A 97,158-nucleotide genomic window follows, 5' to 3' on the forward strand; every position below is an offset into this window, starting at 1 on the left:
TTTTGGGGGTGGGGGGTTTCGTTTTGGTTTGTTTGGGCCCCGTGGGGGGGGGGGGTGTTTCGTTGTTTTTGGGGGTAAAAAACCCGTTGGGGGGGGGGGGCCCCGGGGGGGCCCCCGCGGCCGTATCGGACGAACCGGGGTTACTTCTTGAGCGCGGTCATCGCCTTCGCGGTGACCTCGTCCACCTTGCCGAGCGCCGAGATCGTCTCGACCAGGTTCTGCGCCCGGTAGTAGTCGATGATCGGCTCGGTCTCCGTGTGGTAGACCTCCAGGCGCCGGCGGACGGTCTCCTCGGAGTCGTCGTCGCGCTGGTAGAGCTCGCCACCACAGGCGTCGCAGACGCCCGCGGTCTTCGGCGCGTTGTACGTCACGTGGAAGACGTGCGCACTGTCGTTGCGGCAGATGCGGCGACCCGCGATCCGCTTCACGACCTCGTCCTCGGGGACCTCCAGGTCCAGGACCGCGTCCAGCTGGACGTGACCCGCCTTGAGGATCTCGTCGAGCGCCTCGGCCTGGGCCACGTTGCGCGGGAACCCGTCGAGCAGGAAGCCGTTGACGGCGTCGGCCTGCTCCATGCGGTCCCGGGCCATGCCGATCGTCACGGAGTCCGGTACGAGCTGACCGGCCTTCATGTACGACTGCGCTTCGAGCCCCAGCGGCGTTCCCTGCGAGATGTTGGCGCGGAACAGGTCACCCGTGGAGATGTGCGGGATGCCCAGGTTCTTGGCAAGGTACGCGGCCTGCGTGCCCTTGCCCGCACCAGGAGGTCCGACGAGGACGATTCGCATCAGCGGAGGAACCCTTCGTAATTGCGCTGCTGGAGCTGGCTCTCGATCTGCTTCACGGTCTCCAGCCCCACACCCACGATGATGAGGATGCTCGTCCCACCGAAGGGGAAGTTGGCATTGGCGCCACCGAAGCCTGCCAACGCCATCGTCGGCACAAGAGCGATCAGACCCAAGTACAGCGAGCCCGGCCAAGTGATCCGGTTGAGCACGTAGCTCAGGTACTCGGCAGTAGGTCGACCAGCCCGGATACCCGGGATGAAGCCACCATACTTCTTCATGTTGTCGGCGACTTCCTCGGGGTTGAACGAGATCGCCACGTAGAAGAAGGCGAAGAACACGATCAGGAGGAAGTACGTAGCGATGTAGTAGGGGTGGTCACCCTTGACGAAGTGGGCTTCGATCCAGGTCTTCCACCCGGCGGTGGAGCTCGAGAACTGCGCGATCAAGGCCGGGATGTAGAGCAGCGACGACGCGAAGATGACAGGAATCACACCTGCCTGGTTCACCTTCAGCGGGATGTAAGTGGACGTACCGCCGTAGGAACGCCGGCCGATCATGCGCTTCGCGTACTGCACGGGGATGCGGCGCTGGGCCTGCTCGACGAAGACCACGAGGGCCACCATCACGAAGCCGATCAGGATGACGGTGCCGAACTCGATCCAGCCCTTGGCGAGCTTGCCGCTCTCCTTGATGGCCCACAGCGCGCCCGGGAAGCCGGCGGCGATCGAGATGAACATCAGGATCGACATGCCGTTGCCGATGCCGCGGTCGGTGATGAGCTCACCGAGCCACATGACGACACAGGTACCCGCGGTCATCGTGATGACCATGGTGGCGATGGTGAAGATCGACGGGTCGGGAACGACCTGGTCGGCGACGTTGCAGCCGCTGAACAGCGCACCGCTCTTGGCGGTGGCCACGAGACCGGTGCCCTGGAGCACGGCGAGGGCGACCGTCAGGTACCGGGTGTACTGCGTGATCTTGGCGGTACCGGACTGACCCTCCTTCTTGAGGGCCTCCAGGCGCGGGATCACGACGGTCAGCAGCTGCAGGATGATGCTGGCCGTGATGTACGGCATGATGCCGAGCGCGAAGATGGTGATCTGCAGCAGCGCTCCGCCACTGAACATGTTGACCAGGCCGAACAGGCTGTTGTTGCCCTCGCTGGCCTGCTTGACACACTGCTGGACGGCCTCGTAGCTGACGCCGGGGACCGGGATGTGGGCCCCGAGGCGGTACAGCACGATGATGGCGAGCGTGAAGAGCAGCTTCTTGCGCAGGTCGGGCGTCTTGAACGCCCGGGCGAACGCGGTGAGCACGGTGCCTCCTGCGACCCCCGCGCTATGCGTCAAGGGTGACGGTCTTGAGGTTCGACGGATAGGTATCGGTCTTCAATTCCGTGTGGGCATACCGCACGGAGTCTAGACAGTGCACGCCACCTTACCGGCGACCGTGCCCCCCTAGGAACGACCAATCGGGGATGCCCCTTTTGAGAGGCATCCCCGATCGGATGTTCAAGCCAACGAGTCGTCTCAGACGAGCTCGGTGACGGTGCCGCCGGCAGCGGCGATCTTCTCCTTGGCGGAGCCGGAGACGGCGTCGACCGTCACCTGCAGCGCCACGGTGATCTCGCCGGTGCCGAGCACCTTGACGAGCTGGTTCTTGCGAACCGCACCCTTGGCGACCAGATCGGCCACCGTGACCTCGCCACCCTGCGGGTAGAGCGCGGTGAGCTTGTCCAGGTTCACGACCTGGTACTCGGTGCGGAAGGGGTTCTTGAAGCCCTTCAGCTTCGGCAGGCGCATGTGGAGGGGCATCTGCCCGCCCTCGAAGCGCTGCGGAACCTGGTAGCGGGCCTTCGTACCCTTCGTACCACGACCGGCCGTCTTACCCTTCGACGCCTCACCACGACCGACACGGGTCTTCGCGGTCTTGGCGCCGGGGGCGGGACGGAGGTTGTGGGCCTTCAGCGGGCTGTTCTCCGCCATGTCAGTCAACCTCCTCGACCGTCACGAGGTGGCGGACGGTGTGCACCATGCCGCGGAACTCGGGACGATCCTCCTTGACAACCACGTCGTTGACCTTCTTGAGGCCGAGCGAGCGCAGGGTGTCGCGGTGGTTCTGCTTGCTGCCGATGTACGACTTCGTCTGCGTGACCTTGAGGCGAGCCATTACGCACCCGCCCCAGCACGCGCACGGAGGAGAGCCGCGGGGGCGACGTCCTCGAGGGGCAGACCACGGCGAGCCGCGATCTCCTCGGGACGCTGCAGGCCCTTGAGGGCCGCCACGGTCGCGTGCACGATGTTGATCGCGTTGTCGGAGCCGAGCGACTTCGACAGGATGTCGTGAACGCCGGCGCACTCGAGCACGGCGCGCACCGGGCCACCGGCGATAACACCGGTACCGGGGGAAGCCGGCTTGAGCAGGACGACGCCCGCGGCCTTCTCGCCCTGGATCGGGTGAGGGATGGTGCCCTGGATGCGCGGAACCTTGAAGAAGTTCTTCTTGGCTTCCTCGACACCCTTGGCGATGGCCGCGGGAACTTCCTTGGCCTTGCCGTAACCGACACCTACGGTGCCGTCACCGTCGCCCACCACGACCAGCGCGGTGAAGCTGAAGCGGCGACCACCCTTGACAACCTTGGCGACGCGGTTGATCGCGACAACGCGCTCAACGTACGCGGTCTTCTCGGCGGCAGCGCCACCGTCGCGGCCCTTCCGGTCCCGCCGCTCGCCGCCACCGGCACCGCTTCCGCGGCGCTGGGGTCCAGCCATTGGATTTACCTCTCTCTGTTACGTCCGTTAGTCCCGGAACCGGGGCTTAGAACTTCAGCCCGGCTTCGCGGGCGGCGTCAGCCAGAGCGGCAATGCGCCCGGCGTACCTGTTGCCACCACGGTCGAACACGACAGCCTCGACACCAGCGGCCTTGGCGCGCTCAGCGACGAGAGCACCGACCTGCTTGGCCTGCGCGGACTTGTCACCCTCGCCACCGCGGATCGACGCGTCCAGGTTCGACGCCGACGCAAGGGTGTGACCCTTGAGGTCGTCGATGACCTGAGCGGTGATGCCGCGGTTCGAACGCGTCACGACGAGGCGCGGACGCTCCGCCGTACCCGACACGTTCTTGCGGATGCGGATGTGGCGGCGAGCCTTGGCCGCACGCTTGTAAGCGTCGCCCTTGGCGATCTTCACACCGTATGCCATGGCTACTTACCAGCCTTTCCGACCTTGCGGCGGATGACCTCGCCGGCGTACTTGACGCCCTTGGCCTTGTACGGGTCGGGCTTCCGCAGCTTGCGGATGTTCGCCGCGACCTCGCCGACCTTCTGCTTGTCGATGCCCTCGACCGAGAACTTCGTCGGCGACTCGACCTTGAACGAGATGCCCTCGGGCGCCTCGATCAGGATCGGGTGGCTGTAGCCGAGCTGGAACTCCAGAGCGGAGCCCTTCGCGGCGACGCGGTAACCGACACCGCTGATCTCGAGCGCCTTCACGTAACCCGTGGTCACGCCGGTGATCATGTTGGCCACCAGCGTGCGGGACAGGCCGTGGAGGGCCTTGTTCTGACGCTCGTCGTTCGGACGGTTGACGTTGAGCACGCCATCCTCGCCCTTGACGATCTCGATCGGCGCGGCGACGGTGTGGCTCAGGGTGCCCTTGGAACCCTTCACCGTGACCGTGCGGCCATCGATGGTGACGTCCACGCCGGCGGGAACCTGGATAGGCAGCTTGCCAATACGCGACATGAGCTTTCCTTCCTTTCCCGACTACCAGACGTAGGCGAGGACTTCCCCACCTACGCCCTTCTTGCCTGCCTGCTGGCCGGTCAGGAGACCGTGGGACGTGGAGATGATCGCCACGCCCAGGCCGCCGAGGACCTTCGGCAGGTTGGTGGACTTCGCGTACACACGGAGGCCCGGCTTCGAGATCCGCTTGATGCCCGCGATGGAGCGCTCACGGTTCGGACCGAACTTGAGCTCGAGGACGAGGTTCTTGCCGACTTCGGCGTCCTCGACCTTCCAGCCCGTGATGAAGCCCTCCTGCTGGAGGATTTCCGCGATGTGAGACTTGATCTTGCTGTGCGGCATCGTCACGGAGTCGTGGTATGCCGAGTTCGCGTTACGCAGACGAGTCAGCATGTCCGCGATCGGATCAGTCATGGTCATGAATTGGCCTTCGGCCTCTCTCGCCGGGGTTTCCTGTATGCGCCATCCCTCTCCCCACACAGGGGCGGGACGGGTGCGGCGCGGGGACCTACGGCGTAGTAAGTCGTACGGGCGGCGGACGCCCAACCCTCCTAGCCTAAGCCATGGAGGCCTGGGCATCCGCCAACCCAGTGCTTACCGAGAGACTCCGGTCATCCCAAGTAAGGGATTACCAGGAGCTCTTGGTCACGCCCGGCAGCTCGCCACGGTGAGCCATCTCACGAAGGCACACGCGGCACAGGCCGAACTTGCGGTACACGGAGTGGGGTCGACCACAACGCTGGCAGCGCGTGTAGCCACGCACGCCGAACTTGGGCTTGCGGGCAGCCTTCGCGATGAGAGCCTTCTTCGCCATCTCGCTTACGCCTCCTTGAACGGGAAGCCGAGGTGACGCAGAAGGGCACGGCCCTCGTCGTCGTTGGTCGCCGTGGTCACCACGGTGATGTCCATACCCCGGACACGGTCGATCTTGTCCTGGTCGATCTCGTGGAACATGACCTGCTCCGTGAGACCGAAGGTGTAGTTGCCACGCCCGTCGAACTGCTTGGGGGACAGACCACGGAAGTCGCGGATGCGCGGAAGCGCGAGCGACAGGGTGCGGTCCAGGAACTCCCACATGCGGTCGCCACGGAGGGTGACGTGCGCACCGATCGGCTGGCCCTCACGCAGCTTGAACTGCGCGATGGACTTGCGAGCCTTGGTGACGGCCGGCTTCTGACCGGTGATCGTGGTCAGGTCACGGACGGCACCGTCCATGAGCTTCGAGTCACGGGCGGCGTCGCCGACACCCATGTTGACCACGATCTTCACGAGGCCGGGAACCTGCATGACGTTCTCGTACGAGAACTCCTCACGCAGCTTGCCCGCGATCTCCTCGCGGTACTTCGTCTTGAGACGCGGAGTGGTGGTAGCCATCAGATGTCCTCACCCGTCCGCTTGGCAACGCGGATCTTGTTGCCCTCGTCGTCGAAGCGGTAACCGACACGCGTGACGACCTTCTGGCCATCCTTCTCCACGACGAGCTGAACGTTGCTCACGTGGACCGGGGCCTCGGTCGTGACGATGCCACCGGCCTGCGACGGGCCGGCCTTGGTGTGCTTCTTGACCCGGTTGACACCCTCGACGAGGACGCGGTTCTCGCGGGGGAAGGCCGTGATGACCTTGCCCTGCTTGCCCTTGTCCTTACCGGTGATGACCTGGACCAGGTCGCCCTTCTTGATCTTCATGCTTACAGCACCTCCGGCGCGAGCGAGATGATCTTCATGAACTTCTTCTCGCGCAGCTCACGGCCGACCGGGCCGAAGATACGGGTGCCACGAGGGTCGCCGTCGTTCTTGAGAATGACAGCGGCGTTCTCGTCGAAGCGGATGTACGAGCCGTCCTGGCGGCGGCGCTCCTTCACGGTGCGAACGATGACCGCCTTGACGACGTCACCCTTCTTCACGTTGCCACCGGGGATCGCGTCCTTGACGGTGGCGACGATGACGTCACCGATGCCCGCGTAGCGGCGACCCGAGCCACCGAGAACACGGATGCAAAGGATCTCCTTGGCACCAGTGTTGTCGGCGACACGCAGTCGCGACTCCTGCTGGATCACGTCTATCTCCTGATTGTCTGCCGGTTCCCGGCAGGGGCACCGAAGTGCCCCTGCCGAGCCTGGCGGAACGAACTCGAAGGGTTACCCCTTCAAGCTGTGATTACTGGATTTCGCTTACGCGAAATACCTACTTGGCCTTCTCGAGGATCTCGATGACGCGCCAGTGCTTCGTCGACGACAGCTTCCGGGTCTCCATCAGGAGGACGCGGTCGCCGATGCCGGCAGCGTTCTGCTCGTCGTGAGCCTTGAGCTTGTTCGTACGGCGGATGACCTTGCCGTACAGCGCGTGCTTGACGCGGTCCTCGACGGCGACGACGACGGTCTTGTCCATCTTGTCGCTGACGACCAGGCCCTCGCGGACCTTGCGAGCGTTGCGCTCGGTCTTCTGCTCAGTCACGTTGCTCTCGCTCATCAGGCGCTCTCCACCGTCTCGATGCCCAGCTCGCGCTCACGCATCAGGGTGTAGATCCGCGCGATGTCCTTGCGGACGGACTTGAGCCGCCCGTGGTTCTCGAGCTGGCCCGTCGCCGCCTGGAAGCGGAGGTTGAACAGCTCTTCCTTGGCTTCGCGGAGCTTGTTGAGAAGCTCCTCGTTGCCCAGTTCGCGCAGCTCGGACGCCTTGGTACCGGCGGTCATCACAGCTCACCTGCTTCGCGCTTAACGATCTTGCACTTCATCGGCAGCTTGTGGGCCGCACGGGTCAGGGCCTCGCGCGCGATCTTCTCGTTCGGGTAGGACAGCTCGAACATCACCCGACCGGGCTTGACGTTCGCGATCCACCACTCCGGCGAACCCTTACCGGAACCCATGCGGGTCTCGGCAGGCTTCTTGGTCAGCGGGCGGTCCGGGTAGATGTTGATCCAGACCTTGCCGCCACGCTTGATGTGGCGGGTCATCGCGATACGAGCCGCCTCGATCTGGCGGTTGGTCACGTACGCCGGCGTGAGGGCCTGAATGCCGTACTCGCCGAACGCAACCTGCGTACCACCCTTGCTCATACCCGAGCGCTTGGGGTGGTGCTGCTTGCGGTGCTTGACCCTACGGGGGATCAGCATTTCGGTCAGGCCTCCGTTCCGGTGCTCTCAGCCGGAGCGGCAGCGGCGGCGGGAGCGTCGGCCTTGGGGGCCTCGGCAGCCGGCGCGGACTGCTGCTGCGGCTTGCGGCCGCGGCCGCCACGCTCGCCACCGCGGCCACCACGGCCGGCGGGACGGTCGCCAGCGCCACCCGCGCCACGGGCCGGGCGGTTACCCGCACGGGCCGCAGCGTTCTCGGCGCGGACCTCGGCGATGTTCTTGACGTCGCCCTTGTAGATCCAGACCTTGACGCCAATACGACCGAAGGTCGTCTTGGCCTCGAAGAAGCCGTAGTCCACGTTCGCGCGGAGCGTGTGCAGCGGCACACGGCCCTCGCGGTAGAACTCGGAGCGGGACATCTCGGCGCCGCCGAGGCGACCGCCGCACTGGATCTTGATGCCCTTGGCGCCGGCCTTCATCGTGCCCTGCATGCTCTTACGCATGGCGCGACGGAAGGAGACGCGGGAGGAGAGCTGCTCGGCAACGGCCTGAGCAACCAGCTGAGCGTCCATCTCGGGGTTCTTGACCTCGAGGATGTTCAGCTGGACCTGCTTGCCCGTGAGCTTCTCGAGGTCACCGCGGATGCGGTCGGCCTCGGCGCCACGGCGGCCGATGACGATGCCGGGACGCGCGGTGTGGATGTCCACCCGCACGCGGTCACGGGTGCGCTCGATCTCAACCTTCGAGATGCCGGCGCGCTCCATGCCGGACGTCATCATCCGACGGATGGCGACGTCTTCCTTGACGTAGTCCTTGTACAGCTTGTCGGCGTACCAACGGGACTTGAAGTCCGTGGTGATGCCGAGCCGGAACCCATGCGGGTTAACCTTCTGGCCCATTACCGGGTTCCTTCCTTGCTGCTGACGACCACGGTGATGTGGCTGGTCCGCTTACGGATCCGGTAGGCACGGCCCTGAGCACGCGGACGGAACCGCTTCAGGGTCGGGCCCTCATCCACGTACGCCTCGCTGATGACCAGCGAAGAGGCGTCAGTGTGGTCGTAGTTGTGTGCAGCGTTGGCGATGGCGCTGTCCAGCACCTTGCCAACCGGCACGCTCGCGGCCTGCGGGGCGAAACGCAGGACCGCCTGAGCCTCCGTGGCGTCCATGCCACGGATAAGGTCCACCACGCGGCGGGCCTTCATGGGCGTGACGCGGATGTACCGCGCCTGGGCCCTGGCTTCCATGGTTGTCCTTCCAGTGTCTGTCATGGTCGATTCCACCCCGCTACTAGCGGCGCTTCGACTTCCGGTCGTCCTTCACGTGACCCCGGAAGGTGCGCGTCGGCGAGAACTCGCCGAGCTTGTGGCCGACCATCGACTCGGTGACAAACACCGGGATGTGGGTCTTGCCGTTGTGCACCGCGATCGTGTGGCCGAGCATGGCCGGGATGATCATCGAGCGACGGGACCAGGTCTTGATGACGTTCTTGGTACCGGCTTCGTTCTGTACGTCCACCTTCTTTACGAGGTGTCCGTCGACGAAGGGTCCCTTCTTGAGACTGCGCGGCATCTAAACCCGCTCCTAGCGCTTCTTGTTCGTCTTGCGGCGGCGGACGATGTACTTGCTCGAAGCCTTCTTCGGCGAGCGAGTACGACCCTCCTTCTGACCCCACGGGGAGACCGGGTGGCGACCACCGGAGGTCTTACCCTCACCACCACCGTGCGGGTGGTCCACCGGGTTCATCGCCACACCGCGGACGGTCGGGCGAACGCCCAGCCAACGCTTACGGCCGGCCTTGCCCCAGTTGATGTTCGACTGCTCGGCGTTGCCGACCTCGCCGATGGTGGCGCGGCAGCGGGCGTCGACGAGACGGATCTCACCGGACGGCATACGAAGGTGGGCCATCGTGCCCTCCTTCGCCAGCAGCTGCACGGAGGCACCAGCGGAGCGCGCGAACTTGGCGCCGCCACCGGGACGGATCTCGATCGCGTGGATCGTGGTACCGACCGGGATGTTGCGGAGCGCCAGGTTGTTGCCGGGCTTGATGTCAGCGCCGGGGCCGTTCTCGACGCGGTCACCCTGCGTCAGACCCTTGGGGGCGATGATGTAGCGCTTCTCGCCGTCCACGTAGTGGAGCAGCGCGATGCGCGCGGTGCGGTTGGGGTCGTACTCGATGTGAGCGACCTTGGCCGGCACGCCGTCCTTGTCGTGACGACGGAAGTCGATCACGCGGTAGGCGCGCTTGTGGCCGCCACCCTGGTGTCGAACCGTGATCCGACCGGTGTTGTTACGGCCGCCCTTGCTGTGCAGGGGGCGGACCAGCGACTTCTCCGGCGTGGACCGCGTGATCTCGACGAAGTCGGCTACGGAGGAGCCACGGCGGCCCGGCGTAGTCGGCTTGTACTTGCGGATTCCCATTTCTCAGTCCTCGTCCGATTCCGGACGATCCAGACCGCCGTTAGGCGGTCGGACCGCCGAAGATGTCGATACGGTTGCCCTCGGCAAGGGTCACGATGGCGCGCTTGGTGTCCTTGCGCTTACCGAATCCGGCCTTGGTGCGCTTGCGCTTGCCCTGGCGGTTGATCGTGTTGACCCCGGTGACCTTGACCGAGAAGACCGCCTCGACGGCCTGCTTGATCTGGGTCTTGTTGGAGCCAGGCGCGACGATGAACGTGTACTTGTTCTCGTCCAGCAGGGCGTAGCTCTTCTCCGAGACAACCGGCTTGACGAGAATGTCGCGCGGGTCCGAGAAGGTCTTGCTGGTGACGACGGCCTCAGTCATCAGGCGTCGCTCCCTTCGGTCTCAGCGGTCTGGGGGCCAGACACGAAGGACTCGAGGGCGGCCTGAGTGAAGACCACGTCGTCGGAGACGATCACGTCGTACGTGTTGAGCTGGCCCGGCTCCAGGATGTGCACCTGGGGCAGGTTACGAGCGGACAGCCACGCGGCCTCGTCGGAGCGCTCGACGACCAGGAGCAGGTTCTTGCGCTCCGAGATCTTGCCGAACAGCGTCTTCGCGGCCTTGGTGGAGACGTCACCCTCGACCACGCCGGTCACGACGTGGATGCGGGAGTGGGTGGCCCGGTCCGAGAGGGCACCGCGGAGGGCGGCGACCTTCATCTTCTTCGGGGTCCGCTGCGAGTAGTCACGCGGCTGCGGGCCGTGGACGACGCCACCACCGGCGAACTGCGGGGCGCGGGTCGAACCCTGACGGGCGCGGCCGGTGCCCTTCTGGCGGTAAGGCTTCTTGCCACCACCACGGACTTCGCCACGACGCTTGGTCTTGTGCGTACCCTGACGGGCCGCTGCCAGCTGCGCGACGACGACCTGGTGGATCAGCGGAACGCTGACCTTGGCGCCGAAGATCTCCTCGGGGAGCTCGACGGTCCCGGTCTTGTCGCCTGCCGGCGAAAGGATGTCAATGGTGCTCATCGGTTCCTCAAACCCCCTTGGCCGCGGTGCGGACCAGGACGAGGCCACCGTTGGGGCCGGGGACGGCGCCCTTGATGAGCAGCAGACCCTTCTCGGCGTCAACGGCGTGGACGGTCAGGTTCTGGGTGGTCACACGCTCGTTGCCCATGCGACCAGCCATCTTCATGCCCTTGAAGACACGGCCCGGGGTGGCGCAGCCACCGATGGAACCGGGCTTGCGGTGCACGCGGTGGGCACCGTGCGACGCCTTGCCACCACGGAAGTTGTGGCGCTTCATGACACCGGCGAAGCCCTTGCCCTTGCTCTTGCCGGTGACGTCGACCTTCACGCCGGCCTCGAAGAGCTCGGCGGTGATCTCCTGGCCGAGCGTGTACTCGGAGGCGTCAGCGGTGCGGAGCTCCACCAGGTGGCGGCGCGGGGTGACGTCGGCCTTGGCGAAGTGACCCTTGAGGGGCTTGTTCACCTTGCGAGGGTCGATCTCGCCGAAGGCGATCTGGACCGACTCGTAGCCGTCGACGTCGTTCGTACGCACCTGGGTCACGACATTGGGGCCGGCCTTGACGACGGTCACCGGGACGACCCGGTTGTTCTCGTCCCAGACCTGCGTCATGCCGAGCTTCTCGCCCAGGATGCCCTTGATGTTCTTAGCCATCTCGCGCGCCCTCAGAGCTTGATCTCGATGTCAACGCCCGCCGGGAGGTCGAGACGCATGAGCGAGTCAACCGTCTTCGGCGTGGGGTCGAGGATGTCGATGAGGCGCTTGTGCGTGCGCATCTCGAAGTGCTCGCGCGAGTCCTTGTACTTGTGCGGCGACTTGATGACGCAGTACACGTTCTTCTCAGTGGGCAGCGGCACCGGGCCTGCGACCGACGCACCAGTGCGGGTCACCGTCTCGACGATCTTCTTCGCCGAGGAGTCGATGACCTCGTGGTCGTAGGCCTTGAGCCGGATGCGGATCTTCTGTCCCGCCATGGCTACTAGTAGTCCTTTGTCTCGTAAACGCTCTGGAACCTGGTCGGCTGTGCTAGCTGTGGAGCGTCGCCGTCCTCCGACCCACGCGGTCGGGCGTGTCGCGCTCCCTCTACGCAGAAATCCCTGAGGATTTCCCAACCAAGGGGGCGCGGTCACCATGACCGCCGGCCGGGGGCTGCTGCACTGACTCCACTGGCCCACCGGGTGCCTGGCCGGTACCCCGCTGACGCTTCCCAGAAGATTCCCGTACGTCCGCCCCTGAGAAGGGGCGACGAGTACTGTGGGACTCGCTTCCGGTCCTCCCGACGGGAGGCGCGCAGCATCGGCACTCAACCGAGCAACCCCGACAGTCTGCCACACCGGGCCATGCCGCCGCCAATCGGAACCGGAGACTGTACCCCACGTCACGTACGGCCATGCGCCGGGGCGCGAGCGCCGGGTCGCGATCAGCCGGACGGCGCGCCCTCCCGGTTCACCCCAAGCGCCGTGCGCGCTCCGTGAGATGACGGCGTTCGGGGGCGCTGGTCGTCCGGCGGGCCGCCTCCCGGTACGCGACGGCCGCCTCCTCCTTCTCACCGAGAAGTTCGAGCAGATGGGCCCGGGTGGCGAGCAGCCGGTGGTACCCGGCCGTGCGCTTGTCCGCCGCCAGCTCCTCCAGGAGGGCCAGACCGGCCGCCGGGCCGTGGACCATCGCCACGGCCACCGCCCGGTTGAGGGTGATCACCGGGTTCGCCCCGGTCCGCTCAAGGAGCTCGTAGAGCGCGAGGATCTGCGGCCAGTCGGTGGCCTCGGCGGACTCCGCCTCGTCGTGGACGGCCGCGATCGCCGCCTGCAGCTGGTACGGGCCGACCTGGCCGCGCGGCAGGGTACGGCTGATCAGCTCCACGCCCTCCGCGACGAGCCCGGCGTCCCAGCGCCCCCTGTCCTGCTCCGCGAGCGGCACCAGCTCGCCGTGCGGGCCCGTGCGGGCCGGCCTGCGGGCGTCGGTGAGCAGCATCAGGGCCAGCAGGCCCGCCGTCTCGGTGTCCTCCGGCAGCAGCCGGTGGAGCAGCCGTGCGAGCCGGATCGCCTCGGTGGACAGCTCGGGCGCGACCAGTGCGTCCCCACCGCTGGCCGTATAGCCCTCGTTGAAGATCAGGTAGAGCACGTGCCGTACGTCGGCGAGGCGGGCCGTGCGGTCCTCGCCCTCGGGCAGCGCGAACGAGCCGCCGGCCGTCCTGATCGTCTGCTTGGCCCGGCTGATCCGCTGCGCCATGGTCGACTCGGGTACGAGGAAGGCGGCGGCGATCTGCCCGGTGGTGAGGCCGCCCACGGCGCGCAGGGTGAGCGCGATCCGGCTGGGCGGCGACAGGTCCGGGTGGCAGCAGAGGAAGAGCAGCGACAGCGAGTCGTCCCGGTCGGTGTCCGGGGCGTCGTCCGCGGCGCGCGCGAGGAGCGCCGAGTCCGGGGTCGCGAGGGCCACGGCGTCCTCGCGACGCCTGCGCGCGGCCTCGCTGCGGACCAGGTCGATGTACCGGCGGGCGGCGACGGTCACCAGCCATCCGCGCGGGTTGTCGGGGACGCCCTGCCGGGGCCATTGCTCGGCGGCGGCGATCAGGGCCTCCTGGACGGCGTCCTCGCAGACGTCGAAGGCGCCGTACCGCCGTACGAGCGCGCCGAGGACCTGCGGCGCACAGGTGCGCAGCAGGTCCTCGATCTCGTGCGTGCCGGTCACACGTCCGCCGCGGACTCGTGCAGGACCGGCCAGAGCTCGACGGGGTCGACGTCCGCGAACGGCATGTCGGCGGCGATCTGCTGGGCGCGCTCCAGGCTGTCGCAGTCGAGCAGGTAGAAGCTGGCCAGGTACTCCTTGGTCTCCAGGTACGGGCCGTCGGTGACCGCGGGGGCGCCGCCCTCACGGCGGACCAGCTGGGCGGCGGCGGCGTCGGCGAGTCCGTACGCGCCGACCAGCTCGCCGCTCTCCCGGTACTTGCGGTTGAAGGCCTCCTGCTTGGCGATCGCCTCGGGCCAGGCCTCGGCGGGGAAGGAGTCCCACTTGGCCTGGTTGCCGTAGATCATCGCGACGTACTTCATCTCGGGTGTCCTCCCCGTCCCGCGCGCCCCTGTGGCGCGCTTTCACCCTTGGGTCGGAGCCATGATCACCGCTTCGACATCCCTCCGCGGGATTTCCCGAACTTTTTCTCCCGGCGTCCGTACGGCACAACCTCTTCGCCCGCGCAGCCGTCTTCCAGGCGACCCCTGAGCGAAGGACCCGCACGTGCTGCCCACCCCACCCCGCCGGCGAGCGGTTCTCGCCGCCGCCCTCGCCGCCGCCACGGCGGCCGCCGCCGGGTGCTCCGTACCGGAGCCGCGCCGGGCCGCCCCGACGGCCGATCCGGCGCCGGGGAAGCCGATCGCGGACGCCCGGGCCCGGCGGGCGCTGGTGCTGCAGTTCTCCGCGCATCCTGACGACGACCTGTACTTCATGAACCCGGACACGCAGCGGCTGCTGGACGCGGGGGTCCCCCTCGTCTCCGTGTACGTGACGGCGGGCGAGCACACCGGCCGGAACCGGATCGCCGGGATGCCGGAGACTCCCCCGGACCGGGCGGCCTACTCCGCGGCCCGGCACCAGGGCCTGCGCCAGTCGTACGCCGTGGCGCTCGGGCTTCCGGTGTTCACGCCGTGGCGGCGGGAGACGCTGCCGCTGCCGGGCGGCCGGCGGGCCGAGGTCGACACGCTCACGCACGGCGGCCGCCGGATCGAGCTGGTCTTCCTCAACCTGCCGATGCACACCTCCCGCCGGTACATGGCGATGCCCGCGCTCTGGGACGACCGGGCCCTCGAACTGCGGACCCATCTGTCGGCCGGCTCCCCCGTCACCCGCGCCGACACCTACGACTACGACCAGCTGGTCGGCGCCCTCGTCGGGCTGCTGCGCCGCTACCGGCCCACGGTGGTGCACACCCTGGACCCTGACCCGGACGTCCAGCACGGCGACGACGCCACCCGGCGGCGGAACTCCGAGCAGCCGGGGTTCTCGGACCACGGCGACCACACGGCGGTCGGCTGCTTCACCTGGGCCGCGCTGTGCCGCTGGGTGTCGGACGCGGTCCGGGACGGCGAACCGATACCGGCGTTCACGGCGAAGGCCTTCCGCGGCTACTACAACCGGCACTGGCCGAAGAACCTGCCGCCGGAGGTCCTTGAGGAGAAGGCCGCGCGCCTCGTCCCGTACGGGGGCGACCCCTCCTGGCAGTGCGGGAACCCCTCGGGCTGCGGCGACTACGGCGTCGGCGGCGACCGGCCGCTGACCAACCGCAAGGGCTGGGTCCGCTCCACGCACCACCGCTGGCCCGGCGCTCGCCCGGCGCTCGTCGAGGGGCCGGACGGGCGGCTCATCGCGTACGGGGTGCTCGGGCTGCGCGCGGTCCGCTGGCGCGAGTCGGCGCCCGGGGTCTGGAGCGAGCCGGCGGATCTGGGCGGTGGGCCGCTCGCGCCCGCGCTCGGTTCGGCGGTGCTCGCGGACGGCCGGGTGCTGCTCTTCGGGGTGCGGTTCGCCGCGCTCGACGGGCACGGCGGGGCCAACCGGCGCGAGGTGGTGCTCCTGGAGCAGCGCTCCCCCGGCGGTCCTTTCCTCGCCTGGCGGGGACTCGGCTGCCCGGAGCGCCGGGACGACCGGGGGCGCCGGATCGGTGCTCCGGTGGCGGTCGCGGACCCCGACGGCCGGGTCCACCTCTTCGTACGGAACGCCGACAAGGGCGTCTCGACCCGGGTGCGGGCGGCGGACGGGTCCTGGGGTCCGTGGCTGGCCCTCCCGGGGCCGGCGGAGGTCCAGGACGGTCTGGCCGTGTCGGTGGACGCGGCGGGCCGGGTGCACCTGTACGCGGCGGGGCGGGAGTCCGTACGGCACTGGGTGGACGGGGTGGTGCGGGAGGGCGGGCTGCCGCTCTCCGGGTCCACGGTGGCGAGCGCGGGCGGCGAGGTGTACCACCGGGCTCCGGCGGCGGCGGCGCTGCTCGGTCCGGACGGCGACGCCGGTCTCGACGGGTACGGGGACGTGGCCGTGGCGCGTTCGGCGGCGCTCGGGACGGTGCTCCTGGGCACGGACACCGCCGGAAGGGTGACGGTACGGGCCGGCGGCCGCCTCCGTACCCGTACGACGGGCCCCGAGGCGGTGTCGACCGCGCTGCACCTGGGGGCGGACGGAGCGACCGTGGTGGGCATGGGCGCCGACGGACGCCCCTGGAGCTGGCGGACGTGAGCGCGCGGACGTGAGACGAGGCGGACGTGAGACGCGAGAAGGCCCCGCACCTTTCGGTGCGGGGCCTTCTGCCTGCAGCTCGTGGAGCTACCGGGTCACTTCAAGATCAGGCGTTGATCTTGACGACCTGGCCGGCGCCGACGGTCCGGCCACCCTCACGGATGGCGAACTTGAGGCCCTCCTCCATGGCGATGGGCTGGATCAGCTCAACGCTCATGGCGGTGTTGTCGCCCGGCATGACCATCTCGGTGCCCTCGGGGAGGGTCACGACGCCGGTCACGTCCGTGGTACGGAAGTAGAACTGCGGGCGGTAGTTGTTGAAGAACGGGGTGTGACGGCCACCCTCGTCCTTCGACAGGATGTAGGCCTGGGCCTCGAAGCTGGTGTGCGGCGTAACCGAACCCGGCTTGATGATGACCTGGCCGCGCTCGACGTCCTCGCGCTTGATGCCACGGAGGAGCAGACCGACGTTCTCACCGGCCTGGCCCTCGTCGAGCAGCTTGCGGAACATCTCGATACCGGTGACCGTGGTGGTGGTCTTCTCGGTCTTGATGCCGATGATGTCGACGGTCTCGTTGACCTTGAGGATACCGCGCTCGATACGACCGGTGACGACGGTGCCACGACCGGTGATCGTGAAGACGTCCTCGATCGGCATCAGGAACGGCTTGTCGACGTCGCGCTCGGGCTGCGGGATGGCCTCGTCGACGGCCTTCATCAGGCCGAGGAGCTTGTCAGCCCACTCCTTGTCGCCCTCAAGGGCCTTGAGCGCGGAGACACGGACGACCGGAAGGTCGTCGCCCGGGAACTCGTACTCGGAGAGGAGCTCACGGACCTCGAGCTCGACGAGCTCCAGGATCTCCTCGTCGTCCACCATGTCGGCCTTGTTCAGGGCGACGACGATGTACGGAACGCCGACCTGGCGGGCCAGGAGCACGTGCTCCTTGGTCTGCGGCATCGGGCCGTCGGTGGCGGCGACCACGAGGATGGCGCCGTCCATCTGCGCCGCACCCGTGATCATGTTCTTGATGTAGTCCGCGTGACCGGGGCAGTCGACGTGGGCGTAGTGACGCGACTCGGTCTGGTACTCGACGTGCGCGATCGAGATCGTGATACCGCGCTGGCGCTCCTCGGGAGCCTTGTCGATCTGGTCGAAGGCCGAGGCCTCGTTCAGGTCCGGGTACGCGTCGTGCAGCACCTTGGTAATGGCGGCCGTGAGGGTCGTCTTACCGTGGTCAATGTGACCGATGGTGCCGATGTTGACGTGCGGCTTAGTCCGCTCGAACTTTGCCTTCGCCACTGAATCCTCCTGCGGAGTGGTTCTGTACGCCTTGCTCATCGGCGCCAGGTGATCTTTGCTGGGATGCCAGTCGCCGGGGCCCGTTCCTCGGGGTTCCGGGGCGGAACCCCGGCGACTGGTGTCAAGCCTAAAGCGTGAACTCGGGAGAGTTACTCGCCCTTGGCCTTCGCGATGATCTCCTCGGCGACGTTCCGCGGAACCTCGGCGTAGGAGTCGAACTGCATCGAGTAGCTTGCGCGACCCGAGGTCTTGCTGCGGAGGTCTCCGACGTAGCCGAACATCTCCGAGAGGGGCACGAGGCCCTTCACGACGCGAGCGCCGCTGCGCTCCTCCATGGCCTGGATCTGGCCACGGCGGGAGTTGATGTCGCCGATGACCTCACCCATGTAGTCCTCGGGGGTGGTGACCTCGACGGACATCATGGGCTCGAGGATGACCGGCGAAGCCTTCCGCGCGGCCTCCTTGAAGGCCTGCGAACCGGCGATCTTGAACGCCAGCTCGGAGGAGTCGACCTCGTGGTAGCCACCGTCGAGAAGGATGACGCGGACGCCAGTCATCTCGTAGCCGGCCAGGATGCCGAACTGCATGGCCTCCTGCGCACCCGCGTCGACCGAAGGGATGTACTCCTTCGGGATGCGGCCACCGGTGACCTTGTTCACGAACTCGTACGAGGCGTCGCCGCCCTCGATGGGCTCGATCGCGATCTGCACCTTGGCGAACTGACCGGTACCACCGGTCTGCTTCTTGTGGGTGTAGTCAAGTCGCTCGACGGCCTTGCGGATCGTCTCGCGGTACGCGACCTGCGGCTTGCCGACGTTCGCCTCGACCTTGAACTCGCGACGCATGCGGTCGACGAGGATGTCGAGGTGAAGCTCGCCCATACCACCGATGATGGTCTGGCCGGTCTCCTCGTCCGAGTGCACCTGGAAGGAGGGGTCCTCCTCCGCGAGACGCTGGATGGCGACACCCAGCTTCTCCTGGTCGCCCTTGGACTTGGGCTCGATGGCGACCTGAATGACCGGCGCCGGGAAGTCCATGGACTCCAGGATGACCGGGTTCTTCTCGTCGCACAGCGTCTCACCGGTGGTGGTCTGCTTGAGGCCCATGACGGCGACGATGTCGCCGGCGCCCACCGAGTCGATCTCCTCACGCTTGTTCGCGTGCATGCGGTAGATCTTGCCGATGCGCTCCTTCTTGCCCTTGACGGAGTTCAGCACCGCGGTGCCGGCCTCCAGGCGACCGGAGTAGATCCGGACGAAGGTGAGCTTGCCGAGGTGCGGGTCGCTCGCGATCTTGAACGCGAGGGCCGACAGCGGCTCGTCGTCGGACGGCTTGCGCCGCACGATCTCCTCCGCGTCCTTGACGCTGTGGCCCTCGATGGCCTCGACGTCCAGGGGGGAGGGGAGGTAGCGGACGACAGCGTCGAGCAGGGGCTGGACGCCCTTGTTCTTGAACGCGGTGCCACAGAAGACGGGGGTGACCGTCTTCTCGCCGCCACCCTTGCCGGAGGCGATGGTGATGCGACGGACGGCAGCGTAGAGCTGCTCCTCGGTGGGCTCGACGCCCTCGAGGAAGAGCTCCATGAGCTCCTCGTCGTTCTCCGCGACGGTCTCGACCAGCTTCGCGCGCCACTCTTCGGCGAGCTCGGTGTGCGAGGCCGGGATGTCGACGACGTCGTACATCTCACCCTTGCTGGCCTCGGCGGACCAGACAAGAGCCTTCATGCGGACGAGGTCGACGACGCCCTGGAAGTCCATCTCGGCGCCGATCGGGAGCTGCATGACGATCGGGACGGCGCCGAGGCGCTCCACGATCATGTCGACGCAGCGGAGGAACTCGGCACCCGTACGGTCGAGCTTGTTGACGAAGCAGATACGCGGGACGCCGTAGCGGTCCGCCTGACGCCAGACAGTCTCGGACTGGGGCTCGACGCCGGCCACACCATCGAACACGGTGACAGCACCGTCGAGCACGCGCAGCGAACGCTCCACCTCGACGGTGAAGTCGACGTGGCCCGGCGTGTCGATGATGTTGATCGTGTGATCGACATTCTCGAGCGGCCAGTGGCAGGTCGTCGCGGCCGACGTGATCGTGATGCCGCGCTCCTGCTCCTGCTCCATCCAGTCCATCGTGGCAGCGCCGTCGTGGACTTCACCGATCTTGTACGAGACACCGGTGTAGAACAGGATCCGCTCGGTGGTGGTCGTCTTGCCCGCGTCGATGTGCGCCATGATGCCGATGTTGCGCACCTTGGCAAGGTCAAGCGAAGTGGTAGCCATATCGGCTCAGTCTTCTCTCGGTCTCGATGTGGGTTGCGACTACCAGCGGTAGTGCGCGAAGGCCTTGTTGGACTCGGCCATCTTGTGCGTGTCCTCACGCTTCTTGACGGCCGCACCGAGGCCGTTCGAGGCGTCGAGGAGCTCGTTCATGAGGCGCTCGGTCATGGTCTTCTCGCGACGGGCGCGGGAGTAACCGACGAGCCAGCGGAGGGCCAGCGTGGACGCGCGGCCCGGCTTGACCTCGATCGGCACCTGGTAGGTGGCGCCACCGACACGGCGGGACTTGACCTCGAGGGCCGGCTTCACGTTCTCGAGAGCGCGCTTCAGCGTGATGACGGGGTCCTGGCCGGTCTTCTCACGAAGACCCTCCATGGCGCCGTACACGATGCGCTCGGCGGTGGAACGCTTGCCGTCCAGCAGGATCTTGTTGATCAGCGAGGTGACAAGAGGAGAGCTGTAGACCGGGTCGATGATGACCGGGCGCTTCGGGGCGGGGCCCTTACGAGGCATTCTTACTTCTCCTTCTTGGCGCCGTAGCGGCTGCGAGCCTGCTTACGGTTCTTGACGCCCTGCGTGTCGAGGGAACCGCGGATGATCTTGTAGCGAACACCCGGCAGGTCCTTCACACGGCCACCGCGCACGAGCACGATCGAGTGCTCCTGCAGGTTGTGACCCTCACCCGGGATGTAGGCCGTGACCTCGATGCCGGAGGTCAGACGCACACGCGCGACCTTACGGAGGGCCGAGTTCGGCTTCTTCGGGGTGGTCGTGAACACACGCGTGCAGACGCCGCGACGCTGAGGGGAACCCTCGAGTGCGGGCGTCTTGTTCTTCTCGACCTTGTCCTGCCGGCCCTTCCGGACCAGCTGCTGGATCGTAGGCACTACTTCTCCGGTTTCTGTGTGCCGTCGTAAAACTAACCTGGAACATCCACCGACCCACGCGGTCGGGTGTGTCGAATCGCGCGGACCCCCCGCACAAGACGGAAAGGGCGCGGATTGCGATGGCCGGTATATGACTCGCCTTGCGGTTGAGGACACGCACGCGAGCCCAGGCACACCCCAGGCACAAGGCTTGAGCGTACCTATCGCATGGACTCCGGTCAAAACAAATGCCCACGCGCACGTGGTCCCGGCCGCGAGGGCCGGGACCGGACAAGATCGTCCCTGGTCGGTCGCGGGTCAGTCGCGGGCGGTCCGGCGGGGCTCGGCGGCCTCCGCGGGCCGCTCCGCCTCCGCGTCGGGCTCCAGGAACTGGTTCACGACCTTGACGAAGACGCCCATGCGCTCGTCGGGCACGCCCAGCCAGCGGGCGAAGTCCTCCATCGACGGCTGCCAGTCGTTCGGTGGCAGCAGGTCCGCCGCCATCGGAAGTTCCTCCGGCGTGACGCGACCGGACCTGATGAGCATGTCGCGGACGGAGACGCCGAGCAGCGGGGCGATCCTGCGCATGGTCTCGAGGTCCGGCATGCTCTGCCGCTGCAGCAGTCGGGTCACGGCGGCGCGGTGCACGCCGGCCTCGTCCGCGATCCGCGACTTGCCACCGCCGCGCGGGCTGTCGATGTCGTAGCCCCGCGCTCTCATCAGGCCTTCGACCCATCCCGCGAATTCGTCGAGCCCTTGACTGGTCATGTGTACCGCTCCCTCACTCCCCACCCTCCGGATTCCATACCTTAGCGTGCTTGCGCGCACAGAATTACGTGCTTTCGGGCGCGCAATCGTGTCGAATCGATGAAGACCTGGTCGGAGCCTGCGCACAAGTTTGTTGCGCGCTCGCACGCAACGTGTAAGGCTGCTCTTCGCCGCACTCGTCGGCCCCCTGAGCCCCAGAAGCCCCACCGGCCCCATGGACGCCCTGGTGGCCCCGGCCCGTGGAGAAACCTCTTGTTCCCGACCGACCCGTCCCCCTGGCAGGCCTCCGCCGCGTGCGCCGGCCTCTCCCCGTCCGTCGTCTTCGCCCGCCGGCCCAAAGACGCGGCCCCGGCGCTGCGCGCCTGCGCCGACTGCCCCGTCCGCCGCGAGTGCGAGACGGCCGTCGCCCCGGCCGAGAGCTACTTCGACGGCGTCTGCGCGGGCCGCCTGTGGCGCAACGGCCGCCCGGCGGACTCGGAGCGCGTCGCGAAGGCGGTCGCGCAGGCGGGAGGGCGCCGCCGTGGCTGACCTCACCGACCGCAGCAGCACGAACCCCGACGGCACCGGCCACTCCGGCGGCGTCGGCCCCGCCCTCCCCGCCGGTCCCACGGGTCCCGCCGGTCCTACAGGTCCCGCCGGTCCCGCCGTCGAGCTCGTGCTGCGGGACATCGCCCTCTGGACCGCCTCTCTCGTACGACAGTTCCCCGAGCTCTCCGAAGAGCTGGCGCCCGGCCGCCGCTCCCCCGCCGGGACCGCCCCCAGCGCCCCGCACCCCGGCCGCGACGAGCTGATCCGCCAGGAGCGGCGCGAGGCGCTGCTCCTGGAACAGCGGCACGGCCTCTCGGTACCCGGGCACGGCGCCGCCCCGATCCGGCTCCACATCTCCGACGCCATCCGGGACATCACCGACGGCGTGGTGGAACTGGAGGAGGCGGTATGCGCCCGGCTCGCCCTGCCGCGCCCGCGCAGGGCCGGGGTGATCGAGCGGCTGCGCCGGATCGTCGGCCTGCTCGACGCCGTCGCCGCCCACCCGGTCCTCGCCCGGCACGTCCGGGACGAGATCCGGCGCATGGCCCGCCGGTGCGCCCGGACCCTGGGCGACTCGGAGACGATCGTCCGGGTCTCGGGGCGCTGCCCCTGGTGCGACTCGGTTTCGCTGCGGGCGTTCCCCGACCGGCGCGCGGTGCTCTGCGTGAACCCGGCGTGCGTGTGCACGGACGCGGCGTGCGGCTGCCAGGACGACCCCTCGTACCGGCACCTGTGGCCGGAGGACGCGTGGGCCGAACTGACGGAGGCCTCGGGGACCCGTACGGAGGAGATCGAAGCCGCGATGGACGACACGAAGGAGACCTCATGCTGAGCACGCCCGCGATGCCCGCGATGCCGTCCCTGCCCGCGCTGCCCGCGCTGATCCCCGGGCCGCTCGCCGCCGAGGAGGCGGGGGTCGCCCCCGCGACGATCCGCAAGTGGGTCCAGCTGGGCCACCTGCGGGCCGCGGGCAAGGCGGGCCGCGCCCAGCTCTTCCGCCTGGAGGACGTCTTCGCGGCGGAACGGCTGGCCCGCCGCCGTACCGCGCACACCGTCTGATCGTCCGTCACCGAAGCGCCCCGAGTCCTGATCCGGACCGGGGCGCTTCGTCATGCCCCCAGGAAGGCGTGGAGGGAGCGGGCCAGGGTGTCGGCGAAGCGCTCGCGCACCGGCTCGGCGACGCGGTCGAGGGAGAGGTAGGGGTTGAGGTCCTCCAGCTCGACGAGGAGCAGTCCGCCCTCCGGGGCGCGGCAGGCGTCGACGCGCTGGATGCCGTGTTCGAGGGTGTTCCAGTCGATGAAGCGGCGGGCGAAGGCCAGGTCGTCCGCGGTCGGTTCGTACGGCTCCAGGACCCAGCGGCGCTCGGGGTCGGGGGCGTACAGGGCGTACTGGAAGAGGTCGTCGACGAAGTAGAAGGAGACCTCGTAGCGGAAGTCGATGCGCGGCTGGACGAGGAGTCCGCCGTACGTGAGCCCGGCGAGCTCCTCGTACGCCATGAAGCGCAGCCCTATGGAGTCCGCCCCGGCCTCGGGCTTGACCGCGTACTGGGGGGCGGCGGGCAGCCGGTGGAGGTCCTCGGGGCGGTCGACGGTGGGGATGACGGGGTACCCGGCGGCGGTGAGGTCGAGCAGGTACTGCTTGCCGGCCATGTCGCCGCGCCCGTGGAGCGGGTTGTAGACGCGGGTGCCGAGGGCGAGGGCGCGCTCGCGGAAGGCCTCGTACTCCTTCTGGTACCCGAGGACGGGGCCGCTGTTGCGGACGACGACGGCGTCGAAGCCCGGCATGAGGGCGGCGGCGTCGAGCGGGTGGCAGAGGGCGAGGTCGAAGTCGGCCCGCAGCCGGGCGGTGAGGTGGACGTCCTCGTCGCCGTAGCGCCGCCCCTTGGCCGGGTAGGTCAGGTCGGTCACGTAGAGCAGACGGGGACGGTCGGCGGGCACGGGGCGGCTCCCTCGGTTCGGTGGCGGTCAACCTATCGGGGCGGGTGCCCTCCGGGCGGGGCGGTTCCGGCTCGGGGGGGTCCCGCTCCTCCCGGTTCGTGGTCGTCGTGCGGGTCGGCGCGGGGTGCCGCCCTCCCGGTCCAGGGTCGTCGTGTGGGGTCGGTACGGATCCGCTCACCGTTCTAGTTGCGTGCGCGCACGATCGCTGTCACAGTTGGTGCAGCGGCGGAGCTGCGCCCGCAGGACGGGAAGCGGCTCCGCCGTCCGCCGTCCGGGTGCGCTGCCGCGCCCCGCCCCCTCCCGCCGGAGCGCCCCGGACGGCACCCCTTCCGGCCATCCCGCCCCTCCCCTCTCCCGAGGAGAACCGACATGACCACTCCCCCGAGTGCTTTCCCGGACGTCGAGAAGCTGGTCGTCGACGTCCTCAAGGCCGACCCCGCCCTGGCCGGCGCGACCATCGCGGTCAACGCGCCGGCCGGCTTCGACGGCACGCAGAGCGCGGTCCTGGTGAACCGCCGCGGCGGTGCCTGGATCGGCGACCTGCACCTCGACATGCCGCTGATCGAGTTCGAGGTGTACGGGCCGAGCAAGAACGCGGCCCACCTCCTCGCCAACGCGGCCCGGCGGTGCCTGCTCGCCACCATCGGCAAGCAGATCGGCGCCAACAACGTCGTCCAGGACGTGGAGGAGCAGGACGGGCCGCGCTGGCTGCCCGACTACCTCTACCGGGGCGCCAACCGCTACCTCTGCGTCATCCGCCTCTCCCTCACCGTCTTCTAGGCGATTCCGCAGCGTCCTCCGGACGCCCTCCGAGCGCTCTTCGGACCCCGCTCGGTCCCCCAGACCAGGCCTCGCCGTCCGGCGGGGCCTTTGCCGTACCCGGGTCCACACCCGGGCGGCGCCCTCACCCCATCACAAGGAGAAATCCACCATGGCAGGAAACAACTCGTCCGAGATCCGCGTCGCCGGCAGCGGCAAGCTCTACGTGGCTGCCGCCGGTGCCTCCGCCCCGGCCACCTTCGGCGCCGACGCGGCGGCCGACTGGACCGGCGCGGGCTGGAAGGACCTCGGCTTCACGACCGGCGACGGCGTGACCTTCGCCAAGAAGGACAAGCTGGAGCCGATCGACTCGTGGCAGTCGGTCTCCCCGGTGCACTTCATCTACTCCAGCCGTGACCTCTCGCTGAAGTTCTCCATGCTCCAGTTCAACGAGCTGACGCTGCCGTTCTTCATGGGCGGCGGCACGGTCGAGGCCGAGCCGGCCGCGGCCACGGACACCTTCAAGTACGAGATCGCCGAGCGTCCGTACGCGGACGTTCGGGCCCTCGGCCTGGAGTTCACCGACGTCAAGGCCGGTGGCACCACCGCGGTCACGTACCGCTTCATCATCCCGCGCGGCCAGGTCACCGCGTCCGACGACATCAAGCTGGCCCGTAAGGCCGCGTCCCAGCTGGGCGTGACCTTCACGGCCATGTCGCAGGGCGACGGCAAGCCGCTGGCGACCTTCCTCATGAAGGACAGCCAGTACGGCGCGGCCGTCTGATCCCTCTCCACCCGGGGCGGGACGGCCGACCGCCGTCCCGCCCCGCCCTCTCCTCCTTCTTCCTTCCCTTCACCCGAATCAAGGAGTACGCATCACCATGGCCCGTTTCGACGTCAACGCCGCCCGCGCCCAGCGCCAGGAGGCCCACGGCCGCAAGTGGTCCTTCGAGCTGGACGGCGAGTCCTACACCCTTCCGACGGAGCTGAGCCGCGCCACCGCCAAGGGGCTGCGCAAGCTCGACGACAACGACGTGGACGGCCTGCTCGCACTCCTGATGGGTGAGGAGCAGTTCAACCGCTTCGAGCAGCACGACGTGACCATGCAGGACATCGCCGCCATCTTGGAGGCCTACGGCAAGGAGACGGGGCTCGGCCTGGGGGAAGACTGAGCCTCGTCGAGTTCGTCGAAGAACACGCCGAGGCCCTTGAGGCTGACTTCATCCGCTACTACGGGGTCGACATCCTCGACTGGCACCGCGAGGAGCTCTCCAGCAGGCGCGTCCTGACACTGATCAAGCATCTGCCGCGGGACAGCGCCCTACAGCGCGAGCTCCACGGCGAGGTCGCCGAGTGGTCGATCACCGATCACCTCCTCGCGGCGACGGTGGATCACCTGGCCGTCGCGAACTGGATGTTCCAGTGCGTCAACGCGTCCGAGGACGGCGACCAGCCGGATCCGCCGATGCCCGTGCCCCGGCCGGGCGTCAAGGACGAGGACGAGGAGGGCGAAGGACAGGACGGGGACTCTCCCGAGGCGGAGACCCCCGAGATCTCCCCCGGACAGCTCGCCCGGTTCTTCGGCTGAAGCCGGCAAGGGCAGGTTCCGGCCACATCCCCGCGGCCCCCGGAGGCCGTTCCCCTCAGGGAGCGGACTCCGGGGGCGCTTCCTGTGCTCGCTCGGAGGTCATGTCCTGCTCCAGGGCCCTGGCCCGTTCGGAGAGCCGGCGCGGCTGACCCGCGCGCGGCTCCGCTCCGGCGGACTCGGCGGCCCGGCGCTCGCTCCCGGTCGTGGCCTGTGCGGGTACGCCGGCCAGCGGCGGGACGATCGGGCGTCCGCCCTTGCCGCGGACGACCTTCCGTACCGGCTGGCCGTTCCTGCGGGTACGGCTCTCCTGTGCGGTGACGAGGACGTCGGGCTCCGACTCCGGCCCTGGTTCCCTCCGGTGCGCGGGCTCGGGTTCGGAGTCCGGTGCGGAGGCGGGAGCGACCGGCGCGGGCTCCCGCTCGGGTTCGGGCCGCTGTTCGAACAGCTCACGTTCCCTGCGTACGCGCTCCTCGGCCTCGACGACCGCGGCCGGCGGTTCGAGGAGACGGGCGAAGGGCAGCGTGATGACCCGGGCGCCGTCCTGGCCGCCGTCCATGCGGCGCTGGGGGCGGCGGATTCCACGCGCGTCACCCTGGCCCTGCGCGTAGGCGTCCGCGACGCGCTTCTCGTACTCCCGCCGTATGCGCGGGAGTTCGTCCGACACGGCCTCGGCCCAGCCGGAGGTGAAGGCGGTCGTCTCGCGACGGTCCACCTCGCTCCGGGGGATCACGACGAGGTCCTCGGGGGCGTGCCCATGGACGTGCACGAGCTCGGAGAGACGGGCGAAGAGGTGGGGCAGATCGGGATGGGTCGCGAGCCAGTCGACTACGCGCTCCCGTGGGTTCGCTCCCGGCTCCGTGTCCATGCGTCAGTACTGCCTTCCAGCCCCCTGGGGTCCCCGCGCGCCCCTCGCGCCCCTCGCCCCTCCGGAGTGGTCGGTCCCGGGGAACGCGTCCTCCAGGTTACCCGGTCGAACAGAAGCTCCGATCAGCCGCCAACACGTTCGGGATTTCAGCCAGAAGACACGCCGTCAGAGGTTTCCCGCTCGACAAACACCGAACAGGTGTTCCACACTCTGTTCGCACAGCAGTTCGAACACGTGGTGCCCCCGCTCCTCACTCCGCGGCGCCGCCACACACGCACGGGCAAGCAACCGGAAGGCAGGCGTCCATGACTCAGCAGGCCGAGGCATCGCGACCGCACATCCCACTCCAGGACCGCCTCCGCCAGCTCCTCGACGGACCCGTCGCCCTCGACAAGAGAGCGTTGCTCGGCACGCTGTACGCCGAGGTCTCCCGCTGCGAGACCGTCGCGTACGCGGCCGGCTGGAACGACGCGCTCGCGACGACGCACCGCGGACCCCACCGGGAAGAGGACGCCTAGCCACCACCCGCTGCCCCAGACGAACAAGCCCTTGCCGAAACCGGCAGGGGCTTTTCGGCGCTTGGCCCTCACGGGCCGGAAGCGGAGCAAATCATGGCAGAACCAGACATCCCCAACCTGATCGCCGACCTCAAGAAGGCCCTTGTCGATGAGGCCAACCACGAGGTCAAGTACATGGTCGAAAACACGAAAGAGGAGACCAAGGAGAAGGAGCCGTTCGTCGAAGACGGCAGAGCGATGGTCTCCAAGCTCAAGAAGTCCCTCATCGGCGATACACCCAAGATCCTCACAGAGGAGAAGGCGGCGCCGTTCGTCAAGCAGATCGCCGACATCCACGAGGAGGTCGTGAAGGCCCCGCTGACGGAGTGGCTCGAAGCCGCTGGTCTCGATGGCGTGGCGGCCGGCGTCGAGAAGATCTACGAGGGGAAGGGCAACTGGTGGACCTACTTCGTCGCCGCCTTCGTGGGCCTCGCCATCCCGGCCATCGGCCTGCTCCTTGTCTCCAAGTTCACCGACTGGTCCCGCTTTCTCCAGTCGAAGGTCTTCAGCGGACAGGCGTACGCCCGTAACGAGGCAGGCACGTGGAGCCGGCAGGACGTCCAGGCCATCAACGACCGGGAGACAAGGGTCTTCAACGGCGGCGGAATCGGCGCCATCCCGAGCGAGGACAGCCTCCGCGGCGTCCGCGAGGAACTCGAGAAGCTGAGCGAGAAGATCACGGTCTTCAACCGCAAGGCCGGGGGGTTCCGCACCAAGTTCAACAAGATGCCTTCGGCCCGCGCGATCAAGAGCTCGGCCAAGGGGATCGAGGCCATCGCCGACGCTCTCGACAGGATCACCATCTCGGACGTCGGGACGATGGCCACGAAGGTCGATGACCTCAAGAAGGCCATGGAGGACTTCAAGCCCGGCAAGATCCCCCAGGACCTCCAGAACACCCGAACCGAGACCCGGAACCTCGGCAGGACCGTCGATGAGCTGAAGACCTCGTTCCAGAAGCTCAAGGACGAGGCGCTTCTCGCCGCCAGGGCCCTCGCCTGATCCCCACCCACCCCGAAAGGAGGTAACCCATGTCTCTCGTCAGTTCCCTCAAGAAGTCGTCCGACTCGCTGCGCGCCCTCAAGACCCAGGCGTCCGGTGCCGGCACCTCGGTCAAGAAGGTCGGCGACGCCGGCAAGTCCGCGTCCGGGCAGCTCAAGACGCTCCGTACCAACGCCCAGGGCTCCACCACCCAGCTCAAGAACCTCAAGACCGCGTCCGACCAGGCCGAGCGCGCCATGAAGAAGGCCGGCGACACCGCTCAGTCGGCCGGCGGCAAGCTCTCCAAGTACGAGTCCGGCGCCGGCAAGGCCGCCAAGGGCCAGGACAAGCTCAACAAGTCCATGAAGGGCAACTTCCTCGTCCGCCTGCTCGAACTCTTCATGCCGCTCATCGAGACGATCGTCGACATGGCGCTTCGCTCGAAGACGATGCAGACGGTCCTGAAGAAGGCGTTCAGCGCCATCAAGACCGTGATCAGCTCGGTGATGAAGGCCGTCGGGCCGATCATGAAGAAGGCCGGCAGTCTGATCAAGTCGGTCTGGAACGGCATCAAGAAGGCCATCTCCACCGTCGTCAAGGCCGTCGCGACCGTCATCAAGACGTACGTGAAGATCTGGAAGACGGTCATCACCACGGTGATGAAGGCCATCAAGAGCGTCATCAGCTCGGTGTGGAACGGCATCAAGGCCGTCATCACGCCGGTCGTCAACTGGATCAAGAGCGCCATCCCGAAGGCCTTCAGCGCCGTCAAGGACAAGATGTCGTCCGTCTGGAACGGCCTCAAGGACATCGCGTCCCGGGCGTTCGAGGGCATCAAGAGCGGCGTGAAGGGCCCCATCAACGCCGTCATCAGCCTCATCAACTCGATGATCGGCAGCCTCAACCGCGTCAAGGTCAGCGTCCCCGGCTGGGTCCCCGTCGTCGGCGGCAAGACCTTCGGCGTCAACCTGCCGACCATCCCCATGCTCGCCACCGGCGGTGTCGTCATGCCGCGCACCGGCGGTGTCCCGGCGATCCTCGCCGAGGCCGGCGAGGCCGAGGCCGTCCTCCCGCTCTCCAAGCTGGACCGGCTGCTCGCCACCACCGCCCGCCGCGCCCGCCTGGCGCAGGGCGGACACCAGGGCGCGGGCACCGGCACCGGGCTGCACATCGAGCACTACCACGCGGCCCGCAACAGTGACCCGCACACCACCGCCGCGGCGCTCATGTACCTCGTGAAGGCGCGTGGAGCCAGGGCATGAGTGCCGTAGCCCTGCGTGTCGCGCCCAACTTCCGCGTGGCCCTCGCGCCGATGGGCAACCTGCGGCAGGGGCTCGGCGGAGCGAGCAGCTCGCTGAAGAACCTGCGGCAGAACGTCCAGCGGGCGGCGGGCGGTATCGGCGGCCTCGCCACCGCCGCCCGCACCGCCGGCGCCCCCCTCCGCACCCTCGCCCAGAACGCCTCCGGCGCCGCCACCGCCATGACCAAGATCCGCCGCTCCACCGCCCCCGCGGGCGTCAAGCGGATCGGCACCGCCGCCGGCAAGGCCCGTACCGCCGCCCGCAAGATCGGGACCGGCGCCGGGGTCGTCCTCGGCCTCCTCCTGCCGCTGCTGCCCATCACGGACGTCATCGCGACGATGATGGGCACCTTCGGCACCGTCATGACCATCGCATCGGTCGCCATGACAGGCGTCAACGTCGCCATGCGGGCCAACCCGCTCGGCTTCCTCGTCGGCCTGATCGTGCCCGTCGCCGCGTACCTCATCGAACTGGCCGTCAACTCCGAGACCGGTCAGCGGATCATCAAGCAGGTCTTCCAGCAGGCCCTGAAGGGCTTCCAGGCGGTCTGGAAGTTCATCCAGCCCTTCATGAAGCTCCTCGGCACGGCCATCGGCACGTACGTCAAGGCGTACCTGACCGTCTTCAAGACCGCGCTCAGGATCGTCGGATCGGCCATCGGCGGGATCTCCAGGATCGGTTCCGCCGTCCGCTCGGCGACCAACGCGCTGCGCGGCATCGCCTCCCGCACGATCGGCGGCATCAAGAGCGCCGTACGGCCGGTGGTCGACTGGATCACCGACAAGATCCCCGGCTTCTTCCGGACCGCCAAGGACGCGGTGAGCAAGTCGCTGCGCGGCATCGGCGACCTGATCAAGGGCGCGCTGAGCGCCGTGCTCGGGGTCGTCAAGGGACCGATCAACGGTCTCATCGCGTTCGCCAACTGGATCATCGACGGGCTCAACAAGCTCAGCTTCGAGATCCCCCTCACCGGCAAGAAGTTCGGCGTCGAACTCGACAAGCTCCCCATGCTCGCCGAGGGCGGCATCGTCTCCCCGGGCACCGCGGACGACTACCGGATCGACTCGCTCTCCCAGCTGGAGAACCGCCGCGTCCCGGCCCTCACCGAGCCGCTGCCGCGGCCGCACCGCATCCGGGAGTTCCACGAGGAGCCCGGCGCCGGTCCGCGGTCGACCGCCGAGGACCTGCTCTTCCTCGCGACCGCCCACCGCTGACCGCCGGCCGCGGCCGACCGTGAAGCCCCGGCCACCGCCGCCGACCGCCGGCAGCGAAGCCCCGGCCGCCACCGCCGACCGCCGGCCGCAGCCGGCCCCCGCTGACCGCCCACCGCCGACCCCATCCCAAGTGAGGTGACGGCCCCATGGCCGAGACCACGACCACGTACGCCGGAAACTCCTACACCGCCGACCTCGCGCCCGGCTCGCTCATCACCCAGGACGGGCAGATGCAGTGGGCCGGGCTCCTCATAGGCCCCGGCACCCCCTTCGCCGTCGACAAGTCCGGCCTGTCGGGCTGGGAGGACCTGCCCGAGTACGACTCCTCGGACGCCGACCGCCCCACCTCCCACGGCGCCTGGCCGGGCGCCCGGTACGCCAAGCCGCGCAAGGTCGGCGGCACGATCGTGCTGATGCCCGAGTACGGCGGCACCGCGGGCGCCGTCCGCGCCCTGCGGCAGTCGCTCGCCCTCCTCGACGAGGAGCGGTGGCTCACCGTCCGCCTGCACGGCGAGCTGCTCACCGTCCGCGCCCGGATCGCGCAGCGCGTGGTCCCGGCCGACCAGGGCTTCGCCACCCAGGGCAGCTCCCGCATGTCGGTCCAGTGGCTGGCCTCCGACCCGCGCCGGTACGTCGTCAACGAGCAGACCGCGACGACCACTCCCCCGCAGCCGGAGTCGGGGCTCACCTGGCCGCTGACCTGGCCGCTCTCCTGGGGCCAGGCCAAGAGCACCGGTGACGCCGTCGTCGAGAACACCGGTTCGGCGCCGGTCCACCCGGTCATCGTCTTCCGCGGCCCGTGCTCCATGCCGACCGTCACCGAGCGGATCAGCAGGCGCCGGCTGCGGTACGCGATCGACCTGACCGCCGGCGACGAACTGACCGTCGACACGCGCGCGGGCACGGTCATGCTCAACAACTCCGCCTCCCGCCTGCACACCGCGATGGCCGACTCCACCCCGGAGGAGCTGTTCGTGCTCGATCCCGGTCGCACCGACCTGTCCTTCCGGCCGGAAGCGGGCACCGAGGACGCGCTGATGACCGTGCGCTGGCGCAGCGCCGAGTGGTGACCCCCAGGACGCGCCACGCGTCCGCCGCCGGCCGCCGTTCGCCCTCGGGCGGCGGCGGCCGGCGGTTCCACCTCACCAGCCCACGAACCACCCGGCCCACGCCGACACCCCGACCCGACCCCCTTCGGAGAGGTGACCCATGACCGTACGCGCCGCTTGGCTCCAGTCCACCGGCCAGACCCGCGAGGACACCCGCCTGACCCTCGCCGCCCTGCTCACCCCCAGCGGCCAGAGCCCCGACGAGACCCCGCTGCGCTCCCGCGCGGGCATCGTCCCGGGCGGTTTCGTCCTGACCGGCAGCGCGCCCATGCAGGCCACCATCGGCACCGGCCGCGCGATCGTCCAGGGCGACGACACCGCCCAGGGCGCCTACCTCGTCGCCGTCACCGCCCCGGAGAGCTTCACGCTCACGGACGGCGATCCGCAGAACGACCGGATCGACCTGATCGAACTGGCCGTGCTCGACGACACCTACGACCGTTCGGGCGACACCCAGGCGGTCGTGCGGCTCGTCGAGGGCACCCCCGCGGCCACGCCCACCGTCCCGCTCAGCGGTCCCGGCAGCACGATCCCGCTCTACACGATCCGGGTCCCGAAGGGCACCTCGGCCGGCACCGGCGGCATCGCCTGGTCCACCGCCGTCACCACCCAGCACTGGCCGGCCGTCGCGCTCGGCGGCATCCTGCCCGCCAGCGGCTTCAAGGGCGCGTACGTCGGCCAGTACCGCGACACGGCGGGTCTCCTCCAGCGCTGGGACGGCACGACCTGGGCCTCGTACCCGAAGGCCATCGGCGGCATCGCCCCGAGCACCACGACCACCGGCGGCTACACCGGCCAGTACCGGGACAACGGCGGCGGGCTGCAGCGCTGGAACGGCACCGCCTGGCAGTACGTCGAGGGCGCCTCCACCCTGCTGCTCAGCGCCACGCAGTGGCTGACCGCCCAGCAACAGAGCATCGCCCCCAACACCTGGACCGTGCTCAGCCTGCCCACCGTCGAGATCGACGACGCCGCCGGCTGGACCTCGAACACCACCTATGTCGTGCCGCGCACCGGCTGGTGGCGGGTCTCCGCGCACGCCACCTTCGCCAACGAGGCCCAGACCGGAATGCGCGGCGCCCGCGTCGTGGTCGCCGGCGTCGGACAGTCCCGGATGACCTGGCTCATCCCCGCCGGCAACGGCGCCGTCTCCGTGGGCGGCAGCGGCATCGTCAGGCTCGTCGCCGGCCAGACCCTCCAGCTCGCCGGCTTCCACAACCACACCGCGGCGATCAAGACCCTCGGCGGCTCGGGCTACGGCTGCAGCCTCGACGCCGAATGGATCAGGTCCTGACGCCCCCGACCGCTGAACCGTCCCCCGACCTCTCGAACGGAGAAACCCCATGAACCTGCGCAGCAGCTGGGTCGCCGAGACCGGCCAGACCCGCGAGGACACCCGGCTCACCCAGACCGGTGTCACCACCATGACCAACCCCGTCCAGGTCCGCTCCGGCGTCCTGCCCGGCTCGTACGACGGCCGGTACCGGCTCTCCGGCTTCTGGACCTTCGGGTCCGCCGCCATGACGGCGACCGTCTCCGAGGGCCGGGCCGTCATCCAGGGCGAGATCTCCCAGGGCGTCTTCCCGGTGACGCTGCCGAACTCCGAGGTCGTGACCTTCGCGCCGGGCAACGCCACGTACAACCGCATCGACCTGCTCGTCCTGAGGGTCCACGACAAGCTGTACGACGGCGGAACGCGCACCGAAGCCGTCCTCGAGATCATCCAGGGCGCGGCCGAGCAGTCCCCGAAGGCCCCGGTCGTCCCGCCGCGCTGCCTCCCCCTGTACGAGGTGCTGGTACCCGCCGGTGCCAGCGCGGGCAACGGCGGCATCCCCTGGGCCAGCTCGCTGAAGGACCTGCGCACCCCGGTCGTCTCCCTCGGCGGCATCCTCCCGGTCGAGGGTGCGTCCCTGCCGGGCGCCTACCCCGGCCAGTACCAGGACACCGGCAGCGCGCTCCAGCGCTGGGACGGCGGCGCCTGGGTGTCGTACCCGGCGGCGCTCGGCGGCATCATCCCGTCCTCAGCGTCCACCACGCCGGCCAGCTACACGGGCCAGTACCGCGACTCGACGAGCGGCAAGCTCCAGCGCTGGAACGGCTCCGAGTGGATCCCGGTCGTGGCGGGCCCGTACTTCGTCGACAACCGCGACTACGGCGACACCACGTCGACCACGTACACCTCGACGCTCGCGGGCCGCATCACCAACCCGCTCACGCTGTCCTTCGTCGCACCGCCGTCGAGGGCCGTGATCATCAGCTTCGGCTGCAAGCTGCGGTCGACGAGCGCCGACCACTACGCGTTCATGGCGCTCAAGCTCACCCAGGGCAACACGGTCATCAGCGACCTCGAGGACGACTACGCGGCGCTCGCCGCCAGCGAGCACATGGTCTCGGTGTCCACCATGACCCGTCAGTCGGGCCTGACCGCGGGCGCGACGTACACGCTCACGGCCTTCTTCAAGGTCGTCTCCGCCGCCCCCACCGTCCTCAAGGCCGGTTTCGACAACACGTTCATCAGGGTCGACCCGCTGCCGTAGCCCGGATCCAACCCCCACCGACAGGAGAAAACCATGGCACTGCGCAGCGGCTGGCTCCCCCCGACCGGGCAGACCCGAGTCACCACCCGCCTCACCGCCCTCGGCGCGACCACCCCGGTCAACCCGCTCGCCTCGCGTTCGGGCGTCCTGCCCGGCACGGCCGACGGCAAGTACCGGGTCGGCGGCCTCTGGATGAGCGGCAGCGGCCCCATGAGCGCGACCGTCTACGCCGGGCGCGCCGTCGTCCAGGGCCCCAACATCCAGGGTGCCTACCCCGTCACCCTCGACGCGGACACCGTCCTCAGCTTCGGCGACGGCGATCCGGTCAACCCGCGCATCGACCTCGTCGTCCTGCGCGTGTACGACGACGAGTTCGACAACCAGACCAGGAGCGAAGCCGCCCTGGAGGTCATCAAGGGCGAGCCGAAGGCGGTGCCGACCGCTCCTGGCGCACCCGCGCTCTCCCTCCCCCTCTTCTCGGTCAGGGTGGAGAAGCAGACCTCGGCCGGCACCGGCGGCATCGCCTGGGCCACGGCCGTCACCGACCTGCGGACCACGGTCGTCGGCCTGGGCGGCATCCTGCCCGTCTACAACAACGCCGGTGTGCCCGGTTCGTACCCCGGCCAATACCAGGACAACGACAACGCCCACTATCTCCAGCGCTGGGACGGCAACGGCTGGGTCGCGTACCCGAAGGAGATCGGCGGCGTCGTCCCCAGCGGAACGCTCACCACCGGCAGCTACACCGGCCAGTTCCGCGACAACGCCGGGACCCTCCAGCGCTGGAACGGCACCACCTGGACCAACTACCAGCCGCCGGTCGAGGTGGAGACCACCACGAGCGGCGCGACCGCGCTGAGCGGCTGGACGGTGGTGGCCTTCTCCGGCCGCCGCTCCCGGGGCCTGGCCACCGTCCTCATCACCGTCACCCGCAACGGCGCCACCATCAACGTCGACGGCGCGGGCAACTTCAACGACGAGGGGCTGTGCACCCTGCCCGCCGGATGGCGCCCGGCCATGGACTACGAGACCTCCGCCTGCGACGGCTTCGGCAACGGCGGCGGCTACATCGGGCCTTCCGGCCAGGTCAGCCTGCGCACCTGGTCGTCCAACGGCGCCCTCGTCGCCGGCCGGAACATCCGCCTCGCCGCGACCTACGTCCTGTAAGGGGGCTGTCCCATGGCACTCGACACGCCCTACCGGGCCATCTTCTGCGACCTCATGAGCGACACGGCCCTCGACATCCTGCCGCTGCGGGACGTCTCGTTCGAGGACTACATCGGCCGGGCCGGCTCCCTGTCCGGCACCATCCCCATCCCCGACCGCGCCCTCGCCGAGCGGGCCCACAAGATCAAGCCGGGACGCACCACGGTCTACCTGGAGCGCGGCGGAGACCTGTGGTGGGGCGGCATCGTCTGGACCACCAACCTGCAGAGCAGCGACCGGGGCGTGGTGACCCTGGGCATCCAGGCCTCCACCTTCGACTCGTACGCGGCCCGACGACGCATCCGCACGGACGACTTCGAGACCCGGTTCACCCAGCCGACCGACCAGTACGTCATCGCCCGCGAGCTCTGGAAGAGCCTGTCGGACGGCCTGGGCGAGAGCAGGATCGACGAGGGCGACGAGACCGTGCTGTCCGGCGTCATGCGGACGGTCTCCTGGCGGCACGGCGACGAGACCGTCTACCAGGAGGCCCTCGACCAGCTCGGATCCCAGAACAATGGCTTCGAGTACCAGGTCCTCGTCTACCGCGACCCGGAGGACAGCAAGCGCGTCCGCGAACTCCGGCTCGGCTCGCCCATCAGCAACGGCGCCACCGACATGATCTTCGACCGGCCCGGCACGATCCTGTCGTACTCACTGCCGGACGACGCCACCCGCGGCGGCACCCAGGCCCTGGCGCGCGGCGCCTCGACCAACAGCAACGGCGGCGCCGAGTCCAGGCCGACCCTGTCCGACATCGCCGTGCCGACGGATCCGCTCCCGGACGTGTGGCCCCAGCTCGACCTGTCCTCGGACCACAACGACGTCAGCGACAAGGCCACGCTGAACTCGCTCGCCCAGGCCGCCGTCAACGAGGCCGCGGGCCATGTGCAGATCCCCGAGATCAGCATCCGGCTCGGCGGCATCGTCCCCCCGGCGCTCCTCGGCCGCACCGCCCGCATCCGCATCACCGACGAGTGGCACCCGACGGGCCTCGACGCCCGCTACCGCATCGTCGGCGTCAAGGTCCGGCCGGCCGAGCGAGGCCGTCCGGACACCGCCGAACTCGCCCTTGAGAGGACCTGATGGCACTGCTGCCCGAGGACATCATCGACCGGCTGATCCAGATGGAGCGCCGGATCCAGGCCCTGTCCACAGCGGTCAACACCCGTCCCCTCTTCAACGAGATCCGTCCCGACCCCGAGAAGTCGAAGCCCACCAAACCGGTCCTTCGGGTTTTCGACGCCCACGAACACGAGCTGTTCGCCGACGACCTGGTGACCGGCGGCCTCGCCAGGCCGTGGCTGCAGCTGATGCCGCCGGTGGACCACCTGAAGGAAGCGAAGTGGCCGTCCACCACAGGCACGGCCTTCACCGCCATCGCCCAGTCCTTCAACCCGGTCTGGCAGCCCAAGATGCGTCTCGCGATGTACACGAAGGTGTCCAGCGGCGCGACCGGGCAGGTGAAGGTCATGGTCGACGGCGTGCAGTTCGGCCCGACCGTCACTGCCGGACAGACCTTCGATTACACCGGTCTGCTGCCGGTCGACCTGCCGACCAAGTTCGGCAAGGTGATGACGGTCGAGATCCACGCCAGGATCGCCAGCGGCACCGGCACGGTATACGCCCAGCCCGTCAGCATGTACGGCACCCAGACCTGAGCCAGCGAGGAGCACACACGTGAACATCGACCCCACCCTGCCCTGGGGCGTGGCCATCGACTACGCCGGCCGGGCCACCGTCGTGGAGAACGGCCACACCCTCTCCGTACGCGTCTTCGACAACAGCCTCGGCTACACCCTGGAACGTGACCCGTTCACCGGCCAGTACCCGTCGGTGCAGGTCACCGCCGAGTTCTCCAAGACCGGCAGCGGGGGTGACGCCACCCTCCGCGGCTACGGTCTCGCCGTCGTCGAGGCGAAGGACGGCGTCCCGGCCGTGCCCGACCCGACCGCCGTCCAGCGCGCCGTCGCCGCCGCGCTCGCCGACTTCGAGGCCCGCCGCTCCGCCTACGCCGACCTGTGCGCGACCTGGGCCCCGGCACCGGAGCCCGAGCCCACCCCGGAGCCCGAGCCCACCCCGGAGCCCGAGCCCGCCCCGTAAGCCCCCGGCACGCACCCCCGAGCGCATCCCCGCCCCACCCGTACGCCCGCCCCGCGCCCCCCCAAGGCCGGGGCTCCCGCATGTCTGGAGGACACCCGATGGCCACTCCCCTCCCCGCGGACCGGCTCGTCGCCGCGCTCCGCGCCGAAGGCGTCACCGTCGTCGAACACCCCGGCTGGCGCACCCACCACCGCAACCACGCCGGCGCCTGGGGCCCGGTCACCGGCGTGATGATCCACCACACCGTCAGCTCCGGCACCGCCAACTCCGTCGAACTCTGCTTCAACGGCTACGAGGGACTGCCGGGACCGCTCTGCCACGGCGTCATCGCCAAGGACGGCACGGTCCACCTCGTCGGCAACGGCCGCGCCAACCACGCCGGCGGCGGCGACCCCTCCGTCCTCCAGGCCGTCATCACCGAGACGTACGGGGACCGGCCCCCGGCGCCCCGCGTCCACCAGGGCAGCCCCGGCGCCGTCGACGGCAACTCCCGCTTCTACGGCTTCGAGTGCGTCAACCTCGGCAACGGCACCGACCCCTGGCCGACCGCCCAGCTCGACGCCATCGAACGGGTCTCCGCCGCCCTCTGCCGGGCCCACGGCTGGGGCGCCAAGTCCGTCATCGGCCACCTGGAGTGGTCCGACTGGAAGTCCGACCCCAAGGGGTTCGCGATGCCGACGATGCGGACCCGCGTGCAGACCCGGCTCGGCAAGGACCCCGCCAAGACCACCCCCGGCAGCACGAAGCCGGCCCCGCCCCGCCTCCAGCCGTTCCCGGGCTCCTCGTTCTTCCGCAAGGAGACGAGCTCCCCGGTCGTCACGGCCATGGGCCGCCGGCTCGTCGCCGAGGGCTGCTCCGCGTACGCCGTCGGCCCCGGCCCCCGCTGGAGCGAGGCCGACCGGCTCAGCTACGCCAGGTGGCAGCGCAAGCTCGGCTTCCGCGGCTCCGACGCCGACGGCATCCCCGGCGCCGCCTCCTGGAGCGCCCTGAAGGTCCCGTACACGAAGTAACCACCACCGAGGAGCACACCGATGTCCGATGCCGCCAAGCGCACGGCCCGTACCGTCCTCCAGTCCGCCGTCGGCATCGCCGTCGTCCTCCCCGCGATCGTCGACGCCTCCGGCATCCCCGCGACCCTCCCGTGGGTCGCCGGGGCGCTCGCCGTCGCCGGCGGTCTCACCCGGGTGATGGCACTGGACGCGGCGCAGCGCCTGCTGCCGTCCTGGCTCCGCAGCACCCCTGCCCGGGGCGGTGCCGATGACCGAGCCTGACCCGAACGATCCCGTGGCCGTCGCCCTCGAACTGGAACGGCTCCGCGGCACTCTGGAAGCCGGCTTCGCCCGCGTCGACGGCGCGCTCGCGCTGCTCGTCCAGCGCAGCGACCAGACCGACCGGCAGCTCGCCGACCACGAGGCCCGCCTCGACGGCCTCGAACGCGCCCGCTGGCCGCTGACCAGCATCGTGGCGCTCGCCGCGAGCGCCGGAGCGCTCGTCGCGGTGTGGGAGCTGGCCGCCAGATAACCCCTCCGGGGGAGCGAACGCCGAAGGGCGGCCACCCCGTTTCCGGGGTGACCGCCCTTCGCACCACTACTTACTGGTTGTACGGACCGTAGTCGTAGTCCTCCAGCGGAACGGCCTGGCCGGAGCCCGAGCCGAACGGCGAGTAGTCGATGTCGTCGTAGCCGACGGCCGAGTACATCGCGGCCTTGGCCTCCTCGGTCGGCTCGACCCGGATGTTGCGGTAGCGGGAAAGACCCGTACCGGCCGGGATGAGCTTACCGATGATGACGTTCTCCTTGAGGCCGATGAGGCTGTCGGACTTGGCGTTGATCGCCGCATCCGTCAGGACTCGGGTCGTCTCCTGGAAGGAGGCGGCCGACAGCCAGGATTCCGTCGCCAGCGAGGCCTTGGTGATACCCATCAGCTGCGGACGGCCGGAGGCGGGGTGACCGCCCTCGGTGACCACACGACGGTTCTCGGTCTCGAACTTCGAGCGCTCGACGAGCTCGCCCGGAAGCAGCTCCGCGTCGCCGGACTCGATGATCGTCACGCGGCGCAGCATCTGCCGGATGATGATCTCGATGTGCTTGTCGTGGATCGACACGCCCTGCGAGTTGTAGACCTTCTGGACTTCGGCGACCAGGTGGATCTGGACCGCGCGCTGACCGAGGATCCGGAGCACGTCGTGCGGGTTGGTGGCACCCACGGTGAGCTTCTGGCCCACCTCGACGTGGTCGCCCTCGCCCACGAGCAGACGGGCACGCTTCGAGATCGGGAACGCCGTCTCGTCGGTGCCGTCGTCCGGGGTGACGACGATCTTCTTGGTCTTCTCGGTCTCCTCGATACGGACGCGGCCGGCCGCCTCCGAGATCGGGGCGACACCCTTGGGCTGACGAGCCTCGAAGAGCTCGACGACACGGGGCAGACCCTGGGTGATGTCGTCACCGGCCACACCACCGGTGTGGAAGGTACGCATCGTCAGCTGGGTACCGGGCTCACCGATGGACTGGGCGGCGATGATGCCGACCGCCTCACCGATGTCGACCAGCTTGCCGGTGGCGAGCGAACGGCCGTAGCAGAACGCACAGGTACCGACGGCGGACTCACAGGTCAGGACCGAACGGGTCTTGACCTCCTCGACGCCCGCGTTGAGCAGGGCGTCGATGAGCACGTCACCCAGGTCGACGTTGGCCGGCGCGATGACCTTGCCGTCGATGACGACGTCCTCGGCGAGCATCCGCGCGTACACGGAGGTCTCGACGTCGTCCGTCTTCCGCAGGACACCGTCGGCGCCGCGCTCGGCGATCCGCAGCTTCAGACCGCGCTCGGTGCCACAGTCCTCCTCGCGGATGATCACGTCCTGCGAGACGTCCACCAGACGACGGGTCAGGTAACCCGAGTCGGCGGTACGCAGGGCGGTGTCCGCCAGACCCTTACGGGCACCGTGCGTGGAGATGAAGTACTCCAGAACGGTGAGGCCCTCACGGAAGGACGCCTTGATGGGACGCGGGATCGTCTCGTTCTTGGCGTTCGACACCAGACCACGCATACCCGCGATCTGACGCATCTGCATCATGTTTCCTCGGGCACCCGAGTCGACCATCATGAAGATGGGGTTCGTCTTCGGGAAGTTCGCGTTCATCGCCTCGGCAACCTCGTTGGTCGCCTTGGTCCAGATCGCGATGAGCTCCTGAGTGCGCTCTTCCTTCGTGATGAGACCGCGCTCGTACTGCTTCTGGACCTTCTCGTCCTGCTCCTCGTAGCCCTTGACGATGGCCTTCTTGGCCTCGGGCACGACGACGTCGGAGATGGCCACGGTGACACCGGAACGGGTCGCCCAGTAGAAGCCGGCCGCCTTCAGGTTGTCGAGCGTCGCCGCCACGATGACCTTGGGGTAGCGCTCGGCGAGGTCGTTGACGATCTCGGAGAGCTGCTTCTTGCCGACGGAGTAGTCGACGAACGGGTAGTCCTCGGGCAGCAGCTCGTTGAAGAGCGCGCGGCCCAGGGACGTCCGCAGACGGAACGAGTCGCCCTGCTGCCACTCGGCGGCCGGGACGTGCTCGTCACCCTCCTCCGCGACCGGGGGGACCCAGCCGCGCGGAGCGACGGTGCCGACCGGGAAGCGGATGTCGATCTGCGACTGCAGAGCGAGCTCGCCGGCGTCGAACGCCATGATCGCCTCGGCCGTGGAGCCGAACGCGCGGCCCTCGCCCTTGGTGTCACGGAGCTCACCGTCGGTGGTCAGGAAGAACAGACCGAGGACCATGTCCTGGGTCGGCATCGTGACCGGACGGCCGTCGGCGGGCTTCAGGATGTTGTTCGAGGACAGCATCAGGATGCGGGCCTCGGCCTGCGCCTCCGCGGAGAGCGGCAGGTGCACGGCCATCTGGTCACCGTCGAAGTCCGCGTTGAACGCGGTGCAGACGAGCGGGTGGATCTGGATGGCCTTGCCCTCGACCAGCTGGGGCTCGAAGGCCTGGATGCCGAGGCGGTGCAGCGTGGGCGCACGGTTCAGCAGAACCGGGTGCTCGGCGATGACCTCTTCGAGGACGTCGTACACGACCGTGCGGCCGCGCTCGACCATGCGCTTCGCCGACTTGATGTTCTGCGCGTGGTTCAGGTCCACCAGGCGCTTCATCACGAACGGCTTGAAGAGCTCCAGGGCCATGGCCTTCGGCAGACCACACTGGTGCAGCTTCAGCTGCGGACCGACGACGATCACGGAACGCGCAGAGTAGTCCACACGCTTGCCGAGAAGGTTCTGACGGAATCGACCCTGCTTGCCCTTCAGCATGTCGCTGAGGGACTTCAGGGGACGGTTGCCGGGACCGGTCACCGGACGACCACGACGACCGTTGTCGAAGAGGGCGTCCACGGCCTCCTGAAGCATGCGCTTCTCGTTGTTCACGATGATCTCGGGGGCACCGAGGTCGAGGAGACGCTTCAGACGGTTGTTGCGGTTGATCACGCGGCGGTACAGGTCGTTCAGGTCGGAGGTCGCGAAGCGGCCACCGTCCAGCTGCACCATCGGACGCAGGTCCGGCGGGATCACCGGCACGCAGTCGAGAACCATGCCCTTGGGGCTGTTCGCGGTCTGCAGGAACGCGGAGACGACCTTGAGGCGCTTGAGCGCACGGGTCTTCTTCTGGCCCTTGCCGGTACGGATGATCTCGCGGAGGCGCTCGGCCTCCTCGTCGAGGTCGAAGGACTCCAGGCGCTTCTGCAGAGCGGCAGCACCCATCGAACCGTCGAAGTACGTGCCGAAGCGGTCACGCAGCTCGCGGTAGAGGAGCTCGTCGCCCTCCAGGTCCTGGACCTTGAGGTTCTTGAAACGCGACCAGACCTCGTCCAGACGGTCGATCTCGCGCTGCGCACGGTCGCGCAGCTGCTTCATCTCACGCTCGGCGCCCTCGCGCACCTTGCGGCGCACGTCGGCCTTCGCGCCCTCGGCCTCCAGCTCACCGAGGTCGTTCTCGAGCTTCTTGGCGCGGGCCTCCAGGTCGGAGTCGCGACGGTTCTCGATCTGCTGACGCTCGACGGAGACGTGCGCCTCCAGGGAGGGCAGGTCACGCGTACGACGCTCGTCGTCGACGAACGTGATCATGTACGCCGCGAAGTAGATGACCTTCTCGAGGTCCTTCGGGGCGAGGTCGAGCAGGTAGCCAAGACGCGACGGAACGCCCTTGAAGTACCAGATGTGGGTGACGGGAGCGGCGAGCTCGATGTGGCCCATCCGCTCACGGCGCACCTTCGCGCGGGTGACCTCGACGCCACACCGCTCACAGATGATGCCCTTGAAGCGGACACGCTTGTACTTGCCGCAGTAGCACTCCCAGTCCCGGGTCGGACCGAAGATCTTCTCGCAGAAGAGTCCGTCCTTCTCGGGCTTGAGCGTGCGGTAGTTGATGGTCTCCGGCTTCTTGACCTCGCCGTGGCTCCACTGACGGATGTCGTCAGCGGTGGCCAGACCGATCCGGAGCTCGTCGAAGAAGTTGACGTCGAGCACTATGCGTCAATCCCTCTCAGGGTTGTAAGGCTTGGGGTCTGATACGGGGGTCCTGGGGCCGGCCGGGGACTCGGCGGCGTTACGCCGAGTCCCCGACCGAACTCCCGTCAGACCTCTTCGACGCTGCTCGGCTCGCGCCGGGACAGGTCGATGCCGAGCTCCTCCGCTGCGCGGAAGACGTCCTCGTCGGTGTCGCGCATCTCGATGGACATGCCGTCCGAGGACAGCACCTCCACGTTGAGGCACAGGGACTGCATCTCCTTGATGAGCACCTTGAAGGACTCGGGGATGCCGGGCTCAGGGATGTTCTCGCCCTTGACGATGGCCTCGTAGACCTTCACGCGGCCGGTCACGTCGTCGGACTTGATCGTCAGCAGCTCCTGGAGGGCGTAAGCGGCGCCGTACGCCTCCAGCGCCCACACCTCCATCTCACCGAAGCGCTGGCCACCGAACTGGGCCTTACCACCCAGCGGCTGCTGGGTGATCATCGAGTACGGACCGGTCGAACGAGCGTGGAGCTTGTCGTCGACCAGGTGGTGCAGCTTGAGGATGTACATGTAACCGACCGAGACCGGGTCGGGGAACGGCTCGCCGGAGCGGCCGTCGAACAGCCTCGCCTTACCGGTCGGGAGCACCATGCGCTCGCCGTCGCGGTTCGGGATGGTGTGGTTCAGCAGACCCGCGAGCTCGTCCTCACGCGCACCGTCGAAGACGGGGGTGGCGACGTTGGTGCCCGGGGCGACCTGGTCGGCGCCGATCGCCTGGAGGCGCTGCGCCCACTCGTCCGCGAGGCCGGAGACGTCCCAGCCGCGGCTGGCGAGCCAGCCGAGGTGGATCTCCAGGACCTGTCCCGGGTTCATTCGGGACGGGACACCCAGCGGGTTGAGGATGATGTCGACCGGGGTGCCGTCCTCCAGGAACGGCATGTCCTCGATCGGGAGGATCTTCGAGATGACGCCCTTGTTGCCGTGACGGCCGGCGAGCTTGTCACCATCGGTGATCTTGCGCTTCTGGGCGACGTAGACGCGGACCAGCTGGTTCACGCCCGGGGGAAGCTCGTCGCCCTCCTCGCGGTCGAAGACGCGGACGCCGATGATCTTGCCGATCTCGCCGTGCGGCACCTTCAGCGAGGTGTCACGGACCTCACGGGCCTTCTCACCGAAGATCGCTCGGAGCAGGCGCTCCTCCGGCGTCAGCTCGGTCTCGCCCTTGGGCGTGACCTTGCCGACGAGGATGTCGCCGGCGACGACCTCGGCACCGATACGGATGATGCCGCGCTCGTCGAGGTCGGCGAGGACCTCCTCGGAGACGTTCGGGATGTCCCGGGTGATCTCCTCCGGGCCGAGCTTGGTGTCACGGGCGTCGACCTCGTGCTCCTCGATGTGGATCGAGGAGAGGACGTCGTCCTGCACGAGGCGCTGCGACAGGATGATCGCGTCCTCGTAGTTGTGACCCTCCCACGGCATGAACGCCACGAGCAGGTTCTTGCCGAGCGCCATCTCGCCGTCTTCGGTGGCGGGACCGTCGGCGAGGACCTGGCCCTCGATGACGCGGTCGCCCTCGTCCACGACGACCTTCTGGTTCACAGAGGTGCCCTGGTTGGAGCGGGAGAACTTGTGCAGGCGGTACGTGATGTACGTGCCGTCGTCGTTGGCGACCGTGACGTAGTCGGCCGACAGCTCCTGGACGACACCGTCCTTCTCGGCCTTGAGCACGTCGCCGGCGTCGGTGGCACAGCGGTACTCCATGCCGGTGCCGACGAGCGGGGCCTCCGACTTAATCAGCGGCACCGCCTGACGCATCATGTTCGCGCCCATGAGGGCACGGTTGGCGTCGTCGTGCTCGAGGAACGGGATCATGGCCGTCGCGACCGACACCATCTGGCGCGGCGAGACGTCCATGTAGTCGACCTCGGACGGGAGGACGTAGTCGACCTCGCCGCCACGCTTGCGCACCAGGACGCGGTTCTCGGTGAGGCGCATCTCGTCGTTGAGCGCGGCGTTGGCCTGCGCGATGACGAAGCGGTCCTCCTCGTCGGCGGTGACGTAGTCGACCTCGTCGGTGACCTGACCGTCGATGACCTTGCGGTACGGCGTCTCGATGAAGCCGAACGCGTTGACGCGGCCGTACGAGGCGAGCGAACCGATCAGACCGATGTTCGGGCCTTCGGGGGTCTCGATCGGGCACATGCGTCCGTAGTGGGACGGGTGCACGTCTCGGACCTCGAAGCCGGCCCGCTCACGGGACAGACCACCAGGGCCCAGCGCCGAGAGACGACGCTTGTGCGTCAGACCCGACAGCGGGTTGTTCTGGTCCATGAACTGCGACAGCTGGCTGGTGCCGAAGAACTCCTTGATGGAGGCGACGACCGGCCGGATGTTGATCAGGGTCTGCGGCGTGATCGCCTCGACGTCCTGGGTGGTCATGCGCTCACGCACGACGCGCTCCATACGAGCCAGACCCGTGCGGACCTGGTTCTGGATGAGCTCGCCGACGTTGCGCAGACGACGGTTGCCGAAGTGGTCGATGTCGTCGGTCTCGACGACGATCTCGTTGCCGTTCTCGCCGATCGTCTCGGTCTCGCCCGCGTGGAGCTTGACCAGGTACTTGATCGTGGCGATGACGTCATCGGTCGTGAGCACGCCGGCGTCCAGCGGCTCGTCCGCGCCGAGCTTCTTGTTCACCTTGTAGCGGCCGACCTTGGCGAGGTCGTAGCGCTTCGGGTTGAAGTAGAGGTTCTCGAGCAGCGTCTGAGCGGCCTCACGGGTCGGCGGCTCGCCCGGACGCAGCTTGCGGTAGATGTCGAGCAGCGCGTCGTCCTGGCCCTGGGTGTGGTCCTTCTCCAGGGTGGCACGCATGGACTCGTACTCGCCGAACTCCTGGAGGATCTGCTCGGTGGTCCAGCCGAGAGCCTTGAGGAGGACGGTGACGGACTGCTTGCGCTTGCGGTCGATGCGGACACCGACCAGGTCGCGCTTGTCGATCTCCATCTCCAGCCAGGCACCCCGGGAGGGGATGATCTTGGCGGAGAAGATGTCCTTGTCGGACGTCTTGTCGATGGAGGAGTCGAAGTAGACACCCGGCGAACGGACCAGCTGCGACACCACGACACGCTCGGTGCCGTTGATGACGAAGGTGCCCTTGTTGGTCATGAGCGGGAAGTCGCCCATGAAGACCGTCTGGGACTTGATCTCGCCGGTCTCGTTGTTGGTGAACTCGGCGGTGACGAAGAGCGGGGCGCCGTACGTGAAGTCACGGTCCTTGCACTCGTCGATCGAGTTCTTCGGCGGCTCGAAGCGGTGGTCGCGGAAGGTCAGCGACATCGACCCGGAGAAGTCCTCGATCGGGGAGATCTCCTCGAAGATCTCCTCCAGGCCGGACTTCCTGGGGACGTCCTGTCCCGACTCAAGGGCAGCCTCGACGCGAGCCTTCCAGGCGGCGTTACCGAGCAGCCAGTCAAAGCTCTCAGTCTGCAGCGCGAGGAGGTTCGGAACCTCGAGGGGCTCCTTGATCTTTGCAAAGGAGATGCGCAGCGGGGCGGTGCTTGCGCCGTTGTTCGTATTGGTCGAGGCGTTGCGCGAGGCGGCCAAGAGGGGGTCCTTCCGAGGGCTCGGACTCACTACGCGCGTACCGGTCCCTCAGCAGTGCGTCATGGCAGACGTTTCCTGATATGACCGAAAGGCCAGTTCAGAGGGGTCAGCCAATGATGCAGATGCGAAGGTATGCCCCTGGTGACGGGCAGGGGGCAGCTAACAGGCAGCGCAAAGGGTCAGTGTAGCCACTTGGCTCACTGATGTCCAGGGCGAGTAATTCGCGACCCTCGTTGCTCTCAACTCCGCGGTACCTCGCGCCGTGTGGCGCACCTCGATACTGCCCGTTCAGCCGTCGATCCATGCCTCGGAAACGGATCGTTGTGACGACGCGTCCTGAGAATTGCGCGCTGCGTGCGGTTCGTCAAGGCCCCCCGGTCTGCGGGGCGCACGGCGAAGATCACCATACTCCGCTCCCGGCGGCCCTCACGGCCCGCGCCACGCCCTTCCCGGGGAACGCCGAAAGGCGACCACCCAGAAGGGTGATCGCCTTTCGGTGCCTCCGCGTTACACGGGGGCGGGAGTCAGCTTCAGCGACTCGAAACGGTCTTACTTGACCGTGACGGAGGCGCCGGCGGCCTTGAGGGACTCGGCAGCCTTCTCGGCGGCCTCCTTCGCGACCTTCTCGAGGACCGGCTTCGGGGTGCCGTCGACGAGGTCCTTGGCCTCCTTGAGGCCCAGGGAGGTGAGCTCGCGCACGACCTTGATGACCTGGATCTTCTTGTCGCCGGCACCCTCGAGGATGACGTCGAACTCGTCCTGCTCGGCCTCGGGCTCGGCGGCAGCGCCACCGGCGGCGGGGCCGGCAACGGCGACGGCCGCGGCGGCGGTGACGTCGAACTTCTCCTCGAAGGCCTTCACGAACTCGGAGAGCTCGATGAGGGTCATCTCCTCGAACTGGGCGAGGAGGTCGTCCTGAGAGAGCTTCGCCATGATGGGCGATCCTTCCACTAATTCGGCAGGTGCCGGATGTATGTAGAGGCGGGCGTAACGGCCCGCTGTGACCCACGCACTAGGCGGCGTGGATCAGTGCGCGAGCCGAATTACTCGGCACCGCCCTCGGCGAGCTTGACGCGAAGCGCCTCCGCGGTGCGGACGAACTTCGACGGCAGCGCCTGGAAGAGCGAGGCAGCCTGAGACTGCTTGCCCTTGAACGCGCCGGCCAGCTTGCTGAGCAGAACCTCGCGGGACTCGAGGTCCGCGAGCTTCTTGATCTCATCGGCGGTCAGCGCCTTACCGTCAAGGACACCGCCCTTGATGATGAGGTTCGGGTTCTCCTTGGCGAAGTCACGAAGACCCTTCGCCGACTCCACCGGGTCACCGGTGATGAAGGCAGCGCCCGTCGGACCGGTGAACTGGTCGTCGAGCGAGGTGATCCCGGCGTTGTTGGCCGCAATCTTGGTCAGCGTGTTCTTCACCACGGCGTACTGGGCGTTCTCACCGAGCGAGCGACGCAGCGTCTTGAGCTGCGCGACGGTGAGACCCCGGTACTCGGTCAGCACAACGGCGTTCGAGCTGCGGAACTGGTCCTCAAGCTCGGCTACCGCAGCAGCCTTGTCGGGCCTTGCCATAGAGCGTCGGCCTCCTTCCGGGTGATGAGGACCGCTCAGAAGGGGCTGACAAAACAAAACGCCCCGGGCGCAGGCGCTCGGGGCTCAGCTCTACCGCATCACGAAGATCCGGGAACTCTTCCACAATCACCTGCGCGGGCCGTTCGCGTCTCAGCGAATCCTTCGGCCACCGCACCTTGACGGCACAGTGACAACCAGCGGTCTTTGGCTTCTGTGGAAGAGTACGCGACCGGGTCGGCTTCGGGCAAATCAGGCCTGTCCTGCGCCCTTCAGCATCTCGAAGAGGTCCAGGGTGTCCTTGGCCGGCGGGGCCTGGACGGCGGCCTGGGTGCCGTAGTCGCTGTAGTCGGCCCGGATCTGCATCGAGCCCTCGGACATGGTCATGCCGACGTCCATACGCGCCGGGTAGCCGTCCGCGTTGACCCAGACCTCGGTGTCGTACCCCTTGAGGCCGGCCTTCTTCATGCTCGCGACGAGGGCGTCGTGCTCCTCCTTGGAGAACGCCTTGGAGGCCTTGTTGGCCTCCAGCATCTGCTCGAAGGTCAGCGTGCCCTTGTAGTGCTGCGTCTCCATGCCGTTGATCTTCTCGGCGCCGACGTGCTTGAGGTTCGGGGAGTCGAGCAGCAGGGCGAGCTGCTGGGCCGGGTCCTGGTTCATGTTGTCCAGGCCGCCGGTCATCTGCTTCTGGAGCGACTTGTCGCCGGACATGTCGGCGGCGGCCTTCAGGTCCATCTTCATCCAGCGCTTGCCGTCCATCTCGGCGGCCTGCTCGGCACCCATGTCCATGTACATGACGTTGTCGAGCATGACCATGCGCATCTGCTCGGGGCCGCCGGTGCCGCCCGCGCTCAGCATGGAGCCCTTCATGGTGATGTCCATCACCGCGGGGTCCCAGCCCTGCACGCCGGTCATCTCGACGGTGCCGGAGTCCGCTCCGGTACCGGTCATGCTCATCGTCATCTTGACCTTGGCGGCCTTCGCCGCCGAGGTCTTCTCGTAAGCCGCCTGGATGACCTTCGTGACGTCGCCGAGGCTCTGGGTCTTCGGCGCCTCGGACGCCGGTGCGCCGGACGCCTTGCCCGTGCCGTCCTGACAGCCTGCGACGCCCACGGCGAGGGCCACCACCGTGGCGGCTATGCCCGCGCGCTTCCCTACCGACTTGTTCATGAGAGTTCCCCACCCCTTGATCAAGGTCCTTGCGGTCCTGTGAACCGTAACAAAGAGCCGGCCCCCGCCTCTCCGGAGAGAGGCGGGGGCCGGCCGATGCACTTCAGCGAACCCCGCGGGGTTCGGCCCGGCTAGACAGAAGCCGGGTCCTCCTCGACGAGGAGGTTGCGGGTGCGGTTGGAGTCCAGCGGGATGCCGGGGCCCATCGTCGTCGTCAGGGTCGCCTTCTTGATGTAGCGGCCCTTGGCGGCGGACGGCTTCAGACGGAGGATCTCGTCCAGAGCCGCGGCGTAGTTCTCCACCAGCTTGGTCTCGTCGAAGGAGACCTTGCCGATGATGAAGTGCAGGTTCGAGTGCTTGTCGACGCGGAACTCGATCTTGCCGCCCTTGATGTCGTTGACAGCCTTCGCGACATCGGGGGTGACGGTGCCGACCTTGGGGTTCGGCATGAGACCACGCGGGCCGAGGACGCGGCCGAGGCGGCCGACCTTGCCCATGAGGTCCGGGGTGGCCACCACGGCGTCGAACTCGTTCAGGCGGTTGCCCTTGGAGATCTCGTCGATGAGCTCGTCCGAGCCGACGATGTCGGCGCCGGCGGCGATCGCGGCCTCGGCACGGTCACCGGTCGCGAAGACCAGGACCCGGGCGGTCTTACCGGTGCCGTGCGGAAGGTTCACGGTGCCACGGACCATCTGGTCGGCCTTGCGCGGGTCGACACCCAGGCGGAAGGCGACCTCGACGGTGCCGTCGAACTTCGTGGTGGCGGTGTCCTTGGCGAGACGGACGGCCTCGAGGGGGGCGTAGTTCCGCTCCCGGTCGATCTTGGCGTCCGCGCCGCGGAGAGCCTTGCTGCGCTTCACTTCTTCTCCTGGTGGTTCAGGTGTGGAGTCGTGGTGCGGGCCGGCGCTGGCCCTACCACTGAAAAGGTCGAACGGGGGCTGCTCAGCCCTCGACCGTGATGCCCATCGAACGGGCGGTGCCAGCGATGATCTTGGACGCGGCGTCCAGGTCGTTGGCGTTCAGGTCGGGGAGCTTGACCGTGGCGATCTCGCGGACCTGGGCGGCCGTGAGCTTGGCGACCTTGGTCTTGTGCGGCTCGCCGGAGCCCTTGTCCACACCCGCGGCCTTGAGGATCAGCTTGGCGGCCGGCGGAGTCTTGGTGATGAAGGTGAAGGAACGGTCCTCGTAGACCGTGATCTCCACCGGCACGACCATGCCACGCTGCGACTCGGTCGCGGCGTTGTAGGCCTTGCAGAACTCCATGATGTTGACGCCGTGCTGACCGAGCGCGGGGCCGACCGGCGGGGCCGGGTTCGCCGCACCGGCGTTGATCTGGAGCTTGATAAGCCCCGTGACCTTCTTCTTCTTGGGAGGCATTGCTCTCTCCGGGTCCTAGTGAGAGTGTTCAGCCCGCCATCCGGTCATCCGGATGGAGGCATACCGCACAACGATAACGGGTATACACGCGCGGCTAAAAACCGAGCAGGTCAGAGCGGCTGTGACAGCCACTCTGACCTGGTCGGAAGAGGGTGGGATCAGTTCTTCTGGATCTGATCGAAGCTGAGCTCGACCGGGGTCTCGCGACCGAAGATCTCGACGAGGCCCTTGACCTTCTTCGAGTCCGGGTTGATCTCGTTGATCGTCGCCTGGAGGGTCGCGAAGGGACCGTCCGTGACCGTCACCGAGTCGCCGACCTCGAAGTCCAGGACCTGGACCTCCAGCTTGCGGGCCGGAGCCGGCTTGCCCTCGGCCTCGGCGGCCTCGCGGGCGGCCTTCTCCTCGGCCTCCGGGGCGAGCATCTTGACGATCTCGTCCAGGGTCAGCGGGTACGGGTCGTAGGCGTTGCCCACGAAGCCGGTGACGCCGGGGGTGTTGCGGACGACGCCCCAGGACTCGTTCGTCAGGTCCATGCGGACGAGCACGTACCCGGGAAGCTTGTTCTGCTTGACGTTCTTCCGCTCGCCGCCCTTGATCTGGACGATCTCTTCCTCGGGGACCTCGGCCTGGTAGATGAAGTCCTCGACGTTGAGCGAGACGGCGCGCTGCTCCAGGTTGGCCTTCACGCGCTTCTCGTAGCCCGCGTAGGTGTGGATGACGTACCACTCGCCGGGCAGGAGGCGCAGCTCCTCGCGGAGCGCGGCGACCGGGTCGACCGGGGCGGCCGGCTCGGCCTCCTCCTCGGTCTCTTCCTCGGCGTCCTCGTCCTCGACGGACTCGTCGTCGCCCTCGGCGGCCTCGACGTCGTCGGCGGCCTCGTCGTCGTCGCCCTCGGCGGCCTCGTCGGTCTCCGACTCGTCCTCGTCGTCGTCCTCATCGGACTCGACGTGGAGAGCGGCTTCCTCGGCGGCCTCGCCGGCAACGTCGTCAGCAGCGTCGGCCTGGTCCTCGTCGGCGGCCTCGACGATGTCCAGCTCGTCCTCGACGGACTCGGACTCGAAGGCGTCGTTCAGGTTCGCGTCAGACACGGTGGCTGCTTCTTCCTGCGATACAGATGGGGTGGAACAAAAAGTCAGCCGAAGACGTACTTGACTGCTTCCTGGAAGCCATAGTCAATCACGGTGACAAGGCCGATCATGATGACGACGAAGATGATCACCACAGTGGTGTACGTCGACAGCTGGCTGCGCGTGGGCCAGACGACCTTGCGGAGCTCCGCGACGATCTGACGGTAGAAGAGCGCGAGACGGCCCAGAGGGCCCTTCTTTCCGCGCTTGCCGCCCTTGCGAGACTTCTTCTTCGACTCTGCGGCATCGTCATCGGCATCAGGCATGTCGATGGAGCCTACGGCGTCCGTCACGATCTCTCACCTGATTCCGGGTCGGCCGTGCCGCGCCCGGGTGGAGCCGCACGGCGGTGCAATGAAGTACGTACATGCGCACAACACCTGGCGGTGTGTGTAGCAGGGCCGGAGGGACTTGAACCCCCAACCGCCGGTTTTGGAGACCGGTGCTCTACCAATTGAGCTACGACCCTTTGTTGGTGTCCCCAACCTACCGCATCGTGAGATGTGGTCGGTGCGGGCCAACGAGCAGTGAGCATACGTGGTCAGGGGCCCCTACGTCGAACAGAAACGGCGACAGAACCGTGACCGGCCCGCCGCCCGACGCGCGTACGACCAGGAATGACCGTTCCTGTCCGGTCCGTGAAACCTGTGTGCCGGGCCTTGAGGCGGTCTGGGACGATGGGCCGCATGAGCGCTGCTACCCCTCCCACCGAGCGTCGGGTCTCCGCCCGCATCGGTGCGATCTCCGAGTCCGCCACCCTCGCCGTCGACGCCAAGGCCAAGGCTCTCAAGGCCGCCGGGCGCCCGGTGATCGGTTTCGGCGCGGGTGAGCCCGACTTCCCTACGCCGGACTACATCGTCGAAGCGGCCGTCGAGGCCTGCAAGAACCCGAAGTTCCACCGCTACACGCCCGCCGGCGGTCTGCCGGAGCTGAAGGCCGCGATCGCCGCCAAGACGCTGCGTGACTCAGGCTACGAGGTCGACGCCTCGCAGATCCTGGTGACCAACGGCGGCAAGCAGGCGATCTACGAGGCCTTCGCCACGATCCTGGACCCGGGCGACGAGGTCATCGTCCCGGCGCCCTACTGGACGACGTACCCCGAGTCGATCCGCCTCGCGGGCGGTGTCCCTGTGGAGGTCGTGGCCGACGAGACCACCGGCTACCGGGTCTCGGTGGAGCAGCTGGAGGCGGCCCGTACGGAGAAGACCAAGGTCGTCCTCTTCGTCTCCCCGTCGAACCCGACCGGCGCCGTCTACAGCGAGGCCGAGACCGAGGCGATCGGCCGCTGGGCCGTCGAGCACGGCCTGTGGGTCCTCACGGACGAGATCTACGAGCACCTGGTCTACGGCGGCGCCTCCGCGGTGTCCCTGCCGGCGGTCATGCCGGAGCTGCGCGACAAGTGCATCGTCGTCAACGGCGTCGCCAAGACGTACGCGATGACCGGCTGGCGGGTGGGCTGGATCATCGGCCCGAAGGACGTGGTGAAGGCCGCGACCAACCTGCAGTCGCACGCCACGTCCAACGTGAGCAACGTGGCGCAGGTGGCCGCGCTCGCCGCCGTCTCGGGCAACCTGGACGCGGTAGCGGAGATGGGGCGCGCCTTCGACCGTCGCCGACAGACGATCGTGCGGATGCTCAACGAGATCGAGGGCGTGCTCTGCCCGACCCCCGAGGGCGCGTTCTACGTGTACCCGTCGGTGAAGGCGCTGCTCGGCAAGGAGATCCGCGGCAAGCGCCCGCAGACCTCGGTCGAGCTGGCCGCGCTGATCCTGGACGAGGCCGAGGTGGCGGTCGTGCCCGGTGAGGCCTTCGGCACGCCGGGCTACCTGCGCCTCTCGTACGCGCTGGGCGACGAGGACCTGGTGGAGGGCGTGTCCCGGATCCAGAAGCTGCTGGCCGAGGCGACCGTCTGACCTCTCCCCTAAACGTTGAGGTGTGCTTCGGGCCCCCGGTTCTTCGGAACCGGGGGCCCGTTTTTGCGTTCTAGCGGGGTCCCGATCGGGGAAAGGGGGTGTCCTGGTCCATTCGGGTGCGGCAGGATCGGCCAATGGAGCACGATTCCCGCGACATCACCCTGCTGCCCAAGGCCCATCTGCACCTGCACTTCACCGGTTCGATGCGGCCCACGACGCTCATCGAGCTGGCCGACAAGTACGGCGTGCATCTTCCCGAGGCGCTGAGCAGCGGTACGCCTCCCAAGCTGCGGGCGACCGACGAGCGCGGCTGGTTCCGCTTCCAGCGGCTCTACGACATCGCCCGGTCCTGTCTGCGCTCGCCCGAGGACATCCGGCGGCTCGTGCGCGAGGCGGCCGAGGAGGACGTCAGGGACGGCTCGGGGTGGCTGGAGATCCAGGTCGACCCCACCTCGTACGCGCCGCATCTCGGCGGGCTCATCCCGGCCCTCGAGGTCATCCTCGACGCGGTCGACGCGGCGTCGCGGGAGACCGGTCTCGGGATGCGGGTGGTCGTCGCGGCGAACCGGATGAAGCACCCCCTCGACGCCCGTACGCTCGCCCGGCTCGCGGTGCGGTTCGCGGACCGGGGCGTGGTGGGCTTCGGGCTCTCCAACGACGAGCGCCGGGGCCTGGCTCGGGACTTCGACCGGGCCTTCGCCATCGCGCGGGAGGGTGGCCTGCTGGCGGCCCCGCACGGCGGCGAGCTGACGGGCCCCTCGTCCGTACGGGACTGCCTGGACGACCTGCGGGCCTCGCGCGTCGGGCACGGGGTGCGGGCGGCGGAGGACCCCCGGCTGCTGCGGAAGCTCGCGGAGCGGGGGGTGACCTGCGAGGTGTGCCCGGCGTCCAACGTGGCGCTCGGGGTGTACGAGCGGCACGAGGACGTGCCGCTGCGGACCCTCTTCGAGGCGGGGGTGCCGATGGCGCTCGGCGCGGACGACCCGCTGCTCTTCGGTTCGCGGCTCGCGGCGCAGTACGAGATCGCCCGTCGGCACCACGGTTTCACGGACGTGGAGCTGGCGGAGCTGGCCCGGCAGTCGGTGCGGGGCTCGGCGGCGCCGGAGGGCGTCCGGGCGAAGCTGCTGGCCGGGATCGACGACTGGATCGCTAGCTGATCCCTCGCAGCAGGGTGCGTGCGACGGCGCTCGCGAAGTCGTCGAGGGAGTCCGGGGGCCTGCGGTCCGGGGTGGCCTCCCAGGCGAAGGCGCGCTGGGCACAGGCGCCGAGGAGCAGGGAGGCGGCGGCCATCGGGTCGGCGTCGGCGGCGACGCGGCCGTGCCGCTGTTCGGCGCGCAGATAGGCGGCGAGGCCCTCGATGGGCTTGTGGGGGCCGCTGCCGTAGGTGCGCATGGCCTCGTCGTGGCGCTGCTTGAGCTGCGGTTCCGCGTAGAGGGAGGCGAGGACGGCGAAGGTCTGCTCGTAGAAGCGGGCCGCCTGGCGTGCGACCTCGGTGAGGTTCTCCTCGACGGTGCGGCCGCCGGGGTCGGCGGCCAGGGTGCCGAGGAGTCCGCCGAGCTGGGGCAGCCGCTCGCTGAGGACGGTGAGGAAGAGCTCTTCCTTGCTGGTGAAGTACTTGTAGAGGGCGGCCTCGGAGCAGCCGGCGGCCTTGGCGATCTCCTTGGTCGTGGTGCGGGCGAGCCCCGCCGTCCGCATCAGGTCGCGGGCCGCGTCGACGATCCGTACCCGGGTCGGCCTCTGTTCCATGCATCCTCCAGCCACGCTTGACGTGTGAGTGAGTATCCACTCACCCTGGGGGTGAGTGAACACTTACCCACCCCGGGAGGGTGCGACATGAAGCTCACAGTCTTCGGCGCGACCGGCGGCATCGGCCAGGAGATCGTCCGCCAGGCCCTGGCATCGGGCCACGAGGTGACGGCGGTGGTCCGGGACCCGGCACGGCTCACGGCGAGCGGCCGCCGCCTCACCGTCCTGCGGACGGATCTGTCCGACCCGCAGGCCCTGCGCGGCGCGGTCAAGGGCCGGGACGCGGTCCTCTCGGGCCTCGGCGCCCGGAGCCGGGCGGACGCGGGCGTGGCCGCCCGGCTGACCCGCTCGGTGCTGACGGCCATGGAGGCCGAGAAGGTGCGCCGGCTCCTGGTGGTCAGCGCGGCCCCGCTCGGCCCGGCCCCGGCCGGCCAGGCCGTCCTCGACAAGGCCGTGCTCGCGATCGTCAACGCGGTCCTGAAGGACGTCTACGCCGATCTGCGGGTCATGGAGTCCGACCTCGCCACCAGCACGGCCGACTGGACCTCCGTACGCCCGCCCAAGCTGACCGACAGGCCGGCCACCGGCCGCTACCGCACGGTCGTCGGCGGCACCCCGCCCCGGGGCCGCTCCCTCGCCCGCGCGGACGTGGCCCACGCGATGCTGGCGATGATCGACGACCCGGCCACGGTGAAGCAGGGCGTGGGCGTGGCGTACTGAGCGGGGCCCTAGAGCTGGACTCCCACGGTCACCGGCTCGTTGACCAGGGTGATCCCGAACGCGTCCCTGACCCCGGCGACGACCTCGCGGGCGAGGGCGAGCAGGTCCTCGGTGGTCGCCTCGCCGCGGTTGGTGAGGGCCAGGGTGTGCTTGGTGGAGATCCGGGCGGGCCCTGAGCCGTACCCCTTGGTGAACCCTGCCCTGTCGATCAGCCAGGCGGCGGACGTCTTCACCGCGCCGTCCTCTCCCGTGGGGAAGGCCGGCGGGGTGACGTCCGCGCCGAGCCTCCCGGCCACGCGCGCGAGGAAGGCCTCGTACTCCCCGGCCGTGAGGATCGGGTTGGTGAAGAAGGAACCGGCGGACCAGGTGTCGTGGTCCTCGGGGTCCAGGACCATGCCCTTGCCGGCGCGCAGCCTCAGGACGGTCTCGCGTGCCCTGGCCAGCGGCACCCGGTCCCCCGCCTCGACGCCGAGTTCCCGGGCGGTCTCCGGGTACTTGACGGGCGCGGACAGGCCGTCCGCGTCCTCCAGCTCGAAGCGGACCCGCAGCACGACGTACCGCTCGGGCTGGTCCTTGAAGAGGCTGTGCCGGTACGAGAAGGCGCACTCGGCGTTGGTGAGGGTGACCGTCTCCCCGGCGCGCCGGTCGTAGGCCACGACCTCGGTCACGGTGGCGGAGACGTCCTGCCCGTAGGCGCCGACGTTCTGGATGGGGGTCGCGCCGGCCGAGCCGGGGATGCCGGCGAGGCACTCGATGCCGGCGAGCCCGGCCTCGACGGTCCTGGCGACGGCGTCCGTCCAGACCTCGCCCGCGGCGAGTTCCAGGCGGGTCCCGTCGAGGGTGAAGCCGGTGGTCGCGATGCGCAGCGCGGTGCCGTCGAAGCCCTTGTCCCCGATGACCAGGTTGGAGCCGCCGCCGATGACGAGGAGCGGCGTCCCCGTGGTGTCGGCCTCGCGTACCGCCGCGACGACCTCGTCGTCGGTGGTGGCGGTCACGAGCCGGGTGGCGGGACCGCCGAGCCGGAAGGTGGTGAGGGGCGCGAGGAGGGCGTCGTGGAGTGGCTGCACGGGCACAAGAGTACGGGCCCGCCGCTTCCGCGACGGGCCCGTGACGCTCGTACCGTCAGGCGAGCTCGACCACGGCACGCGACATGCCGAGCACCTTCTGCCCGGCGCTCATCGCGGTGATGTCCACCCGCACCCGCCGGTCGTCCAGCTTCGCGGCGACCTTGGCGCTGACCTCCACGGCCGCGCCCTTGTCGTCGTTGGGGACGACGACGGGCTTGGTGAAGCGGACGCCGTACTCGACGACGGCGGCGGGGTCGCCGGTCCAGTCGGTCACGACGCGGATCGCCTCGGCCATGGTGAACATGCCGTGGGCGATGACGTCGGGGAGGCCGACCTCCACCGCGAACTTCTCGTTCCAGTGGATGGGGTTGAAGTCCCCGGAGGCGCCGGCGTACTGGACGAGCGTGGCGCGGGTCACGGGGAAGGTCTGCGCCGGCAGCTCGGTGCCGACCTCGACCTCGTCGTAGCTGATCTTCGCGGCCATGGTCAGGCCCCCTCGGGTGCGCGGGAGACGAGCTTGGTCCAGGCGGTGACGACGTGCTCGCCGGAGGCGTCGTGGACCTCGCCGCGGATGTCGACGATGTCGTTGCCGGCGAGAGACTTGACCGCCTCGATGGTGGAGGTGACCGAGAGCCGGTCCCCGGCGCGTACGGGCCGGGTGTAGGCGAACTTCTGGTCGCCGTGGACGACGCGGCTGTAGTCGAGCCCGAGCTGCGGGTCCTCGATGACGGCGCCGGCCGCCTTGAACGTGATGGCGAACACGAAGGTGGGCGGGGCGATCACGTCCGGGTGCCCGAGCGCCTTGGCCGCCTCGGTGTCGGTGTACGCGGGATTGGCGTCCCCGATCGCCTCGGCGAACTCGCGGATCTTCTCGCGACCGACCTCGTAGGCCGGGGTGGGCGGATAGGTCCGGCCCACGAAGGACTGGTCGAGCGCCATGGACTCGATACCTCCTGGATTGGTTGCCTGGTGCCTCTGTCGTCGCCGACAAACGATCGCCGACAAACGACACGAGGCCGCCCCCTGGTGGGGACGGCCTCGTGTACGAGCCTGATTAACGCGTCTCGCGGTGTGCAGTGTGCGAGTTGCAGCGGGGGCAGTGCTTCTTCATCTCAAGACGGTCCGGGTTGTTACGCCGGTTCTTCTTGGTGATGTAGTTCCGCTCCTTGCACTCCACGCAGGCCAGCGTGATCTTCGGGCGGACGTCGGTGGCAGCCACGTGAGTGCTCCTTGGACGGATGGGACGGATGAACGCATAAAAGAGTAGCCGATCGAAGGACCGACCCCACAATCGGCTACCGTGTGTAGCGGTGACCGGACTTGAACCGGTGACACAGCGATTATGAGCCGCTTGCTCTACCGACTGAGCTACACCGCTTTGATGATCCGGATCCCACCCGAGGGTGGGTTCCTTCTCACCAGAGCCCCAATACGGAATCGAACCGTAGACCTTCTCCTTACCATGGAGACGCTCTACCGACTGAGCTATTGGGGCGAGCGAGGAAGACATTACACGGTCTCCGGCCCATCACCCAAATCCGTTTCCGCGACCCCGCGCGCGTGCCCTCACCAGGCGTCACGTACGCCACTCGTGGACTCATCGGTACGACTATTGCGCTCCTCCTCGAAGCTCGCCGCAGGCGCCCCTAGGCTCGGCCCCACGCTGCGTGATCTTGATCTTGAGGAGCCTTGAGGAGCCCGATGTCAGCCGACAGCAAGCAGCCCCAGCCGCCCGAGGACGGGGCCGCCACCACCGCCGACTCGGCCTCGCTCCTGCTCTCCCACGCACGGCTCACCGACGGGCGGACCGTCGACGTACGGCTCGTCGGCGGCCGGATCGAGGCCGTCGGCACCGCCGGCAGCCTCGCCGCCGTGGGCTCGCGCGTGGACCTCACCGGCTATCTGCTGCTGCCCGCCGCCGCCGAACCCCACGCCCATGCCGACACCGCGCTCTCCGCCGACTCCCCCGGGCCCGTCTCGTACGCCCCCGAGGACGTCCAGCGCCGGGCCACCGAGGCCGCCCTGCTCCAGCTCGGCCACGGCGCGACCGCCCTCCGCGCCCACGTGCGGATCGGCGGCGTCCAGGGACTCGGGCCGCTCGAAGCGGTACTCCAGGCCCGGCGCTCGCTGCGCGGCCTCGCCGACCTCACCACCGTGGCCGTGCCCCGGCTGCTCACCGGCGTCGCGGGCGCCGACGGCCTGGCGATGCTGCGGGACGCCGTGAAGATGGGCGCCGGGGTGGTCGGCGGCTGCCCGGATCTCGACCCGGACCCGGCCGGTTACGTGGAGGCGGTCCTCGAGGTCGCGGCCGAACACGGCGTCCCGGTCGACCTGCACACCGACGGGGAGGACCCTGCCCGGCTCGCCCGGCTCGCGGCGATGGCCGGCGGACTGCGGCCCGGGGTGGCGATCGGCCCGTGCGCGGGCCTCGGCCGGCTCCCCGCCGACGCGGCCCGGCGGGCCGCGGACCAGCTGGCGGCGGCCGGTGTGACCGTGATGTGCCTGCCGCAGGGCGGCTGCGGGGGCACGGAGCGGCGCGGCGCGGCACCGGTGCGGCTGCTCCGGGCGGCCGGGGTGCGGGTCGCGGCGGGCAGCGGGGCGCTGCGGGACGTGTCCAACCCGGTGGGGCGCGGCGATCCGCTGGAGGCGGCGTACCTGCTGGCCTCGCTCGGCGGCCTCCCGCCCGAGGAGGCGTACGCCGCGGTGAGCGGGGAGACGCGGGCCGCGATGGGGCTGCCGGAGGTGCGGGTGGAGGCCGGGTTCCCCGCGGAGCTGCTCGCGGTCCGGGGGGAGCGCCTGTCGGGTGTGCTGTCCCTGGCGTACAGCCGGATCGTGGTGCACCGGGGGCGCGTGGTGGCCAGGACCAGCGCGGTGCGGGAGTACTGCGACTCGGCGGCGGCGCTCGACCTGCCGCGCCAGGCGCGTCCGGAGCGGCCGCCCGAGCCGGGAAGCCCGCCGGCCGGTCCCGTCGTACGGTCGTGAGTATGCGCATCGTCATCGCTGGGGGACACGGACAGATCGCCCTTCGCCTGGAGAGGCTGCTCTCGGCGGGCGGGCACGAGGTCGCGGGGATCATCCGCAGACCGGAACAGGCCGACGACCTGCGGCACGCGGGCGCGGAGCCCGTCGTCCTCGACCTGGAGACGGCGTCGGTCGAGATGGTCGCCGCCGTCCTCCAGGGCGCCGACGCGGCCGTCTTCGCGGCGGGGGCGGGGCCGGGCAGCGGCGCGGAACGCAAGGACGCGGTGGACCGGGCGGCGGCGGTGCTCTTCGCGGACGCGGCGGAACGCGCGCGCGTGCGGCGGTACGTGGTGGTGTCCTCGATGGGCGCGGACGCCTCGCACCAGGGCAGCGACGTCTTCGACGTCTATCTCCGTGCCAAGGGCGCCGCCGACGACGACGTCCGCTCCCGTACGGCCCTGGACTGGACGATCCTGCGGCCCGGCATCCTGACGGACGACGCGGGCAAGGGCCTGGTCCGTCTCGAGGCCCACACGGGCCGGGGCCCGATCTCCCGCGACGACGTGGCGGCGACCCTGGTGGAACTCCTCGACACCCCGGCGACCGCCGGCCTCACCCTGGAACTGATCGCGGGCTCGACCCCGCTGTCGGTGGCGGTGAAGGACGTGGCCGGAAACTGACCCGGGCCGTACGCCCCCGGAAACGAGTGAAGGTCCCCGGTGCAAGCACCGGGGACCTTCTTCGCGTGGCGACGCCAGGATTCGAACCTGGGTAGGCTAAGCCGACGGATTTACAGTCCGCTCCCATTGGCCACTCGGGCACATCGCCATGAGATCGCTGCCGTGGAGCCGCTTTTCGGCGGTGTTCCGTGGCAACGACGTAAACAATACCTGATCCCCCGGGGTGCTTCGCCACCGGATTGATCAGCGGTTCGGGCCGTGGCGCACCCCCTAGGCTTTGGGCTGTACCCCAAGCATCCGAGCAAGGAGCCACGAGTCATGGCCGACTCCAGTTTCGACATCGTGTCCAAGGTCGAGCGGCAGGAGGTCGACAACGCCCTCAACCAGGCCGTGAAGGAGATCTCCCAGCGTTACGACTTCAAGGGAACCAACGCCTCGATCGCCTGGTCGGGCGAGAAGATCCTGATGCAGGCGAACGGCGAGGAGCGCGTCATGGCGATCCTCGACATCTTCCAGACCAAGCTGATCAAGCGCGGGATCTCGCTGAAGTCGCTGGACGTCGAGGGTGAGCCGCAGCTGTCCGGCAAGGAGTACAAGCTCTTCGCCTCGGTCACCGAGGGCATCTCGCAGGAGAACGCCAAGAAGGTCGCGAAGGCCATCCGGGACGAGGGTCCCAAGGGCGTCAAGGCGCAGGTGCAGGGCGACGAGCTGCGCGTCAGCTCGAAGAGCCGGGACGACCTGCAGGCCGTTCAGACGCTGCTCAAGGGCAAGGACTTCGACTTCGCGATCCAGTTCGTGAACTACCGCTGATCCCTCCGCCCGGTCGAGGGCCGTGTCCGAATACCGCCAGCCCGAGGTTCGGCGGGCCCCGCACACTGGGTCGTGGAAGACCGTGCGGGGAGAGGACCCAGTCATGACCGTGTACGCGTACGTCGACGGCCCCCTGGGCGAGATGCTGCTTGTCGGGCAGCTCGCCGGAGGGGGCCGTGTCGCGTTGCGCTCGCTGTCCCTGCCGGGGCAGAAGGGCGGCGTCGGGGTCGAGGACGGGTGGACGCTCGCGCCCGAGGCGTTCGCGGACGTCGCCGGGCAGCTCGGCGAGTACTTCGCCGGGCGCAGGGACCGGTTCGATCTGCCGCTCGCGACGGACGCCGGGACCGTCTTCCAGCGGCGCGTCTGGCAGGCCCTCGATGAGATCCCGTACGGCACGACCGTCTCGTACGGGGAGATCGCCCGGCGGGTCGGTTCCGCGGGCGCCGGCGTGCGGGCCGTGGGGACCGCGATCGGGCGCAATCCGCTCCTCGTGGTGCGGCCCTGCCACCGGGTGATCGGGGCCGACGGGAGCCTGCGGGGGTACGCCGCCGGGCTGGAGCGCAAGGAGCGGCTCCTGGGCCTGGAGGGGGCTCTGGTGTGACCGAAGGGCTCTTCCCCCGCGAGCGGGCCGCCGTCGCCCCAGGGGCCGTGCACGTGCCCGGGTGGCTGCCGTTCGCGCGGCAGCGGGAGCTGGTGGACGCCTGCCGCGAGTGGGGGCGCGGGCCCGTGCCGTACCGGCGGACGGTGCTGCCCGGCGGGGGTGTCATGTCGGTGCGAACGCTGTGTCTCGGCCGGCAGTGGGTGCCGTACCGCTATCTCGACACGGTCGGGGTCCCGCTGCCCGGATGGCTGGTCACGCTGGGCCGGGAGGCGCTCGCCGAGGCATACGGGGACCACGGGGGATTCGCGCCCGACACCGCCCTGGTGAACTTCTACGAGCCGGGGGCGCGGATGGGCATGCACCAGGACCGGGAGGAGCGGTCGGGGGCGCCGGTGGTGTCGCTGAGCCTCGGGGACCGGTGCGTGTTCCGGTTCGGGAACGAGGAGGGCCGCGGACGGCCGTACCAGGACGTCGAGCTGGCCTCCGGGGACCTGTTCGTGTTCGGCGGCCCTTCGCGGTGGGTTCACCACGGTGTTCCCAAGGTGTACCCGGGGACCGCGGAGCCCGCGCTCGGCCTGCGGGGGCGGCTCAACATCACGCTCAGGGAGACCGGTCTCAGCCTCTAATGTGCGGGGCATGACATCGGAACTGCGCCGCACGCTCGGCGTCTTCGACGCGGTCGTGATCGGGCTCGGCGCCATGGTCGGCGCCGGGATCTTCGTCGCGCTCGGACCCGCCGCGGAGGCGGCCGGATCCGGGACCGGGCTGCTCGTGGCGCTCGGGATCGCCGCCGTCGTCGCGTACTGCAACGCCATGGCGTCGGCCCGGCTCGCGGCCCGCTACCCCAGTTCGGGCGGCACCTATGTGTACGGTCGCGAATGCCTCGGGTCGTTCTGGGGCTACCTGGCCGGCTGGGCCTTCGTGGTCGGCAAGACGGCCTCCTGCGCGGCGATGGCCCTGACCGTCGGGGCCTATGTGTGGCCGGGGCAGGCGCACGCGGTGGCGGTGGCCGCCGTGGTTGCCCTGACGGCCGTCAACTACGGGGGAGTTCAGAAGTCGGCGCTGCTCACCCGGGTGATCGTGGCGCTCGTCCTCGCGGTCCTCGCAGCCGTCGTCGTGGTGTCCTTCGGGGCGGGCGAGACATCGCCGCTCGCCCCCGGCGGGGAGCTCACGGCGGGCGGGGCGCTCCAGGCCGCGGGTTTGCTCTTCTTCGCATTCGCGGGGTACGCGCGGATCGCCACGCTCGGCGAGGAGGTCCGTGACCCGGCCCGGACCATCCCCCGCGCGGTGCCGATCGCGCTCGGGATCGCGCTCGCCGTCTACGCGCTCGTCGCGGTGAGCGTGCTGACCGTCCTCGGCCCCGCTGCCCTCGCCGACTCCCCCGCCCCGCTGACCGACGCGGCCCGTGCGGCGGGCGCCGCCTGGCTGGTGCCGGTGGTCGCGGTCGGGGCGGCGGTCGCCGCGCTCGGCTCGCTGCTGTCGCTGATCCTCGGGGTGTCCCGTACGACCCTGGCGATGGCGCGCGACGGCTACCTGCCGACCTCGCTCGCGGCCGTCCACCCGCGGTTCCAGGTGCCGCACCGGGCGGAGCTCGCGGTGGGTGCGGTGGTGGCCGTCGTGGCGGCCACGGCGGACGTGCGGGACGCGATCGGCTTCTCGTCCTTCGGGGTGCTGGTCTACTACGGGATCGCGAACGCCTCGGCGTGGACCCTGGGACCGGCCCGGCGCCCGCTCGCCGCGCTCGGGCTGGCCGGATGCGGCGTGCTCGCGTTCGCGCTGCCGCTCGGCTCCGTGCTGGCCGGTTCGGGCGTCGTCGCCGCCGGTGTGGTGGCGTGGGCCATCGGCCGGGGCCGGACCGCGCTCTAAGACTGGCCCCTAGCGGCCCGCCGCGTACCCGTACGCCTGGTCCGTGGGGACGATCTCCTTGCCGAGCGGGAGCAGCGACACCGGGATCAGCTTGAAGTTCGCGATGCCGAGCGGGATGCCGATGATGGTGACGCAGAGGACGATGCCGGTGGCGATGTGGCCGAGGGCGAGCCACCAGCCCGCGAGGATCAGCCACAGCACGTTGCCGATGACGGAGGGGGCTCCCGCATCCCTGCGGTCGACGACCGTGTGCCCGAAGGGCCACAGGGCGTAGATCCCGATGCGGAACGCGGCGAGGCCGAAGGGGATGCCGATGATCGTGATGCAGAGCAGGACGCCCGCGAGCATGTAGCCCAGGAACATCCAGAATCCGCACAGGATCAGCCATATGACGTTGAGGATCGTCTTCACGGGCGGTGACCTGCCATCTTCTCGAGCCGGGCGATTCGCTCGGCCATCGGCGGATGGGTGGAGAACATCTTGGACATGCCCCGGCCGGGGCCGAACGGGTTCGCGATCATCATGTGGCTGGCCGTCTCGATCCGGGGCTCCGCGGGCAGCGGCAGCTGCTTGGTCCCCGCCTCCAGCTTCCGCAGCGCGCCGGCCAGGGCGAGCGGGTCGCCGGTGAGCTGGGCGCCGGAGGCGTCGGCCTCGTACTCGCGGGAGCGGGAGATGGCGAGCTGGATGACCGAGGCGGCGATCGGGCCGAGGATGAGGATCAGCAGGTAGCCGAGGATGCCCGGGCCGTCGTCGTCGTTCGAGCGGCCGACCGGGATCAGCCAGGCGAAGTTGACCAGGAACATGATCACGGAGGCGAGTGCTCCGGCGACCGAGGAGATGAGGATGTCCCGGTTGTAGACGTGGCTGAGCTCGTGGCCGAGGACCCCGCGCAGCTCGCGCTCGTCGAGGATCGCGAGGATGCCCTCGGTGCAGCAGACGGCGGCGTTGCGCGGGTTGCGGCCGGTGGCGAAGGCGTTGGGCGCCTGCGTCGGCGAGATGTAGAGCCGGGGCATGGGCTGGCGCGCCTGGGTGGAGAGCTCCCGCACCATCCGGTAGAGCGCGGGCGCCTCGAACTCGCTGACGGGACGGGCCCGCATGGCCCGGAGCGCCAGCTTGTCGCTGTTCCAGTACGCGTACGCGTTGGTGCCGAGCGCCACGACCAGCGCGACGATCAGCCCCGTACGCCCGAAGAAGCTGCCGATGACGATGATGAGGGCCGAGAGCCCTCCGAGGAGTACGGCGGTCCTCAGCCCGTTGTGCCGACGGTGCACGGTACGCCCTCCAAGTGGTGCGGCAGGGGAACCCTTTGCTTCGTGGTCATCCACTTCGTCCACTCGTCCAGTGGACCCTTCCGTACTGGTCAACGCCAGGCGGGAGGTTCGGGTTCCCCCGGCCGCACCGGGGGCACTGTGGGCCGTTCGGGTGATCAGCGGGCCGCCGGGATCATCTCCAGGGTGGCGGCGGTGGGCTCGATCTCGCTGGTGCAGTGGGCGCAGCGGGTGGCGACGGCCGGGATCTCGGTGAAGCAGCGGGGGCAGTCGCGCTTCTCCGACTTGGGGTCGGCGGCCTCCGCCTTGGCGAACCTGTCCTGGACCTTCGCGAGCGGGGCGACGATCAGGAAGTAGAGGACCGCGGCGGTGATGACGAAGGCTATGGCCGCGGAGATGGCGAGGCCGTAGGGGAAGACGGTCTTGCCGACGCTGAACTTTGCCGCGTTGAAGTCACCGACGGAGCCGGTGGCAAGACCGATGAGCGGGGTGATGAACGCCTTGCTGAAGCCGGTGACGACAGCCGTGAACGCCGTTCCGACGGCCAGTCCGACGGCCATCGAGACGACGTTCCCGCGGAGTATGAAGTCCTTGAATCCGTTCAGCACGGGGTGTTGCTCCTAGGTGTGGCTCTGGGGGGTCAGAAGAGGCTGTCCGTGGCGAAGCGGAGGGCGAACTGCGGGTAGCCCGAAAGCACGGCTCCCGCGGCTGCGGTCAGCACGATCGCCAGGGTGATCGGCACGGGGGGCCGGTGGCGGACCTTCCCGGCCGCCCCTTCCGGCGTCCGGAACAGCAGAGCCGTCCAGCGCAGGTAGTAGTACAGCGCGATCACGACGTTGACGGCCATGATCACGGCCAGCCAGCCGAGGCCCGCGTCGACGGCCGACGAGAAGACGGTCACCTTGGCGAAGAGGCCGATGATACCCGGGGGCAAACCGGCCAGATTCAGGAGGAAGAAGGCGAGCGCGAGGGCGGCGGCGGGGCTCGCGGCGTACAGGCCGCGGTAGTCCTCGATCCGGTTCCGGGGGTGGCTGCGGGCGACGAGCGCGACGACCGCGAACGCGCCGAGGTTCACGACGGCGTACATCAGGGCGTACGCGACGGTGGCGCCGATCTGGTCGTCGCTGGAGTACGCGGCGGCGGCGATCGGCACCAGGAGGTAGCCGGCCTGGGCGACGGAGGACCAGGCGAGCAGCCGGACCGCGCTCCACGCGCGCGTGGACAGCTGGCGGAGGGCGGCGACGTTGCCCGCGGTCATCGTGAGGGCGGCGAGGACGGCGAGCGCCGGGCCCCACACGTCGGCGTACGAGGGGAAGGCGACGACGGTCACCAGGATGAGTCCGGTGAAGCCGACGGCCTTGCCGACCACCGAGAGGTAGGCGGCGACGGGCAGCGGGGCGCCGACGTACGTGTCGGGCACCCAGAAGTGGAAGGGGACGGCGGCCGTCTTGAAGGCGAAGCCGACGAGGGTGAGGGCCACGCCCGCCTCGGCGAGCGTCTGGAGCTGCCCGGGCACGTCGTCGAGGCGCTGGGCGATCTCCGTGAGGTGGAGGGTGCCGGTCGCCGCGTACACGAAGCTGACGCCGAGCAGGGTGACGGCGGTCGCCGTCACCGAGGAGAGGAAGAACTTGAGCGCCGCCTCGCCGGACATGCGGTCGCCGCGCTTGAGGCCGACCAGGGCGAAGGCGGGCAGCGAGGCCACTTCGAGGGCGACGACGAGGGTCGCGAGGTCGCGGGAGGCGGGCAGCAGGGCGGCGCCGGCCGCGGAGGAGAGCAGCAGGAACCAGAACTCGCCGGCGGGGAGCTTCTCGCGGGTCTCGGTGAGCGAGAGCAGCGCCGTCAGGAGCGCGCCGCCGAGGACGAGCAGCTGGATGACGAGGGTGAAGTGGTCGGCGGTGTAGCTGCACGCCGTGACCTGGGTGTCGGCGGTCAGGCAGAAGGTGGAGCGGTCGCCGGCCCGCAGCGGCACGAGGAGGGCGAGGGCCGCGGCGAGGCCGCCGATCGCGGTCCAGCCGAGGAGCTGCTTGCGCCCCTCGGGGACGAAGAGGTCGGCGACGAGCACGACGAGGGCGACCACGGCCGTGAGGGTGGGGGGCGCGATCGTGAGCCAGTCGACGGACTGGACGAGCGACTCGCTGGCCACTGGGGTCATCGGGTGCCTCCGGCGAGGAGCTGCTGGACGGCCGGGTCGGTGAGGCCGAGGAGGACCGCGGGCCAGAGTCCGGCGAGGACGGTGAGGGCGACGAGCGGGGTCCAGGCGGCGAACTCGTACCCCTGGACGTCGGCGATCGGCGTCTCCCCTGCGGGCCTGGGGCCGCCCATGCAGACGCGGCGGACCACGAGGAGGAGGTAGGCGGCGGTGAGGAGGGTGCCGAAGGCGCCGATCGCCGTGAAGGTGAGGAAGGCGGGGCGGCTGAGGCCCTCGGCCGGATCGAAGGCGCCGAACAGGGCCAGCATCTCGCCCCAGAAGCCGGCCAGGCCCGGCAGGCCGAGGGAGGCGACGGCGGCGAAGGCCAGGAGGGCGCCGAGGCGCGGGGCGCGGCCGTAGAGGGCGGCGCCGGTGGCGCCCGCGAGGGTGTCGAGGTCGGCGGTGCCGTACCGGTCCTTGATCGCGCCGACCAGGAAGAAGAGCAGGCCGGTGACGAGGCCGTGGGCGACGTTGGCGAACAGGGCGCCGTTGACTCCGGTGGGGGTCATGGAGGCGATGCCGAGGAGGACGAAGCCCATGTGGCCAACAGAGGAGTACGCGATGAGGCGCTTGAGGTCGCCCTTGTTGCCGGGCCTGACGAGGGCCAGGCAGGCAAGCGATCCGTAGATGATCCCGGCGACGGCGAAGGCGGCGAGGTACGGGGCGAAGGTCCGCATCCCGTCGGGCGTGATCGGGAGCAGGATCCGGACGAACCCGTACGTGCCCATCTTGAGCAGGACGCCGGCGAGGAGGACCGAGCCGACGGTCGGGGCGGCGGTGTGGGCGTCCGGGAGCCAGCTGTGCAGCGGCCACATCGGCGTCTTCACGGCGAGCCCGAGACCGATCGCGAGAACGGCGATGACCTGCACGGACGTGGTCAGTCCACGGCCGTTGTCAGTGGCCAGTGCCACCATGTCGAACGTGCCCGCCTTCACGCCGATGAGGAGCAGGCCGAGCAGCATGACGACGGAGCCGAGCAGCGTGTAGAGGATGAACTTCCAGGCGGCGGCCTGCCTGCCCTCGCCGCCCCAGCGGGCGATGAGGAAGTACATCGGGATGAGGACCATCTCGAAGGCCAGGAAGAACAGGACGAGGTCGAGGACGGCGAAGGTGGCGAGGGTGCCGGACTCCAGGACCAGGAGAAGCGCGACGAAGCCCTTGGGGGAAGGGCCCGCGGCCCGCGGCGTCAGCCGCTGATGTTGCTGCTTGAAGTAGCTGTACAGCGCGCAGAGGAAGGTCAGCAGCGCGGTCAGGACCAGGAGGGGGAGGGAAATGCCGTCGACACCGAGGTGGATGCGCACGTCGAGCGCGTGGATCCAGCTGATGTCCGTCGTGGCCTGCATCCTCGACGGCTGGTCGTGGTCGAAGCCGAGCGCCAGGACGATCGCGGCGAGCAGGATCACGCCGGTGACGGTGACGCCGTGGCGGAGCACGGCCTGGTCCGGCGACTTCCCCTTCAGTCCGGGCGGGGCCGGGAGGAGAGCGGCGGCGGCGCCCAGGAGCGGGCCGGCGACGATCAATGCCAGAAGGAACTGCATCACGGATTCGCTGATATCGATCACGGCTCACGCTCCGGCGACGGCGTTGGCGAGGGCGACTGCGGCGATCGCCAGGACGACGGAGCCGGCGAGCAGGGCGCTCAGATAGGTCTGGACGTTGCCGGTCTGGGCGCGGCGGACGAGCCAGCCGAGGCCCTTGGCGGAGTCGCCCGCGGCGCGGACGTACGTGTCGACGACCTCGCGGTCCAGGAAGCGGACCAGGGAGGCGGCGGCGAGGACGGGGCGGACGAAGGCGGTCCGGTAGACGGCGTCCAGGTGGAAGCCGTCGGCGGCGGGGCCGTGCAGCGGCCCGAGGAGGGCGCGGCCGGGGTCGGCCGGGTCCTCGGCGGGGTGCGGCAGGTGCAGCGCCTCGGCCTCGACCCGCCCGGCGTCGGCGTCGGGGTGGGCGACGTGCGGCAAGGGGGGCGCGGGCGCCGCGACCGGGGTGCGGGCCGCGAGGGTGCGCCAGATCGCGTAGGTGACGGCGGCTCCGGCGACGGCGAGGCCCGTGCCCAGGACGGCCGTGGTGACGGTCGGGGTGAGGGCGTGCCCGTCGAACCAGTCGTCGACGTACGTGGCGGTGAGCCCGAAGCCGAGGGACGGGACGGCGAGGACCCACAGGACGCTCGTCATGGCGATCGGCTGGCGGCCGTGGTCCGGGGCTTCGGCGCCCCGGCCGCGGAAGGTGCGCAGCCACAGGCGGAGCGCGTACGCGGCGGTGAGGAGGGCGGTCAGCAGGCCCGCGACGAGGACGGTCCAGCCGGCCCCCGCGGGGGCTGTCCGGATGGCCTGGTCGCCGAGCGCGGTGTGCTCGGCGGCCACCAGGACGGCCTCCTTGGAGAAGAAGCCGGCGAAGGGCGGGATCGCGGCGAGCGCGAGCAGGGCGACGGTCATCGTCCAGTACGCGTCCGGGGTGCGCTTCGCGAGGCCGCTCATGCGGGACATGGCGGTCAGCGAGTTCGTACCGGCGGCGTGGATGACCGCGCCGGCGGCGAGGAACAGCAGCGCCTTGAAGGCGGCGTGCGAGAGGAGGTGGAAGACGGCGGCGCCCCGGTCGCCGACGGCGAGGGCACCGGCCATGTAGCCGAGCTGGCCGATCGTCGAGTAGGCGAGGACCCGCTTGATGTCGTCCTGGGCGAGCGCGGCGAGCGCCGAGCCGACCATCGTGATCGCGGCCATCACGGCGAGCACCGTCATCGCGGCGGCGGAGGCGGCGAAGACGGGCAGCAGCCGGGCCGTGAAGTAGATGCCGGCGGCGACCATCGTCGCCGCGTGGATGAGCGCCGAGACGGGGGTGGGGCCGGCCATGGCGTCCGGGAGCCAGGTGTGCAGCGGGAACTGCGCCGACTTGCCCGCCACACCGGCGAGCAGCAGCAGCGCGATCAGGGTGGGGTGGTCGAGGCCGCCGTTCGCGACGGCTCCGAGGACGCCCGTGATCCGGAAGGTGCCCGCGTCGACGGCAAGGGCGAAGAGGCCGATGAGGAAGGGGACGTCACCGAGCTTGGTGACCAGGAAGGCCTTCAGGGAGGCGGCGCGCGCCTCGGGGGTCTCCCAGTAGTGGCCGACGAGGAAGTACGAGCAGATGCCCATGATCTCCCAGCCGACCAGGAGCACCATCAGGTCGCCGGAGTAGACGACGAGCAGCATCGCGGAGGTGAAGAGGGAGACGAGCGCGGCGTACGAGGGGTAGCGCGGGTCGTCGCGCAGGTAGCCGGTCGAGTAGATCTGCACACAGGTGGCCACGACGCCGACCAGGACGGCGACGAGGGCGGCGAAGCCGTCGATGTACAGGCTCAGGTCGATGGGCACGGAGCCTGTCGGCGTGAGCTGCGTGGCCGCGTTGATCGTCTCGTCACCGCCCTGCCGGACCGCGACGAGGACGGCCAGGACGGCGGCGGCGAGCGTCGGCAGCACGGCGAGCGGGCGGACGAAGCCGGGCGCGGTGCGGCCGAGCAGGAGTCCGGCGGCGGAGCCGAGGAAGGGCAGGAGGGGGACGAGGGCGGCGAGGGTCGTGGTGGTCACGCGGTGGCCTCGGCCTTCTCGCCGGTGGGCGTCGCGCCGGACGTCCCGTCGGTGGATGTCTCGTCGGTGCTGTCGTGCGGGTCCTCCGCCGTGTCGCGGAGGCGGTCGACGTCCGCGGTGCCCTTGTTGCGGTGGACCATCAGGACGATCGCGAGACCGATGCCGATCTCGGCGGCGGCGACGGCGATGGTGAAGAGGGTGAGGGCCTGGCCGGCGTGGAGGGTGTCGCGGAGCCAGACGTCGAAGGCGACCAGGTTGAGGTTGACGGCGTTGAGCATCAGCTCGACGGACATCAGGACCAGGATCGCGTTGCGGCGGGCGAGGACGCCGTACACGCCGATCGCGAAGAGGAGGGCGGCGAGGACGGCCGGGTAGACGAGATGCATCAGCGCTCCCCCTCCTTCTTCTTCCGGGAGAGCACGATGGCGCCGACCAGGGCGGCCAGGAGGAGGACGGACAGCGCCTCGAAGGGCAGCACCCAGTGCCGGAAGAGGATCTCGCCGGACACCTCGGTGGAGCCCTGGACGGCTCCGTCCAGGTCGATCCAGGTCGTGCGGAACGCGTCGACGACGACCCAGACGAGGGCCGCCGCGGCGGCCACGGCGACCGCGAGGGCCGCCGGCCTGTTGCCGGAGTCGGCGTCCGGGGAGCGGCCGATGGGGGCCTTGGTGAGCATGAGACCGAAGAGGAGGAGTACGACGACGGAGCCGACGTAGATCAGGACCTGGACCCAGGCGATGAACTCGGCCGTCAGGAGCAGGTACTCGACGGCGAGGCCGCCGAGTGCCACGACCAGCCAGAGCGCGGCGTGCACGAGCTGGCGGGTGGTGACCGTGACGAGGGCGGCGCCGAGGGTGACGAGGCCGACGAGGAGGAAGGCGATCTCGACGCCGGTCGGCGAGAGGAAGCCGGGGGCCTCCGCGGCCGCTTGTGCTGCCAGGATCACTGCTGGTCCTCCTGGGCCTGGGCGGCGGCCTGAGCTTGGGCTTCCGCTTCGGCCTGGGCGGCGGCCGCCGCCTTCTCCGCCGCCTTGTCCGCCGCCTTGCGGGCCGCCGCGATCTCCTTCGGTTCCTCCGCCTGCGGGTCGAGCGCGGGCGGTTCCGGGACCGTCCACATCCACTCGCGGAGCTTGTCGCGCTCGTGGGTCAGCTCGTGGATGTCGGTCTCCGCGTACTCGAACTCGGGCGACCAGAACAGCGCGTCGAACGGGCACACCTCGATGCAGATACCGCAGTACATGCAGAGCGAGAAGTCGATGGCGAAGCGGTCGAGGACGTTCCGGCTGCGCTCGCGGCCGCCGGGGGCGGCGGCCGGCACGGTCTCCTTGTGGGAGTCGATGTAGATGCACCAGTCGGGGCACTCGCGGGCGCACAGCATGCAGACCGTGCAGTTCTCCTCGAACAGCCCGATGACCCCGCGCGTGCGGGGCGGCAGCTCGGGCTGGACGTCCGGGTACTGCGCGGTGACGGTCTTCTTCGTCATCGTGCGGAGAGTGACGGCGAGGCCCTTGGCGAGGCCGGAGCCGGGGATGGCCATTACTGGATCGCCACCTTCACGATGCCGGTGAGCGCGATCTGCGCGAGGGCGAGGGGGACGAGCGTCGTCCAGGCCAGCTTCTGGAGCTGGTCCTCACGGAGCCGCGGGTAGCTCACCCGCAGCCAGATGACGACGAACGCGAGGACGGCGGTCTTGAGGAGGGTCCAGACCCAGCCGAGACCGTCCGCGCCGAAGGGGCCGTGCCAGCCGCCGAGGAAGAGAACGGTGGTGAGACCGCACAGGACGACGATGCCGGCGTACTCGGCGAGCAGGAACAGGGCGAAACGGAGACCGGTGTACTCGGTGTACGCGCCGAAGATGATCTCCGAGTCGGCGACCGGCATGTCGAACGGGGGCCGCTGGAGCTCCGCGAGCCCCGCCACGAAGAAGACGAGGGCGCCGACGATCTGCCAGGGCAGCCACCACCACTCGAAGGCGTTCAGGATGCCGGGGAGGGAGACGGTGCCGGCGGCCATCGCCACGGAGGCGGCGGCGAGCAGCATGGGGAGCTCGTACGCGAGGAGCTGGGCGGCGGTACGGAGGCCGCCGAGCAGCGAGAACTTGTTCGCGGACGCCCAGCCGGCCATCAGGCTGCCGAGCACGCCGACGCCCATCACGGCGAGGACGAAGAAGATGCCCGCGTCGACGACCTGCCCGACGGCCCCCTCGCTCGGCCCGATGGGGATCGCGACGAGGACGAGGAGGTACGGGAGGAGGGCGACGGCCGGCGCGAGCTGGAAGACCCGGCGGTCGGCGTCCTTCGGGACCACGTCCTCCTTCTGCGCGAACTTCACGCCGTCGGCGACGAGCTGGGCCCAGCCGTGGAAACCACCGGCGTACATGGGGCCGAGGCGGCCCTGCATGTGGGCCATGACCTTGTGCTCGGTCTGTCCGACGACGAGGGGCAGCACGAGGAAGACGGCGAAGACGACGAGCAGCCGGAGGGCGACGTCGAGTACGTCGTTCACGCGGGATCGCCTCCGGCGGGGGTGGTGGGGTCGGTGTCGTCGCCCTGCGCGGCGGTGTCGGGGCCTGCGGCCGGGGCGTCGGGCTTGGCGGGCTCGACGGGCTCGGCCGGCTCGACGCGCTCGGCCGGCTCGGCCGGCTCGGCCGGCTCGGCCGGCTCGGCCGGCTCGGCCGGCTCGGCCGGCTCGGCCGGGTCGGCCGGGTCGGCCGGGTCGGCCGGGTCGGCCGGCTCGGCCGGCTCGGCCGGCTCGGCCGGGTCGGCCGGGTCGGTCGGGTCGGCGGGGGGGCCGGGCTCCGGCTTCACCTCCGGGGCGGCCTGAGGGGTCGGCTCCTCGTCGAAGGCCGGGCGGGCGTGGTGCCAGGGGGCGTCCGCACTGCGGGTACGGGCAGCGGCCGGACCGGCGGCCTCCGTGCTCGGCGCGGGGGCGTCCGGGGCCGACTGGCTCGCCGAGCCCTCCGAAGCCGAGCGGGAGCGGCGCGGCGGGCGGGCCTCAGAGGTCGGGGTGCCGGTCGCGGTCGCGTCGTCCGAGGGCGGTACCACCTGGCTCGCCGAGCCCTCCGCGACCGAGCGGGTGCGGCGGGGCGGGCGGGGAGTCTCGGCCGGTGCGTCCGCCGGGGGCGGAGTGGTCGCTTCCGCCTGGCTCGCCGAACCCTCCGACACCGAGCGGGCGCGGCGGGGCGGGCGGTCGGCCGCCGCCGCTCGGGCCGGACGGTCTCCCGTCGCTCGGGCCGGGCGGGCGGGGGCAGGCGGGAGCTGGCCCTTCAGGGGCCCCCACTCGTTGGGGTCCGGGACGCCCGGCGGGAGCATCTGGCGGCGCTTCGGGCCTCCGTCGTGGGACTCGCCCGGCTCCTTCGCGCCCGGCCACGCCTTGGCGACCCGGGCCGCGAGGACGAAGTCCTTGCGCAGCGGGTGGCCCTCGAAGTTGTCGGGGAGGAGCAGGGGGACGAGGTGCGGGTGCCCGGTGAAGTCGACGCCGAACATCTCGTGGGTCTCGCGCTCGTGCCAGCCCGCGCCCGCGTACACCCCGATCGCCGTGGGCAGGACGGGGGCGGCGTGCGGGACCGTCGTACGGACGAGGAGGCGGCGCGGGCGGCCCTCCGCGAGCGACACCACGTGCGCGCAGACCCGGAAGCCCGTGCCCGGCTCGTCGACCGCGCTCAGCCAGTCGAAGTACGTGCACCCGAGGGCGTCCCGGGCCGTTTCGAGCGCCGTGATCCAGGACGCCGGCGGGACGTCGACGGTCAGCAGGTCGTACGCCCGCTCCGCCGTCGCCTCCTCGCCGAAGACCTCGGTCACGGAGTCGGGGAGGGAGTCGTAGGCGGGGGCGGTCATGCCGTGCCTCCCGGCCCCTGCACCAGGGGGCTCGTCAGCTGGGAGACCGACGCGGTGCTCGCGTACCGCTCCGCCAGGCTCTCGCGAGCGATCTTCTCCTGGAGCTTGAGGATGCCCTGGAGCAGCGCTTCGGGGCGCGGCGGGCAGCCCGGAACGTACACGTCGACCGGGATGATCTGGTCGACGCCCTTGGTGACCGCGTAGGAGTCCCAGTACGGGCCTCCGCAGTTCGAACAGGCGCCGAAGGAGATGACGTACTTCGGCTCCGGCATCTGCTCGTACAGGCGCTTGACGGCCGGGGCCATCTTGTCCGTCACGGTGCCGGAGACGATCATCAGGTCGGCCTGGCGTGGGCCCGGTGCGAACGGGATGACGCCGAGCCGGATGAAGTCGTGCCGGGCCATCGACGCGGCGATGAACTCGATCGCGCAGCAGGCGAGCCCGAAGTTGAAGACCCACAGGCTGTAGCGGCGGCCCCAGTTCAGGACCACCTTCATCGGCTCCGGGGCCAGGCGCGCGAGCGGCCCCAGCTTCGGGGCGGGGAGCGGGGTCACGTCCATGTCAGGACGCCCTTCTTGTATGCGTAGAGCAGCCCCACGGCGAGGAAGCCCAGGAAGATGAACATCTCGACCAGGGTGGTGGCTCCGTAGCCGGGAGCCGCGAAGACCGTCGCCCAGGGGAAGAGGAAGATCGAGTCGACGGCGAAGATGACGTAGAGGAAGGCGTACACGTAGTAGCGGACCTGGGTGTGGGCCCAGCCCTCCCCCACGGGGTCGACGCCGCACTCGTAGGTGAGGAGTTTCTCGGGCGTCGGCACGACGGGCCTCAGCAGCCGGCCCGCGCCGAACGCGACGGCGACGAAGAGCACGCCGACGACGGCGAGCAGGCCGACGACGGAGTACGTCTGGAAGTAGTCCGCCGCGTCGGCCGCGACAACGGTCGGTTCCCGCACGTCCGCCCCTCGGTCTCGTGTCTCATGGGTCACTTCTGTACGGACGCGAGTCTAGGCCCTGCTAAAGGCGCCGTAAGCAGTCGCGGGTAGGGATATCCCCCCTCTCTCTCACCGACCTCCCCCATGGCGTCGCGCGGCGGCCGACCGGCAGTCTGGGGAGCATGAGCGCCGATCATGAATCCACCCCTCCCGCACCCCGTCCACCCCAGCGCACCGCCTACGGCAAGGAGACCTGGAAGGAGATCGCCTTCCTCCTCTCCAACCTCTTCACCGCCCTGGCCGGCTTCGTCTACTCCGTCGTGAGCGTGCTCCTCGGCGTCAGCCTCTCGGTCACGGTGATCGGGCTGCCGCTGCTCGCCCTCGGGCTGCGCGGCGCGCGGCTGATCGGCCGGTCGGAACGGGCGCGGGCGCGCGGGCTGCTCGACGTCGAGGTCGCCGAGCCGTCCCCGCTGCCGTCGCGCGACGGCTTCTTCGGCTGGCTGTGGACCTCGCTGAGGGACCCGGTGGCCTGGCGGACGCAGTTGTACGGGCTGATCCGGCTGCCCTGGGGGATCGTGACCTTCACGCTCGCCCTGGTCTCGCTCCTCGTCCTGTGGCCCGTACTCCCCCTCCTCTCCCGGGGTCTGGCCAACGCCGACCGGGGCATGGTCCGGGGGCTGCTCTCGCCCTCCGACGAGCTGGAGCGGCGGATCGCCGAGCTGGAGTCGGACCGGGGCGTGGTCGTCGACACCGCCGCGGCCGACCTGCGGCGCATCGAACGCGACCTGCACGACGGCGCGCAGGCCCGGCTCGTGGCGCTCGCGATGGGGCTCGGCCTGGCGAAGGAGAAGCTGCTCGACGACCCGGAGACGGCCGCGGCGATGGTCGACGAGGCGCACGGCGAGGTGAAGCTCGCGCTCCAGGAGCTGCGGGACCTCGCCCGGGGCATCCACCCCGCGGTCCTCACCGACCGGGGGCTCAGCGCCGCGCTCTCCTCGGTCTCCGCGCGGTGCACGGTTCCGGTGAAGGTGTCGGTGGACCTGGCGGAGCGGCCGGCGGAGGCGATCGAGGGCATCGCGTACTTCACGGTGTCGGAGCTCCTGCAGAACGTCTCCAAGCACGCGCGCGCCCGGTCCGCCTCCGTGGACGTGTGGCGGGCGGAGGACCGGCTGCTGCTGCGGGTGTGGGACGACGGCGCGGGCGGGGCCCGCCTCGACGGCGGTACGGGGCTCGCGGGGCTCGCGGAGCGGCTCGGCGCGGTGGACGGGCTCCTGGTCGTGGAGTCGCCGGAGGGCGGTCCGACGACGGTGACGGCGGAGCTGCCGTGGCGCTCGCGGCCGGGCCTGTGAACACAGGTGGGGCGGGGCCCGCGGGCCCCGGTTCGGGCGGCCTGCGGACCCGGGTCGACCGGCCCGTGACCGCGGGTTCGGGCGGCCCGTGAAGGCGGGTTCGGGCGGCCCGTCAAGGCGGGTTCGGGCGGCCCGTGAAGGCGGGTTCGGGCAGCCCGTGAACGCAAATGCGGCCCGGCCCCCGGCCGCAGGTAGGGAAAACCCCCGCCCGTAGACGCCGACTCACCTCATGGTCCGGCGGGCCGCCGCACGGAAGCCTGGGACACGTACCGCCCGCTCCCCCTCTCCCTCGTACGACTCGTAGAGAAGGACCCCCGTGATGGCCTCCCCCCGACTCCCCGCCGCGATCCGCGCGCCGTTCGAGGCCCGCACCTGGCGTGCCCTGGTCTACGTGCTGATCGGGCTGCCGCTCGGTGTCGTCTGGTTCGCGCTCTCCGTCTCCTTCGTCTCGGCAGGCGTCGGGCTGCTCATCACCTTCCTCGGTGTGCCGATCCTGGCCGGGGCGCTCGCGATGTGCCGGGGCTTCGGCGCGGTCGAGCGGGCCAGGGCGCGCGGGCTGCTCGGACTCGACGTCCGGCCGCCCGAGCCCGTGCGGGGCCGGACCGGCGGGGCGTTCTCCTGGATGGGGGCCATGCTGAAGAGCGGGGCGTCGTGGCGGCACCTGCTGTACGCGGTCGTGCACATGCCGTGGGCGGTGTTCTCGTTCACGGTGACGGTGACGTTCTGGGCGACGGGCTGGGGCCTCTTCCTGTATCCGCTGTGGCAGTGGGTGTTCCCCGCGTACCTGGGGCAGGACGGCATGCAGCTGTACGGCGACGGTTCCCACGACCTCTACCTCGACTCGCCCTTCGAGATCGCCGTGACCAGCGCCGTCGGGCTGTTGCTCGTGATGGTCGGGCCGTGGCTGCTGCGCGGTCTCGTCGCCGTCGACCGGGTCCTCGTCTCGGGGCTGCTCGGCCCGTCCCGGCTGGCCACGCGGGTGACCGAGCTGGAGTCGGACCGGGGTGTCGTCGTCGACACCGCCGCCGCCGACCTGCGGCGCATCGAGCGGGCCCTGCACGACGGCGCTCAGGCCCGGCTCGCCGCGCTGGCCATGGACCTGGGGCTCGCGAAGGAGAAGCTCGCGGCGGACCCGAAGGCGGCGGCGGTGCTGGTCGACGAGGCGCACGGCGAGGTGAAGCTCGCGCTCCGGGAGCTGCGGGACCTCGCCAGGGGCATTCACCCGGCGGTCCTCACCGACCGCGGTCTCGACGCGGCGCTCTCCGCGGTCGCCTCGCGGTGCGCGGTCCCGGTGTCGGTGGACGTGGACCTGCCGGCCCGGCCGCTGCCGGCGATCGAGGGGATCGCCTACTTCACGGTGTCGGAGCTGCTCCGGAACGTCACGGAGCACGCGGGCGCCCGGCGCGCCCGGGTGGACGTGTGGCGGGCGGGTGACCGGCTGATGGTGCGGGTCAAGGATGACGGGGTCGGAGGGGCGGAGTCCCTGGCGGGCCGGAGCCTGGCGGGTCTGACGGAGCGGGTGGGCGCGGTCGACGGAGTGCTCGCGGTGGATTCGCCCGCGGGCGGGCCGACGACGGTCACGGCGGAGCTGCCGTGGCGGGCGTAGCCCGCGGGAAGCCCGGAGTGAGCAGGGGGCTGCCGGAGCCCGAGTGAGCATGGGGCCGCCGGAACCCGGGGCGAGCGCGGGGCGCCCAGGCGGCGTCGCCACCCGGCACGCCCGGCGCCCGCCCCAAGCGATCGGCAGAGGTTCCCACGTCCGGGGCGTCGGCCTGCGATGCTGAAGGCCGTATCGGTGGACCGGGGACATGGGGGCTGGTTGTGCAAGGCGTGGCGGAGCGGGTTCGGGTGGTCATCGCCGAGGATTCCGTACTGCTCAGGGAGGGACTGACCCGGCTCCTGACCGATCTGGGGCACGAGGTCGTGGCCGGTGTCGGGGACGGTGAGGCGCTCGTCGAGACCGTGGCCGGGCTCGCGGGCCAGGGTGCTCTGCCGGACGTCGTGGTCGCGGACGTACGGATGCCGCCCACGCACACGGACGAGGGCGTGCGGGCGGCGGTGCGGCTGCGCAAGGAGTATCCGGGGCTCGGCGTGCTGGTCCTCTCGCAGTATGTGGAGGAGCAGTACGCCACCGAACTCCTGGCCGGTTCCAGCCGGGGTGTGGGGTATCTGCTGAAGGACCGGGTGGCGGAGGTCCGTGAGTTCGTGGAAGCGGTCGTACGGGTCGCCGGCGGCGGTACGGCGCTGGATCCGGAGGTCGTGCAGCAGCTGCTCGGCCGGAGCCGTCAGCAGGACGTGCTGGCGAACCTCACTCCGCGCGAGCGGGAGGTCCTCGGCCTGATGGCGGAGGGCCGGACGAACTCGGCGATCGCGAAAGCGCTGGTCGTGAGCGACGGCGCGGTGGAGAAGCACATCAGCAACATCTTCCTGAAGCTGGGGCTCTCGCCGAGTGACGGCGATCATCGTCGGGTACTCGCAGTGTTGACGTATCTGAGATCCTGATGATCTGACACCCTGTCAGGTGACCTGGAGGACGGAAGGCCGGCTGTCGGCACCCCGGGGCCCCCGGGCCCCCGGAGGGGACGGAATCCGGCATTCCGGAAATCCGGGTGGCGACAGAACGTGACAATTCAGGGCAAGAGGGCGTCTCAAAAAGAGGTCCACTATGCGAGAAGTCCCGGGAGGGCCCCCCTTACCGTCGTAGGGTGGGCACGGGACGGACGGTGATCGGCCGACCGCAGCCCGAGCCTTCTCCCGCCTCCGGCGGAGAGTCCCCTTGCCGCGAGGGAGGTCCAGTTCAGTGACCAGCCAGGTCAGTAGCGAGGCCGGTGAGGCCCTGCTCGGGGAGCAGCGCAGCGCCCCGGCCAAGCCGCACCACGGTACAGAGAAGGAAGTACGCCGGCTCGACCGGGTGATCATCCGCTTCGCGGGTGACTCCGGTGACGGCATGCAGCTGACAGGTGACAGGTTCACCTCGGAGACGGCGTCCTTCGGGAACGACCTCTCCACGCTGCCGAACTTCCCCGCCGAGATCCGGGCACCCGCCGGAACCCTGCCGGGCGTCTCCTCCTTCCAGCTGCACTTCGCCGACCACGACATCCTGACCCCCGGTGACGCCCCGAACGTGCTGGTCGCGATGAACCCCGCCGCCCTCAAGGCGAACATCGGGGACGTGCCGCGCGGTGGCGAGATCATCGTGAACACCGACGAGTTCGCCAAGCGCGCCATGGCCAAGGTCGGCTACGAGACGTCCCCCCTGGAGGACGGCTCGCTGGACGCCTACCGGGTCCACCCGGTGCCGCTCACCACGCTCACCGTGGAGGCCCTCAAGGACTTCGGCCTGTCCCGGAAGGAGGCCGAGCGCTCCAAGAACATGTTCGCGCTCGGCCTGCTGTCCTGGATGTACCACCGGCCGACCGAGGGCACCGAGAACTTCCTGCGCCAGAAGTTCGCGAAGAAGCCCCAGATCGCCGAGGCCAACGTGGCCGCCTTCCGGGCCGGCTGGAACTTCGGCGAGACCACCGAGGACTTCGCCGTCTCCTACGAGGTCGCCCCGGCGACCCGCGCCTTCCCCGCCGGCACCTACCGGAACATCTCGGGGAACCTCGCCCTCTCGTACGGGCTGATCGCCGCGGGCCGGCAGGCGGACCTGCCGCTCTACCTCGGCTCGTACCCCATCACCCCGGCCTCGGACATCCTCCACGAGCTGTCCAAGCACAAGAACTTCGGCGTGCGCACCTTCCAGGCCGAGGACGAGATCGCCGGCATCGGCGCCGCGCTCGGCGCGGCCTTCGGCGGCTCGCTCGCCGTGACCACCACCTCCGGCCCCGGCGTGGCGCTGAAGTCGGAGACGATCGGGCTCGCGGTCTCCCTGGAGCTGCCGCTGCTCATCGTCGACATCCAGCGGGGCGGCCCGTCGACCGGCCTGCCCACCAAGACCGAGCAGGCCGACCTCCTCCAGGCCATGTACGGCCGCAACGGCGAGGCGCCGGTGCCGGTCGTCGCCCCCAGGACGCCCGCCGACTGCTTCGACGCGGCCGTCGAGGCGGCCCGGATCGCCCTCACCTACCGCACACCGGTCTTCCTGCTCTCCGACGGCTACCTCGCCAACGGCTCCGAGCCCTGGCGCGTCCCGGACGTCGGGGACCTCCCCGACCTGAGGACCCAGTTCGCCACCGGCCCGAACCACACGCTCGACGACGGCACCGAGGTCTTCTGGCCGTACAAGCGCGACCCCGAGACCCTGGCCCGCCCCTGGGCCCTGCCCGGCACCCCCGGCCTCGAACACCGCATCGGCGGCATCGAGAAGCAGGACGGCACCGGCAACATCTCGTACGACCCCGCCAACCACGAGTTCATGGTCCGCACCCGGCAGGCCAAGATCGACGGCATCGACGTCCCCGAAATCGAGGTCGACGACCCGGACGGCGCCGACACCCTGGTCCTCGGCTGGGGCTCCACCTACGGGCCGATCACCGCGGCCGTCCGCCGCCTCAGGGTCGCGGGCAAGCCCATCGCCCAGGCCCACCTGCGTCACCTCAACCCGTTCCCGAAGAACCTCGGCGAGGTGCTGAAGCGGTACGAGAAGGTCGTCATCCCCGAGATGAACCTCGGCCAGCTCGCCACCCTCGTCCGGGCGAAGTACCTCGTCGACGCCCGGAGCCACACCCAGGTCAACGGCATGCCGTTCAAGGCCGAGCAGCTCGCCGCCGCCCTCAAGGAGGCCATCGATGCCTGAGCCCCTCCTCCACCTGGTGCCCAAGGCCGAGGCCCAGCAGTCCATGAAGGACTTCAAGTCCGACCAGGAGGTCCGCTGGTGCCCGGGCTGCGGTGACTACGCGGTCCTCGCCGCCGTCCAGGGCTTCATGCCCGAGCTCGGACTGGCGAAGGAGAACATCGTCTTCGTCTCCGGCATCGGCTGCTCCTCCCGCTTCCCGTACTACATGAACACCTACGGGATGCACTCGATCCACGGCCGCGCCCCGGCCATCGCCACCGGCCTCGCCACCTCCCGCCGCGACCTGTCCGTCTGGGTCGTCACGGGCGACGGCGACGCGCTGTCCATCGGCGGCAACCACCTCATCCACGCGCTCCGCCGCAACGTCAACCTGAAGATCCTGCTCTTCAACAACCGGATCTACGGGCTGACCAAGGGCCAGTACAGCCCCACCTCCGAGGTCGGCAAGATCACCAAGTCGACCCCGATGGGCTCGCTCGACGCCCCCTTCAACCCGGTGTCGCTCGCGCTCGGCGCGGAGGCGTCCTTCGTGGCCCGCACGGTCGACTCCGACCGCAAGCACCTCACCGAGGTGCTGCGGCAGGCCGCCGACCACAACGGCACGGCCCTCGTCGAGATCTACCAGAACTGCAACATCTTCAACGACGGCGCCTTCGAGGTCCTCAAGGACAAGGACCAGGCCAAGGAGGCGGTCATCCGCCTCGAACACGGGCGGCCGATCCGCTTCGGCGCCGAGGACGAGAAGGGCGTCGTCCGCGACCCGGCCACCGGCGACCTCCAGGTCGTCACGGTCACCCCCGAGAACGAGTCGCGGATCCTCGTCCACGACGCCCACGCCACCACCCCGACCACCGCCTTCGCGCTCTCCCGGCTCGCCGACCCGGACACCCTCCACCAGACGCCCATCGGGGTGTTCCGCTCGGTGGACCGGCCGGTGTACGACACGCTCATGGCCGACCAGCTGGAGACGGCGGTGGAGCGGTACGGCAAGGGCGACCTGGGGCAGCTCCTGGCCGGGAACGACACCTGGACGGTCGTCGGCTAGCACGCGCGCGTACGAGGGGCCCGGGCCGTACATCCGTACGGACCGGGCCCTCTCTCACGCCCCCGCGACCGCCGCCTTCTCGAACTCCCCCAGGAAACGGGGCACTCCGTCCTTCACCTGCCAGAGGAAGAGTCCGGCGAGGGCCGCGGCACTGGTGTCCCTGCCCGTGGACGAGTACGTCCTGACGAGCCCCCGGTACGACTCCTGTCGCAGACCGTTCGCCACCCCGGCCGCCTCCGACTCCGCGTGGTTCCTGACCGCCGCGCCCAGCGCCTGGATCCCCCAGTTGACCGCGTCGAACGCCTCCGTGGCGTACGGCTCGACGGGCGCCGTAGGGGCGATCCCCCAGCGCTTGCGGTACACGGCGGCGAAGGCCTTCGCCGCCGGGATCCCGTCGGGGTCGGCGTAGGCCGTGCCGAAGTACCAGCCCTCGGCCGCGGGTCCCGCGAGTGTGAGGAACTCCGGCCGGAGGGCGAGTTCGACGGTGCCTCGCCACCCCTCGTACCCCTGGTCGTGCAGGGCCCTGGCGCAGAGGGCGGCCCGCCGCGGCGATGTACCCACGTACATCACACCCTGGGGGTCGGTGGCGAGGGCGGTCCGCACGGCGGACGCGAAGTCCTCGCTGCCCGCCTCGACGGGATGCGAGGTCACCCTGCCGCCGACGGCCTCCCCCGGCGGGGTGTCCTTGATGCTCTTGACCGCGAACCAGGTGTACCGGCCGCCGGCGCGGTCCTCCACGAGGGCGGTCCTGCGGACCCCGCGCTCGGCGAGGAAACGTACGAAGGGAATGATCAGGGAGTCGGGGGAGGCGCGGGACTCGAAGTAGGTCTTCCTGATGGTCTGCCCCTTCACCGTGCTGCCGACCGGGACCGAGGCGAAGACGCTCACCATGGGCACCGACCGGTCGACGAGTTCGGCCATCGCGGCGAGGACGCTGTCCGCCGTCGCCGGGCCGAAGACACCGATCAGGTTCTCGTCCCTGAGCAGGGTGCGGGCGGCGGTCGTGGCCCGGGCCGCGGTCCCCCCGTCGTCCATGACGCGCAGGACGAGGTCGACCGGACGGTCCCCGCGTGCGTTGTAGGTCTCCACGGCCAGCCGCGCCGCACGCTCATGGGCCAGGCCGTACGCCTTGGAGGGGCCGCTGAGGTCGGTGAGCAGACCGAGGGTGTAGGCGGGGAGCGGGGCCCCGGTGCCTCCCATGCCGCCGACCGTGCCCACGCCGTTCTCCGACGGCCCGCGGCTCAGGAGCCAGGCGGTCAGGCCGCCCGCACCCGCCACGGCCGCCGCGGAGCCGCCCATCAGGAGCCTGCGCCGCGAAAGCCCTTGATGCGGTGGGGAGTTCACGAGCACCGTGGGCTCGGCGACCGGCAGTTCCAGGACCCGCGAGGAGCGCCGGGCGATCAGGGCGGGCAGGCCGGGCGGCAGCCAGTCCCCCGCCGGCCCCTCGGCCTCCCCCAGGGCGGCCCGCACCCGCGCCGCCGTCGGCCGGTCCGCCGGATCCTTGGCCAGACAGGCCGCGACCAGCGGCAGGAGCGTTTCCGGTACGGCGGCGAGGTCGGGCTCCTCGTGGACGGTGCGGTAGACGACGGCCGCCACCCCACCCGTACCGAAGGGGCGCTCACCGGTCAGCGCGTACGCGAGGACGCACCCGAGCGAGAACACGTCGCTCGGCGGGCCGATTTCGCCGGCCCCGCCGACGCGGGCCTGTTCGGGAGCGAGGAAACCGGGGGTACCGATCATCGCGTCGGTGGCGGTCAGCGCGGTCGCCCCTGCGGTCCTGGCGATGCCGAAGTCGATGAGCCGGGGCCCGTCGAGGGCGAGCAGGACGTTGCCCGGCTTGACGTCCCGGTGGACGAGCCCCGCCTCGTGCATGTCGCCGAGCGCGGACGCGAGCCGGGCGCCCAGGGCCCGTACCGTCGGCTCGGGCAGGGCTCCGTGCGCGGCGACGGCCTCGGCGAGGGAGGGCCCCGGCACGTACTCGGTCGCCAGCCACGGCTCCCGCGCCTCCGGGTCGGCGCCGAGGACGCGGACGACCCAGCGGCCGGTGATCCGCTCCGCGGCACGTGCCTCGCGGCGGAACCGCTCCCGGAATCCGGGGTCGGCGGCGTGCTCGGCCCGGATCAGCTTGAGCGCGACGAGCGCGCCGCCGCCGGACCGGGCGAGGTACACCACGCCCATGCCGCCGGCGCCGAGCCGGCCGAGGAGCCGGTGGCCCGCGATCGAGGACGGGTCGGCCTTACGGAGTGGCTGCACGGTCAGGCCTTCCGCTTCCCCTTGTCCGCCGGGACGACGGGTGCGGGGCCGATCACCTTGTAGGCGCCGTTCTGCACGGCGTGCACGAAGGTCCCGCCGTTGGTGAGGTCACCGCTCTCGTCGAAGGTGTAACCACCCATGACACCCGTGTACTTCTGCTTCCTCAGCGCCTGCCAGAGCCCCTTGCGGGCCGGGCCCCCGCCCGCCTTCGCGCGCCGGGCGAGCTCGTCCAGGGTCATGGTGACGACGTCGTACGACTCCCCCGTGTAGTACGCGGGGGCGGCCCCGAACCGCTTGCGGTGGGCCGCGACGAAGCCGGCGGCCTCCTTGCGGGAGACGGCGTCGAGCACGGGGGCGCCGAAGAACCAGCCCTCCGCGTCGGCACCGGCCTCCTTCAGGAAGGCCGGCCCGAAGGCGTGCTGACCGGCGAACCGGGGGCCTGTGAAGCGCAGTTCGTTGAGCGCGCGGGCCGCGAGGACGGCGGTCTCCCGGACTCCGCAGTGGACGTAGGCGTCCATGCCGGCGTCGATCATCTCGCCCAGGACCGAACGGTAGTCGCGCGCGATGGCCGGGACCACGCGGAAGTGGGGCGTGAGACCGGCCTGCCCGAAGGCGAAGTGGGCACCCCGGACGAGCTGCCAGCTGTACGCGTCGTCGGTGCGGTCCTGGAGGACTCCGGGTCTGCGGATGGCCGACAGGAGCGTGACCGCGTAGGCCAGGTGCATCCCGGCGAAGGGGTGGTGCGGGATCGCCCGCAGCACGGTGGTGTTCGGTGCGCTCTCCGCGTCCCGGACGGTGAGGAGGTTGAACCCGGCGGAGACCGTGATCAGCGGAAGACCGGACTCCTCGAAGGCAGGAAGGGCGGCCTGCCCGACGTCGTCCGACGTGGGACCGAGGACGGCGAGCACGCCCGGGTCGGTGGTGAGCCTGCCGGCCGCCTCCAGGGCCGTGGCCCGGTCGCCGCGTTCGTCGGAGACCTTGAGTTCGAGCGTGAACGGCTTGTCCTTGCGGGCGTTGAACCGCTCGACGGCGAGGCGCGCGCCGCGCTCCTGGGCGAGGCCGATCTCCTTCCCCGGCCCCGAGAGGTCGGCGAGGACGCCGATCTTCCAGGTGGTGCGGGGCGGCGCGGGCTTCTTGCCGTCCACCTCACCGTCGGTCTCGTCGTCCTTGAGTCCCGCCCACGCGGCGAAGGAACCCCCGCCGACGGCGAGGACGGCGGCGCCGGAGGCGAGGAGCAGGAAGCCGCGACGGCTGCGCCGGGGCGGTTCCGCCGGCCCGGTGCCCGCCCCGGTCGCGTCGATCTCGGGGAGGGCGAGCATCCGGGCGGAGCGTTCGGCGATGGTCCGGACGACGGGGGCGGGCAGCCATTCGGCGCCGCCGGCGGGGCTGTCCTCGGTGAGCCGGACGCCGATCTCCGCGGCCGTGGGCCGGGCGGCCGGATCCTTGGCCAGGCAGGCCCTGACGAGGTCGAGCAGCCCTTCGGGTACGCCGGTGAGGTCGGGTTCGTCGTGGACGGTCCGGTACATCAGGGCGTCCACGGCGCCGGTGCCGAAGGGCGGGCGGCCGGTCGCCGCGTACGCGAGGAGGCAGCCGAGCGCGAAGACGTCGGCGGGCGGGCCGATGGCGTCGGTGCGGGCCTCGGCCTGCTCGGGCGCGAGGAAGCCGGGGGTGCCGACGACCATGTCGGTGGCGGTGAGGGCGGTCTCGCCGGTGGCGCGGGCGATGCCGAAGTCGATGAGACGGGGCCCGTCGACGGCGAGGAGGACGTTGCCCGGCTTGACGTCCCGGTGGACGAGTCCGGCCGCGTGCACGGCGGACAGCGCGCGGGCGACGGCCCAGCCGAGGAGGCGGACGCTCCGCTCGGGCAGCGCGCCGTGCGCGGTGACGGCCTCGCCGAGGGAGGGGCCCGCGACGAAGGCGGTGGCCATCCAGGGTTCGGGGGCGTCCGGGTCGGCGCCGGTGACGGGGACGGCCCAGGGGCTGGAGACCCGGCGGGCGGCCTCGACCTCGCGGCGGAACCGGGCCCGGAAGTCGGGCTGGTCGGCCTGGTCGGCGTGGGTGACCTTGACGGCGGCGAGCTCGCCGTTCTCCGTACGGCCCAGATAGACGACGCCCATGCCGCCGGCACCGAGCCGGCCGAGGAGCCGGTAGCCGGCGATGACGGACGGATCGGCGGGCAGGAGGGGCTGGAGGGCGCCGGGCTCGGGAACGCGGCGGGGCTCGGGGACAGAGGCCGAAGGGCCAGTTGGCCCAGTGGGGTCGACGGGCCCAGTGGGGTCGACGGGCCCAGTGGGGTCGACGGGGCTCATGACTTGACCTCCAGTTCGTCCTCGGCGCGTTGGAGCATCGTGACGAGGGCCTGGACCTGGGACGTGACCGTGCCGACCGTGCCGGTCCCCTCCTGCTCGCTGTAGCCGGGCGCGCCCTTGACGACGGTGGCGACGGTGACCTGGCCGATCCGCGACTGGTACCAGCCGTAGAACTGCTTCCCCTTCACCGCGTCGTTGAGGTAGGTCCCGCGCTCTCCGAGGGAGTCGTGGGCGGTGAAGTTGCCTCCGGTGCCGAAGGGGTTGCCGAGCGAGATGAGGCCGGAGATCCGCTCGCCGTCGCGCAGCTTCTGGTCGGGGCAGCGGAGCGCCTCCTCCAGGGTCCCTGCCATCTCCCAGTCGGCGTCGGCCTCCGTGCGGTGCACGGTGACGGTGGCGGCGACCCGGAGGTTCCCGAGGGCGCCGTCGGCGGGGATCTCGCTGTAGGCGGTGACGCTGTGGAGGACGGTGGCGGGCCGCGTGCCGGTCCCCCAGGAGCAGTCGGCACCGAGCACCGGCCAGTAGGCCGGGTCGCTGAGGTGCGGGGTGCGCTTCACGTAGTCCGGGCCCCAGGCGTCGGGTCCCGCGACGACGGCGAGGGCGATCCGCCTGGCGTCGGCCTCGGTCTTCGGCGCGCGCTTCGGGTCGGGGACGAAGGGGAGGGCGGTGGGCACCGGGGACGCCGTGGTCGGGTCGGGCGTGGTCGGGGACGCCTTGGTCGGGGCGGCCGACGTGCTCGTACTCCCCTTGCCGTCGGGTCTCCTCCCGTCGTCACCCCCGTCGGAACAGCCCGTCAGGACCACCCCGCCCAGCATCCCGCCCACCACCACGGCACGGCAGACACGCTGAAGCTTCCGCTCCCCGTACACCACAGTCCCCCCACGGTCCCTCACGGTTTCCCCACGAACGGTGAGCCGATCGTACGGCCCGGGACTGACAACTCGCCCCGGTTACAGCGTCATTGGGACGGATCCGTGGCATTCTCGCGACGCGCCTGGTCGTACCGCGCGCGGGCCTCCTCGACCTCCGGGACCCGGCTGTCGGTCCAGCGGGCGAGCTCCGAGACCTGCCGGGCGGCCTCCTCGCCCAGGGCGGTGAGGCTGTAGTCGACGTGGGGCGGGATGACGGGCCTGGCGACGCGCAGGACGAAGCCGTCGCGCTCCAGGGCCTGGAGCGTCTGCGTGAGCATCTTCTCGCTGACGCCGCCGACCCTCCGGCGCAGCTCACTGAAGCGGTACGAGCGCTCCAGCAGCGCGATCAGGATCAGGACGCCCCAGCGGCTGGTGACGTGCTCCAGGACGAGGCGGGCCGGGCACACGCCGCCGACGACGTCCGTGAACAGCGCCTTCGGCTTCTCGCTCATCTCACTTACTCCCATACCAGTACCTTACTTCAAAGTGGGTACTTTCTAAATGACAGCGCCCCTCGTACGGTGAGTACCGGTGAGTGCACCGCCCACCGCACCCCCACGGGAGAAGGAAGCACCATGAGCATCGTCGTCACCGGAGCCACCGGAGCCCTCGGCCGTCTCGTCATCGACGCCCTCCTCACAGGCGTCCCCGCCGCGTCCGTCACCGCCGTCGTACGGAACAAGGAGAAGGCCGCCGACCTCGCGGAGCGCGGTGTCGAGCTGCGGATCGCCGACTACAGCCGTCCCGAGACCCTGGCGGACGCCTTCGAGGCCGGCGAGCGGGTGCTCCTGATCTCCGGCAGCGAGGTCGGACAGCGCGTCGCCCAGCACACCGCCGTGATCGACGCGGCCAAGGCGGCGGGCGTCGCCCAGCTCGCGTACACCGGTGTCCTCGGCGGCGACGAGGCCGACTTCGACCTGGCCGCCGAGCACAAGGAGACCGAGCGGCTGATCCTCGCCTCCGGCCTGCCGTACACCTTCCTGCGCAACGGCTGGTACTCCGAGAACTACACCGCCAACCTCGCCCCCGTCCTCGCCCACGGCGCCGTCGTCTCCAACGCGGGCGAGGGCCGGATCGCCTCCGCCAGCCGCGCCGACTACGCCGCCGCCGCGGCCGCCGTCCTGACCGGCCCCGCCGAGGAGCACCTGAACCGGGCGTACGAGCTGAGCGGCGATACCGCCTGGTCGCTCGCCGAGTACGCGGCCGAGGTCGCCGCCCAGTCCGGCCGGGAGATCGCGTACAGCAGCGTCCCCGCCGAGACCCACCTCGCGATCCTCACCGGCGCCGGCGTCCCCGCCCCCTTCGCCGAGATCCTGGTCGACGTCGACCGGGCCGTCGAGCACGGCGCGCTCGCCCGGCAGACCGGCGACCTGAACCGCCTGATCGGCCGCCCCACCACCCCGATCGCCGTGTCGATCAAGGAAGCGCTGAACGCCTCCTGAGCGTCATGACCGTATCGCGGTACGGACATGACAAGCCACCCTGTGCGGCGCTACCTTCGACAGGACAGCGCGACACAGGGCGGGAGGTCCGGTGAAGACGGACGACACGGAGCGAGCGGGATTGCTCTACGGGATCGGCGCCTACGGCATGTGGGGACTGGTCCCGCTCTTCTGGCCGCTCCTCAGGCCCGCCGGGGCGATCGAGATCCTCGCCCACCGGATGGTGTGGTCCCTGGCCTTCGTCGGCCTCGCCCTGCTCGCCCTCCGCCGCTGGGGCTGGATACGCGAACTCCTCCGCAGCCCGCGCAAGCTCGGCCTGATCACCGTCGCCGCCACCGTCATCACGGTGAACTGGGGCCTCTACATCTGGTCCGTCAACACCGGCCACGTCGTCGAGGCCTCCCTCGGCTACTTCATCAACCCGCTCGTCACCATCGCCCTCGGCGTCCTCGTCCTCCAGGAACGGCTGCGCCCGGCGCAGTGGGCGGCGGTCGGCATCGGCTTCTCCGCCGTCCTCGTCCTGGCGGTCGGATACGGAGAGCCGCCCTGGATCTCCCTCACCCTCGCCTTCACCTTCGCCGCGTACGGCCTGGTGAAGAAGAAGGTCAACATCGGCGGCCTCGAATCGCTCGCAGCCGAGACCGCCGTCCAGTTCCTGCCCGCCCTCGGCTACCTCGTCTGGCTCGGCGGCCAGGGCGGCCTGGCCTTCGGCTCCCACGGCACCGGCCACACGCTCCTGCTCGCCGCCACCGGCATCGTCACGGCGGTCCCGCTCGTCTGCTTCGGGGCGGCGGCGATCCGCGTACCGCTGTCCACGCTCGGCCTCCTCCAGTACCTGGCGCCGACCTTCCAGTTCCTCCTCGGCATCCTCTACTTCCACGAGGCGATGCCGCCGGAGCGATGGGCCGGCTTCTCCCTCGTCTGGCTGGCCCTGACGATCCTCACCTGGGACGCCCTGCGCACCTCCCGCCGCAGCCGGGCGGCGGTCGAGAAGGCGAAGGGCGCGGCCGAGGCGGGCGCGGCCGGGACCGGTGCACCCGTGCCGCCCGCCACCGGACACGCCGGTGAAGAGACCGGGACCATGGCGGTTTCCACCCCTTCGGCCCAGCCGGGACGCTGACCGGGGGCGGAGGCGGCCCCGCCGTAGTTACGTCGGAGGTCCAGGCCCCCGAACCAGAGGGGCCCTTCCGAGTGGAGATGGCTCCATGGCGCAGCCCCTCGCCCTCTCGGTCGACTTCGGCCAGGGATTCACGGACGCATGGTCCGCCGTCGCCGAATTCGTGCCCAAGTTCATCGGTTTCCTCGCGATCCTGCTCATCGGCTGGTTCGTCGCCAAGATGATCGCCAAGGTCGCCGACCGGCTGCTGCGCCGCGTCGGCTTCGAGCGGATGGCCGAGCGCAGCGGCGTCTCGAACACCCTCAAGGGGTCGAAGTACGACGCCACCGGCATCATCGCCAAGATCCTCTACTACGCGGTCCTGCTGATCGCCCTCCAGCTGGCCTTCGGGGTCTTCGGGCCCAACCCGGTCAGCGTCATGATCAACGGGATCGTCGCCTGGCTGCCGAGGGCGATCGTCGCCTGCGTCATCGTCGTCGTCGCCATGGCCATCGCCCGCGCGGTACGGGACATCATCAGCGGCGCGCTGAGCCAGACGTCCTACGGCAAGGTCCTCGCCACGGCGGCCTGGGCGTTCATCGTCGGCCTCGGCGTGATCGCCGCGCTGAGCCAGGCGGGCATCGCGACCTCGGTGACCGGGCCGGTGCTCACGGCCGTGCTCGCGACGATCGCGGGTGTCGTCATCGTCGGCGTCGGCGGTGGTCTCATCACCCCGATGCGGGGACGCTGGGAGCGCTGGCTGTCGGCGGCCGAGGTCGAGACCGGGCGGGCCAAGGACCAGGTCGCGGCCTACCAGCGGGGCCGCGAGGACGCCCGGAGTGGAATGCCGGCGACGCAGGAGCGCATGGTGCGGGGCGAGGGGCAGGAGCCGATGGAGCGGCGTCCCGGTCAGGAACCTCCTCCGATGGACCCGATGTAGATCCAGGTACCGGATCCCGTCTCACACGGCCAGCAGGTCGTGCTCCCTGATCAGCCAGCAGACCGCCGTGAGGCGCAGGGTCGCGAAGTCGTGGCCGACGGGCTCGGTCCAGTCGACCTCGGAGAGCCAGTCGGTGAACCCGAGGACGTAGTCGGCGAGCTCCTCGCGCCGGAGCATCCGGCCCTCCGTCCCCCGCTGGGCGGGGATCAGGGCGTCGCACACGGCGGCGGCGTGCTGGTCGACGGCGGCCACGAGCCCCGGCTCGAAGGTGAACTCCGAGAGCCGGGGCATGTACGTGGCGACGACGCCGATCAGCGGGCAGCCGGGCGAAAGGTCCATCCCTCCACATTAGGTGCGGGTGAGGGCGTTCAGACCGTGACGTTCGTCGCAGGCCGCGGGACCTCCGAGGCCTCTGTGGCCTCTGTGGCCTCTGTGGCCTCCGGGATCCGCGGCGCGCGGGCCGCCCCGCCGCGTACCCCCGTCGCCGTGATCACGGCGCCGAGCACGACCATGACCAGCGGGACGACGAGCGCCGCACGGAAGCCGTCGAGGCCGCCGCCCGCCAGGCCGTACACCGCGGTGACCGCCGCGATGCCGACCGCCGAGCCGAACTGGGTCGCCGTCGTGAGCAGTCCGCCGGCGAGCCCCTGCTCCTCCTCGGCGATCCCCTCCGTACCGGCGATGGTGAGCGGCCCGTACGCCAGGGCGAACGCGAGCCCGGTCAGGAACAGCGTCGGGAACATCGCCGCGTACGACCAGTCCGGGCCGACCGGCAGGAACAGCGCGTAGGAGACGACGGCGAGGACGAAGCCGCCGAGGATCACCCTGGCGTTGCCGAACCGGGCCACGAGCCGCGGGGTGAGGGTCGGGGCGAGGACCGCGTCGACGCCCATCACGAGGAGGGCGAGCGCCGTCTGGAGCGACGACCAGCCGCGCAGCTCCTGGAGGTAGAGCGTGGCCACGAACTGGAAGCCGAAGAAGGAGCCGACGAAGAGCAGGGCGCCCAGGTCGGCGCGGACGAGCGAGGCCTTGCGGAGGATGCCGAGGCGGACGAGGGGGGCGGCGGCCCGGCGCTCGACGGCGACGAAGGCCGCGACGAGGAGGAGTCCGGCGGCGAGCACGGCGGCCGTGAGCTGCCAGCCGCTGAGCCCGTGCTCCAGACGGATGATGCCGTAGGCGAGGAGCAGCATGGCTCCGGCGGCGGTGAGCGCCCCGCCGAGGTCGAAGCCGCCCCGCACGGAACCCGAGCCCTTCACGCCGACCGAGTCCCCCGCCCCTGCCGAGTCCTTCGCACGGGCCGGGCGCGGCTCCTTCGGGACCAGGGCGATCGCGGCGGCCAGGATGGCGGCGGCGAGGAGGACCGGGGCGAAGAAGACCCAGCGCCAGCCGAGCTGGGTGAGCAGTCCGCCGATGACGAGCCCGAGCGAGAAGCCGCCGGCGGCGGTGCCGGCGAAGACCAGGAGCGCCTGGTTGCGCTGCGGGCCCTCCTCGTAGGACGTGGTGATGATCGACAGGGCGGCCGGGGTCATGAAGGCGGCGGCGACGCCCGTCACGAAGCGGGCCAGGATCAGGGTCCAGCCCTCGTCGGCGAGGCCGCCGAGGCCGGAGAAGAGCAGGAAGACGGTGAGCCAGCCGAGGAGCATCCGGCGCCGTCCGAGCAGGTCGGCGGCTCTGCCGCCGAGGAGCGTGAAGCCGGCGTAGCCGAGGACGTACGCGGACATGACCCAGGCGGCGGTGCCGGTGGTGAGGCCGAGGTCGGCGCGGACGGTGGGGACGGCGACGGCGAGCATGGCGACGTCGATGCCTTCGAGGAAGATCGTCCCGGAGAGGACGAGGAGCAGACTCCAGGCGCGTAGGGACACAACTGCCTCCAGGGCACGACGGATTGGGATGGCCGGTTACCGATCCGAGGGTCGGTTCCCTCTTGTAACCACCTGCATCCTGCGGGACCATCGGGTGCCATGGAAGAAGGCACTTTGAAGGAACCGAGTCACTGCGCGGGAACGTACGCAACGGAGGGCGACGCCGACCCCTTCCAGTGGGACACCCGGGAGGACTGCGAGGTGCGGCAGATCCTCGACCGGGTCGCCGACAAGTGGTCCCTCCTGGTCATCGCCCTCCTCGACCGCCGCGTCCTGCGCTTCACCGAGCTGAAGCGCGAGATCGACGGCGTCAGCCAGCGCATGCTGACCGTGACGCTGCGCCAGCTGGAGCGCGACGGCCTGGTGAAGCGCACGGTCCACCCGGTGGTGCCGCCGCGCGTCGACTACGAACTGACGGCTCTGGGGGGCACCTTGCACACCACGATCCGTTCCCTGGTCACCTGGACCGAGCGGCACCAGAACGAGATCGCGGCGGCACGGGAGGAGTACGACGCCAAGGAGGCGGCGACGGCGTCCTGAGGACGTCACGCGGGGAGGGCCACGGATAACCGGTGGTCCTCCCCGGGCGACTTCGCCCATCCTGGGGCCCATGGAAGAACGTAAGCCGGCCATCGATGAGCCGAAGTACCGGATCCGCGCGCTCCACACCGACCGTACGGTCACCGTCTACCAGGCGTACCGACCGGAGATCGGCCTGCCCGCGGCCCGCGAGGGCCGGTTTCCGGCCACCTGGAAGCGGGACCGGATGACGTGGATCAAGCCGTCGTTCCTGTGGATGATGTACCGCTCCGGCTGGGGGACGAAGGAGGGGCAGGAGACGGTCCTCGCCGTGGAGATCACCCGCGAGGGCTTCGAGTGGGCCCTGCGGAACGCCTGCCTCTCCCACTACGAGCGCGGGTTCCACCCCGACCAGGCCTCCTGGAAGCGGCAGTTGAGGGAGGCGCCGACGCGTGTCCAGTGGGACCCGGAGCGCGACCCGCAGCTCAGGGCACTCCCGTACCGCTCGCTGCAGCTCGGGCTTTCGGGCGAGGCCTCTCGCCGGTACGCGGACGAGTGGACGGTGTCGGTCAGCGACGTGACGCCACTCGCCCACGACGTGCGCGGCCTGGTCCGCTCGGGCGACCTGGAAGGCGCCCGCAGGCTGCTGCCGAACGAGGAGCCGTACCCGGAGCCCGCAGGCCTCCTGGACCACCTCCGCGTGCGGAGGGCACAGGAGCCCAGGCGGCCGCCGCCGTGACCGGGAAGCCCAGGCCGCCGGTGGCGGCTCAGACGCCCGACGGGTCGCGGGGCGCGCGCCGCATGGCCCACAGGGTCGGACCGCCGCCCGGCAGGCTCGCCTCGCCGAGGACGACGAAGCCGAAGTGCTCGTACACGGGGAGGTTGTCCGGCTTGGAGGACTCCAGGTAGACCGGCAGGCCTGCCACGTCGGCCTGAGCGAGGCCGGAGCGCAGCAGCGCGGATCCGTGGCCCTGCCCCCGGGCGGCAGGGTCGGCGCCGATGACCGCGAGGTACCAGTGGGGCTCCTGGGGCGAGTGCTCGGCGGCAGCCTCGACAGCCGCGCGGAAGAGACCGGCACGGTCACCGAGGATCTCCTGGAGCTCCTGGACGGTCTCCGCGTCGGGAACGGCCTTGTCCTGCCCCTCCGGCGCCACCCAGAAAGCGGCGGCGGCGTCGGTGCGCTCGCACACACCGTGCAGGCCGTACTGGCGGGCGAAGAGGGTGGTGAAGTACCGGCCGAGACCGGCCTCGCGCGAGGCGTCGTCGGGAAAGAACCAGCGCATCATCGGGTCGTCACGAAAGGCCCGGGCCAGCACGCCGCTGACCATCGGGGCGTCGTCGATTATTGCCGTTTTCGGGGTGTTCGACAGAGGCATAAGGTTCATTCTGCACCCCGGACGATCTTGAACAGTGGCGGGGTACGACCCAGCCGGACGGCACGACGGCCCCCGCCCATAAGGGCGGAGGGCGCTTCGTGACGCGGCCGGGGCGGGCTCCAGGGGCGGGCCGACTTCCCTGGCGCGGGTGGGACCGCCCTCTTTCCGAGAGTCGCTCCTTCCGGCGGTGCGTCAAGGGCGCTCCTGCGTCGCGTCGGCTTCGCCGATTCCGCTTCGCTCCACCCTTGACCCACCACCTCCAGGAGCGAAAGACCTCTCGGAGGGCGGTCCGGGGGCCGGGCCCCGCGAAGCCCCGGGCAGCGGCCAGGGGTTGGCGTGCGTCTGACGGTTAGCGGGTGGGGGCTTGGCTAGTGGTGACGGGCGGGCGGGTCCGTCGCGGTCGGTTCGGGGTGCGCGGAAGTTGAATGGGGCGGTCGGGCTCCGCTTAGCGGGTCGGGGAGGTGGGGTGGTTGGACTTCAGGCCCCGCTGGTGACTCTTGGTGGGTGGGAGAGGTAGATAACTCCGCCCTACCAGCGGTAACAGCCCCAGGAATCCCACCCAAAGGGTACAAGTAACCCATACCGGACCACCGAGAGAAGAGTTATCTACCGGCCACCACCCCAACCACCCACCCACAATGACCAGCGGGGCCTGAAGCCCAGCCACGCCGCCTCCGGGACTCGCTGAGCGCC

Annotated in this window: 107 protein-coding genes and 4 tRNA genes; 41 read left to right on the forward strand and 70 right to left on the reverse strand. The window is 70.1% G+C overall.

What is annotated here, in order from left to right; genetic code table 11:
• Positions 1 to 140: 140 nt before the first annotated feature.
• The 25 genes from ACIA8N_RS34435 to ACIA8N_RS34555 all read right to left on the reverse strand — a co-directional run bounded on the left by ACIA8N_RS34435 (position 141) and on the right by ACIA8N_RS34555 (position 14,082).
• Positions 141 to 788: an adenylate kinase gene (locus ACIA8N_RS34435; protein WP_365784180.1), complete on the reverse strand. Its 648-nt coding sequence runs from the start codon at positions 786 to 788 to the stop codon at positions 141 to 143.
• On the reverse strand, positions 788 to 2,107 hold the full coding sequence (secY, locus tag ACIA8N_RS34440) for a preprotein translocase subunit SecY (protein WP_365784178.1): 1,320 nt from the start codon (positions 2,105 to 2,107) through the stop codon (positions 788 to 790). The genes ACIA8N_RS34435 and secY overlap by 1 nt, the downstream gene beginning before the upstream one ends.
• Positions 2,108 to 2,320: 213 nt before the next feature.
• A complete protein-coding gene (gene rplO, locus ACIA8N_RS34445; protein ID WP_030214036.1) occupies positions 2,321 to 2,776 on the reverse strand; it encodes a 50S ribosomal protein L15 in 456 nt (151 codons plus the stop codon).
• A 1-nt stretch (position 2,777) separates the two neighbouring features.
• Complete coding sequence (gene rpmD / locus ACIA8N_RS34450; protein ID WP_015035589.1) at positions 2,778 to 2,960, reverse strand: 50S ribosomal protein L30; 183 nt, start codon at positions 2,958 to 2,960, stop codon at positions 2,778 to 2,780.
• Positions 2,960 to 3,562, reverse strand: coding sequence for a 30S ribosomal protein S5 (rpsE, locus tag ACIA8N_RS34455; protein ID WP_017239585.1), 603 nt, complete (start codon positions 3,560 to 3,562; stop codon positions 2,960 to 2,962). Before rpsE ends, rpmD begins: the two co-directional genes overlap by 1 nt.
• Before the next feature lie 46 nt (positions 3,563 to 3,608).
• Positions 3,609 to 3,992, reverse strand: coding sequence for a 50S ribosomal protein L18 (gene rplR / locus ACIA8N_RS34460; protein ID WP_015035587.1), 384 nt, complete (start codon positions 3,990 to 3,992; stop codon positions 3,609 to 3,611).
• A 2-nt stretch (positions 3,993 to 3,994) separates the two neighbouring features.
• Positions 3,995 to 4,534 carry a 50S ribosomal protein L6 gene (rplF, locus tag ACIA8N_RS34465; RefSeq protein ID WP_030549261.1) on the reverse strand — a complete coding sequence of 180 codons (540 nt, stop codon included), beginning with the start codon at positions 4,532 to 4,534 and terminating at the stop codon, positions 3,995 to 3,997.
• Positions 4,535 to 4,555: 21 nt separating this feature from the next.
• Positions 4,556 to 4,954, reverse strand: a complete 399-nt coding sequence (gene rpsH, locus ACIA8N_RS34470) for a 30S ribosomal protein S8 (protein ID WP_015035585.1) — start codon at positions 4,952 to 4,954, stop codon at positions 4,556 to 4,558.
• 208 nt (positions 4,955 to 5,162) lie between these two features.
• Positions 5,163 to 5,348, reverse strand: a complete 186-nt coding sequence (locus ACIA8N_RS34475; RefSeq protein WP_003948630.1) for a type Z 30S ribosomal protein S14 — start codon at positions 5,346 to 5,348, stop codon at positions 5,163 to 5,165.
• Positions 5,349 to 5,353: 5 nt separating this feature from the next.
• Positions 5,354 to 5,911 carry a 50S ribosomal protein L5 gene (gene rplE, locus ACIA8N_RS34480; protein ID WP_106975815.1) on the reverse strand — a complete coding sequence of 186 codons (558 nt, stop codon included), beginning with the start codon at positions 5,909 to 5,911 and terminating at the stop codon, positions 5,354 to 5,356.
• Complete coding sequence (gene rplX, locus ACIA8N_RS34485; RefSeq protein ID WP_030214024.1) at positions 5,908 to 6,219, reverse strand: 50S ribosomal protein L24; 312 nt, start codon at positions 6,217 to 6,219, stop codon at positions 5,908 to 5,910. Before rplX ends, rplE begins: the two co-directional genes overlap by 4 nt.
• A 2-nt stretch (positions 6,220 to 6,221) precedes the next feature.
• Complete coding sequence (rplN, locus tag ACIA8N_RS34490; protein WP_003956455.1) at positions 6,222 to 6,590, reverse strand: 50S ribosomal protein L14; 369 nt, start codon at positions 6,588 to 6,590, stop codon at positions 6,222 to 6,224.
• Between the two features lie 127 nt (positions 6,591 to 6,717).
• Positions 6,718 to 7,002 (reverse strand): 30S ribosomal protein S17, encoded by a 285-nt coding sequence (rpsQ, locus tag ACIA8N_RS34495; RefSeq protein ID WP_030214021.1) that lies wholly within the window; start codon positions 7,000 to 7,002, stop codon positions 6,718 to 6,720.
• The gene (gene rpmC / locus ACIA8N_RS34500; RefSeq protein WP_030214018.1) at positions 7,002 to 7,226 is read right to left on the reverse strand and encodes a 50S ribosomal protein L29; all 225 of its coding nucleotides are present in this window, start codon (positions 7,224 to 7,226) and stop codon (positions 7,002 to 7,004) included. The genes rpsQ and rpmC overlap by 1 nt, the downstream gene beginning before the upstream one ends.
• A complete protein-coding gene (rplP, locus tag ACIA8N_RS34505; RefSeq protein WP_015035580.1) occupies positions 7,226 to 7,645 on the reverse strand; it encodes a 50S ribosomal protein L16 in 420 nt (139 codons plus the stop codon). The genes rpmC and rplP overlap by 1 nt, the downstream gene beginning before the upstream one ends.
• A gap of 5 nt (positions 7,646 to 7,650) precedes the next feature.
• A complete protein-coding gene (gene rpsC, locus ACIA8N_RS34510) occupies positions 7,651 to 8,502 on the reverse strand; it encodes a 30S ribosomal protein S3 (RefSeq protein WP_030214015.1) in 852 nt (283 codons plus the stop codon).
• The gene (rplV, locus tag ACIA8N_RS34515) at positions 8,502 to 8,849 is read right to left on the reverse strand and encodes a 50S ribosomal protein L22 (protein ID WP_004571827.1); all 348 of its coding nucleotides are present in this window, start codon (positions 8,847 to 8,849) and stop codon (positions 8,502 to 8,504) included. Before rplV ends, rpsC begins: the two co-directional genes overlap by 1 nt.
• A 43-nt stretch (positions 8,850 to 8,892) precedes the next feature.
• Positions 8,893 to 9,174, reverse strand: coding sequence for a 30S ribosomal protein S19 (rpsS, locus tag ACIA8N_RS34520; RefSeq protein WP_024755409.1), 282 nt, complete (start codon positions 9,172 to 9,174; stop codon positions 8,893 to 8,895).
• 12 nt (positions 9,175 to 9,186) lie between these two features.
• The gene (rplB, locus tag ACIA8N_RS34525; protein WP_030214008.1) at positions 9,187 to 10,023 is read right to left on the reverse strand and encodes a 50S ribosomal protein L2; all 837 of its coding nucleotides are present in this window, start codon (positions 10,021 to 10,023) and stop codon (positions 9,187 to 9,189) included.
• Between the two features lie 40 nt (positions 10,024 to 10,063).
• A complete protein-coding gene (gene rplW, locus ACIA8N_RS34530; protein WP_024755407.1) occupies positions 10,064 to 10,387 on the reverse strand; it encodes a 50S ribosomal protein L23 in 324 nt (107 codons plus the stop codon).
• Complete coding sequence (gene rplD / locus ACIA8N_RS34535) at positions 10,387 to 11,037, reverse strand: 50S ribosomal protein L4 (RefSeq protein WP_365784172.1); 651 nt, start codon at positions 11,035 to 11,037, stop codon at positions 10,387 to 10,389. Before rplD ends, rplW begins: the two co-directional genes overlap by 1 nt.
• Positions 11,038 to 11,044: 7 nt before the next feature.
• Positions 11,045 to 11,689, reverse strand: coding sequence for a 50S ribosomal protein L3 (gene rplC, locus ACIA8N_RS34540; RefSeq protein WP_024755405.1), 645 nt, complete (start codon positions 11,687 to 11,689; stop codon positions 11,045 to 11,047).
• An 11-nt stretch (positions 11,690 to 11,700) separates the two neighbouring features.
• Positions 11,701 to 12,009 carry a 30S ribosomal protein S10 gene (rpsJ, locus tag ACIA8N_RS34545; RefSeq protein WP_003948644.1) on the reverse strand — a complete coding sequence of 103 codons (309 nt, stop codon included), beginning with the start codon at positions 12,007 to 12,009 and terminating at the stop codon, positions 11,701 to 11,703.
• Positions 12,010 to 12,481: 472 nt separating this feature from the next.
• The gene (locus tag ACIA8N_RS34550) at positions 12,482 to 13,723 is read right to left on the reverse strand and encodes a sigma-70 family RNA polymerase sigma factor (RefSeq protein ID WP_365784170.1); all 1,242 of its coding nucleotides are present in this window, start codon (positions 13,721 to 13,723) and stop codon (positions 12,482 to 12,484) included.
• Complete coding sequence (locus ACIA8N_RS34555) at positions 13,720 to 14,082, reverse strand: YciI family protein (RefSeq protein ID WP_030213997.1); 363 nt, start codon at positions 14,080 to 14,082, stop codon at positions 13,720 to 13,722. Before ACIA8N_RS34555 ends, ACIA8N_RS34550 begins: the two co-directional genes overlap by 4 nt.
• 187 nt (positions 14,083 to 14,269) lie before the next feature.
• On the opposite strand from ACIA8N_RS34555, the gene ACIA8N_RS34560 reads away from it, so the two are divergent.
• Complete coding sequence (locus ACIA8N_RS34560) at positions 14,270 to 16,252, forward strand: PIG-L family deacetylase (RefSeq protein WP_365784190.1); 1,983 nt, start codon at positions 14,270 to 14,272, stop codon at positions 16,250 to 16,252.
• 106 nt (positions 16,253 to 16,358) lie between these two features.
• Here the strand turns inward: ACIA8N_RS34560 and tuf are convergent, their stop codons facing one another.
• The 5 genes from tuf to ACIA8N_RS34585 form a co-directional block, all read right to left on the reverse strand.
• Positions 16,359 to 17,552, reverse strand: a complete 1,194-nt coding sequence (gene tuf / locus ACIA8N_RS34565; RefSeq protein ID WP_365784168.1) for an elongation factor Tu — start codon at positions 17,550 to 17,552, stop codon at positions 16,359 to 16,361.
• 149 nt (positions 17,553 to 17,701) lie between these two features.
• Positions 17,702 to 19,831, reverse strand: coding sequence for an elongation factor G (gene fusA, locus ACIA8N_RS34570; RefSeq protein ID WP_017239571.1), 2,130 nt, complete (start codon positions 19,829 to 19,831; stop codon positions 17,702 to 17,704).
• Positions 19,832 to 19,870: 39 nt separating this feature from the next.
• A complete protein-coding gene (gene rpsG / locus ACIA8N_RS34575) occupies positions 19,871 to 20,341 on the reverse strand; it encodes a 30S ribosomal protein S7 (protein WP_015035567.1) in 471 nt (156 codons plus the stop codon).
• 2 nt (positions 20,342 to 20,343) lie between these two features.
• Entirely contained in the window at positions 20,344 to 20,715 is a 372-nt protein-coding gene (gene rpsL / locus ACIA8N_RS34580; RefSeq protein ID WP_003948652.1) for a 30S ribosomal protein S12, read from the reverse strand.
• A gap of 297 nt (positions 20,716 to 21,012) precedes the next feature.
• Positions 21,013 to 21,462, reverse strand: coding sequence for a helix-turn-helix transcriptional regulator (locus ACIA8N_RS34585; protein WP_030213988.1), 450 nt, complete (start codon positions 21,460 to 21,462; stop codon positions 21,013 to 21,015).
• Positions 21,463 to 21,714: 252 nt separating this feature from the next.
• Here ACIA8N_RS34585 and ACIA8N_RS34590 point away from each other — a divergent pair, with 252 nt between their 5' ends.
• Genes ACIA8N_RS34590 through ACIA8N_RS34600 form a run of 3 tightly spaced genes read left to right on the forward strand, consistent with a single transcriptional unit; the run spans position 21,715 to position 23,049 of the window.
• Positions 21,715 to 21,990, forward strand: a complete 276-nt coding sequence (locus ACIA8N_RS34590; protein WP_030213987.1) for a WhiB family transcriptional regulator — start codon at positions 21,715 to 21,717, stop codon at positions 21,988 to 21,990.
• Positions 21,983 to 22,822 (forward strand): hypothetical protein, encoded by an 840-nt coding sequence (locus ACIA8N_RS34595; protein WP_399416881.1) that lies wholly within the window; start codon positions 21,983 to 21,985, stop codon positions 22,820 to 22,822. The genes ACIA8N_RS34590 and ACIA8N_RS34595 overlap by 8 nt, the downstream gene beginning before the upstream one ends.
• On the forward strand, positions 22,816 to 23,049 hold the full coding sequence (locus ACIA8N_RS34600) for a hypothetical protein (RefSeq protein WP_365784165.1): 234 nt from the start codon (positions 22,816 to 22,818) through the stop codon (positions 23,047 to 23,049). The genes ACIA8N_RS34595 and ACIA8N_RS34600 overlap by 7 nt, the downstream gene beginning before the upstream one ends.
• A gap of 50 nt (positions 23,050 to 23,099) precedes the next feature.
• Here the strand turns inward: ACIA8N_RS34600 and ACIA8N_RS34605 are convergent, their stop codons facing one another.
• Positions 23,100 to 23,927: a hypothetical protein gene (locus ACIA8N_RS34605; protein ID WP_365784163.1), complete on the reverse strand. Its 828-nt coding sequence runs from the start codon at positions 23,925 to 23,927 to the stop codon at positions 23,100 to 23,102.
• A 369-nt stretch (positions 23,928 to 24,296) separates the two neighbouring features.
• On the opposite strand from ACIA8N_RS34605, the gene ACIA8N_RS34610 reads away from it, so the two are divergent.
• From ACIA8N_RS34610 to ACIA8N_RS34625, 4 genes are all read left to right on the forward strand, one after another.
• Positions 24,297 to 24,707 (forward strand): hypothetical protein, encoded by a 411-nt coding sequence (locus tag ACIA8N_RS34610; RefSeq protein ID WP_365784161.1) that lies wholly within the window; start codon positions 24,297 to 24,299, stop codon positions 24,705 to 24,707.
• Between the two features lie 151 nt (positions 24,708 to 24,858).
• Entirely contained in the window at positions 24,859 to 25,470 is a 612-nt protein-coding gene (locus ACIA8N_RS34615) for a phage tail protein (RefSeq protein WP_365784159.1), read from the forward strand.
• Positions 25,471 to 25,567: 97 nt separating this feature from the next.
• The gene (locus ACIA8N_RS34620; protein ID WP_030213969.1) at positions 25,568 to 25,858 is read left to right on the forward strand and encodes a hypothetical protein; all 291 of its coding nucleotides are present in this window, start codon (positions 25,568 to 25,570) and stop codon (positions 25,856 to 25,858) included.
• 215 nt (positions 25,859 to 26,073) lie between these two features.
• Entirely contained in the window at positions 26,074 to 26,274 is a 201-nt protein-coding gene (locus ACIA8N_RS34625; RefSeq protein ID WP_365784157.1) for a hypothetical protein, read from the forward strand.
• A gap of 55 nt (positions 26,275 to 26,329) precedes the next feature.
• Here the strand turns inward: ACIA8N_RS34625 and ACIA8N_RS34630 are convergent, their stop codons facing one another.
• Entirely contained in the window at positions 26,330 to 27,139 is an 810-nt protein-coding gene (locus ACIA8N_RS34630) for a hypothetical protein (protein WP_365784155.1), read from the reverse strand.
• A gap of 305 nt (positions 27,140 to 27,444) precedes the next feature.
• On the opposite strand from ACIA8N_RS34630, the gene ACIA8N_RS34635 reads away from it, so the two are divergent.
• From ACIA8N_RS34635 to ACIA8N_RS34700, 14 genes are all read left to right on the forward strand, one after another.
• Positions 27,445 to 27,657: a hypothetical protein gene (locus ACIA8N_RS34635; RefSeq protein ID WP_365784153.1), complete on the forward strand. Its 213-nt coding sequence runs from the start codon at positions 27,445 to 27,447 to the stop codon at positions 27,655 to 27,657.
• A gap of 93 nt (positions 27,658 to 27,750) precedes the next feature.
• A complete protein-coding gene (locus ACIA8N_RS34640) occupies positions 27,751 to 28,698 on the forward strand; it encodes a hypothetical protein (RefSeq protein WP_365784151.1) in 948 nt (315 codons plus the stop codon).
• Between the two features lie 29 nt (positions 28,699 to 28,727).
• Entirely contained in the window at positions 28,728 to 29,939 is a 1,212-nt protein-coding gene (locus ACIA8N_RS34645) for a phage tail protein (RefSeq protein ID WP_365784149.1), read from the forward strand.
• Positions 29,936 to 31,192, forward strand: coding sequence for a tape-measure protein (locus ACIA8N_RS34650; protein ID WP_365784147.1), 1,257 nt, complete (start codon positions 29,936 to 29,938; stop codon positions 31,190 to 31,192). Before ACIA8N_RS34645 ends, ACIA8N_RS34650 begins: the two co-directional genes overlap by 4 nt.
• Before the next feature lie 146 nt (positions 31,193 to 31,338).
• Positions 31,339 to 32,262 (forward strand): phage distal tail protein, encoded by a 924-nt coding sequence (locus ACIA8N_RS34655; protein WP_365784145.1) that lies wholly within the window; start codon positions 31,339 to 31,341, stop codon positions 32,260 to 32,262.
• A 139-nt stretch (positions 32,263 to 32,401) separates the two neighbouring features.
• A complete protein-coding gene (locus ACIA8N_RS34660) occupies positions 32,402 to 33,595 on the forward strand; it encodes a hypothetical protein (RefSeq protein WP_365784143.1) in 1,194 nt (397 codons plus the stop codon).
• Positions 33,596 to 33,644: 49 nt separating this feature from the next.
• Positions 33,645 to 34,838 carry a hypothetical protein gene (locus tag ACIA8N_RS34665; protein WP_365784142.1) on the forward strand — a complete coding sequence of 398 codons (1,194 nt, stop codon included), beginning with the start codon at positions 33,645 to 33,647 and terminating at the stop codon, positions 34,836 to 34,838.
• Between the two features lie 33 nt (positions 34,839 to 34,871).
• Positions 34,872 to 36,005, forward strand: coding sequence for a hypothetical protein (locus tag ACIA8N_RS34670; protein WP_365784140.1), 1,134 nt, complete (start codon positions 34,872 to 34,874; stop codon positions 36,003 to 36,005).
• Positions 36,006 to 36,017: 12 nt separating this feature from the next.
• On the forward strand, positions 36,018 to 37,130 hold the full coding sequence (locus ACIA8N_RS34675; protein WP_365784138.1) for a hypothetical protein: 1,113 nt from the start codon (positions 36,018 to 36,020) through the stop codon (positions 37,128 to 37,130).
• The gene (locus tag ACIA8N_RS34680; protein WP_365784136.1) at positions 37,130 to 37,705 is read left to right on the forward strand and encodes a hypothetical protein; all 576 of its coding nucleotides are present in this window, start codon (positions 37,130 to 37,132) and stop codon (positions 37,703 to 37,705) included. Before ACIA8N_RS34675 ends, ACIA8N_RS34680 begins: the two co-directional genes overlap by 1 nt.
• 19 nt (positions 37,706 to 37,724) lie before the next feature.
• Positions 37,725 to 38,147, forward strand: coding sequence for an ATP-binding protein (locus ACIA8N_RS34685; protein ID WP_365784134.1), 423 nt, complete (start codon positions 37,725 to 37,727; stop codon positions 38,145 to 38,147).
• Positions 38,148 to 38,245: 98 nt separating this feature from the next.
• Positions 38,246 to 39,157 (forward strand): peptidoglycan-binding protein, encoded by a 912-nt coding sequence (locus ACIA8N_RS34690; RefSeq protein WP_365784132.1) that lies wholly within the window; start codon positions 38,246 to 38,248, stop codon positions 39,155 to 39,157.
• 21 nt (positions 39,158 to 39,178) lie between these two features.
• A complete protein-coding gene (locus tag ACIA8N_RS34695; protein WP_365784130.1) occupies positions 39,179 to 39,418 on the forward strand; it encodes a hypothetical protein in 240 nt (79 codons plus the stop codon).
• Positions 39,405 to 39,668 carry a hypothetical protein gene (locus ACIA8N_RS34700; RefSeq protein ID WP_030213919.1) on the forward strand — a complete coding sequence of 88 codons (264 nt, stop codon included), beginning with the start codon at positions 39,405 to 39,407 and terminating at the stop codon, positions 39,666 to 39,668. Before ACIA8N_RS34695 ends, ACIA8N_RS34700 begins: the two co-directional genes overlap by 14 nt.
• Before the next feature lie 70 nt (positions 39,669 to 39,738).
• On the opposite strand, the gene ACIA8N_RS34705 is transcribed toward ACIA8N_RS34700, so the two are convergent.
• The 10 genes from ACIA8N_RS34705 to ACIA8N_RS34750 form a co-directional block, all read right to left on the reverse strand.
• Complete coding sequence (locus ACIA8N_RS34705) at positions 39,739 to 43,653, reverse strand: DNA-directed RNA polymerase subunit beta' (RefSeq protein ID WP_365784127.1); 3,915 nt, start codon at positions 43,651 to 43,653, stop codon at positions 39,739 to 39,741.
• 107 nt (positions 43,654 to 43,760) lie between these two features.
• Positions 43,761 to 47,243 carry a DNA-directed RNA polymerase subunit beta gene (gene rpoB / locus ACIA8N_RS34710; RefSeq protein ID WP_030549847.1) on the reverse strand — a complete coding sequence of 1,161 codons (3,483 nt, stop codon included), beginning with the start codon at positions 47,241 to 47,243 and terminating at the stop codon, positions 43,761 to 43,763.
• Positions 47,244 to 47,792: 549 nt separating this feature from the next.
• Entirely contained in the window at positions 47,793 to 48,176 is a 384-nt protein-coding gene (rplL, locus tag ACIA8N_RS34715; protein WP_030549848.1) for a 50S ribosomal protein L7/L12, read from the reverse strand.
• A 110-nt stretch (positions 48,177 to 48,286) separates the two neighbouring features.
• Positions 48,287 to 48,814 (reverse strand): 50S ribosomal protein L10, encoded by a 528-nt coding sequence (rplJ, locus tag ACIA8N_RS34720; RefSeq protein WP_030549849.1) that lies wholly within the window; start codon positions 48,812 to 48,814, stop codon positions 48,287 to 48,289.
• Between the two features lie 249 nt (positions 48,815 to 49,063).
• Positions 49,064 to 49,981, reverse strand: coding sequence for a hypothetical protein (locus tag ACIA8N_RS34725; protein WP_365784124.1), 918 nt, complete (start codon positions 49,979 to 49,981; stop codon positions 49,064 to 49,066).
• A gap of 131 nt (positions 49,982 to 50,112) precedes the next feature.
• A complete protein-coding gene (rplA, locus tag ACIA8N_RS34730) occupies positions 50,113 to 50,841 on the reverse strand; it encodes a 50S ribosomal protein L1 (protein WP_030213902.1) in 729 nt (242 codons plus the stop codon).
• Between the two features lie 82 nt (positions 50,842 to 50,923).
• Positions 50,924 to 51,358 (reverse strand): 50S ribosomal protein L11, encoded by a 435-nt coding sequence (gene rplK / locus ACIA8N_RS34735; RefSeq protein WP_030318720.1) that lies wholly within the window; start codon positions 51,356 to 51,358, stop codon positions 50,924 to 50,926.
• Positions 51,359 to 51,516: 158 nt separating this feature from the next.
• Positions 51,517 to 52,446: a transcription termination/antitermination protein NusG gene (gene nusG / locus ACIA8N_RS34740; protein WP_365784121.1), complete on the reverse strand. Its 930-nt coding sequence runs from the start codon at positions 52,444 to 52,446 to the stop codon at positions 51,517 to 51,519.
• A 44-nt stretch (positions 52,447 to 52,490) separates the two neighbouring features.
• Entirely contained in the window at positions 52,491 to 52,778 is a 288-nt protein-coding gene (gene secE, locus ACIA8N_RS34745) for a preprotein translocase subunit SecE (protein WP_365784119.1), read from the reverse strand.
• A 103-nt stretch (positions 52,779 to 52,881) separates the two neighbouring features.
• A tRNA-Trp gene (locus tag ACIA8N_RS34750) sits at positions 52,882 to 52,954 on the reverse strand.
• Between the two features lie 217 nt (positions 52,955 to 53,171).
• On the opposite strand from ACIA8N_RS34750, the gene ACIA8N_RS34755 reads away from it, so the two are divergent.
• Positions 53,172 to 54,398: a pyridoxal phosphate-dependent aminotransferase gene (locus tag ACIA8N_RS34755; RefSeq protein WP_365784117.1), complete on the forward strand. Its 1,227-nt coding sequence runs from the start codon at positions 53,172 to 53,174 to the stop codon at positions 54,396 to 54,398.
• Between the two features lie 134 nt (positions 54,399 to 54,532).
• Positions 54,533 to 55,555, forward strand: coding sequence for an adenosine deaminase (locus ACIA8N_RS34760; protein ID WP_365784115.1), 1,023 nt, complete (start codon positions 54,533 to 54,535; stop codon positions 55,553 to 55,555).
• Here the strand turns inward: ACIA8N_RS34760 and ACIA8N_RS34765 are convergent.
• Entirely contained in the window at positions 55,548 to 56,144 is a 597-nt protein-coding gene (locus ACIA8N_RS34765; RefSeq protein WP_365784113.1) for a helix-turn-helix domain-containing protein, read from the reverse strand. The genes ACIA8N_RS34760 and ACIA8N_RS34765 overlap by 8 nt on opposite strands.
• Positions 56,145 to 56,231: 87 nt before the next feature.
• Here ACIA8N_RS34765 and ACIA8N_RS34770 point away from each other — a divergent pair, with 87 nt between their 5' ends.
• Positions 56,232 to 56,864 (forward strand): NAD(P)H-binding protein, encoded by a 633-nt coding sequence (locus ACIA8N_RS34770; protein ID WP_365784111.1) that lies wholly within the window; start codon positions 56,232 to 56,234, stop codon positions 56,862 to 56,864.
• Positions 56,865 to 56,872: 8 nt separating this feature from the next.
• On the opposite strand, the gene ACIA8N_RS34775 is transcribed toward ACIA8N_RS34770, so the two are convergent.
• The 6 genes from ACIA8N_RS34775 to ACIA8N_RS34800 form a co-directional block, all read right to left on the reverse strand.
• A complete protein-coding gene (locus tag ACIA8N_RS34775; protein WP_365784109.1) occupies positions 56,873 to 57,937 on the reverse strand; it encodes a UDP-N-acetylmuramate dehydrogenase in 1,065 nt (354 codons plus the stop codon).
• Positions 57,938 to 57,986: 49 nt separating this feature from the next.
• Positions 57,987 to 58,415 (reverse strand): MaoC family dehydratase, encoded by a 429-nt coding sequence (locus ACIA8N_RS34780; RefSeq protein WP_030549857.1) that lies wholly within the window; start codon positions 58,413 to 58,415, stop codon positions 57,987 to 57,989.
• A 2-nt stretch (positions 58,416 to 58,417) separates the two neighbouring features.
• On the reverse strand, positions 58,418 to 58,870 hold the full coding sequence (locus ACIA8N_RS34785) for a MaoC family dehydratase N-terminal domain-containing protein (protein ID WP_030213879.1): 453 nt from the start codon (positions 58,868 to 58,870) through the stop codon (positions 58,418 to 58,420).
• 115 nt (positions 58,871 to 58,985) lie between these two features.
• Positions 58,986 to 59,150, reverse strand: coding sequence for a 50S ribosomal protein L33 (gene rpmG, locus ACIA8N_RS34790; protein WP_003956487.1), 165 nt, complete (start codon positions 59,148 to 59,150; stop codon positions 58,986 to 58,988).
• An 86-nt stretch (positions 59,151 to 59,236) separates the two neighbouring features.
• Positions 59,237 to 59,309: transfer RNA gene (locus ACIA8N_RS34795), tRNA-Met, on the reverse strand.
• A gap of 44 nt (positions 59,310 to 59,353) precedes the next feature.
• Positions 59,354 to 59,426, reverse strand: a tRNA-Thr gene (locus tag ACIA8N_RS34800).
• Between the two features lie 206 nt (positions 59,427 to 59,632).
• On the opposite strand from ACIA8N_RS34800, the gene ACIA8N_RS34805 reads away from it, so the two are divergent.
• Positions 59,633 to 60,913 (forward strand): amidohydrolase family protein, encoded by a 1,281-nt coding sequence (locus ACIA8N_RS34805; RefSeq protein ID WP_365784106.1) that lies wholly within the window; start codon positions 59,633 to 59,635, stop codon positions 60,911 to 60,913.
• 2 nt (positions 60,914 to 60,915) lie between these two features.
• On the forward strand, positions 60,916 to 61,572 hold the full coding sequence (locus tag ACIA8N_RS34810; RefSeq protein ID WP_365784104.1) for an NAD(P)H-binding protein: 657 nt from the start codon (positions 60,916 to 60,918) through the stop codon (positions 61,570 to 61,572).
• A 66-nt stretch (positions 61,573 to 61,638) separates the two neighbouring features.
• On the opposite strand, the gene ACIA8N_RS34815 is transcribed toward ACIA8N_RS34810, so the two are convergent.
• A tRNA-Tyr gene (locus ACIA8N_RS34815) sits at positions 61,639 to 61,720 on the reverse strand.
• 170 nt (positions 61,721 to 61,890) lie between these two features.
• Between ACIA8N_RS34815 and ACIA8N_RS34820 the strand changes: the two genes are divergently transcribed.
• The 4 genes from ACIA8N_RS34820 (at position 61,891) to ACIA8N_RS34835 (ending at position 64,849) form a co-directional block, all read left to right on the forward strand.
• On the forward strand, positions 61,891 to 62,382 hold the full coding sequence (locus ACIA8N_RS34820) for a YajQ family cyclic di-GMP-binding protein (RefSeq protein WP_030549858.1): 492 nt from the start codon (positions 61,891 to 61,893) through the stop codon (positions 62,380 to 62,382).
• Between the two features lie 103 nt (positions 62,383 to 62,485).
• Positions 62,486 to 62,983, forward strand: coding sequence for a methylated-DNA--[protein]-cysteine S-methyltransferase (locus ACIA8N_RS34825; RefSeq protein WP_365784102.1), 498 nt, complete (start codon positions 62,486 to 62,488; stop codon positions 62,981 to 62,983).
• Positions 62,980 to 63,609, forward strand: coding sequence for an alpha-ketoglutarate-dependent dioxygenase AlkB (locus ACIA8N_RS34830; RefSeq protein ID WP_365784100.1), 630 nt, complete (start codon positions 62,980 to 62,982; stop codon positions 63,607 to 63,609). Before ACIA8N_RS34825 ends, ACIA8N_RS34830 begins: the two co-directional genes overlap by 4 nt.
• 10 nt (positions 63,610 to 63,619) lie before the next feature.
• Positions 63,620 to 64,849: an amino acid permease gene (locus ACIA8N_RS34835; protein WP_365784098.1), complete on the forward strand. Its 1,230-nt coding sequence runs from the start codon at positions 63,620 to 63,622 to the stop codon at positions 64,847 to 64,849.
• A 9-nt stretch (positions 64,850 to 64,858) separates the two neighbouring features.
• On the opposite strand, the gene ACIA8N_RS34840 is transcribed toward ACIA8N_RS34835, so the two are convergent.
• From ACIA8N_RS34840 to ACIA8N_RS34900, 13 genes are all read right to left on the reverse strand, one after another.
• Positions 64,859 to 65,260, reverse strand: a complete 402-nt coding sequence (locus tag ACIA8N_RS34840; protein ID WP_030549862.1) for a YccF domain-containing protein — start codon at positions 65,258 to 65,260, stop codon at positions 64,859 to 64,861.
• Positions 65,257 to 66,120 (reverse strand): zinc metalloprotease HtpX, encoded by an 864-nt coding sequence (gene htpX / locus ACIA8N_RS34845; RefSeq protein WP_365784096.1) that lies wholly within the window; start codon positions 66,118 to 66,120, stop codon positions 65,257 to 65,259. The genes ACIA8N_RS34840 and htpX overlap by 4 nt, the downstream gene beginning before the upstream one ends.
• Before the next feature lie 155 nt (positions 66,121 to 66,275).
• Positions 66,276 to 66,725 (reverse strand): large conductance mechanosensitive channel protein MscL, encoded by a 450-nt coding sequence (gene mscL / locus ACIA8N_RS34850; RefSeq protein ID WP_365784094.1) that lies wholly within the window; start codon positions 66,723 to 66,725, stop codon positions 66,276 to 66,278.
• A 32-nt stretch (positions 66,726 to 66,757) separates the two neighbouring features.
• Positions 66,758 to 68,269 (reverse strand): NADH-quinone oxidoreductase subunit N, encoded by a 1,512-nt coding sequence (locus tag ACIA8N_RS34855; RefSeq protein WP_365784092.1) that lies wholly within the window; start codon positions 68,267 to 68,269, stop codon positions 66,758 to 66,760.
• Positions 68,266 to 69,843 carry an NADH-quinone oxidoreductase subunit M gene (locus ACIA8N_RS34860; protein WP_365784186.1) on the reverse strand — a complete coding sequence of 526 codons (1,578 nt, stop codon included), beginning with the start codon at positions 69,841 to 69,843 and terminating at the stop codon, positions 68,266 to 68,268. The genes ACIA8N_RS34855 and ACIA8N_RS34860 overlap by 4 nt, the downstream gene beginning before the upstream one ends.
• Before the next feature lie 27 nt (positions 69,844 to 69,870).
• The gene (locus tag ACIA8N_RS34865; RefSeq protein ID WP_365784089.1) at positions 69,871 to 71,865 is read right to left on the reverse strand and encodes an NADH-quinone oxidoreductase subunit L; all 1,995 of its coding nucleotides are present in this window, start codon (positions 71,863 to 71,865) and stop codon (positions 69,871 to 69,873) included.
• Positions 71,862 to 72,251: an NADH-quinone oxidoreductase subunit NuoK gene (gene nuoK, locus ACIA8N_RS34870; protein ID WP_365784087.1), complete on the reverse strand. Its 390-nt coding sequence runs from the start codon at positions 72,249 to 72,251 to the stop codon at positions 71,862 to 71,864. Before nuoK ends, ACIA8N_RS34865 begins: the two co-directional genes overlap by 4 nt.
• Positions 72,251 to 72,808, reverse strand: coding sequence for an NADH-quinone oxidoreductase subunit J (locus ACIA8N_RS34875; RefSeq protein WP_365784184.1), 558 nt, complete (start codon positions 72,806 to 72,808; stop codon positions 72,251 to 72,253). The genes nuoK and ACIA8N_RS34875 overlap by 1 nt, the downstream gene beginning before the upstream one ends.
• Positions 72,808 to 73,401, reverse strand: a complete 594-nt coding sequence (locus tag ACIA8N_RS34880; RefSeq protein ID WP_365784086.1) for an NADH-quinone oxidoreductase subunit I — start codon at positions 73,399 to 73,401, stop codon at positions 72,808 to 72,810. Before ACIA8N_RS34880 ends, ACIA8N_RS34875 begins: the two co-directional genes overlap by 1 nt.
• Positions 73,401 to 74,369 (reverse strand): complex I subunit 1 family protein, encoded by a 969-nt coding sequence (locus ACIA8N_RS34885; protein ID WP_365784084.1) that lies wholly within the window; start codon positions 74,367 to 74,369, stop codon positions 73,401 to 73,403. The genes ACIA8N_RS34880 and ACIA8N_RS34885 overlap by 1 nt, the downstream gene beginning before the upstream one ends.
• Positions 74,366 to 75,700 carry an NADH-quinone oxidoreductase subunit C gene (locus tag ACIA8N_RS34890; protein WP_365784082.1) on the reverse strand — a complete coding sequence of 445 codons (1,335 nt, stop codon included), beginning with the start codon at positions 75,698 to 75,700 and terminating at the stop codon, positions 74,366 to 74,368. The genes ACIA8N_RS34885 and ACIA8N_RS34890 overlap by 4 nt, the downstream gene beginning before the upstream one ends.
• Positions 75,697 to 76,260 (reverse strand): NADH-quinone oxidoreductase subunit B family protein, encoded by a 564-nt coding sequence (locus tag ACIA8N_RS34895; protein ID WP_365784080.1) that lies wholly within the window; start codon positions 76,258 to 76,260, stop codon positions 75,697 to 75,699. Before ACIA8N_RS34895 ends, ACIA8N_RS34890 begins: the two co-directional genes overlap by 4 nt.
• Entirely contained in the window at positions 76,251 to 76,652 is a 402-nt protein-coding gene (locus ACIA8N_RS34900; protein ID WP_365784078.1) for an NADH-quinone oxidoreductase subunit A, read from the reverse strand. The genes ACIA8N_RS34895 and ACIA8N_RS34900 overlap by 10 nt, the downstream gene beginning before the upstream one ends.
• A 161-nt stretch (positions 76,653 to 76,813) precedes the next feature.
• Here ACIA8N_RS34900 and ACIA8N_RS34905 point away from each other — a divergent pair, with 161 nt between their 5' ends.
• The 5 genes from ACIA8N_RS34905 to ACIA8N_RS34925 all read left to right on the forward strand — a co-directional run bounded on the left by ACIA8N_RS34905 (position 76,814) and on the right by ACIA8N_RS34925 (position 83,760).
• Positions 76,814 to 77,980: a sensor domain-containing protein gene (locus ACIA8N_RS34905; protein WP_365784076.1), complete on the forward strand. Its 1,167-nt coding sequence runs from the start codon at positions 76,814 to 76,816 to the stop codon at positions 77,978 to 77,980.
• Positions 77,981 to 78,299: 319 nt separating this feature from the next.
• Entirely contained in the window at positions 78,300 to 79,586 is a 1,287-nt protein-coding gene (locus ACIA8N_RS34910; protein WP_365784074.1) for a sensor domain-containing protein, read from the forward strand.
• Between the two features lie 221 nt (positions 79,587 to 79,807).
• Positions 79,808 to 80,479, forward strand: a complete 672-nt coding sequence (locus ACIA8N_RS34915) for a response regulator transcription factor (RefSeq protein WP_365784072.1) — start codon at positions 79,808 to 79,810, stop codon at positions 80,477 to 80,479.
• 298 nt (positions 80,480 to 80,777) lie between these two features.
• Positions 80,778 to 82,715 carry a 2-oxoacid:acceptor oxidoreductase subunit alpha gene (locus ACIA8N_RS34920; RefSeq protein ID WP_365784070.1) on the forward strand — a complete coding sequence of 646 codons (1,938 nt, stop codon included), beginning with the start codon at positions 80,778 to 80,780 and terminating at the stop codon, positions 82,713 to 82,715.
• Entirely contained in the window at positions 82,708 to 83,760 is a 1,053-nt protein-coding gene (locus ACIA8N_RS34925; protein WP_365784068.1) for a 2-oxoacid:ferredoxin oxidoreductase subunit beta, read from the forward strand. Before ACIA8N_RS34920 ends, ACIA8N_RS34925 begins: the two co-directional genes overlap by 8 nt.
• 54 nt (positions 83,761 to 83,814) lie before the next feature.
• On the opposite strand, the gene ACIA8N_RS34930 is transcribed toward ACIA8N_RS34925, so the two are convergent.
• The 4 genes from ACIA8N_RS34930 to ACIA8N_RS34945 form a co-directional block, all read right to left on the reverse strand.
• The gene (locus tag ACIA8N_RS34930; protein WP_365784066.1) at positions 83,815 to 86,013 is read right to left on the reverse strand and encodes a bifunctional serine/threonine-protein kinase/ABC transporter substrate-binding protein; all 2,199 of its coding nucleotides are present in this window, start codon (positions 86,011 to 86,013) and stop codon (positions 83,815 to 83,817) included.
• A 2-nt stretch (positions 86,014 to 86,015) separates the two neighbouring features.
• The gene (locus ACIA8N_RS34935; RefSeq protein WP_365784064.1) at positions 86,016 to 88,322 is read right to left on the reverse strand and encodes a bifunctional serine/threonine-protein kinase/ABC transporter substrate-binding protein; all 2,307 of its coding nucleotides are present in this window, start codon (positions 88,320 to 88,322) and stop codon (positions 86,016 to 86,018) included.
• The gene (locus ACIA8N_RS34940; RefSeq protein WP_365784062.1) at positions 88,319 to 89,134 is read right to left on the reverse strand and encodes a hypothetical protein; all 816 of its coding nucleotides are present in this window, start codon (positions 89,132 to 89,134) and stop codon (positions 88,319 to 88,321) included. The genes ACIA8N_RS34935 and ACIA8N_RS34940 overlap by 4 nt, the downstream gene beginning before the upstream one ends.
• Before the next feature lie 143 nt (positions 89,135 to 89,277).
• The gene (locus ACIA8N_RS34945) at positions 89,278 to 89,682 is read right to left on the reverse strand and encodes a helix-turn-helix domain-containing protein (protein WP_365784060.1); all 405 of its coding nucleotides are present in this window, start codon (positions 89,680 to 89,682) and stop codon (positions 89,278 to 89,280) included.
• 123 nt (positions 89,683 to 89,805) lie between these two features.
• Between ACIA8N_RS34945 and ACIA8N_RS34950 the strand changes: the two genes are divergently transcribed.
• From ACIA8N_RS34950 to ACIA8N_RS34960, 3 genes are all read left to right on the forward strand, one after another.
• A complete protein-coding gene (locus ACIA8N_RS34950) occupies positions 89,806 to 90,672 on the forward strand; it encodes an SDR family oxidoreductase (RefSeq protein WP_365784058.1) in 867 nt (288 codons plus the stop codon).
• A gap of 91 nt (positions 90,673 to 90,763) precedes the next feature.
• The gene (gene rarD, locus ACIA8N_RS34955; protein ID WP_365784056.1) at positions 90,764 to 91,792 is read left to right on the forward strand and encodes an EamA family transporter RarD; all 1,029 of its coding nucleotides are present in this window, start codon (positions 90,764 to 90,766) and stop codon (positions 91,790 to 91,792) included.
• A gap of 85 nt (positions 91,793 to 91,877) precedes the next feature.
• Positions 91,878 to 92,708, forward strand: coding sequence for a hypothetical protein (locus ACIA8N_RS34960; RefSeq protein ID WP_365784054.1), 831 nt, complete (start codon positions 91,878 to 91,880; stop codon positions 92,706 to 92,708).
• 21 nt (positions 92,709 to 92,729) lie between these two features.
• On the opposite strand, the gene ACIA8N_RS34965 is transcribed toward ACIA8N_RS34960, so the two are convergent.
• Positions 92,730 to 93,047, reverse strand: a complete 318-nt coding sequence (locus ACIA8N_RS34965) for a DUF6401 family natural product biosynthesis protein (protein WP_365784052.1) — start codon at positions 93,045 to 93,047, stop codon at positions 92,730 to 92,732.
• A 29-nt stretch (positions 93,048 to 93,076) separates the two neighbouring features.
• A complete protein-coding gene (locus tag ACIA8N_RS34970) occupies positions 93,077 to 94,570 on the reverse strand; it encodes an MFS transporter (protein WP_365784050.1) in 1,494 nt (497 codons plus the stop codon).
• A 99-nt stretch (positions 94,571 to 94,669) separates the two neighbouring features.
• On the opposite strand from ACIA8N_RS34970, the gene ACIA8N_RS34975 reads away from it, so the two are divergent.
• Positions 94,670 to 95,110 carry a helix-turn-helix domain-containing protein gene (locus tag ACIA8N_RS34975; RefSeq protein WP_365784048.1) on the forward strand — a complete coding sequence of 147 codons (441 nt, stop codon included), beginning with the start codon at positions 94,670 to 94,672 and terminating at the stop codon, positions 95,108 to 95,110.
• Between the two features lie 70 nt (positions 95,111 to 95,180).
• The gene (locus tag ACIA8N_RS34980) at positions 95,181 to 95,828 is read left to right on the forward strand and encodes a DUF4291 domain-containing protein (RefSeq protein ID WP_399416882.1); all 648 of its coding nucleotides are present in this window, start codon (positions 95,181 to 95,183) and stop codon (positions 95,826 to 95,828) included.
• 28 nt (positions 95,829 to 95,856) lie between these two features.
• Here the strand turns inward: ACIA8N_RS34980 and ACIA8N_RS34985 are convergent, their stop codons facing one another.
• Entirely contained in the window at positions 95,857 to 96,465 is a 609-nt protein-coding gene (locus ACIA8N_RS34985; protein WP_365784046.1) for a GNAT family N-acetyltransferase, read from the reverse strand.
• Positions 96,466 to 97,158 lie beyond the last annotated feature (693 nt).

Source organism: Streptomyces sp. NPDC051822 (assembly GCF_044452745.1).
In the GTDB taxonomy this organism is placed as follows: domain Bacteria; phylum Actinomycetota; class Actinomycetes; order Streptomycetales; family Streptomycetaceae; genus Streptomyces.

What these genes read in the sequence shown, in the direction of transcription:
- ACIA8N_RS34435 (WP_365784180.1), bottom strand. Translation starts at nt 788, where the DNA reads ATGCGAATCGTCCTCGTCGGACCTCCTGGTGCGGGCAAGGGCACGCAG.
- rplO (WP_030214036.1), bottom strand. Translation starts at nt 2,776, where the DNA reads ATGGCGGAGAACAGCCCGCTGAAGGCCCACAACCTCCGTCCCGCCCCC.
- rpmD (WP_015035589.1), bottom strand. Translation starts at nt 2,960, where the DNA reads ATGGCTCGCCTCAAGGTCACGCAGACGAAGTCGTACATCGGCAGCAAG.
- rpsE (WP_017239585.1), bottom strand. Translation starts at nt 3,562, where the DNA reads ATGGCTGGACCCCAGCGCCGCGGAAGCGGTGCCGGTGGCGGCGAGCGG.
- rplR (WP_015035587.1), bottom strand. Translation starts at nt 3,992, where the DNA reads ATGGCATACGGTGTGAAGATCGCCAAGGGCGACGCTTACAAGCGTGCG.
- rplF (WP_030549261.1), bottom strand. Translation starts at nt 4,534, where the DNA reads ATGTCGCGTATTGGCAAGCTGCCTATCCAGGTTCCCGCCGGCGTGGAC.
- rpsH (WP_015035585.1), bottom strand. Translation starts at nt 4,954, where the DNA reads ATGACCATGACTGATCCGATCGCGGACATGCTGACTCGTCTGCGTAAC.
- ACIA8N_RS34475 (WP_003948630.1), bottom strand. Translation starts at nt 5,348, where the DNA reads ATGGCGAAGAAGGCTCTCATCGCGAAGGCTGCCCGCAAGCCCAAGTTC.
- rplX (WP_030214024.1), bottom strand. Translation starts at nt 6,219, where the DNA reads ATGAAGATCAAGAAGGGCGACCTGGTCCAGGTCATCACCGGTAAGGAC.
- rpsQ (WP_030214021.1), bottom strand. Translation starts at nt 7,002, where the DNA reads ATGAGCGAGAGCAACGTGACTGAGCAGAAGACCGAGCGCAACGCTCGC.
- rpmC (WP_030214018.1), bottom strand. Translation starts at nt 7,226, where the DNA reads ATGACCGCCGGTACCAAGGCGTCCGAGCTGCGCGAACTGGGCAACGAG.
- rplP (WP_015035580.1), bottom strand. Translation starts at nt 7,645, where the DNA reads ATGCTGATCCCCCGTAGGGTCAAGCACCGCAAGCAGCACCACCCCAAG.
- rpsC (WP_030214015.1), bottom strand. Translation starts at nt 8,502, where the DNA reads ATGGGCCAGAAGGTTAACCCGCATGGGTTCCGGCTCGGCATCACCACG.
- rplV (WP_004571827.1), bottom strand. Translation starts at nt 8,849, where the DNA reads ATGGAAGCCAGGGCCCAGGCGCGGTACATCCGCGTCACGCCCATGAAG.
- rpsS (WP_024755409.1), bottom strand. Translation starts at nt 9,174, where the DNA reads ATGCCGCGCAGTCTCAAGAAGGGACCCTTCGTCGACGGACACCTCGTA.
- rplB (WP_030214008.1), bottom strand. Translation starts at nt 10,023, where the DNA reads ATGGGAATCCGCAAGTACAAGCCGACTACGCCGGGCCGCCGTGGCTCC.
- rplW (WP_024755407.1), bottom strand. Translation starts at nt 10,387, where the DNA reads ATGACTGAGGCCGTCGTCACCAGCAAGACCTTCTCGGACCCGCGCGAC.
- rplD (WP_365784172.1), bottom strand. Translation starts at nt 11,037, where the DNA reads ATGAGCACCATTGACATCCTTTCGCCGGCAGGCGACAAGACCGGGACC.
- rplC (WP_024755405.1), bottom strand. Translation starts at nt 11,689, where the DNA reads ATGGCTAAGAACATCAAGGGCATCCTGGGCGAGAAGCTCGGCATGACG.
- rpsJ (WP_003948644.1), bottom strand. Translation starts at nt 12,009, where the DNA reads ATGGCGGGACAGAAGATCCGCATCCGGCTCAAGGCCTACGACCACGAG.
- ACIA8N_RS34555 (WP_030213997.1), bottom strand. Translation starts at nt 14,082, where the DNA reads ATGAAGTACGTCGCGATGATCTACGGCAACCAGGCCAAGTGGGACTCC.
- fusA (WP_017239571.1), bottom strand. Translation starts at nt 19,831, where the DNA reads ATGGCTACCACTTCGCTTGACCTTGCCAAGGTGCGCAACATCGGCATC.
- rpsG (WP_015035567.1), bottom strand. Translation starts at nt 20,341, where the DNA reads ATGCCTCGTAAGGGCCCCGCCCCGAAGCGCCCGGTCATCATCGACCCG.
- ACIA8N_RS34585 (WP_030213988.1), bottom strand. Translation starts at nt 21,462, where the DNA reads ATGACCAGTCAAGGGCTCGACGAATTCGCGGGATGGGTCGAAGGCCTG.
- ACIA8N_RS34600 (WP_365784165.1), top strand. Translation starts at nt 22,816, where the DNA reads ATGCTGAGCACGCCCGCGATGCCCGCGATGCCGTCCCTGCCCGCGCTG.
- ACIA8N_RS34610 (WP_365784161.1), top strand. Translation starts at nt 24,297, where the DNA reads ATGACCACTCCCCCGAGTGCTTTCCCGGACGTCGAGAAGCTGGTCGTC.
- ACIA8N_RS34615 (WP_365784159.1), top strand. Translation starts at nt 24,859, where the DNA reads ATGGCAGGAAACAACTCGTCCGAGATCCGCGTCGCCGGCAGCGGCAAG.
- ACIA8N_RS34620 (WP_030213969.1), top strand. Translation starts at nt 25,568, where the DNA reads ATGGCCCGTTTCGACGTCAACGCCGCCCGCGCCCAGCGCCAGGAGGCC.
- ACIA8N_RS34630 (WP_365784155.1), bottom strand. Translation starts at nt 27,139, where the DNA reads ATGGACACGGAGCCGGGAGCGAACCCACGGGAGCGCGTAGTCGACTGG.
- ACIA8N_RS34635 (WP_365784153.1), top strand. Translation starts at nt 27,445, where the DNA reads ATGACTCAGCAGGCCGAGGCATCGCGACCGCACATCCCACTCCAGGAC.
- ACIA8N_RS34640 (WP_365784151.1), top strand. Translation starts at nt 27,751, where the DNA reads ATGGCAGAACCAGACATCCCCAACCTGATCGCCGACCTCAAGAAGGCC.
- ACIA8N_RS34645 (WP_365784149.1), top strand. Translation starts at nt 28,728, where the DNA reads ATGTCTCTCGTCAGTTCCCTCAAGAAGTCGTCCGACTCGCTGCGCGCC.
- ACIA8N_RS34650 (WP_365784147.1), top strand. Translation starts at nt 29,936, where the DNA reads ATGAGTGCCGTAGCCCTGCGTGTCGCGCCCAACTTCCGCGTGGCCCTC.
- ACIA8N_RS34655 (WP_365784145.1), top strand. Translation starts at nt 31,339, where the DNA reads ATGGCCGAGACCACGACCACGTACGCCGGAAACTCCTACACCGCCGAC.
- ACIA8N_RS34660 (WP_365784143.1), top strand. Translation starts at nt 32,402, where the DNA reads ATGACCGTACGCGCCGCTTGGCTCCAGTCCACCGGCCAGACCCGCGAG.
- ACIA8N_RS34665 (WP_365784142.1), top strand. Translation starts at nt 33,645, where the DNA reads ATGAACCTGCGCAGCAGCTGGGTCGCCGAGACCGGCCAGACCCGCGAG.
- ACIA8N_RS34670 (WP_365784140.1), top strand. Translation starts at nt 34,872, where the DNA reads ATGGCACTGCGCAGCGGCTGGCTCCCCCCGACCGGGCAGACCCGAGTC.
- ACIA8N_RS34675 (WP_365784138.1), top strand. Translation starts at nt 36,018, where the DNA reads ATGGCACTCGACACGCCCTACCGGGCCATCTTCTGCGACCTCATGAGC.
- ACIA8N_RS34680 (WP_365784136.1), top strand. Translation starts at nt 37,130, where the DNA reads ATGGCACTGCTGCCCGAGGACATCATCGACCGGCTGATCCAGATGGAG.
- ACIA8N_RS34690 (WP_365784132.1), top strand. Translation starts at nt 38,246, where the DNA reads ATGGCCACTCCCCTCCCCGCGGACCGGCTCGTCGCCGCGCTCCGCGCC.
- ACIA8N_RS34695 (WP_365784130.1), top strand. Translation starts at nt 39,179, where the DNA reads ATGTCCGATGCCGCCAAGCGCACGGCCCGTACCGTCCTCCAGTCCGCC.
- ACIA8N_RS34700 (WP_030213919.1), top strand. Translation starts at nt 39,405, where the DNA reads ATGACCGAGCCTGACCCGAACGATCCCGTGGCCGTCGCCCTCGAACTG.
- rplL (WP_030549848.1), bottom strand. Translation starts at nt 48,176, where the DNA reads ATGGCGAAGCTCTCTCAGGACGACCTCCTCGCCCAGTTCGAGGAGATG.
- rplJ (WP_030549849.1), bottom strand. Translation starts at nt 48,814, where the DNA reads ATGGCAAGGCCCGACAAGGCTGCTGCGGTAGCCGAGCTTGAGGACCAG.
- ACIA8N_RS34725 (WP_365784124.1), bottom strand. Translation starts at nt 49,981, where the DNA reads ATGAACAAGTCGGTAGGGAAGCGCGCGGGCATAGCCGCCACGGTGGTG.
- rplK (WP_030318720.1), bottom strand. Translation starts at nt 51,358, where the DNA reads ATGCCTCCCAAGAAGAAGAAGGTCACGGGGCTTATCAAGCTCCAGATC.
- ACIA8N_RS34755 (WP_365784117.1), top strand. Translation starts at nt 53,172, where the DNA reads ATGAGCGCTGCTACCCCTCCCACCGAGCGTCGGGTCTCCGCCCGCATC.
- ACIA8N_RS34760 (WP_365784115.1), top strand. Translation starts at nt 54,533, where the DNA reads ATGGAGCACGATTCCCGCGACATCACCCTGCTGCCCAAGGCCCATCTG.
- ACIA8N_RS34765 (WP_365784113.1), bottom strand. Translation starts at nt 56,144, where the DNA reads ATGGAACAGAGGCCGACCCGGGTACGGATCGTCGACGCGGCCCGCGAC.
- ACIA8N_RS34770 (WP_365784111.1), top strand. Translation starts at nt 56,232, where the DNA reads ATGAAGCTCACAGTCTTCGGCGCGACCGGCGGCATCGGCCAGGAGATC.
- ACIA8N_RS34780 (WP_030549857.1), bottom strand. Translation starts at nt 58,415, where the DNA reads ATGGCCGCGAAGATCAGCTACGACGAGGTCGAGGTCGGCACCGAGCTG.
- ACIA8N_RS34785 (WP_030213879.1), bottom strand. Translation starts at nt 58,870, where the DNA reads ATGGCGCTCGACCAGTCCTTCGTGGGCCGGACCTATCCGCCCACCCCG.
- ACIA8N_RS34805 (WP_365784106.1), top strand. Translation starts at nt 59,633, where the DNA reads ATGTCAGCCGACAGCAAGCAGCCCCAGCCGCCCGAGGACGGGGCCGCC.
- ACIA8N_RS34810 (WP_365784104.1), top strand. Translation starts at nt 60,916, where the DNA reads ATGCGCATCGTCATCGCTGGGGGACACGGACAGATCGCCCTTCGCCTG.
- ACIA8N_RS34820 (WP_030549858.1), top strand. Translation starts at nt 61,891, where the DNA reads ATGGCCGACTCCAGTTTCGACATCGTGTCCAAGGTCGAGCGGCAGGAG.
- ACIA8N_RS34825 (WP_365784102.1), top strand. Translation starts at nt 62,486, where the DNA reads ATGACCGTGTACGCGTACGTCGACGGCCCCCTGGGCGAGATGCTGCTT.
- ACIA8N_RS34835 (WP_365784098.1), top strand. Translation starts at nt 63,620, where the DNA reads ATGACATCGGAACTGCGCCGCACGCTCGGCGTCTTCGACGCGGTCGTG.
- ACIA8N_RS34855 (WP_365784092.1), bottom strand. Translation starts at nt 68,269, where the DNA reads ATGACCCCAGTGGCCAGCGAGTCGCTCGTCCAGTCCGTCGACTGGCTC.
- ACIA8N_RS34860 (WP_365784186.1), bottom strand. Translation starts at nt 69,843, where the DNA reads ATGCAGTTCCTTCTGGCATTGATCGTCGCCGGCCCGCTCCTGGGCGCC.
- nuoK (WP_365784087.1), bottom strand. Translation starts at nt 72,251, where the DNA reads ATGCATCTCGTCTACCCGGCCGTCCTCGCCGCCCTCCTCTTCGCGATC.
- ACIA8N_RS34880 (WP_365784086.1), bottom strand. Translation starts at nt 73,401, where the DNA reads ATGGCCATCCCCGGCTCCGGCCTCGCCAAGGGCCTCGCCGTCACTCTC.
- ACIA8N_RS34890 (WP_365784082.1), bottom strand. Translation starts at nt 75,700, where the DNA reads ATGACCGCCCCCGCCTACGACTCCCTCCCCGACTCCGTGACCGAGGTC.
- ACIA8N_RS34895 (WP_365784080.1), bottom strand. Translation starts at nt 76,260, where the DNA reads ATGGACGTGACCCCGCTCCCCGCCCCGAAGCTGGGGCCGCTCGCGCGC.
- ACIA8N_RS34905 (WP_365784076.1), top strand. Translation starts at nt 76,814, where the DNA reads ATGAGCGCCGATCATGAATCCACCCCTCCCGCACCCCGTCCACCCCAG.
- ACIA8N_RS34910 (WP_365784074.1), top strand. Translation starts at nt 78,300, where the DNA reads ATGGCCTCCCCCCGACTCCCCGCCGCGATCCGCGCGCCGTTCGAGGCC.
- ACIA8N_RS34925 (WP_365784068.1), top strand. Translation starts at nt 82,708, where the DNA reads ATGCCTGAGCCCCTCCTCCACCTGGTGCCCAAGGCCGAGGCCCAGCAG.
- ACIA8N_RS34935 (WP_365784064.1), bottom strand. Translation starts at nt 88,322, where the DNA reads ATGAGCCCCGTCGACCCCACTGGGCCCGTCGACCCCACTGGGCCCGTC.
- ACIA8N_RS34940 (WP_365784062.1), bottom strand. Translation starts at nt 89,134, where the DNA reads ATGCTGGGCGGGGTGGTCCTGACGGGCTGTTCCGACGGGGGTGACGAC.
- ACIA8N_RS34945 (WP_365784060.1), bottom strand. Translation starts at nt 89,682, where the DNA reads ATGAGCGAGAAGCCGAAGGCGCTGTTCACGGACGTCGTCGGCGGCGTG.
- ACIA8N_RS34950 (WP_365784058.1), top strand. Translation starts at nt 89,806, where the DNA reads ATGAGCATCGTCGTCACCGGAGCCACCGGAGCCCTCGGCCGTCTCGTC.
- ACIA8N_RS34960 (WP_365784054.1), top strand. Translation starts at nt 91,878, where the DNA reads ATGGCGCAGCCCCTCGCCCTCTCGGTCGACTTCGGCCAGGGATTCACG.
- ACIA8N_RS34965 (WP_365784052.1), bottom strand. Translation starts at nt 93,047, where the DNA reads ATGGACCTTTCGCCCGGCTGCCCGCTGATCGGCGTCGTCGCCACGTAC.
- ACIA8N_RS34975 (WP_365784048.1), top strand. Translation starts at nt 94,670, where the DNA reads ATGGAAGAAGGCACTTTGAAGGAACCGAGTCACTGCGCGGGAACGTAC.
- ACIA8N_RS34980 (WP_399416882.1), top strand. Translation starts at nt 95,181, where the DNA reads ATGGAAGAACGTAAGCCGGCCATCGATGAGCCGAAGTACCGGATCCGC.
- ACIA8N_RS34985 (WP_365784046.1), bottom strand. Translation starts at nt 96,465, where the DNA reads ATGCCTCTGTCGAACACCCCGAAAACGGCAATAATCGACGACGCCCCG.